Here is a 115343-nt window from a genome sequence, read left to right as displayed (position 1 = left end):
TGCGGTCGGGACGACAGCCGGACCGCAAGCGGGTCCGGATCGAACCAGCTCGCGCTCCGGATGTTCCCGCAGCCGTCAAATATCAGCCCGGCCCCTGCCCGATCCTGCCTCAACCAGCCGCACACGGCAGCCATCCGGGCCTGTCCAGTCCAGCACCGCCTGTCCTTCGGGCAGATCGCCGCTTGAGCCCCCGGGCAGGTCCAGCCGTGCAATCAGACGGCGATCGTCCAGCCGCCGGATTAGCGCCACGCCGCCCTCGTCGATCCGCGCCTCGGAGCTGGCGTCGCGCAGCAGATCGGCCTCGGCCTGGCGCATGTGCAGCAGGTGCCGCGTCCATTGCGCCTTGAGGCTGCCCAGATCGTCGCGATCCGCGATCATCGCCAAGCCGTCCCAATCGGGGGGGCGGCGGTTGTCGGGATCGGTCAGCGCCAGGAACAGGTCCTGCGTGCCCTGATAGATGTCGGGAAAGCCCGGCATGATCGTCTTGAGCAGCAATTGCATCAGCACCAGCGCCTGCGCGCGGTCCAGAAGCCGGGTCAGCGCCTCGGGTGGGGTGCCCTCCCATTCGGCCAGCAGCGCACGGCCCAGATCCGAGACGCGGGTTTCCAGCGCCTCGTCGGGATTGGTCCAGAAGCTGTCCTCCTTGGCCTCGCGCATGGCCTTCTGCACATGGCGGGCCAGACGGTCGGGCGCCTCGTCCGCGCCGTGCAGGGCCATAGCCGATTGCACCATGTACCAGCGCCAGGCGGGCGGAACGTCCTTGGCCGCGGGCATGGCGGCGGCGGCCTGGTCCAGCGCGCCCAGATCCTGCGGCAGATGGCTGGCGGCGATCAGCCGCGCGCGCGCATCCTCGGAGCGCTTGCTGTCATGGGACGAGGTCAGCACCATGTCGCCGGGGCGGCGGCGGGCCAGCGTCGCGGTCGCATCGCGGGCGGTGACGGTCGCCTCGTCGGGCTCGGCGCCCACCTCGTTGCCGGGCAGGTAGCGGGTCCAGCGGAAGCCGGCCGTATCCTCCTGCGCCTTGGCCAGAAGCGCGCCCGAGACCTGCTGCAGGCGGATCACGAAATCCATCTGCGCATGATTGGCCGGATCGGTCCAGATCGTGGCCAGCGCGCGCAGCACCTCGTCATGGCGCAGGCCCGCCGCCGCCTCATCCGCGACGCGGGCGATCATCGCGCGATCGGACTCGCTGGCGCCGTCGCGGGTGACATAGCTGCGATAGCAGGGCATCGCGACCAGCAGCGCGGTGACCGCCTCGCGCAGCATCTCGGGGCCGGGCTCGGCCTCGACCGACCCGGCCATCGCCTGCCCCGCCATCTGCGCCAACTGGCGCCGCTCGGCAGCCAGTTCGTTGTCCAGCACGTCATGCTTGGCGCGGATCAGGGCGCTGTGGAAATCGTCCGTCTCGCCGGTCGCCGCGCGCCAGAGGCCGTCCAGATCGTCGAAGCCCGCCTGCGGCGTCAGCATCCGCGAGATCAGCCGCCCGGCCTCGTAGCCGGTGGTGCCGACGGTCTTCCAGCCCTCGGGCAGGATCTCGTCGCCGGTCAGGATCTTCTCGATCCAGATGGGGGTGACGGGCAGCGCGCGGGCCAGCCGGTCCAGATAGCCCGCCGGATCGGCCAGCCCGTCGATATGGTCGACGCGCAGCCCCTGCACCTGCCCGCCCCGCACCAGATCGATGATCAGCGCATGGGTGTCGTCGAAGACGCGCGGATCCTCGACCCGCATGCCGATCAGGTCGGTGACGTTGAAGAAGCGGCGATGGGTGATCGAATCCCGCTCCATCGCGTAATGGACCAGCCGCCAGTGCTGGGCCTCGTGCAGGGCGCGCAGGTCCGATGTCGTGTCCGTGCCCGGCGCCAGCGGCAGGGACATGCCGTTGAACTGCCACTGCCCGTCGCGGACCTTGAAGGCGCCGTCCAGCAGCATCTTTTCGAAGGGCTCGGGCAGCCAAGGCAGGACCAGCGGCCCGGCCTGCCAGTCGATGTCGAAATGCCGCGCCCGGGTGCTGGCCCGGCCCTGCGCCAGCACATCGGCCAGCCAGGGGTTCTGCACCGAAAAGGCGGTGTGGTTCGGCACGATGTCCAGGATGATCCCCAGACCCTTGCCCTGCGCCTGCCGGGCCAGCCGGTCGAAGGCGCGGCGCCCGCCAAGCGCGGGGTCGATCTCGGTCGGATCAGTGATGTCATAGCCGTGGGTCGAGCCCTCGGTCGCCGTGAAGATCGGCGACAGGTACAGATGCGTCACGCCCAGATCGGCGATCTGGTCCAGACGCTCGGACAGGGCCGCGAAATCGAACCCCTCGCGCAGCTGGATGCGGCTGGTGGCAGTCGGAATGCGCGACGTCATGCAAGGTCTTTCTGACAGGGGTTGGCCGAAGGCAGCGCCTTCACGGTCAGCGAATGAGAGGCATCGGCCGCACCGACACGGATGTCGGCATCTTCCAAGGGGGCGGGGTCGGTCTGGCCCAGGGCCAGCGACAGGGTCAGCCCGCCCGCCGGGAACTGCCAGGTGGCGCGGATCAGGCCGGGGCCGTCGCGGGTGACGGTCGTCTGCGGCATCCCGCTTTTCAGCAGCGGGACGACATGGGCGGCGCGGAACTCCAGCGCGCGGCGGGTCAGCGTCATCCACTCGCGGGCGCGGTCGTCCTCGGCCCAGCCAAGGCGCGACCGGGCCATCGTGTCGGGCGACAGTGGGTCGGGCACGGCATCGCCAAGGGCCGCGATGCCCGCGAATTCGGCCGCGCGGCCCTTGCGCACGGCCGCCGCCAGATCGCCGGTGAAATCGGCGAAGAACTGGAAGGGCGCGGTCTCGCCGCGTTCCTCGCCCATGAAGACCATCGGGATATAGGGCGCGACCAGCATCAGCGCATAGACCGCCGCCACCGCCTGCGGATCGGCCAGTGTCAGCAGGCGGTCGCCCTGCGCGCGGTTGCCGACCTGATCATGGGTCTGGGTCGAGTTCACGAAGGTCACCGGGTGCAGATGGCCGCAGGGCGCGCCGCGCAGCTCGCCGCGGGGCGGGCGGGGCTGGCCCTCCTCGACATGGCCGCGTTGCAGGGCCAAGGCCAGATCGCCCACCGGATCGGCGGCGAAGGGCGCAAAATAGCTGTCGGATTCGCCGGTCAGCGCGACATGGACGGCATGGTGGAAATCGTCGTTCCAGGTCGCGTCATAGCCCGCCTCGCGCAGGTCGGGGATGTTGCGCTCATCCTCGGTGATCAGGTGGCGGCGGGGCTGCAAGCCGTGAACCGCTGCGGCCAGATCGGTCATGAAGCCGTCGGCCCCCGGCCCGGCGATTTGGTGGACCGCATCCAGGCGCAGCCCGTCGATGCCATAGGCCTCCAGCCAGTGCAGCGCGCAGGAGGTCCAGAAGTCGCGCACCTGCGGCCGGTCGAAGTTGATGGCCGCGCCCCAGGGGGTCTGGCGGCCCTCGTCGAAGAAATCGGGCGAAGAGTGGTGCAGCCAGGCGCCTTCGGGGCCGAAATGGTTCATCACCAGATCCAGGATCACCATCAGCCCCTCGCGATGCGCGGCCTCGACCAGGCGGCGCAGATCGCCGGGGCAGCCATAGGCGGGATGGGGCGCGAAGGGCAGGACGCCGTCATAGCCCCAGCCCCGGTCGCCGGGGAACTGGCCCACCGGCATCAGCTGGATCGCGGTGAAGCCCAGGGCGGCCAGATGCGGCAGATGCGCCACGGCGGCGGTCAGCGTGCCCTCGGGGGTGAAGGTGCCGACATGCATCTCGTAGATCACCGCCTCGGCCCAGTCCCGGCCCGGCCAGTCGCGCGGCGCTGGCGCATCCACCAGCACCGAGGCATCGCTGACGCCCCCGGCCTGCAGCCGGCTGGCGGGATCGGGCATCTCCTGCCCGTCGACGCGGAAGCGGTAGGTGACGCCCGGCGTGGCGGGATGATCCAGCGACCACAGCCCGTCCCCGTCCTGCGCCATCGGCAGATCGGCCTGATCGATCAGCAGATCGACCTTGGCGGCCCGCGGTGCCCACAGCCGGAAGGTCCAGCCGTCCGTCCCGCGGGCGGGTCCCCAATAGCTGCTGCGCGTCATCCGATGCCCCCATGTGCTGCGGCCCCAGATCCGGGGCACTGCTGCTTAATGAGCGGGAGGCCGGGGCGTTCCCCCGATCTGACAAAAAGCAGTCAGACGGGGCGCCCGTCAGGCATGGATCGACGGAGGAAGGGTCGTCACGCCGATCGACAGGCGGGTTCCGTCAGGCGTGATCGCCCAGACCCGGGTGGCGGTCATCTCGATGATGATGGGGTTGTTTTCGGCGGCGGCCTCGAAGATGACCATCAGATTCTGCAGCATCTCACGGGTGAAACTGGCCCGGGCAAGGACGGGAGAGGAATCCTCGCCTCCGCAGGCGGTCCGCTGAATCATGATAACCTCGGGAAAAGCCTACATTCTACGCCACCAATCTAGCGGCGGCGAACAAGGCTGAACAGTCTGGAAAACCTGTCCTTTTGGCGCCAGTCCCTGCGCGTCAACCGGGGCTGCGGATCCGGGCCAGGGGCGCGCCCTGGGCCACCGTGTCGCCCTCGGCCGCCAGACGGGTCAGGCGACCGTCATGGGGGGCCTCGATCCGGGTTTCCATCTTCATGGCCTCGACAATGGCCAGGACCTGGCCCTGCACGACCTCGGCGCCCTCCTCGACCTGCCACAGCGACAGGGTGCCCGCGACCGGGGCGGTCACCAGGTCGGGCGCATCCTCGGGGGCGCCGGGGGCGTCGGGGAGGGGCGCGGCAGAGGCCAGCACGCCCGGCGGCAGCGCGATGTCATGGCGCCTGCCGTCGATCTCGATGGCGAAGCGGATCATCGGCGTCTCGGGCGCGGGGGTCACGCGCGGCGCGGGCCCGGTGGCGGCGGCAAGGCGGTCGGCGAACTCGGTCTCGATCCAGCGGGTGTGGACGGCGAAGTCCTCGGTGAACTCGGGCGCCTCCAGCACCGCGCGGTGGAAGGGCAGGACCGAGGCCACCCCCTCGATCCGGAACTCGCGCAGCGCGCGGCGGGCCCGGGCGAGGGCGGTGGCGCGGTCGGGACCATGCACGATCAGCTTGGCCATCATCGAATCGAACTGCCCCGCGACCTGCCCGCCCTGCTCGACCCCGCTGTCCAGCCGGATGCCGATGCCGCCCGGAGGCGACCACAGGGTGATCGGCCCCGGCGTGGGCAGGAAGCCCCGCCCCGGATCCTCGGCATTGATGCGGAACTCGATCGCATGGCCCTGCGGTTCGGGGACGTCGCCCGGGGCCAGCCGCGCGCCCTGCGCCACGCGGATCATCGCGCGGACGATGTCGATGCCGGTCGTCTCCTCGGTCACCGGATGTTCGACCTGCAACCTTGTGTTCACTTCGAGGAAGCTGATCTTGCCGTCTGACGCCAAAAGGAATTCGACCGTTCCCGCGCCGCTATATCCGGCATGGGCGCAGATCGCCTGCGCGCTGTCGTGGATGCGGGCGCGCTGGTCACCGGTCAGGAAGGGGGCGGGGGCCTCTTCGACCAGCTTCTGGTTGCGGCGCTGCAGCGAGCAGTCGCGGGTGCCCAGCACCCGGACGGTGCCGTGGCGGTCGCCCAGAATCTGTGCCTCGATATGGCGGGGGCGGTCGAGGAACTGTTCGACATAGCATTCGCCGCGCCCGAAGGCGGTCACGGCCTCGCGGGTGGCGCTGTCGAACAGCTCTTCGACCTCGTCCAGATCCCACGCGACCTTCATGCCCCGCCCGCCGCCGCCGAAGGCCGCCTTGATGGCCAGGGGCAGGCCGTGGTCGCGGGCGAAGGCCAGCGCCTCGGCGCCGCTGGCGATGGGGCCGGGACTGCCCGCGACCAGAGGGGCGCCCACGGCCTGCGCGATCTCGCGCGCGCGGATCTTGTCGCCGAGTGCGTCGATCACGCCCGGATCGGGGCCGATCCAGATCAGTCCGGCCTGCTGCACGGCGCGGGCGAAACCGGCATTCTCGGACAGGAACCCATAGCCCGGATGGATCGCATCCGCGCCCGCACGGGCCGCGATGGCCAGGATCTTGTCCGCATCCAGATAGGTTTGGGAGGGGCGGGAGCCCTCCAGCGGCCAGGCCTCGTCGGCCAGCCGCACGAAGGGCGCGTCGCGGTCGGGATCGGCATAGACGGCGATCGAGGCGATCCCCTCGTCGGCGCAGGCGCGGATGACGCGCAGGGCGATCTCGCCGCGATTGGCGATCAGGAGGCGGCGGATGGGCGTCAGGGGGGTGTCAAGGAACACGAGGGTCCTCCGGCTCAAGGGGGGCAAAGGGGGCGCGGGCCACAAAGCGCAGGCGCGCGCCGGGGGGCAGCTGGCCCGCCAGGTCCAGCGCATCGGGATGCAGCGTGGCGATGACGGGATAACCGCCGGTCAGCGGATGATCGGCCAGAAACAGCACCGGCTGGCCGGAATGGGGGATCTGGATGGCGCCGGTCGCGGTGCCCTCGCTTGGCAGCTCGGCGCCGTCGCGGGTGATCGGATCGCCCGCCAGCCGGATGCCCACGCGCGAGGATTGCGCGGTGACCTGCCAGTCCTGCGCCAGAAAGCGGTCGACCATCTCGGGCGCGAACCAGTCGGTGCGGGGGCCCAGCACCACGGGCAGCGTGACCAGATCGCCCGCCGCCGGCAGGTCGGGCGCGGGGCCGGGATCGGTCACCGCGCCTGCGGGGCGATGGGCGGGGGCCAGCACGTCGCCCGCCACCAGCGCGGGCGGGCCGATATGGGCCAGCGTGTCGGTCGCGGCCGAGCCCAGCACCGGCACCACGTCGAACCCGCCGCGCAGCGCCAGATAGCTGCGCATCCCCTTCGTCGGGGCGGCGATCCGCACCTCGTCGCCTGCATCCAGCGCGAAGGCCGCCCCCGGCGCGACGGGATGGCCCGCGACCTCGGCCCGGGCCGCGCCCGTCAGGGCCAGCACCAGCGGCGCCTCGGCCCGCAGGGTGACGGGGCCAAGCGTGATCTCCAGCGCCGCGACGCCGGGGGGGTTGCCCACGGCGCGGTTGGCCCGGCGCAGCGCGCCCAGATCCAGCGCGCCCGAGGCGCTGACCCCCTGCCCCGTCTGCCCCATCCGCCCGGCATCCTGCACCAGGATCGGAAAGGCGGTCCGCACCACCCGCAGCCCCTGCGCGCGGCGCTTGGGGGCGACAGCTGCCGGATGGACCTTGGCGCCGCCTTCGATGAACCGCGCCCGCACGCCGGGGCGCAGCAGCGCAGGGGGATCGCGGGTCAGGTCGAACATCGGCAGCTCGGACCGCCCGATCAGCTGCCAGCCGCCCGGGGTTTCCTGCGGATAGATGCCGCAGAACCGCCCCGCCAGCGCGACCGAGCCCGCCGGGATCCGCGTGCGCGGCGCGGACCGGCGCGGCAGATCGAAGCGCGCATCCTCGCAGGTCATGTAGGCGAAGCCCGGCGCGAAGCCGCAGAAGGCCACCTGCCACAGCGCGTCCCGATGGGCGGCGATCACCTCGAGGGTACTGAGGCCCATCAGGCGCGCGACCTCGTCCAGATCCTCGCCGTCATAGGTCACCGGGATCTCGACCGTCTCGGTGGCGCGGGGGGCGGGGGCGGTGCCCGGCGCGGGCTGGCGGGCGCGGATGGCACGGGCAAGGCTCGCATCGGCGGCCACGCCCGGCGCGGTGCGGATCATCAGGGTGCGGGCGGCGGGCACGATCTCGGTCACGCCGGGCAGCGGGTCAGCGGCCAGCGCGTCGAACAGCGCCAGCGTCGCCTCCAGATCGGCCAGTTCCACCAGCAGGCAGCGTGGCCCGACGGGCAGGACCCGCATCACGGCGCGAAGGCCGCGACGGTGACGCCGCGATCGCTCAGCGCCGCGCGCACGGCGGCGGCCATCGCCACCGCGCCGGGGCTGTCGCCATGCACGCAGAGGCTGTCGACCCGCAAGGTCAGGGTGCTGCCGTCTTCTGCCTCGATCACGCCCTCGGTGGCCAGCCGGACCATGCGCGCGGCCACTATCTCGGGATCATGCAGCACCGCGCCCGGCTGGCGGCGCGACACCAGCGCCCCCGCCGCCGTATAGGCGCGGTCGGCGAAGGCCTCGGCCACCACGCGCAGGCCCGCCGCACGGGCGCGCTCCAGCACCGGGGCGCCCGCCAGCCCCATCAGGACCAGCGCGGGATCGGCGGCCAGCACGCCCGCGATCACCGCATCCGCCTGGCGCGCATCATCGGCGATGGTGTTGTAGAGCGCGCCATGCGGCTTCACATAGGTGACCCGCGTGCCCGCCGCCCGGGCCAGGCCCTGCAGCGCGCCGATCTGATAGATCACGTCCGCCGTCAGCTCGTCCGAGGTCGCGTCCATCGCGCGCCGCCCAAAGCCCACGCGGTCGGGATAGCTGACATGCGCCCCCACCGCGACGCCGCGTGCCGCAGCTTGCCGCAGCGTCTCCAGCAGCCCGCGCGGATCGCCCGCGTGAAAGCCGCAGGCGACGTTGGCGGAACTGACGATGTCCAGCATCGCGGCGTCGTCGCCCAGGGTCCAGGCGCCATAGCCCTCGCCCAGGTCGCTGTTCAGGTCGATCTGCATGCGGCCTCCTTACATGCCCAGAAAGGCAAAGATGGTGCTGACCGACCGCGCGCCCATGTACCAGGTCAGCGCGCAGACGATGGCGCCAAGCGCCAGCAGCCCCCGGTTGTAGCGGTGCCCGCCCATCAGGTCGGACCGGGCATAGCCGATATAGGTGAAGATCGTCAGTCCGATCGGCAGGATCAACCCGTTGAATCCGCCCACGAAGACCAGGATCGCGGCGGGCGCGGTGCCCAAGGACAGATAGACCGCCAGCGAGACGGCGATGAAGACCACCGTCGCGCGGCTGCGGGCCGCATCGCTGCGCACCCCCATCACGTCGAGGAAGCTGACCGAGGTATAGGCCGCCCCGATGACCGAGGTCAGCGCCGCCGCCCACAGGACCACGCCGAAGACGCGCATCCCCCAATCGCCCGCCGCCGCCTGGAAGGCCTGTGCCGCCGGGTTCGCGGCCTGGCTCGACAGGTCCAGCGTCACGCCGGATGCCACGACCCCCAGGATCGCCAGGAACAGCACGAAGCGCATGACGCCCGTGACCGCGATCCCGGTCAGGGCGGCGCGGGTGACGGCCTTCAGGTTGGCCTCTCCGGTCAGGCCCTTGTCCAGCAGGCGGTGCGCGCCGGAATAGGTGATGTAGCCGCCGACCGTGCCGCCGACGATGGTGGTGATCGCGGCGAAGTCGATGAAGTCGGGCCAGACCGACTGGCGCAGCGCCTCGCCCACCGGCGGGTTGGACTGGACCGCCACGAACAGCACCAGCAGGATCATCACGATCCCCAGCCCGATGATCATCCGGTCCAGCAGCAGCCCGGCCTGCCGCGACAGGAAGATGCCGATGGCCAGCGCCGCGCTGATCGCGCCGCCGACCTTCGGATCCAGCCCGATCATCGCGTTCAGCCCCAGCCCGCCGCCCGCGATGTTGCCGACATTGAAGGCCAGGCCGCCGATCACCACCAGCGCGGTCAGCAGATAGCCTGCGCCGGGGATCGCGGCATTGGCCGTCTCGGAGGCCCGCCGTCCGGTCAGCGCGGTGATGCGCCAGATGTTCAGCTGCACCACGAAGTCGATCAGGATCGAGGCGAGGATCGCGAAGGCGAAGGCCGATCCCATCCGCGCGGTGAAGCTGGCGGTCTGGGTGATGAAGCCCGGCCCGATGGCCGAGGTGGCCATCAGGAAGATCGCCGCCAGCAACCCTCCGCGAAGGCTGGCCGCCGCCACCGAGGGGGCGGGGGAAGGTGTGGGCATGGCTGGACCTCATCGGTGGGGATCGGGGAAGTTTCCCGAAGGCTGGCGCACGGTCCCGTGATCCGTCAAGGATTATCTGACAGTGCGGGGCTGATTGTTGAACAATCAGGCGCTTACCGTCCGGCCATCTGCCGCATCCCTGTGCAACCTGCCGCCTTGCCTTGCGGGGACGGGACCGCCATGATCGCCCCGCAACCAGCGGGACCGCCATGACCGACGCCGTCACCCACGCCTCTGCGGGCCTCGCGCCCGAGACCGCCGCCCGGCTGCGCGACCGGATCATCACCGGCCGCCTGCGCCCCGGAGAGCGGCTGTCCGAGGCGCGGCTGGCGGCCGAGATGTCCGTCTCGCGCAATACCCTGCGCGAGGTGTTCCGCCTGCTGGTCCATGAGGGGCTGCTGACCCACCTGCCCCATCGCGGAGTGTCGGTCGCGGTGCCCTCGATGGCCGGGGTGCTGGACATCTATCGCCTGCGCCGGCTGATCGAGATCCCGGCGCTGGCGCAGGCCTGGCCGCGCCATGCCGCCGTCGCCCGCATGGGTGCCGAGGTGGCGCAGGCGCAGGCCGCGCAGGCGGCGGGCGATTGGCGCGGCGTGGGCAGCGCCAACATGCGCTTTCACGCGGGCATCGTGGCCTTGGCCGACAGCCCCCGCCTGACCGCCTTCTTCGCGCAGGCGATGGCGGAACTGCGGCTGGCCTTCGGGCTGCTGGACGATCCCGAACAGCTGCACGCGCCCTTCCTGCAGGACAATGCCGCGATCATTGATCTGCTGCAGGCGGGCGATCCGCAGGCCGCCGCCGCGCGGCTGGCGGATTATCTGGACCGGTCCGAGCGGGTTGTCATGACCGCCTTCGCGCGGCGCGAACATGCGGCGGGCGCGGGCGGGCGCGGGGCGTGACTGGCCCCTGACTGCTCGGTTCGTTACACCATTGTCACAGGATCGACCATGAACCGTCACGGCGCCGCGATAGTCAGGCGCCTGAAAGAGAGGGCAGATGCCGCGCGTCCAGGCCAAGGGGATCGGAAAGTCGTTCGGCGGCCAGCAGGTCTTGCACGATGTCGATCTGGACCTGCCGCAGGGCGCCTTCCTGGCGCTGCTGGGTCCGTCGGGCTGCGGCAAGACCACGCTCTTGCGCCTGATCGCCGGGCTGGAACTGCCTGACGCCGGAGAGCTGCGTTTCGGCGACCGGCTGATCGCCTCGACCGACAGCTTCGTGCCGCCCGAGGCGCGCGACTTGGGCATGGTGTTCCAGTCCTATGCGCTCTGGCCCAACATGACCGTGCGCGGCAATGTCGATTTCGCGCTGAAGACCCGCCGCCTGCCCCGGGCCGAGCGCCGCGAGCGTGTCGACGAGATGCTGCAGGCGGTGGGCCTGGAGCCCCTGGCCGATCGCCGCCCGCACGAGCTGTCGGGCGGCCAGCGCCAGCGCGTCGCCCTGGCGCGGTCGCTGGTGCTGCGCCCGGCGCTGCTGCTGCTGGACGAGCCCCTGGCCAATCTGGACGCGCATCTGCGCCACCGCATGCTGGCCGAGTTCCGCCGCCTGCATGCCGCCACCGGCACGACCTTCATCCTGGTCACCCACGATCAGGACGAGGCGATGGCGGTCGCCAGTCATATCGCGGTGATGGAGGGCGGGCGCATCCAGCAGGTGGGCACTCCCGAGGATCTCTACCGCCAGCCCGCCACCGCGATGGTCGCGCGCTTCGTGGGCCATGGCGCGACCCTGCCCGTCGAGGTGACCGCGCGGCAGGACGGGATCTGCACCCTGTCGCTGGACGGCGCCGCCCGGAATGTGCCGGGCCTTCAGGTGCCGGGCCGGGCGGGCCCCGGCCCGGCCTGGCTGTGCCTGCACCGCGAGGATCTGCGCCTGTCGCGGGGCCCGGGCCATGTCCGCGCCCAGATCCTGTCGCAAAGCTTCCAGAACGGGCGCTATCTGACCCATGTCCTGCCGCGCGGCATCGGCACGGACCTGCTGACCCTGTCGCTGGACCATCCGCTGCCCGCGCAGGACGAGGTCGGCATCGACATCACCGGGGGCTGGGTCATCGCCCGCGAAGGCGAGGCCGCCCCCCTGCGCCAACCCTCGGTCGCCGCCACGGCGGATGCCGATGCCTGACCGCCACCTTCTTTCCCACACCCCCGCAGCGGCCGCCCTGCCGCCCTGCGCGTGCCCTTTGTCCCCGACCCCCGAGAGGCTTTCATGACCCGCATCCTGATGCTGTCCACCGCCCTGACCGGCCTTGCCCTGCCCGCTCTGGCGCAGACCCTGACCGTCTACACCTCGCAGCCGCAGGAGCAGATGACCGAGGTCATCGCCGCCTTCAACGAGGACCACCCCGAGATCGAGGTCGAGCTGTTCCGGTCCGGCACGACCGAGGTGATGGCCAAGCTGCAGGCCGAGTTCGCCGCCGGCGAAAGCCCCGCCGACGTGCTGCTGATCGCCGATGCCGTCGCCATGACCCAGCTGAAGCAGGACGACCGCCTGATGGCGCATCCCGAGGCGCCCGTGGACGGGATCGACCCGGCCCTGCTGGATGCGGAGGCGATGTTCTTTCCCACCAAGCTGATCACCACCGGCATCGTCTATAACAGCTCCATGGTCGAGGCGCCGACCTCCTGGGCCGATCTGGCCGCCCCCGAGGCCGCCGCGCAGACGATCATGCCCTCGCCTCTGTATTCCGGGGCGGCGGCGATCCATGTGGGCACGATGGTCCAGCAGCCCGAGTTCGGATGGGAGTATTTCGAGACGCTGGCCGAGGGCGGCGCCGTCGCGGGCCAGGGCAACGGCACCGTGCTGGAGGCCGTCGCGCGCGGCGAAAAGGCCTATGGCGTGCTGGTCGAATACATGGCGATGAACGCCAAGGCGCAAGGCTCGCCCGTCGATTTCGTCTTTCCCTCCGAGGGCGTGACGGCGGTGACGCAGCCCGTGGCGATCCTGGCCGGGACCGACGTGCCCGATGCCGCGAAGGCCTTCGTCGACTGGCAGCTGGGCCAGGCCGCGCAGGAACAGTCGGTCGCGCAGGGCTATTTCCCGCTGGTCGCCGGCATGGCCGCGCCCGAGGGCTATCCCGAGGCCGACAGCCTCAGCATCATCGGCGCCGACAATGCCACGCTTCTATCGGATGGCGAGGACGTCAAGATGGAGTTCGCCGACCTCTATGGCGGCTGACCTGCACCTTCTCGGCGACCGCAGGACCGGCGGGGGCGAGCGCATGCTGGCCCTCGCCTTGTGCGTCTATGTCGGCCTCATCACCGTCTGGCCGCTTGGGCAGTTGCTGCTGACCGCCTTCGGCCCCGGGGACGAGGGGCAGCTGCTGGGCACGATGCGCGACACGCTGTCGGCGCGCGCCACGGGCCGGGCCTTCTGGAACACGCTGACGCTGTCGCTGGTCTCGGTGGGGATCTCGCTGACCCTGGGGGCAGGGCTGGCGCTGGCGGTAGGGCTGCTGCGGATGCGGTTCCGTGCGGCGCTGTCCTTCCTGATCCTGATGCCGCTGATCATCCCCTCGCAGATCCTGGCGCTGTCCTGGATCGAGCTGCTGGGGTCGCAATCCCCGATCCTGCGCGCCCTCGGGCTTGCGCCCGCGCCCGGGCAGGGCAATCCGCTCTATTCCCGCATGGGCATCGCGCTGGTCATGGGGATCGAGCATATGCCGCTGGTCTTCATCGCGATCCGCGCGGCGCTGAAATCCGTGCCCGCCGATCTGGTCGAGGCCGCGCGCATCGCCGCCGTCCCCCCCGCCCGGGTGCTGATGCGGGTGATCCTGCCGCTGGTCGCACCCTCGGCGCTGGCGGGCGCGCTGCTGGCCTTCACTGCCGCCGTGGGCAATTTCGGCATTCCGGCGCTGCTGGGCATTCCGGGCCGCGTGCCGATGCTGACCACGCTGATCTATCAGCGGCTGAATGGCTTCGGCCCCTCGGTCGCGGGGCAGGTGGCGGTGCTGGCGCTGATCCTGACGCTGATCGCGGTGGCGGCGCTGGCCCTGCGCGCGGCCCTGATGCGGCAGCTGCGCATGCGGATCGAGGGCGGGCGCGCCTTTTCGCCCTCGCGCCGCGCGCCGCTCTGGGCGCAGGCGCTGATCTGGGCGGGGGTCGCGGTCATCGCGATTTTGCCGCTGGCCGCGCTGGTCCTGACCTCGCTGGTGCCCGCGATCGGGGTGCCCTTTTCGGTCGAGGTCGCCAGCCTGGACCAATACGCCCGGGTGCTGGCCAATGCCGCCGTCACCCGCGCCTTCGGCAATTCGCTGATGCTGTCAGGCGCGGCGGCGATCCTGTGCGTCGCGGTGACGCTGCCCCTGGCCTATCTGGCGACGCGCCGCCCCAGCCCCGCCGTCACCGCGCTGGACCTGCTGGCCGAGGCGCCGTGGGTCGTGCCGGGCACCGTGGTCGCGCTGGCGATGATCCTGGCCTTCCTGCCGCCCCTGCCGTTGCTGGGGGTGTCGCTTTACGGCAGTGCCGCGATCCTGCTGATCGCCTATCTGGCGCGCTTCCTGCCGCTGGTCCTGCGCCCGGTGATGGCGGCGGCCCAAGGAGCGGACCCGGGCCTGGACGAGGCCGCGCGTCTGGCCGGGCTGGGGCTGGCCGACCGGATGGGCCGGATCTTCGCGCCCTCGGTCCTGGCCGCCGCGCTGGCCGGGGGGATGCTGGTGGTGATGACCGCGATGAACGAGCTGACCCTGTCGGCGCTTCTGTGGTCCTCGGGGCACGAGACCATCGGCGTCATGGTGTTTTCCCTGCAATACGAGGGCAATTCGACCGCCGCCGCCGCCGTCTCGGTCCTGTCGACGCTGCTGCTGCTGGCGCTGTGTGCGCTGGCGCAGGTCAGCCTGCGCGGCGCCGGGGCCCGCGCGCTGCCCTGGCATCAGGGATAGGGCCGCGGGGAACCATCGGGGACAAGGCGGCTTGACCCGGTTCGCCCCGCAGCGTCCCCCGATGAAAGGCCGACCCCCATGTCCGATCCGATGTTCTTCGATGACTGGGCCGGCGTGATCCGCACGGTCATCGTCGGCCTGCTGGCCTATCTGGCGCTGATCGTCATGCTGCGCGCCTCGGGCAAGCGGACATTGAGCAAGATGAACGCCTTCGATCTGGTGGTGACCGTGGCCTTGGGCTCGACCCTGGCGACCGTGCTGCTGACCGCCAGCGTGCCCCTGGTCGAGGGGGTCGTGGCCCTGGCCCTGCTGGTCTATCTGCAATACGCGATCACGTGGCTGTCAGTCCGCTCGGATCGCTTCCGCGCGCTGATCAAGGCCGAGCCGACGCTGCTGGTCCATGACGGCCGCCCGCTGGAAGGCGCGATGAGGACGCAGCGCGTCACCCGCGACGAGATCGACGCCGCGCTGCGCTCCAGCGGCAAGACCGAACTGGCGCAGGTGCAGTCGGTGGTGCTGGAGACGGACGGCTCGATGACCGTCATCCCGCGCTGAGGCGGGCGGGAACAAAAGCCCACCCCTGTGGTTCTGGCCCCCTCGCAGCCCCATGCGACAAGGAGGTTTCATGACCGACCGCAGATCCGATCTTTTCCCCATCCTCGGAGTCGCCGTCCTGGCCCTGGGCGTGGTGGGGGTGGCCCGCCTGATGACGCCCGGCCCCCGCCATCCCGCCGACAGCGCCCCGGGCCGCACCGCCAAGCGGCTGCAGTTCGGCGGCTATCAGGTCACGGGCCGCACCGTCACCATCGACGCGCCCCGCGACCGCATCCACGCCATGTGGCGCGACCCCAAACAGCTGGCGCTGTTCATGCAGGATCTGGTCGCCATCGAGGGCACGCCCGACCGCCCCATCTGGGTGATCGACGGCGGTCACGGCCCCTTCCGCATCGAGACGCGGCTGGTCGAGGACCGCGCCGGCGAATCCCTGGCCTGGCGCTCGGTCGAGGGTGCCGACTTCCAGATCGAGGCCAAGATCCGCCTGCGCGACGCCCCCGCCGGGCGCGGCACCGAGGTCGAGGCCCATGTCGCCTATGTCCCGCCCTACGGGCTTCTGGGCCATTGGGCCGCGAAGCTGCGCGGCCTCGATCCCAAGGCCCGCGGGCGGCAGGAACTGAAGCGGCTGAAGATGCTGCTGGAAACCGGCGAGATCGCCACCGCTTCGAACCAGAGGAACACCTGATGCGCGCACTGACCTGGCACGGCAAGCACGACGTCCGCATGGACACGGTCCCCGATCCCCAGATCGTCAACCCCCGCGACGCGATCATCGAGGTCACCTCGACCGCGATCTGCGGATCCGACCTGCACCTGTATGACGCGGTCATCCCGGGGCTGCAGGGCGGCGACATTCTGGGCCATGAATTCATGGGCCGGGTGGTCGAGACCGGCCCGAAATCGACGCTGAAGACCGGCCAGCGGGTCGTGGTGCCCTTCACCATCTCCTGTGGCAGCTGCTTCTTCTGCAAGGCGACGCTGTTCTCGGCCTGCGACAATGCCAACCCGGTCGAGACGCAGGAGGCCTCCGAGCTGCTGTACGGCCATGCGGTGGGCGGGCTCTTCGGCTATTCGCACATGACCGGCGGCTATCCCGGCGGCCAGGCGGAATATGTGCGCGTGCCCTATTCCGACGTGGGGCCGATCGTGGTCCCCGACGGCGTGCCCGACGAGGACGTGCTGTTCCTGTCCGACATCCTGCCCACCGGCTGGATGGCCGCCGAGAATTGCGACATCATGCCGGGCGACAGCGTCGCGGTCTGGGGCTGCGGGCCGGTCGGGCTGTTCGCCGTGCAATCCGCGCTGCTGATGGGCGCGGGGCGGGTGATCGCCATCGACCACCACCCGAACCGCCTGGCCCTGGCCCGGGGCCTCGGCGCCGACATCATCGACTATACCCAGACCCATGTTCTGGAGGCGCTGATGGAGATGACCGGCGGCATGGGCCCCGACGCGGTCATCGACGCGGTCGGCATGGAAAGCCACGGCATGGCGCCCGACAACCTGATGGACGCCGCCAAGCAGAAGGTCGGCATCGGCGCCGACCGGGCCCATGCGCTGCGCATGGCACTGATGGCGGTGCGCAAGGGCGGCCGGGTGTCGATCCCCGGCGTCTATGGCGGCATGGCCGACAAGTTCCCGCTTGGCGCGCTGATGGAGAAGGGCCTGCAGGTCCGCAGCGGCCAGACCCATGTGCAGCGCTACGGCACCCGGCTTCTGGACATGATCATGGAGGGCAAGATCGACACGACCTTCCTGATCTCGCACCGCCTGTCCCTGGAAGAGGCCCCGCGCGGCTATCGCAACTTTGCCGAGAACCAGAACGACTGGACCAAGGTCGTGCTGACGCCCTGAGATCCCCCGCGACCGGGCGGGCCGGGAACAAACGCCGCCCCGCCCGGTTGCACGCCCCGATGCCGGCCGGACAGGTCGGTCTTGCGAACAAGGAGACGACCCATGGCAACCACCGTCGGAACCGAAGACCGGATCACGGATCTTGTCACCAACCTGATCCTGCTGGAGCGCGACGCGATCGCGGCCTATGAATCCACCATCTCGCGCCTGTCGGACCCGATCCTGGCCGCGCAGGTCGAGGCCTTCCGCCAGGATCACCTGCAGCATCTGGACGTCCTGAACGAGATCGCCGCCGAGACCGGGGCCGAGGCGCCGCTGGAGGGCGACATGAAGCAGATGCTGACCACCGGCAAGGTCGCGCTGGCCGGGCTTCTGGGCGACAGCACGATCCTCAAGGCGATGCGCACGAACGAGGAGGACACCGTCACCGCCTATGAGCGCGCCTCGACCCATGCCGACGCGCTGCCGAAATCGGTGGCCTTCTTCCGCAAGGCGCTGGCCGACGAGCAGCGCCACCGGGACTGGATGATCGGCGCCTCCGAAACCGCCTGATCCCAGATCTTGCAGACCGTCCGACGGGACCGGCGCCTGGCAGGGCGCCGGTCCCTCTGCATGTGGGGCCAAGGCTCACGCCGGACCCGCGCGAACGTGACCGCCCCCGCCCCCGGATCGGGCCCGTCACGCCCCGGCCCCCGGAACATTCGCCCCTGCCCCCGGTTGGACCTTCACACCGCCCGGACGGGCGCATCTGAGTGAAGGAACACGACATGGCACGACATCTGATGCAGACCAACACCGCGGCCCTTCTGGCCGTGGCCCTTGCCGGCCCGGCCTGGGCGCAGGGTACGGCGGCCCCCTCCGAGGCCCCCTTGGACAGGGGTCAGGCCGAGCAGGAACTGGGCGGCGGCGCCGGGGCGGCGGGCTCGGTCGTGGGCGGCGACGGCGCGCAGCCGGTCGAGAACGAGGGGGCGGCCCGGGTCGATCCGCCCGAGGCCGAGCTTCCCGATGCCGGCGCGGAGATGCCCGAAGCCGGAACCGAGGCGGACGCCGGGGCCGAGATGCAGTCCGGCACGGAGATGGAGACCGAGGGCGACGCCGACACGACCGGGGGCATGGCACCCGAAGGGGCCGAGGGCACCCAGCCCACCATCACCGGCAGCGGCCAGAACACCGGCTCGGCCGAGGACTCGGGCGGTTCGGCCGAACCCGATGCCCTGACCCGCACCCGTCTGGCCGAGGACCTGCGCGAGGGCCAGATCGGCCAGGACGTGGTCGAGACGCTGGACACCACCACCCGCCTGCAGATCCTGCCGCTGAGCGAGGTCGACGAGACGGGCGGCGCCTCGATGGCCACCGCCGAGGAATCCAATCCGCCGATGACCGGCGGTCGCACCACGAACGAGACGGTCGAGGATTCGGGCGGCGCGCCGGGCGCGGCCTCGGGCACGGCGGCGCAGGCATCCGGCAGCCCGGCGGGCATCTCGGAAGGGCTGGCCACGGGCAGCACGCAGACCGCCGGTACCTCGATGGGCACGCGCGGCGATCTGGACACGGCGATGGAGGAGGCCGGCGACAGCCGTCAGGCCCTGCAGGCCGCGATGCAGCAGAACCCCCGCATCGTCGAGGCGCTGGAGGCCGAGGACCGGGCCCCCGAGGACGTGATCGCCGTCTATGCGACCGAGAACGGCGTCGAGATCATCGTGGACGACCGCAGCGAGTGATCGCGGCGGGCATGGAACGGGCGGCGCGGAAAGCGCCGCCCGTTTGCATGTCCGGGGGGAAGGCAGGCATCGACGGCCCGGACCCCTTGCCCCGACACGGCGCCGCCTAGGAGGCGGCGCGGCGTGCGGCGGCCAGGTCCAGCACCGCATCGACGCATTCGCCGCCGATGAACGGCTTCACGAAATGCGGGACGTCGGCAAAGCGTTCGGGCAGGTCCTCGGGCTCGTAGCCGGTGGCGAAGATGAACGGGATCTGCGCCTTGCGCATGAGGTCCGCCAGCGGAAAGACCTCGTCGAAGCGCAGCTGGATGTCCAGGATCGCGACATCCGGCGGCTCGGCGCTTTCGATGAACTGGACGGCCTTCTCGATCGAGCTGATCGGGCCGAGGACGATGGCGCGGCGATCGCGGGCCTCGTTGGCCAGATGCATCGCGGTCCAGTACTCGTCTTCGACGATCATGATTCGGTACATCATGTGTTTTTCACCCCTCCGGGATCGCAAACCAGAAGCCGAGGCGGCATCCGCCCCGACCGACATGCGCAAATCCGGGTCCCCTGGATCTATCACGAACCGACATGACTGCCGGTCCGACGGACTTAGACATATAGATTTGCACATTTGTTGCAGGTACGCATCTACAATCTGGCATGAATCGAACTATTACGTTTTGCTATCCCAAGTTGCCTATGATTGCATAGACTGCAAGATGAATCCCACAGCGAGGTCCTGCCCTCCATGACCGAAGACGACATCATCGGGATCTATGCGGCACGCCAGAAAACGCTGGCGGATTTCGGGGATTTCGCGGCCCGGCACGACGATCTGGACAAGATGCTGCACGAGGCCTGCCGGCTGGTCGCCCAGGCTTTGGGCACCCGCCGCGCCAAGGTGCTGGAATTGCAGGAAGGTGGCGGCCAGATGTTCCTGCGCGCGGGGATCGGCTGGAATCCCGACGTCGTGGGCCGGGTCCGCATCCCCATGACCGAGCATTCGTCCGAGAGCTATTCGATCAAATGCGGGCACCCCGTGACCAGCCCGGACATCGCAGAGGAGACCCGGTTCGAGGTGCCGCAGTTCATGCGCGACGAGGGCGTGGTGGCGCTGGCCAATGTGCCGATCCTGCTGCCCGGCGGCATCGTCTATGGCCTGCTGCAGGTCGACGACACGAAGCCGCACCGCTTCGCGGATCACGACATCCAGTTCCTGCGCACCTACAGCGCCGTCATGGGACCGCTGATCGACCGGCTGCTGAAGGCGAATGCCCTGCGCGAATCGGAAGAGCGCTTTCGCCTGACGGTCGAATCGGTCACCGACCACGCGATCTTCGTCACCGATCCCGACGACATCATCACCGACTGGCTGCCCGGCGCGCAGGCGGTGTTCGGCTGGACGGCGGCCGAGGCGGTCGGTCGGCCCGGCGCGCTGGTCGCCACCGCCGAGGACCGCCAGACCGGCCAGCCCTGCACCCAGACCCAGGCCGCCGCCCGCGACGGCTCGGCGCCGATCACGCGCCCCCATCAGCGCAAGGACGGCGCGCAGGTCTTCATCGAGGGCGCGGTCCGCGCGCTGCGCGACCCCGGGGGCCGGCTGACGGGCTTCGTCCGGATCGGGCGGGATGTGACCGAGCGCCACAAGGCCGACGCCTCGCTGCGCACCCTGATGGAGGGCATCCCGCAGCTGGTCTGGCGGTCGCTGGATCGCGGCGACTGGATCTGGACCAGCCCGCAATGGATCTCGTTCACCGGCCAGTCGTCCGGACAGGCGCGCGGATGGGGCTGGCTGGAGGCCGTCCATCCCGAGGACCGTGACCGCGTGATGCTGGCCTGGGATCAGGCGCACGCCCGGGGCGGGCTGGACACCGAGTTCCGCATCCGGCGCGCGGCGGACGGCGCCCATCTGTGGCACCGCACCCGGTCCGCCCCCGTGCGCGACGCGGCGGGCCGCATCACCGAATGGCTGGGCACCTCGACCGATGTGCAGACGCAGAGAGAGGCGCATGACCGCCAGAGCGTCCTTGTCGCCGAACTGCAGCACCGCACCCGCAACCTGATCAGCGTGGTCCGCTCCATCGCGACGCAGACCATGGCGGGGACCGGCCCGACGCCGGCCTTCCTCGACCGCTTCAACGCCCGCCTGTCGGCGCTGTCGCGGGTGCAGGGCCTGCTGTCGCGCTCGGATCACGAGCCGATCACCCTGCCCGCCCTGCTGCGGCTGGAGCTGGACGCGCTTGGCGCGCGCGAGGGCAGCACCATCCGGCTGGACGGCGCCCCGGTGCGCATCCGCCCCTCGCTGGTGCAGACCCTGGCCCTGGGGCTGCATGAACTGGCCACCAATGCCCGAAAATACGGCGCCCTGTCCGGCGCGGGCGGCGTCCTGACGGTCCGCTGGCAGGTCGAGGAGGGGGCCACGGGCCGCCGCCTGGTGATCGACTGGCAGGAAGAGGGCATCCTGCACGACCCCGCCCAGGGCCAGGCGCCGGACAGCGGCTATGGCCGGCGCCTGATCGAGAAGGCCCTGCCCTACAGCCTGGGGGCGCTGACCACCTATCATCTGGGCGTCGACCGTCTGGACTGCCGCATCGACCTGCCGCTGGAACGGCCCGCCCTCGCCCCCGCGATGGCCTCGTGAGCGCGCCGGGTCTTGCAGGCCGGCACATCCTGCTGGTCGAGGACGATTACTTCGCCGCCGAGGATCTGGCGACCGCCCTCGATCTGGCCGGGGCGCGGGTCGTGGGCCCGGCGGCCAGCGTCGATCAGGCGCTGGACCTGATCGCGCGGACGTCACGGCTGGACGGCGCGGTGGTCGACATCAATCTGGGGGGTGCCATGTCCTATGACGTGGTGGACCGGCTGCGGGCGCAGGGCGTGCCGGTGATCTTCGCCTCGGGCTATGACCACCGGGCGATCGCCGCCGCCTATCGCGACGTTCCGCTGTGCGAGAAGCCCGTCGACCTGCAGCGCTGCGCCCGGCTGCTGTTCGGGGGCGACCGGGTTCCGGTCGCCCCCGGGATCAGCCGGCCAGGACCCACTCGGCGAGCGGACTGAGGTTGTCGTCCTGATGCAGGTAGTCGGGATCGAACTGCCCGTAATCGCGCAGGCCCGCCATGTCCGTCACCAGGATGCGCCGGTCCTGCTGGGCGATCAGGTCGCGCGACTTCAGCACCCCCAGCACCCGGTGCAGATGGACCGAGGTGATGCCTAGAACATCAGCCAGCTGCTGATGCCCAAGCGGCACCATGCGGTCCTGCCCCCGGCCCACGGCCTCCAGCCGCGCCAGGATCTCGCACAGCAGATGCGCGGCGCGGCGGTCCGCCCGGCGCCGGCCCAGACCCACCAGCCATTCGCGCAGGATCGCCTCGTCCACCAAGGTCGCCCACCACAAAGCCATCGACAGCTGCCGCGAATTCGATGTCATCTCGGCGACCTTGCGATGCGGGATATCGACGATCCGGCAATCCGACAAAGCCGAGATGTTGTGGTCCATCCTTCCCAGGATCGCGATGTGCAGGTCGCACAGATCGCCGGGCAGCAGCAGTCCCACGATGGCCCGGTCGCCATTGGGCAGCACCTTGTTGCGGCAGACGACGCCGTCCAGCACCAGATGGACGAAGCGCGGCGTGTCGCCCTGCTTGATGATGTCCTCGCCATGGGCCACCTCGTAGGAGCCCTCCACGAGGCCGTCCAGAAGATGCAGATCCGTCGCCGAGAGCCGGATCACCTGCCCCAACTTGCGTGCCAAGAGATTATCGATCGTTTGCCTCCGTTTCATCGCGGCCCTGTCGGTCGGCCGGGTCGCTTCCGAAGGAGAAACCCCCTGAAACCCGCGATGTTCCCGGCCGGTCAGGCGGACCCCATCGGCCTGTCGCCCATGCGCAGGCGGGCCAGGGCCAGCAGCCGCCCGATCGTTTCGGGGGCGACATCCATGATCCGCGCCGCATCCGCCTGCGTGCAGCCCATGAAGCGCACCAGGGTCAGGGCCTCGCGCTCGGCCGGGGGCAGCGTCATCAGCAGCGCCAGATCCTCCTGCCCCGGCACCTCCTTCGGGCAGGGCAGGTTCGAGGCGCGGTCCAGCATGCCGCTGCGATGCAGGTCGCGCAGGGTCGACAGCAGCCACATGAACCGGCAGGTCTCGTCCGACTGGCGCCGGGCCAGCTCGTCCGCCCGGTGCAGCGACCAGGCGACCAGCCCGTCGCCCGTCCCGGCATGGCCGCACAGCACGCGCGCATAAAGCCGCAGCGCGGGAACATAGGTTGTCAGATTGGAATCGGGTTGGGGAATCATCGGTCGCGCCTTCCTTCCAGTCGTCGGAAGACCATAAGAAACAACTTGAACGTGTCGTTCTAGAACATTTGTTTGCACAAGTTGAAAATCGAAAGAGATTTGCGATAAGTTAACTCTCTAGGCACAGTTCCGGAGCCGTGTCGGGCGACAGGCTTTCAGCCCCTGCCAGGTCCGAGGCCCGCCTCAAGGTCAGAACTCGGGTTCCAGCGCCTTGCGCAGCAGGCCCCGCGCGCGATTCACGCGGCTTTTCACCGTGCCGATGTCGCAGTCCATCACCTCGGCGGCGCGGATATAGCTTTCCCCCAGGACCGAGACCAGCACCAGCGCCTCGCGGTAATGGGCCGGTATCCTCTCGAGCTGGTCGCAGAGCTCGCGGTGGCGCAGATACCATTCCTGCCCCGGCTGCGAGATGGGCGACCCCGAAACGCAATCCGCCCCTCCGGTCCGCTCGCGCGCCGATTTCTTGACAGTGGTGTAGAAGCGGTTGCGCATGATGGTGAACAGCCAAGCCCGCATATGACTGCCGGGCTTGTAGCGGTCCGCATATTCGATGGCCCTCAGAAGGGTCTCCTGAACCAGATCGTCGGCATCATGCGCCCGCCCGCACAAGGATCGCGCATAGGCGCGCAAGGCGGGGATGTATTCCATGATATTGTCGGACATGCCTGCGGCGCCCCTTTGGGTATGTGCTGCCAGACCAAACCGGAACGGTCGCCGCAGGGTTCCATCCCGGTCCGCATCCCTGCCCGACGCGGCCCCGCTCAGGCCGGATCCCGCCGATGCCGGGGGGTCCGCAGGGCGGGACCGGGAACATCGAACGGGCGGGCCGGTTGCAGGCCCCTCATCCGCAGCGGCCCGGACGCCGATGCGTCTGCGGTCCCGCTGCGGTGCAAACCCCGAAGGACCAACCACAATGTGACATGATCTGCCCGTGCACCGATGTTATAGGGCGTGACAGACGGCGGGACGCGTGCGACCAGACGGAAAAAGGACAGCCGGGGACATGATGACCGATCACGACAAGACTTCGCCTGCGGATCCGCATCTGGACCGCGCCATGCAGGACCTCATGTCCGAGGTCGCCCGCGAGGACATTCCCCCGCGCCTTCGCGAGCTGGCCCTGCGCCTGCAAGAGGCCCTGGCCCGCGCCCGCGAGGCCGACCACGGCTGAGGGGTCCCGCCCCATCTCGTCCCGTCACGCCTTCTCCAGCGCCCGCATCTCGTATTCCAGGCTCATCGAGATGAAGGACCGGATCAGCACCAGCCCGCCCAGCAGCAGGATGTTGTCGAAGCTGAGGTGAAGCACGGTGCGGATCAGGTCCGCCACGATCAGAACCTCCAGCGCCGACAGGATATGCCGGCCAAGCGCCAGCCGCCCCCGGTTCAGCTGATGATCCCGGTCATGGGCCTCGCGCCGCAGCACCTCGCCCGACAGGAACCAGCTCAGGAACCGCACGATCCCCAGGATCAGGATGGCGACCGCGAACAGTTCGATCAGCACCACCAGCCATTCCAGCGGCATGGCCAGCCGCCCCAGATGCTCGGACAGCGAAAACACGACCTGATCGTCCGTCTGCATGCCCCGGCCCCTCCTCGTCCTGAAATTCCCCGCGCCAACGCCCCCGCCCCCGCGAAGTTGCACGCGCGCCCGCAGCCCCTGCCGTCCCATTCATCTTGGCGCAAATATCCTGCGGGGGTGCGGGGGTGCACAACCCCCGCTCCGGCCCCGCCACCGGACCCCCATTGGAACATTTCGCCCCTTCGCCGGTTCAGCGCCCCATCCAGACCCGAGGGACGCGCCGGATCGACCCGCCGGCGCGCCCCCGGGCCCCAAGACCGAGGAGATGCCAGATGACCACCGACGACACCCACAGCCGAGGGACGGCCGCATCCGCGACGGACGGCCTCGCCTCCCAGGCCACGGACCAGGCCGCGCGCCTTGCCGGCAGCGTCAAGGACGAGGTCACGCGCCGCGAGCAGGACCTGCGCTCAGGCCTGGCCGAACGCGCCGAAAGCGTGGCCGCGGGCCTGCGCAAGGCCGGGTCCGAGATCGACCCCGACTCGCCCATCGCCACGATGTTCGATCGTGCCGCCGACAGCGTCAGCAGCGCGGCGGGCAGCCTGACCTCCACCGATCCCGCCCAGATGGTCGAGGATGTGCGCGGCTTCGCCCGCCGCCAGCCGGGCGCCTTCCTGGGCCTCTCGGCGCTGGCGGGCTTTGCCGCCATCCGCTTCCTGCGCGCCGGTGCCACGCCCTCGACGCCACCCGCCAACACCAGCGGCTTCGGAACCTCCGAGATGATCCGCCGCGCGCCCTCGGGCGACAGCGCCCGGGTCAGCCCCGCAGGCACCGCCTCGACCTCGGCCACCCCCGGCACGACCCCCGATGCCGCCCGCCCGGTGCCGACCGGCGCCGCGTCCCCCACGGGCCTGCCCGGCAAGGGAGGAACCCATGACTGATCCCGTCCGCCCGCAGAACCCCGCGGCGCTCGCCGCCGACGCCCTCCGCCTCTCGGGCGATCTGGTCCGCAAGGAGATCACCCTGGCCAAGGCCGAGATGCGCCAGAACCTCGGCCGCGCCGGCGCCGGTCTGGGCATGATCGTCGCCGCCGCCGTCTTGGGCATCGTCACCCTGAACGTGCTGACCGTGGCCCTGGTCGCCGCCCTGGCCGAAACCGATCTGGGCCCGATCTGGAGCGCGGTGATTGTGGGCGTGGTCCTGGCGATCCTCGCCTATGTCCTGCTGCGCAAGGGCATGGCCGATCTGGCGCCCGAGAACCTCATGCCGACGCGCACGGTCGAAAACGTCCAGCGCGATGCCAGCGCGGTGAAGGAAGCCTATCATGACGCATGACACTGACACCCCCGACCATATCGAACACGAGATCGAGAAGGACCGCGAGGCTTTGCGCCGCACCCTGGACGACCTGCAGGGCGAGCTGTCGCTGGACGGACTGTCGCGCCGCCTGACCGGCTCGGTCCGCCAGAACGGCGCGGACTGGGCCGAGGCGGCCAGCACCGCCGCCCGCGCCAATCCCGTGGCCCTGGGCCTGACCGGCATCGGGCTGGCCTGGCTGATCTTCGGGCGCGGCCATGACCCGGTGCATCGTCTCGGCCAGTCGTCGGACGACCGACCGGTGCGTCCCGACCGCGCCCCGGCCGTGTCGCCCCGACCCGCCGCGCCGGCCCCGGCCCGCGCGCCCCGGCCCGTGGCCCCGCCTCCGGGCTGGGCCTCGGACCATGGCCCGGCGACGACCGGCACAGCCTCCGGTCAGACCACCGGACCCAGCAAGGAGCATGGCATGATGGACAGGACGAAAGAGACGGCAAGCCACCTGCGCGACCGCCTGAGCGACGGCACCTCCGGCCTGGGCGATCAGGCCCGCCATTTGCGCGACCGCCTGAGCGAAGGCACCGAGGGACTGGGCGACGAGGCCCGCCGCCGGGTCGAGACCGCGCGCCACAAGGCGCTGGATGCCAGCGACGCCGCCCGCCGCCAGATGTCCCAGGCCAACCGCCAGGTCGCCCGCAGCTACGATTCCGAGCCGCTGCTGTTCGGCGCGCTGGCCCTGATCGGCGGCGCGGCCCTGGGCGCCCTGCTGCCGGGCACCCGGCGCGAGGACGAGCTGCTGGGCGAGTACCGCGACCAGCTCTTCGACGAGGCCGAAGCGGTCTATCACGAGGAAAAGAGCCGCGTGACCAATGCCGTCTCCGCGGGCCTCGACGAGGCCAAGTCCGCCGCCTCGGACGTGGTCGCCGCCGCCAAGGACGAGCTGACCGAGGACACCGCAGGCAAGGCGCCATCGGACGCCGGACCGTCGGGACGTCCCGCCGCCTCGGGCACGCCCAGCACCTTGGCAACGACCGGAGCGACGAAGACATCCGGTTCGACGGGAACGTCAACCGTCTGAGACGACTGCCCTCAAACCCCGGAAGGGCCCCGCCGTTGCGGGGCCTTTTCAGTTCGGGGCGCATTCCTCAGAAGGACATGCGATGACTACGCTGCGGGACAAGGCGCCGGTCAGACAGTCTGCAAGAGCCGATCCAGAACCTTGGCATGAAGTTCGGGGGAGGCGCTGGCGACGATGGCCCCTCGTGACGCCAGAGACAGGGGCTGCCCCCTCCAGTCGGTGATCCTGCCTCCGGCCTCCTGCACCACGGGGCACAGGGCGCAGATATCGTAGGCATCCAGATCGTCGCCGTTCAGGCAGATGTCGACCAGCCCTCGGGCAAGGGCGCCATAGGCCGGAGCGCCGCCATCGAAGACCCGCACATGCCCGGTCGAACGCAGGCTGTCGTAGCCCGGGACACTCTCCGTCCGGAAGCTGTCCGGGTTGGCCAGACTGATCACGCTTTTCGCCAGATCCCGGCACGCGCTGCTGCGCACGGAACGGCCCGCGAAGCGCGTGCCCTTCCCTTCCGCTGCAACATAGCGTGCACCCGGCACGGGCAGGTCAATGATCCCCAGGACCGGCAGGCCGTCTCTGCACAGGCTGATCAGCGACGCGAAATTCAAGAGCCCGGCCCCGAACTGGCGCGTTCCATCGATTGGGTCCAGCACCCAGGTGAAGGCACTGCTGCCAGTGTCGGAACCATATTCCTCGCCCAGAATGCCATGCGTTGGAAACTGCCGCCTGATCTGCTCCCGCCACCGCGCCTCGATGAGCAGGTCTGCCTCGGTCAGGGAAGAGCCATCCGGTTTCGAGGTCACGGCAGGATCGCCGCTCCAAACCTGGGCGGAGATCTCCGCCGCAATATCCGCAAGACCGAGCGCCGCCATCATGAGACAATCGAGATCGGACATCCTGCCCCTGGCAAAGGGGCCAGATAGCCTGCCGGTCGTGACATCCGGATGACGGCTCGGCGCTCAGGGCGACTCCACCCCGCCTCCCCCGCCACCCTTGCCCTCATTCCGCCCCGGCGCTACGCCCGACCGACCGCCTCGACCGGAGCCTTCGATGGAACCCTGGGTCCTCATCACCCTTGCCGCTGCGGCGGTGCAGACCCTGCGCTTCATGTTGCAGAAGGGGCTACGCGCGACGGGGCTGTCGACCGGCGGGGCGACCTATGCGCGGTTCGTCTTCGCGGCGCCGCTGGCAGGGGCGGCGCTGGCTGCGTTGCTGCTGGCCCGGGGCGAGGCGCTGCCGGCGCTGAGGCCGGCCTTCTGGCTGTGGGCGATGGCGGGGGGGCTGGCGCAGATCGTGGCGACGCTGGCCACGGTGGCGCTGTTCGCCACGCGCGCCTTTGCGGTGGGCATCGCTTCACCAAGACCGAGGTGCTGCTGGTCGCCGCCCTCTCGGCGCTGATCCTGTCCGAGCCGGTCTCGGCCGAGGGGCTGGCGGCGATGCTGGTGGGCACGGCGGGCGTCCTGCTGCTGTCACGCCCGGCGGGGGGCTGGGCCGCGCAGGGCGTGGACCGGCGCGCGCTGCTGCTGGGGCTGACGGCGGGCGGGCTGTTCGGCCTGTCGGCCATCGGCTATCGCGCGGCCACCCTGCAGGTCGATCACCCGCAGGCGCTGACCCGCGCGCTGGTGGCGCTGGTCGCGGCGACCGGGTTCCAGACGGCGGTGATGACCCTGTGGCTGGCGCTGCGCGAACCGGGCGAGCTGTCCCGCGTCGCCCGGCGCTGGCGGGCGGTGCTGCCGGTGGGGGTGACCGGGGTGCTGGGCAGCCTTGGCTGGTTCACCGCCTTCGCGCTGCAGAACGCCGCCTATGTCCGCAGCCTGGGGCAGGTCGAGCTGATCTTCTCGATCCTGGCCTCGGTCGTGGTCTTTCGCGAACGGCTGCGGCTGTGGGAACTGGCGGGCATGGCCCTGCTGGCGGCCTCGGTCGTGCTGATCATCTGGCGGATCTGAACCGGTCGCCCCATCCCTCTTCCGGTGCCCCGCGCGGGCCTGTAGGCTGACCCCACCGACGCCCTGCCCGAGGAAGACCCCATGACCGACCTGACCGCAGTCCTGTCCGACATCCTGGGGGCGCCGCATGTCCTGACCGGCGCGGACATGGCGCCCTGGACCTGCGACTGGACCGGACAGTATCGCGGCGAGCCCCTGGCCGTCGCCCGCCCCGCTGATCGCGATCAGGTGGCGGCGGTGCTGCGCCTGGCGGGTGCGCGGGGGCTGGCGGTGGTGCCGGTCTCGGGCAGGACCGGGCTGAATGGCGGGGCGATGGCCCAAGGCGCGATCGTGCTGTCGGTCGATCGGATGAACCGCATCCGCCAGATCAACCCGCGCTCGCGCATCGCGGTGGTCGAGGCGGGGGTGATCGTCGCCGCGCTGGATGCGGCGGCCGAGGATCACGGGCTGATGTTTCCCCTGGCCTTCGGGGCTTCGGGCTCGGCCCTGATCGGCGGCGTGCTGTCGACCAATGCGGGCGGCGCCAATGTGCTGCGCTATGGCAACACGCGCGATCTGTGCCTGGGGCTGGAGGTCGTTCTGGCCGACGGGCGGGTGCTGGACCTGATGCAGGCGCTGCACAAGAACAACTCGGGCTTCGACCTGCGCGACCTGATGATCGGGGCCGAGGGGCAGCTGGGCATCATCACCGCCGCCGTGATGAAGCTGCATCCCCGCCCGGCCGAGCGGGCGACGGCGATGGTCGCCATGGCCTCGCTGGATGCGGCCACCGATCTGCTGAACACCCTGCAGGATGCCTCGGGCGATGCGGTGGTGGCCTTCGAGTTCATGCCCCGCGCCTTCATCGAGGGGCATCTGGCGCTGCATCCCGAAGCGCGCGAGCCCTTCGACGCCCCCCATCCCGTCAACCTGCTGGTCGAGCTGGCCGCGACCCGCGCCGGCGATCTGGCCGGGACCTTCGAGCAGATCCTGACGACCCAGCTGGAGGCCGGCATCATCGCCGATGCCGTCATCGCCGCCAGCGAGGCGCAGCGCCGCGCGATGTGGGCCCGGCGCGAGGCCGCCGCCGAGATCTCCTTTGCCCGCCGCCCGGTGCTGGACACCGACATCGCCCTGCCCCGCGACGCGGTCGCCGATTTCCTGCGCCGGATCGAGCCGCTGCTGCGCGCCATCGACCCGGGCTGCGAGGTGCTGTCGGTCGCGCATCTGGGCGACGGCAACATCCACTACACCTGCTGGCCCTCGCGCGACGATGCGGGCCTGAAGGCCGCGCTGAGGGCGCAGATCGACGCGCTGGCGGTGGGGATGGAGGGCACCTTCTCGGCCGAGCATGGCGTCGGCATCTCGAAGCTGGCGCCGATGGCGCGGCACAAGGACCCCGTCGCGCTGGAGGTGATGCGCGCCATCAAGGCCGCGCTGGACCCCCAAGGCATCCTCAACCCCGGCAAGACCCTTCCAAGGACGCATCATGACCCTGATCTTTGACGACCGCCAGCGCCTGCACGATCCCCGCTTCCGGCTGGTGGACGGAAAGATCGGGCAGAACCCCGACCGCCCCGACCGGGTCGAGGCGCTGCTGGCCGGGGCCGCGCGTGCCGGGTTGCAGCCCGTCCCGCCCGTCGATCACGGCATGGCGCCGCTGGCCGCGATCCACACGCCGCGCTACCTGACCTATCTGCGCGGCATCCATGCCCGCCGCGCCGCCGAGGTGCCGGGCTTGGACGAGGTCGTGCCAAGCCGCATCGCGCCCGACCGGAACGTCCATTACGCGACCGGCACCGAGGCGCAGATCGGCTATCACAACGCCGACACCTCCTGCCCGGTCTCGGCCACCACCTGGGACGCGGTCTACTGGTCGGCGCAATCCGCCCTGACGGCGGCGGATGCGATCCTGCGGGGCGAGCGGTGGGCCTATGCGCTCTGCCGTCCCTCGGGGCATCATGCCTATCGCGAGGTGGCGGGGGGCTTCTGCTTTCTCAACAACACCGCCATCGCCGCGCAGCATCTGCGCGCGGCGGGGCACCGGCCCGCGATCCTGGACATCGACGTGCATCACGGCAACGGCACGCAGGGCATCTTCGAGGATCGCGACGACGTGCTGACCGTCTCGATCCATGTCGATCCGGCCGAGTTCTATCCCTTCTATGCGGGCGGCGCGCAGGAATGCGGGATCGGGCGGGGCATGGGCTATAATGTCAACCTGCCGCTGGCGCGGGGCACCGGCGACGCGGCCTATCTGCAGGCGCTGGCCGGGGCGATGGAGCAGATCTCGGCCTTCGGGGCCTCGGTGATCGTGGTGGCCCTGGGGCTGGACGCGCATGAGGGCGACCCATTCCAGGGGATGACCGTCACGACCGAGGGCTTCGCGCGGATCGCCGCGGCCATCGCGGGGGCGGGCCTGCCGGTCCTCAATGTGCAGGAGGGCGGCTATCTGCAGCCCGTGCTGGGCGACAATCTGGCCAGCTATCTGACCGGCCTGCGCGGCGGCGTGTCTGCCTGATTTCCGGGCAGACACCCGGACCGACGGCCCGGCCCCGTGCCCTGTCGCTTGACCGCCCCGGCGTTGCTGCCCAAAGTCGCGGCACCCATCGCCCGTCAGGAAGGTTGCCGACCCATGTTCCACCGCCCCCTCGCCCCGCTTGCCGCCACCCTGCTGATGACCGGGGCGGCGGCGGCCCAGACCTCGATGCCCTTCGCGCTGGACTGGCGCTTCGAAGGCCCCGCCGCGCCCTATTTCGTGGCCGTCGATCAGGGCCATTTCGAGGCCGAGGGGCTGGAGGTCGAGGTGACGGCGGGCGAGGGCTCGCTGGACGCGATCCCCAAGGTGGCGACCGGCGCCTTCCCGGTGGGCTTTGCCGACATCAACAGCCTGGTGCGGTTCCTGGACCAGAACCCCGGCGCCCCGGTGATCGCGGCGATGATGGTCTATGACAAGCCCGCCTTCGCGGTGATCGGGCGCAAGTCGCTTGGCGTCAGCGAACCCGCCGACCTGATGGACAAGGTCCTGGGCGCCCCGCCCCCGGACGGGGCCTGGGCGCAGTTCCCGATCTTCGCCGCCGAGAACGACCTGGACATGGACCGCATCACCATCGAGCCGGTGGGCTTTCCCACCCGCGAGCCGATGCTGGCCGAGGGCAAGGTGGCGGCGGTCACCGGGTTCTCGTTCACCTCCTATCTGAACACCATGCGGCTTGGCGTGGAGGGCGACGACCTGTCGGTGATCCTGATGGCCGATCACGGGGTGGACCTCTACGGCAATGCGGTGATCGTGAACACCGACTTTGCCGCCGAGAACCCCGAGGCCGTGACCGGCTTCCTGCGCGCCGTGGCCGCCGGATGGAAGGACACCGCCGCCGACCCCGAGGCCGCCATCGCGGCGCTCGGCTCGCGCAATCCGGGCATGGATGCGGACCTGGAACTGCAGCGCCTGACCCTGGCGATGGAGCAGAACGTGATGACCGAGTGGGTCATGGAGAACGGCATGGGCAATGTCGACCCGGACCGGCTGGCCAATGCGGTCGAACAGATCAAGCTGACCTACGAATTCCAGAACGACCCCGACCCCGCGCTCTATTTCAGCGATGCCTGGCTGCCCGAGGACGGCAGCCTGACGATGGAATAAGTCGGGCGCATGACCAACACCGTCGAGATCCGGCATGTGACCCATGCCTACAGGACGCCCAACGGCCCGCTGCCGGTTCTGGACAATCTGTCGCTGGCCATCCCCGAGGGCGCGTTCTGCGCCGTCGTCGGCCCCTCGGGCTGCGGGAAATCCACCCTGACGCGGCTGATCGCGGGGCTGATGAAGCCCGACCAAGGCGAGGTCTTCCTGCATGGCGAAGCCGTGCGCGGCCCACGCAGCACGGTGGGCATGGCCTTCCAGAACCCGGTCCTGCTGGAATGGCGGTCGATCCTGGACAACGTGATCCTGCCGCTGGAGATCGTGGCCCCGCGCATGCCGCGCCGCGACCGCGTGGCCCGCGCCCGCGAGCTGCTGGCGCTGGTCGGTCTGGAGGGGTTCGAGGACAAGCGCCCGTCCGAGCTGTCGGGCGGCATGCGCCAGCGCGCCTCGCTGTGCCGCGCCATCGTCCACAAGCCCGAGGTTCTGATCCTGGACGAGCCTTTCGGCGCGCTGGACGCCTTCACCCGCGAGGATCTGTGGCAGACCATGCACGCGCTGCGCCGGCAGGAGCCCTTCACCACCCTGCTGATCACCCATGACCTGCGGGAATCGCTGTTCCTGGCCGACGAGGTGGTCGTGCTGTCGGGCCGCCCGGCCACGGCGCAATACCGCATGGCCGTGCCCGGCGGCACCGCCCGCACGCTGGACGACCTCTACACCCCCGACGCGGCCGAACGTCTGAACCTGCTGCGCCACCAGATCCAGATCGCCCAGGGCCGGGCCGAGGTCCCCGCATGAGCCTGCGCCGCATCGCCATCCCTGTCCTGGCCATCCTGATCTTCCTCGGCCTGTGGGAGGCCTTGGTCTGGTGGAACCAGTGGCCCAACTATCGCATGGCCTCGCCCTCGGATCTGGGCCCGGCCTATATCCGCTATGCCGAGCTGTTCGTGGTGATGGGCTGGCAGACGCTGTGGCGCACCGTGGCGGGGCTGCTGCTGGCGGTGGTCTTCGGCACCGCGCTTGGCATGGTCATGGGCTTTTCGCGCACCATGCGCGACGCGCTCTACCCGCTGCTGGTCGGGTTCAACGCGGTGCCCAAGGCGACCGTGGTACCCATCGTAGCGCTGATGTTCGTGGGGGCGCATGACTTCAACACGGTGCTGATCGCCTTCATGATCAGCTTCTTCCCGATCGCCGTGTCGGTCTCGATCGGGCTGTCCACGCTGGAGCCGGAATATCGCGACATCCTGCGCTCGCTCGGCGCGTCCAAGCTGACGATCTTTCGCAAGATCGCCCTGCCCAAGACCTTGCCCGAGTTCTTCGGCGCGCTGAAAGTCTCGGTCACGCTGGCCTTCATCGGCACCAACCTGATGGAGATCGTCTCGCCCCACGGGCGCGGCCTGGGCGCGCTGTTCGACAGCGGGCGCACCAATTCGGACTATCCGCTGATGTTCGCCGTGCTGCTGGCCTTGGCCGGGCTGGGGATCGTCCTCTACTACATCGTGGTCGCGCTGGAACGGATCTTCGCCGGATGGGCCGACCGCAGCCCGACGTGACCCCGTAAAGGAAAGGGCGGGCCCGGCACTGCCGGACCCGCCCCCCGATCCTACCGCGACGGCAGGATCACATCTGTTCGGCCTGCGCGCCGCTGTTCGGCTTGGCCGCGCCCAGATCGGGCTTTTCGCCAAGCGCGCCGATCGGCTGCGTCACGAAGGTGCCCTTGCCGTCGATGGACGTGCCCTCGGACCAGCGACCCGGCGCGGGCGCGCTGCCATCCGCCTGGAAGCCCAGATAGGCATAGCTGAAGTCCTGGTTCTCCTGCTCCTGCGGGAAGCTGTTGGGGATCGGGAAGGCGCCCTGCGCGCCGCCCAGTTCCTCCAGCGCGGCCATCCACTGGTTCTGGTGCATGGTGTCACGGGCGATCAGATAGGACAGCATGTCCTTCATCCCGGCATCGGACGTCATGTTGTACAGGCGCACGGCCAAGATGCGGCCGGTCGATTCCGCCGCGATATTGGCGGTCATGTCGGCGGCGATGTTGCCGCTGGCATAGATGTGGGACATGTTGAACGGCACGCCGTCGCTGTCCACCGGCATGGCCGACAGGCCTGCCGACAGCAGGTTCTTGAGGTTCATGCCGCCCATCACGGCCTCGACCGCCTTGTCGCGGGCGCCCTCTTCCTGCAGGGACAGCGGCGCGCCTTCCAGGTTCAGCGCCACGGCGGTGGCCAGCATCTCGATATGGCCCAGTTCCTCGGCGGCGGTGTTCATCAAGAGGTCGCGGAAGCGGGCATCGCCGCGCGCGCCGCAGGCCTGGAAGAAATACTGCATGGCGACGCGGATCTCGCCCTCGACGCCACCGATGGCCTGCTGAAGGGCCCGGGCGAACAGGGGATCGGGGCTGTCGACGCGGACGGGGAATTGCAGCTTGTTGTCGGTATAGAACATGTCGGTCTCCGGTTTCAGGCATGCGGCAGCCCGGCGGAGAAGCCTGCCGGGCAATGACACGGCCGCGGGGGCATGGTGTCGGTCATCGGGCGCCAGAACCGGCGGAGGGGCGCTTTGTTCCCGCCTGAAAGACTCGGAGTTTCCCCGAAGGCCGCGCGGTCAGCAGGTGGCTTCGACCCCGCGTGCCAGCACCGTCCGGTCGCGCCCGTCATGCTTGGCCTCGTACAGCGCCAGGTCCGCACGCAGCAGCAGGGATGTCCGGTCGTCGGCGGGCGTGCGCACCGCCACCCCCAGGCTCAGCGTCACCGGGCGGCCCGTCTCGGCGATGACCTGCGCGCCGACATGCGCGCGGATCCGCTCGGCCAGGGCCATCGCATCGCGGCTGTCGGCCCCCGCCAGCACCAGCCCGAATTCCTCGCCGCCCAAGCGCCCGAAGGCGTCGCCCGAGCGCACCTGGCCCGCGATCGTCCGGGCGGTGGAGGTCAAAACAATATCGCCCACGGGATGGCCGAAGGTGTCGTTGATCGCCTTGAACATGTCCAGATCCAGCACCACCAGCGCGAAGGGATCGGGCGAGGCCAGCGCCCCGTCCAGCCGCTGCAGGAAGGCGCGGCGCGTCAGGGTGCCGGTCAGCTCGTCCTGTTGCGCGATCAGGCGCATCTCCAGCTGCGAGACGACCAGTTCGGAAAACCGCACCAGAATGTCCGCATCGGTGGCGGTGAACAGGCGCGGGGCGGTATGCAGCAGGCAGAGCGTGCCGACATTGTAGCCCTCGGGCGAGGTCAGGGGCACGCCCAGATAGGCGCGCATATGCGCCTCGCCCTGCACGAAGGGGCTGTCGCGGAAGCGCTCGTCCTCCAGCAGGTTGGGAACCGCCATCGGCTTCGCGGCCCGGATCGTATGGTCGCAGAAGGCGTCCTCGCGGCGGCATTCGGCCCGGGCCGCGCCCGCCGTCGCCATCATCCACAGCCGGTGCCGGTCGATCAGGTTGACCGAGGCCTGGCTGACCTGGAACACGTCGCGCGCCAGCCCCACGATCTGGGACAGTTCGGTCTCGGGTGCCGTGTCCAGCGCGTGATAGCGACTGAGCGCAGCCACACGACCCGCCTCGTCCTCCAGCTTCGCGTCGTCATACATCCACTCACCCCGCCGATGGCTTTCCCGATGGCACTCTGCGGACTTTCGGTCTGAACTACAAGGTTTACACAACCGGAAGGAGGGTCAGGCCCGCATCCTTTGCCCCTCTGCATTGAAATGGAACGCCCGTTCCAGATCGGGCGTCAGCCAGACAGGGCCGTCCACCGCGTGGTCATGCTCGCCGAACTGGCGCACGGTCAGCAGCCCATGCGCCTCGGTCTGGACATAGCTCAGCGTCTCGCCGCCCAAGCGCTCCAGATGGCTGACGCGCCCCGGGATCGTGCCCCCCTGCGCCGAGATCGCCAGATGCTCGGGCCGCACCCCCAGGCTGTCCGAGCGCAGGCCAAGCGCCCCGGCATCCAGGAAGTTCATCGCCGGGCTGCCGATGAAGCCCGCCACGAAGCGGTTGTCGGGATCGTTGTAGAGGTCCATGGGCGCCCCCACCTGCTCCACCCGGCCCGCGCGCAGCACGACGATCTTGTGGGCCAGCGTCATCGCCTCGACCTGATCATGGGTCACATAGATCATCGTCGCGCCCAGCTCGCGGTGCAGGCGCGCGATCTCGATCCGGGTGGCCACCCGCAGGGCGGCGTCGAGGTTGGACAGAGGCTCGTCGAACAGGAACAGCTTGGGGCGGCGCACGATGGCGCGGCCGATGGCCACCCGCTGACGCTGCCCGCCTGACAGATCGGCGGGGCGGCGGTCCAGCAGCGCCGTCAGGGACAGCATGTCGGCGGCGCGATCGGTCGAGGCCAGCACCTCGGCCTTGGGCGTGCCTGCCTGCCGCAGCGCCAGCCCCATGTTGTCCCGCACGCTCAGATGCGGGTAGAGCGCATAGGACTGGAAGACCATCGCGATCTCGCGCCGCGCCGGGGGCAGGTCGGTCACCTGCCGACCCCCGATGGCGATCTGCCCCGAGGTGACATCCTCCAGCCCCGCGATCATCCGGAGCAGCGTCGATTTCCCACAGCCCGAGGGGCCCACGAAGACGCAGAACTCGCCCGGCGCCACGGCCAGGTCGATGCCGTCGATCACCTGCGTGCGGCCGAACTTCTTGGTGACCTGGGTCAGGGTCAGGGCGTCCATGGCATCCTCCGTCACAGGCGCACCGGCGTCAGGGTGACAGGCTGGCCGGATCGCACGCTCTCGTCCGCCGCCAGACAGACGGCCAGCGAAGCCACCGCATCGCCCATGTGCCGCGTCAGGTCCAGATCACCTCCGATGGCGCGGGCCACGAAACCCGCCTGCGCATCGCAGAGCTGCTGGTGGCCGGGCTCGTCCGTCATGTCCAGATCCTGCGTGCCGATGCCCGCGCGATGCACCCGCAGGCTGGCCGTGCGCGTATGCGTGTCGATGTCGTCCGAGCGCGCATCCTCGGCCATGCGGATCGAGACGGCGCCGCGCGGGCTGATCACGTCCTTCACGAAGAAGGCCGTGTCCGACATCATCGGCCCCCATCCGGCCTCGTACCAGCCGCAGGAGCCGTCGTCGAAGATCACTTGGAAATGCCCGTAATTGTACATGTCGGGCGCGATCTCGTCCGAGAGGCGCAGGCCCATGCCGCGCACCTCGACGGGCCGGGCATCGGTGATCTGGCACATCACGTCGACATAATGCACCCCGCAATCGACGATGGGCGGCGTGGTGCGCATCAGCGCCTTGTGCACCTCCCATGTGGGACCCGAGGATTGCTGGTTCAGGTTCAGCCGGAAGACATAGGGCCCGCCCAGGGCCCGCGCCTCGGCGATCAGCCGCTGCCAGCTGGGATGATGGCGCAGGATGTATCCCACGACCAGCTTGCGCTCGGTCTGGGCCGCGCAGTCCACCACCCGCCGGGCATCGTCGACCGAGGTCGCCAGCGGCTTTTCGACGAACACATGCGCCCCCGCCCGCATCGCCGCCACGGCCAGATCGGCATGGCTGTCCGAATAGGTCGCGATGCAGACCAGATCGGGGGCCAGCCGCACCAGCGCCTCGGCAAAGTCATGGCTGACCGGGTAACCCGCCAGCGCCTCGGGCAGATCCGGCGCGCTGCGGTTGACCAGCCCCACGATCTCAAACTCGGGGCTGTGGTGATAGGCCAGCGCGTGGCTGATCCCCATGTTCCCCAAGCCCACGACAAGCACCCTGATCATTTGACGGCTCCTGCGGTGATGCCCCGGATCAGCTGGCGCGAGAAAATCAGATACATGACCAGAACCGGCAGGATGGCAAGGCTCAGCGCCGCCAGCACCGCGTTCCAGTTGGTGACGAACTGCCCGATGAAGACCTGGCTGCCCAAGGTGATCGTCTTGGTCGCCTCCGACGGCGCCAGGATCAGCGGGAACCACAGGTCGTTCCAGATCGGGATCATGGTGAAGACCGCCACCGTCGCCATGGCGGGCCGCACCAAGGGCAGCACCAGCCGGAAGAAGATCGCATATTCCGACAGCCCGTCGATGCGCCCCGCATTCTTCAGATCGTCGGAAACGCCGCGCATGAACTCGGACAGGATGAACACCGCCAGCGGCAGCCCCTGCGCGGTATAGACCAGCACCAGCGCCGTCAGCGTGTTGACCAGCCCGCCCGCGACCATCATCTGCAGGATCACCACCGTGCCAAGCCGGATCGGGATCATGATCCCAAGCGCCAGATACAGCCCCATCAGGCTGTTGCCCCAGAACCGGTATTCCGACAGCGCGAAGGCCGCCATCGCCCCGAACAGCAGCACAAGCGCCAGGCTTGCCACCGTCACGATCATCGAGTTCTGGAAATACAGCAGGAAATCGCCCTGCCGCAGCACCGTGTGATAGCCGACCAGATCGAAGGTCTCGGCCGTGGGCAGGGCCAGCGGATCGGCAAAGATCGCCCGGCGCGACTTGACGCTGTTGATGACGATCACGAAGACCGGAAACAGCGCGATCAGCACATAGGCGATCAGCACCGCATGGGCGGCGATGCTGCGGGCCATGGACCGGCGGGCGACGCTCATGCCCCGCCCCTCAGAACTGATAGCGGCGCAGCCGCCGCTGGATGCCGAACAGATAGACGCAGACGCCAGCCAAGATGATCGCGAACATCGCCGTGGCGATCGCCGCCCCCATATGCGGATCGCCCAGCTGCAGCTGGAACCCGAAGAAGGTCCGATAGAGGAACGTCCCCAGGATGTCGGTCGAGAAATCCGGCCCCGCCAAGGCCCCCTGGCTCACATAGATCAGGTCGAAGGCGTTGAAATTGCCGACGAAGGTCAGGATGCTGATGATCCCGATCGCGGGCAGGATCAGCGGCAGCTTGATCTTCCGGAACTGCGACCAGCCGGTGATGCCGTCGATCTCGGCCGCCTCGATCACCTCGTCGGGGATCGACAGCAGCGCCGCATAGATCAGCATCATCGGGATCCCCACGAACTGCCAGACCGAGATCAGCGCCAGCGTCGTCAGCGCATATTCCTCGCGCCCCAGCCAGGGCGCGAACAGCGACCGCAGCCCGATGCCGTCCAGCATCCCCGGCGCGATCCCCCAGAGCGGCGACAGGATCAGCTTCCAGACGAAGCCCACGATCACGAAGCTGAGGATCGTCGGCACGAAGATCGCCGTGCGATAGAAGGCCGCCATCCGCAGCCGGGGCGCCGACAGCAGCGCGGCCAGCGCCACCCCCACCGGGTTCTGCACCAGCATGTGGATCAGGAAGAACCAGGCATTGTTGCCAAGCGCGTTCCAGAACGCCCCCGACCAGCGCGGATCGCCGAAGAGCGTCGCAAAGTTCGCCAGCCCCACGAACACACGCCCCTCCTCGCCGCGCGCGAACAGCGACAGGTTCAGCGTGCCCAGCAATGGCACGATCATGATCGCCGTATAGACCAGCACGGCAGGCGCCAGAAACACCCCGATATGCCAGCGCCTTGCCCGCCGCCCTGCCATGGCCAAGCCCCTTCTTCTTTGCAAAAATACCCCGCAGGGGGTCCGGGGGGCGCGCAGCCCCCCGGCCTCCGCCGGCCGTCAGGGCCGGCCGACCGCCTCTCCCGCAGCCCTCACTGCTGCGGTTCGTACCAGGATGCCAGCCCCTCCTGCAGCCTTGCCGCCGCATCCTCGGGCGTCTCTGTCCCGGCCAGCACGTTGGCGCTGGCGTTCCAGGTCTCGTTCTCCAGGTTCGGGGTGCCGCGCGACAGGATCTGATAGGTCGACCGGATGGTCGGCTCGCAACTCTCGCGCCAGCCCACGAATTCCTGCGCCAGCGGATCCTCCATCTCGACCGGCGCCGAGTTGAGCGAGAAGAACCCCGGCAGCGCATTGGCATAGAGCGTGGCGAATTCGGCCGATCCGACCCATTCGAGGAAGGTCCGCGCCGCATCCGCATTGGGGGAGGCCGCGTTCAGGCCCAGGGCGATGTCGGTATGGTCGCTGATATAGCAGGTGCCGCCCTCGGCCATGACCGGGGGCGGAAAGGCCCCCATCTCGAAGGCGCCGTCGATCTGCGGGGTGAAGACGCCGATCTCCCAGCTGCCGGCGGGATAGATGGCGGCGCGGCCGAGCGTGAACAGGTTCTGGCTGTCGGGATAGGTCTGCGCCTCGAACCCCTCGCCCAGATAGGCGCCCCACCGGGCCAGATGGCGGAAGGGCTCGACCCAGCCCTCGTCGGTCAGCGACTGCTCGCCCGCGATCAGCGCGCGGCGGCCCTCCTCGCCCTTCCAGAAGGTAGGGCCGATGTTCTGGTAGCCCATCGTCGCCGCCTCCCACTGGTCGGCGCTGCCCATGGCCATGGGGATGTAGGTGCCGTCCTCCTGGATGGCGTCCAGCAGGGTGTAGAATTCGTCCATCGTGGCGGGCGGCTCCAGCCCCAGCTCGTCGAAGGCGGTGCGGTTGTACATGAAGCCGTGGATGACCGAGGCCAGCGGCACGCAGAAGGTCGAGGCGCCGTCATCGGTCTGCCAGGCCGACTTCGCCACGTCCGAGAAATTCTCCATCGCCGCCAGATCGGTCAGGTCGGCCAGCTTGTCGGAATTGAACAGCTCCAGCGAGGCGTCGAAGGGGCGGCAGGTGATCAGGTCGCCCGCCGATCCCGCATCCAGCTTGGAGTTCAGGATGGCGTTGTATTCGGCGGGCGCGGTGGGCGCGAAGACCACGCCGATGCCGGGGTTTGCGGCCTCGAAGGCAGGAATGATCGTGTCCTGCCAGATCTGCAGATCGTCGTTGCGCCAGCTTTCGATGGTCAGCGTCACGTCCTGAGCCGCGGCTGCGCTTCCCAGACTTGCGCCGGCAAGGACCGTGCTGGCCAGCAGCGCCAGGCGAAGGGTTCGGGTCATGGTGGTCTCCCTGTGATCGGGCCTCTGACGGGCCGCTGTCGGATCGCGGCACCGGATCGGCCCCGGTCCCCCCGGGCGCGTGTGTCCCCAAGCCCTTCGCCCGACTCCGCGTCGCTTGGGGGTGATCATGACAAAACGCCGCATCCTGTAAACCCCTCTCGTCGCAGCGGATGAACCGCCGGTTTCGGCTTCCCGGGCCCGCCGGGCTTCGCTAGGGTCCGGGGCCAAGAGGTGCGCGATGACGGTCTTTCTGGGAATCGATGGCGGCGGGACCGGATGCCGGGCAGCACTGAGCGATGCCCAGGGCCGCCTGCTGGGCCAGGGCCAGGGCGGCGCCGCCAATATCAACACCGATATCGAGGGCGCGGCGGCCAGCATCCGCGCCGCCACCGCCGAAGCCATCGGCGACAGCGGCGTCGATCCGCAGGCGCTGATCGCGGTGCTGGGGCTGGCGGGCGGCGCGATGCAGGGCGCGGTGCGGCGGTTGCGCGGGCTCTTGCCCTTCGCGCGCATCCGCATCGTCAATGACGGGATCACGGCGGCGCGCGGCGCGCTCGGGAACCGCGACGGGGTGCTGGCGGCGATGGGCACGGGATCGGTCTTCGTGCGCCAGCGCGCGGGCGAGGTCCTCCAGGTCGGCGGGCGCGGCTTCCTGATGGGCGATCAGGGCAGCGGTGCGGTGCTGGGGCGCAGCCTACTGGCGCAGGCGATGCGGGCGGGCGACGGGCTGGCGCCGATGACGCCGCTGCTGCAGGCCATGCTGGACCGGCATGGCGGGATCGAGGGGATCATCGAGTTCGGCAACCGCGCCCGCCCCGCCGATTTTGCCCGGCTGGCACCCGAGATGCTGCAGGGCGACCCGGCCGCCGAGGCGATCCTGCAGGACGCCGCCCGCGACATCCTGCAGATCCTGACCGTGCTGCAGGACAGCCAGCCCCTGCCCGTGGTCTTCACCGGCGGCCTCGGCCCCCATTACGCCGCCCGGCTGGCCGACGCGCTGCCCGTCCAGCCGCCGCGCGGCACCGCGCTGGACGGCGCGCTGGCCATGGCCCGGGACCTGGAGGTCCTGCCCGATGCCTAGGCGGGATGCCCGGCCTTTCGGCGGCGGCGGAACGCCCCATCTCCGCTTGACCCCCTGCCCACCGTCCTCAACCCGCCCCGACAGGAGATCCCCATGACCAGCCACATGGCCCGCGAGGTGGCCGAGATCCCGCAGGCCGCCGCCCGATTCCTCGACCGTGCCCGGCCCGCGCTGGCAGACACCGCCCGGGCGCTGCGCGACCGCGATCCCGCCGTGCTGGCGACGGTGGCGCGCGGATCCTCGGACCATGCCGCGACCTATCTGAAATACGCGGTCGAGCTGCAGGCGGGCCTGCCCGTGGCCTCGATCGGGCCGTCCATCGCCTCGGTCTATCGCCGGCCTTTGCGGCTGGCGGGCGGGGCCTGCATCGGCATCTCGCAATCGGGGCAAAGCCCCGACATCGTGGACCTGATGGCGGCGGCGGTCGCCGGGGGCGCGCTGTCGGTGGCGATCACCAACCATCCCGACAGTCCCCTGGCGCAGGCCGCCACCCATTGCCTGCCGCTGGAGGCGGGCGAGGAACGCTCGGTCGCGGCCACGAAGACCTTCGTGAACTCGGTCGTCGCGGGGCTGGCGCTGCTGGCCGAATGGCAGGACGACGCCCCGCTGCGCGCCGCGCTGGAGGCCCTGCCCGAGGCCTTGGCGCAGGCCGTGGCGCTGGACTGGCAGCCGCTGTCGGACCGGCTGCAGGACGCGTCACATGCCTTCGTGCTGGGGCGCGGCCCCGCCATCGCCATCGCCGCCGAGGCCGCGCTGAAGCTGAAGGAGACCTGCGGCCTGCATGCCGAGGCCTACAGCGCCGCCGAGGTGCTGCACGGCCCCGCCGCCATCGTGCAGGCGCGCTTTCCGGTGCTGGTGCTGGGGGTCGAGGATGCGGCCCTGCCCCATGTCCGCGACACCACCGCCCGGCTGGCCGCGCAGGGCGCCGATGTCTTCGTGACCGGCACCGACGCACCCGGCGCCACCCGCCTGCCCCATGTGGCAGCCCTGCATCCGCTGGTCGCGCCGCTGGTGCTGATCGCCACCCATTACGCCTGCGTCGAGGGGCTGGCCCGGCGACGCGGCTTCGATCCCGACACGCCGCCGCATCTGCGCAAGGTGACGGAGACGCTGTGATGCGCCATGTCCTGACCGGCGCCCGCATCTTCGACGGCACCCGCCTGCTGGCGGATCATGCGCTGGTCATCGAGGACGGGCGCATCACGGGCCTGCCGCCGTCGGCCGAGGCCCCGCCCGCGACACGGCGGGTGGCGGGAATCCTGGCGCCGGGCTTCGTCGATCTGCAGGTGAATGGCGGGGCCGGGCTGATGGTCGGGGGCGACACCGATCCCGACGCGCTGCGCCGGATCTGCGCCGCGCATCGGGCGCTTGGCTGTGCGGGCATCCTGCCCACGCTGATCACCGACAGGGCCGAGGTCACCGCCCGCGTCATCGCCGCCGGCGTCAAAGCCGCGCAAGCTGGCGTGCCGGGCTTTCTGGGCCTGCATCTGGAGGGGCCGCATCTGGACCCGCGCCGCGCGGGCGCCCATGATCCGGCCCTGATCCGCCGGATGGAGGGTGCCGATCTGGCCCGCCTGATCGCGGCGGCCCGCGCCCTGCCGGTGCTGATGGTGACGCTGGCGCCCGAGGCCGCCACCCCCGCACAGATCGCCGCCCTGACGCAGGCGGGCGTCATCGTCAGCCTGGGGCACAGCGATTGCAGCTTCGATGCCGCCCGCGCGTCCTTTGCCGCCGGCGCGCAGGCCGCCACGCATCTCTTCAACGCCATGAGCCAGATGGGCCATCGCGCGCCGGGGCTGGTGGGGGCGGTGCTGTCCGGCCAGGCCTTCGCGGGGCTGATCGCGGACGGCATCCATGTCCATCCCGAGGCGCTGCGCATCGCCCTGGCCGCGCGGCCCGAAGGGCTGTTCCTGGTCAGCGACTGCATGGCCTTCGCAGGCACCGACCGGACCCGGATGACCCTGCAGGGCCGCGTGGTGCAACGCGAGGGCGGGCGCCTGACCCTGCCCGACGGCACGCTGGCCGGGGCCGACCTGCGGCTGGACCGGGCGCTGCGCCTGCTGGTCAACGACCTTGGCGTTCCGGTGGCGCGCGCCCTGGCGATGGCCACGCGGGTGCCGGCAGCGCTGGCGCGGATCGGAGATCGCGTGGGCGCGCTGGAAGCGGGGCGGGCGGCCGAGGTCATCCTGCTCTCTGACGACCTGACGCTGGCGGGCGTCTGGCAGGACGGCGACCTGCATCCCGTGCCGCCCGAGGGGCCGCCGGCGGAACGCATCCCCGCCCCCGCGCCTTGATCCGGGCCACGCCCCGACACGGAGACCCACCATGCCGCCTGTGACCCCCGATCAGCGCTACATCGTCGTGCGGGGGCGGCTCTGGCGTGCAGCCAATCCGCATCTGGACGAGGCGCAGCGCGCGGATCTGGTCCAGCAGCTGATGCAGGCCCGCCGCGCGGTCAAGACCGCCCGCGCCGCCTCGGACCCGGATGCCGAGGATGCCGCCCACCGCGCCGTCGACCGCGCCAAGATCGCCTTGGGCGAGCGCGGCCCGGTCTGGTGGCAGGACGGCGCGCCGGACCTGAACCGGACCATGGCGCGCAATTCCCCCTATGCGGACTGGTTCGCGGATCTGCCGCCCGAGGACGCGGACTAGGCCCCCGTCACCCTTCGCAGCGTTCCGCCGACCACAGGCGCAGCGGTCCCTGATCCTCGGGCAAAGCATGGCAGGTGCCGTGGGCACAAAGCTGCCAGCCGGCGCCCGTCGCGCCCGAGGCCGCCAGCACCACCTGCCGCTGCGGCGGCACCTGCGGGGCATAGTGCCAGACGCCGTCTTGCAGGCGGGCGTCGGGCGGCGGCTCCATCCCGGCGCCTGCGCCGGTGATGCGGGCCTCGACCGGGGTCAGGCCCGCATCCGTGATCTGCCAGCGCTCCCACCAGCCGGTGCGGGCGACCGAATGGGTCCAGTCCAGCGTGAAGCGGTCCGTGGCCAGCGACAGCGCGAAGGCCCCCGCCGCCACGCACAGCATCAGGCCACCGCCCGGCTGCGGCGGGTGCGCATCCAGTGCACGATCAGGAACACCGCCGTCAGCGCAAAACCGGCCTCATCCGTCCACGGCATCGCCAGGATCAGCGAGACCCCCGCCGCGAAGGCCAGCAACCGCTCGATCAGATTGGTGCGGTCCCACAGATAGCCCACGACCGCGATCCCCCACATGCCGACGCCCATCACCGTCTTCAGCAGGATATACGCGACCTCGACAGGATAGCCCCAGGCCTCGGCGATGGGGCCGCCGTCTTGCAGCATCAGGGACGGGGTATAGACCGCCATGAAGGGGATGATGAACCCCGCCGCCGCCAGCCGGATCGCCTGCATCGAGATCTTCAGCCCCGAGGATTTGGCGATGGGCGCCGCCGCAAAGCAGGCCAGCGCCACGGGCGGCGTCAGGTCGGCCATGATGCCGAAGTAGAAGACGAACATGTGGCTGACCAGCAGCGGCACGCCCAACTCCAGCAGCGCCGGGCCCGCCAGCGACGAGGTGATGATGTAGTTGGGGATCGTGGGGATGCCCATGCCCAGCACCAGGCAGGTCAGCATGGTCAGGACCAGCGACAGGAACAGGTTGTTCTCGCCGATGGCGATGATCGCGCCGATGAAGGTCGAGGCGATGCCCGTCAGGGTCAGCGTGCCGATCACGATGCCGACGATGGCGCAGGCCATGCCCACGGGCAGAGCGTTGCGCGCCCCTTGGGCCAGCGCGTCGCGGACGATGCCGATGGTCGGGCGCGCGCCTTTGAAGATCGCGCAGGCGACCAGCAGGCCGGCGATGACGATGGCCAGCAGATCGACCCCGTATTCCACGAAGGAGGCCGAGGCCACGCCGAGCGCCACCCAGAAGACGATGCGGAAGACCATCGGCCCGATCATCGCGGCCAGCGGCGCCCCCAGGATCAGCACCGTGACCAGCGCCAGCCCCATCGTGCCCGCGAAGATCGGCGTGTAGCCCGCGAAGAGCAGATAGACGAGTGCCGCCAGCGGCAGGATAAGTGGCCATTGCTCGCGCACGGCCTGCCAGGGATTGGGCAGGCTGGCCTTGGGCAGGCCCTTCAGGTCGTCGCGCCCGGCCTGCAGCCAGACCATCCAGAAGACGACGCCGAAATACAGCACCGCCGGGATGATCGCCGCTTGCACGACCGCCGCATAGGGGACGTTCAGCGTCTCGGCCATGATGAAGGCCACCGCGCCCATCACCGGCGGCATGATCTGCCCGCCCATCGAGGCCGTGGCCTCCACCCCGCCCGCGAAGGACGCCCGGAAGCCCGACTTCTTCATCATGGGAATGGTGAACTGGCCCGAGGCCACCACATTGGCCACCCCCGACCCCGAGATCGTGCCCATCAGCGCCGAGGACAGCACCGCCACCTGTGCAGGCCCGCCGCGCACGCCGCCGACCATGCCAAGGGCGAAATCGTTGAACAGGTTCAGCATGCCCGCGCGTTCCAGGAAGGCGGCGAAGACCACGAAGATGAAGATATAGGCAGAGCTGACATAGATCGGGCTGCCATAGATGCCCTCGGTGCCATAGGCGAAATGCTCGACGATCTGCTCGTAGCCATAGCCGCGATGGATGAAGGGCGCGGGCAGGTGCTGCCCGAAGAAGCAATAGGCCAGGAAGATCCCCGCGATCACCGCCAGCGGCCAGCCCATCAGGCGCCGCGCCCCTTCGAAGACCAGCAGGACCAGCACGGTGCCCATGATCAGGTCCATCTGGGTCAGGAACCCGGTGCGCCGGATCAGGTCGGCATATTCGATCCACTGATAGAGGCCGGTGAAGAAGCCCAGACCCCCGAGCGCCCAGAAGAACGCCTGCCCGCCCTTGGTCTTGGCGACCAGGTTGCCGACCAGCACGAAGCCCACCAGCAGCAGGAAGCCCACATGCATGGCCCGCACGATCTGGCTGGGCAGCGTGCCATAGGCGGCGGCCCACAGCTGGAACAGCGAGAAGGCGACGGCCAGCCAGAAGGCCACGCGGCCGGTCCAGCCCTCGCCGAAGCCGGGGGGCAGGCCCTCGCTGACCTCGATCTCGGGCTCGTGCCCAGGGCCGGAGCCATGACCGGGGCGGGGGGTTTCGGGGATCGACGAGGCAGGGCGGGGCGACCCGCCGGAAACGGGGGATGCGGACATGGCACTCTCCTGGAAGGGGGCGGATCTGGACGGGGCGGGCCCTGAGGACGGCAGGCCCGCGCGCGACGGCGCGTGGGCCGGGATCGCTTACTCGATCAGGCCGATCTCGCGGTAGTACCGCTCGGCGCCCGGATGCAGCGGGATCGAGATCCCTTCCAGCGCGGTCTCGGGGCTGATGCCTTCGGCGGCCCCGTGCGAGGACCGCATGCGGTCCACGTTGTCGAACATCAGCTTGGTCATCTGATAGGCGGTCTCCTCGGACACGCCCTCGTGGCTGATCAGCATGTTGCCGATGGCCGCGGTCGGGATGTCCTCGTCGATGCCGGCATAGGTGCCCGCCGGGATCATCGCGGGCGCAAAGGGGGCGCCGATGGCGGTCACGGTCTCCTCGGGGATCGACACGATGGTGATGTCGTGGGTCGCCGACAGATCCTGGATGAAGGCCACGCCCAGACCCGAGGATTGCAGCGTCGCCTCCAGCTGTCGGTTCTTGATCAGCTCGGCCGATTCCGCATAGGGCAGGTATTCCACCTTGGCCAGATCGTCATAGCTCATGCCCGCGGCCGCAAAGATCGCCCGCGCGTTCAACTCGGTTCCCGAGGCGGGGGCGCCCACGGACAGGGTCTTGCCGCGCAGATCCTCCAGCGTCGAGACGCCCGCCGCCGCATCCGCGACGATCTGGATGTAGTTGGGATAGATCGCGGCGATGGCGCGCAATTCGGTCAGGGGGCGCGGGAAACCGGCCTCCTCGTTGCCGTCCCATGCGGCCTGCACGCTGTCGCCAAGCGCGAAGGCGATCTCGCCCCGGCCCTGCGCCAGAAGGTTCAGGTTCTCGACCGAGGCCTTGGTGGCCTGGACCTGCGTGCGCGAGCCCTCGATCCCCTCGGCATAGATTTCCGACAGCGCGACGCCCAGGGGGTAGTAGACGCCCGAGGTGCCCCCGGTCAGCACGTTGATGAAGTCCTGCGCCTGCGCCTGCGGCGCCGAGACCATCAGGCCCCCCAGGGCGATGGCGGGAACGGTGGCGGCGATACGATGGAACATGCGGTTTCCTCCCATGATGTTCTGGCAGGCAGAGTAGCAAGATTGCGCCCGCGAGACAGGGGCGGAGTCACGAAAAGGCGAGCCTACGGGTGTGGGGGCATAACACCTTGGCGTTGCGCCTGAAAACCGGCTGCCGCCCGCTTCAGCACGGGCAACGTTCCGCTCCCTTGCGCCGCAGCCGGGCGAAAGATCGCCCGATCAGTCGGCGCGCAGGCCGTGCCGTGCGATCTTTTCGTTCAGCGTCCGGCGCGGGATGCCCAGGGCGTCGGCGGCTCGGGTCGAGGAGCCGCCCGCCGCCTCCAGCGCCTCGGCGATGATCTGCGCCTCGATCTGCGCCATCCGCTCGGGCAGGGCCCGGGCCTCGCCCAAAGGCGCGGGACCGGCGGGCAAGGCCAGCACCGTGCGTTCGGCATGGGCGCGCAGCTCGGCCAGATTGCCGGGCCAGGACCGGGCGGCCAGACGGTCCAGATCGGCGGGGCGCAGATCGGGCAGCGGCAGGCCCAAGCGCGCGGCGGCGGCCTCGGCCATCGCGGTGAACAGGGTGGGGATATCCTCGGCCCGGTCGCGCAGGGGCGGCACCTGCAGCGCGCCCGGTGACAGGCGGTGGAACAGATCGGCGCGCAGCCGTCCCTGCACCACCAGCGCCGCGGGATCGCCCTCGATGGCGGCGATCAGGCGCAGATCGACGGGGCGGGCGACCTGCGCGCCGATCCGCTCGACCGCGCCCGCCTGCAGCACGCGCATCAGCCGCGCCTGCCCGGCCAGCGACAGCGCCTGCAGGTCTGCCAGGTACAGCGTGCCACCCTGCGCCTGTTCCAGCCGGCCCGCCCGCGCCCCCGACAGGCCGGGCAGCGCGCCGCGCTCGTGGCCCAGCAGATCTGCCTCCAGCGCGCCCTCGGACAGGCCCGCCGCCTGCAGCACCACGAAGGAGCGGCGGGCGCGGCGGCCCAGATCATGCAGGCAGCGCGCCACCTCGAAGCGCCCCGAGCCCGGCTCTCCGACCAGCATCAGGTCCAGCGGCAGGTCGGCCAGATGGCCCACCATCCGGCGCAGATGGTTCAGGGCGGGGCTGTGGCCGGGCAGCCGCGCCTCCAGCCGTGCCGCCGACAGAGGCGAGGCGCGACGGATCCGGGCCTCGCGCCGCGTCCGGCGCAGCGCGACGGCGCGGTCCAGCACCTCGACCAGATGTTCGGCGCGATAGGGCTTTTCCAGGAAATCATGCGCCCCGGTGCGCATCGCGGCCACCGCCACCGGCACATCGGCATGGCCCGAGAGCAGGATCACCGGCAGGTCGGGATCCTGATCCCGCAAACCGTCCAGCACCTCCTGCCCCGACAGGCCCGGCATCCGCAGGTCGGTCACCACGCAGTCGCAGGCCTCGGCCCGGATGCCCGCCAGCGCCTCGGCGGGGTCGGTGAAGGTCGCCACCTCGAAGCCCGAGGCCTCCAGCCAGTCCGCCGCCGCCGCGCAGAGCGGCGCCTCGTCGTCGATGAAGGCGATCCGGCCGCGCATCCGTCCTCAGCCCGCCAGCCGGTCGGCAGCGCCCGGGGCGGCGGCGGGATGTGCGGCATCGCGATACAGCGGTAGGTCCACCACCGTCACCGTGCCCCCGCCCGGGCGCGGGTGGAAGGCCAGCGTGCCGCCGATCTGGTCCAGGATGCCGCGCGTGATCGACAGGCCCAGCCCCAGCCCCTCGCCGGTGACGCGGGTGGTGAAGAAGGGCTCTTCGATGCGGTCCTGCAGCGCCGGGTCGATCCCCGCCCCGCGATCCAGGATGGTCAGCCGCAGCCCGCCCGGCGCGGGCTCCAGCGTCACGCGCACCGGTGCGCGGGCGCCCGCGCCGGCGGCGGCCTCGGCGGCGTTCAGGATCAGGTTGACGGCCACCTGTTCCAGCCGCACGGCCTGGCCGCTGACAGGGGGCAAATCCGGTGGCAGGGTCAGGGCCAGCCGCTGGCCCAGATCGCGCAGGCGCGGGGCCAGCACCTCGGCCCCGGCGGTCAGGACGCGGGCCATGTCCACGGGCTCGGGCGGGTCGGCGCGCTGACGGGCGCCGAAGGATTTCAGGTTGCGCACCATCTTCTGCATCCGCATCAGCAAGGCCCGCGCCGCCGCCAGGCTGGCCACCGCCCGTGCCTCGCGGCCCGCGCCCAAGTGCAGCTCGGCCGCCGCCAGCGTGCTGTCCAGCGCCGACAGGGGCTGGCTGACCTCGTGGACGATGGTCGTGGACATGCGGCCCAGCACCGCCAGCTTGGCGGCATGAACCAGGCTTTCATGCGCCTCGCGCAGCTCGTCCTGGGCGCGGCGGCGCTGGTCGATCTCATGGGCCAGGGCCTCGGTCCGCTCGGCCACGCGCCGCTCCAGCTCGGCATTCTGGTTCAGGCGCACGCGGATCAGCTGGCGCCGCTGCCGCCACCCCACCGCCAAAGCCGAGACCAGCAGCCCCGACAGCCCGGCCAGCAGCGCCAGCAGCTGCGCCTGCCGTTCGACCGGGGCCAGCGGCTCGGCGGCCAGGATGCGCCAGCCGTCGGGTTCCAACGGCACCTCGGCCAGCCGCAGGCCGGTCAGCGCGGCGCGCAGGGGGGCGGCGGCGGGGACGGCCTGCCCGGCATAGCGCTGTTCCCGCGCCAGCTGCCGGGCGGTGGCGTCGTCCAGCGGGTCCAGCGGGCGGAACAGCCAGTCGGGCTGGCCCGCCAGGAACACCACCCCCGCCGCGTCGGCCAGCGCCACCGACTGGTCCGCGCTGGCCCAGGTGGCCTGCAGCCCGGACATGTCGACCTTGGCCACCGCCACGCCCAGAGGCGCCTCGGCGGGCCCGATGCGCGAGGCCAGGAAATAGCCCGGGATGCCGGTCGTGACCCCGACCGCGTAATAGCGCGCCGCCCCCCGCGCCAGCGCCTGCCGGAAATACGGGCGGAAGGCATAGTCCTGGCCCACGAAGCTGCCCGGCTCGCCCGCGTTGCTGGCGGCCAGCGCACGGCCCTGCGGGTCCAGCACATAGATCTGATCGACGCCCGACAGCGCCCGCGTGGCCCGCAGATAGGCATTGGCGGCGCTGCGGTCGTCGCCCGGGCGGTCCAGCAGCGACAGGATGCGCGCATCCTGCCCGATCAGCGCGGGCAGATAGCGATAGCGCTCGATCTGGGCGGTGACGGCGTGGCGGGTCAGGGTCAGGCGGTTCTGCAACATGTCGTCCAGCCGCGCCATCCCGGCCTGCCGCGCGCCGTCCAGCACCAAGAGCGCCAGCGCCGCCATCGCCGCGACGAGGGCGGCGAGGCGCAGAAGATGGCGGGGGCGCGGGCCTGTCATGGCGCGCATCGTGGCAGGTTTCCCGCCGAAGGAAAGCCCCTCCGGCGGGCGGGGGTCACCGGGTCAGGGCGACCTCGCTCAGCAGCGGGCGTCCCCCGAAATGCGCATCCAGATTGTCGACCATCAGCGCCGACATCGCCTCGCGCGATTCCACCGTGGCCGAGCCCAGATGCGGCGACAGGGTCACATTGGCCATCGCGGCAAAGCGCGGGTCGGCCTCGGGCTCTTGCGCGAAGACGTCCAGCGCCGCCGCCCCGAGTGTGCCGTCCTGCAGCGCGGTGATCAGCGCCTCCTCGTCCACCACCGATCCGCGCGCGACGTTGACCAGCAGCCCCTCGGGGCCGAGCGCCGCGATGACCGGGGCCGAGATCAGGTGCCGCGTGCCCTCGCCGCCCGCGACGATGACGATCAGGATGTCGGAGGCGCGGGCCAGATCGACCAGGTCGGCGTAATAGACGGCGTCCACCTGCCGTTCGCTGCGGTTCCAGTAGGCGACCTGCACCCCGAAGGCGCCCGCCATTTCGGCGATGCGCTGGCCGATCGTGCCCATGCCGACGATGCCCAGGGTGCGGCCGCGCAGGCCCCGGCGCAGGGGAAACTCGCCCTGCCGCGCCCAGTCCCCGCTGCGGACCCAGGCATCGGCCTCGACCAGGCGGCGCCAGCCGGCGGCGGCGAGCAGCATCGCCATGTCGGCGACCTCCTGCGCCAGCGCGGGCGAGGCATTGGTCAGCCGGATGCCACGCCGCGCCAGCGCGTCGACGTCGAAGGCGTCGTAACCGGCCGAGGAGCAACTGACGATCTCCAGCGCCGGCAGGCGGTCCAGCAGCGCGTCGTCGATGACCTTGTGGCCATGGGTGACGATGGCCCGGCAGGCCGCGCCGTGGCGGTCCAGAAAGGCGTCGCGGTCCTCCGCCTCGTCCAGCCGCAGCAGGTCGTAATCGCGCGCCAGCCGTTCCATGGCCGAGGGGCGGGCGGGGGCCAGCATCAGGACGGGGGGCTTCATGCGCGCACCGTCGGGGCGGCAAGCGGGCGCCGTGCGGCAGCCGGGCGGGGAAAGGTCATGGGTCGGTCCTTCTTGGGGCAGATGTCGGACCAGCATCGGAAAACGACCGGACGGGCGCAAGGGCCCCTGTCGCCAAGGCCCCCCGGCCCACCTATGCGCGTGCGTCGCGCAGGGGGGCCGGGTCGGCGGGCTGCGTCAGCCCGCGCCTTGCAGGATCAGGATGATCACGGCCATCGCGCCGAAGGCGAGGATGCCAAGCGCGGTGACGTCCTGCACCCGCGCCATGACCTGCGCCCGGGGCGTGGGACGATAGGGCGCGACCGCGATCGGCTCGACCCCCAGGGCCTTGCGGACCTGCGCCGGGGTGCGCAGCACCGGCCGGGCCAGTTCCAGCGCGAAGCCTGCCGCCAGCGCCATGGCGACCGCCATCGCCGCCCCCAGCACCGCCACCCGCCGGCGCCCCGAGCTGAGCGGATGTTCCGGGATCGTGGCGCGCTCCAGCACGACCATCCGCTCGCCGTAATTGCCCGAGGCGAGGCGCTGTTCCAGCTGCGCCGCCGCCAGCCGTTCGGCCAGCGCCGCGCGCGGCAGGTCCAGCGCATTGATGCGGCGCTGGTAATCGGCCAGTTCCAGCGCGATGTCGGGCATGGCCGCGATGGCCGCCTCGATCTCGGGCAGGCGGCGGTCGATCCGGGCGCGCTCGGCGCTCAGCGTGGCCTCCTGCTCGCGGATCAGCTCGACCTGGCGGCTGAGGCTTTGCGGCAGCGCCTGTTCGGTGCCGTCGCGCAGCATCTCGATCTGGCGGGTCAGGCGCAGCACCTCGGGATGCTCGGCCGGCAGGGTGCGGCGGGCCTGGGCAAGATCGACCTCGAGGTTGCGCAGCTGCTGGGACAGCGAGGCCGGGGGCGTGTCGCCGGGCGTGCCCACCTCCAGCGCCAGCCGCTCGCGCTCCAGCGATTGCAGGGTCAGCAGCAGCGCGCTGCGCTGGTCCTGCAGCCGGGACCGCTCGGCCGTCAGGCTGTCCAGGTTTTCGGGCAGGCGGTCGGGATTGAGGCTGCGGAAGGCCGAGAGCTGCGCCTCGACATCGTCCACGGCGGCGGTGGCCTGCTGCTCGTCGACCTCCAGCGTGGCGATCAGCTCGTTCAGGCGACGGGCCTGGCCCGCCTGGTTGCCGCTCATGATCTGGTCGGCCATGTCATTGGCCAGATTGGCCGCATCGTCCGGGCGGGCGGTCCGCACCGTGATCATCATGGCCGAGATCTCGCGCTCGGCCCCCGGCACGCCGCCGACGGCGGGCACGAAGTCGATCCGCGCGTCCTGACGGAACTGGGCGATGCGCTCGTCATCGCTCAGCTCGGGCGCGTCGTCGAACAGGTCGTAGCGCCGGATCATGTCCAGCACGTTGTCGCGCGCCATCAGCCGCTGCTCGATCAGCCGCAGCCGGTTGGCCGTGTCGGGTTCCGCCTGCACGGTGGCGGCGGGGGCGCCCGACAGCAGCGTGGGCTGGATCTGGATGACGGTGACGGCCTCGTAGGCACGGGGCAGCGACATCGCATGGGCCATGGCCAGATAGATGCCGACCGCCGCGACGAAGGCCATCAGAGGGCCGCGCCGGCGCAGCATGCCGGTGAATTCCTTCACTCCGACGATGGGTCCCATGTCACACTTCTCCGTCGTGCAGGAAAAGCCCCAGGATGGGGCGGGTCTCGCCGATCAGGCGTTCGCAGCGGCGCAGGTCAGCGCCGGTATCGATGCGGCCGTCGATGGCCAGCAGAACGGTCTGCGCCAGCGGCAGCCCGGCCAGGCCCGCATCGCCGGTCAGCAGGGCCGGCAGGTGCAGGATGGCCACATCGGGGTCCAGCGAGGCCAGACGCTGCGCCAGTTCGGCCTGGAACAGGTCGGACATCAGCATCGTCGCCGCATCGGAGGCCGGGGCCGAGATGGTCAGCAGCGCCAGCCGGTCGTTCAGGGCATGGCCCTGCCAGGCCATCAGCGGCGCGGCGGGGGGCACCGAGGCCCCCAGAAGTTTCAGGATCGGCTGCCGGGCGATGTCCAGATCGACCAGCACGACTCGGCGTTCGGGGCGCCGCGCCTCGGACAATGCCAGGTTGAGTGCCGTCAGCGGCGCGGCGCCCGAGGCACCCTGGGCCTGGGTCACGCCGATCCGCGTCCAGCCGAGCGCGCTGGTCCCCGCCAGGATCCGCGTGCGCAGAAGATCGTAACCCTCCGCGCGATCGGGATTTTTTTCATCAGCGATGACCGCGCGCAGCCCCGCCCTCTGCGGCAGAGCCAAAGGCAGCAAACCCGCCCATGCTCTTGGCCGCCCGTCGTGATAGCCGCTGACGGCACCGTCCATACGCAACTCTTTTCTCTCGCCCAATGACCGAATCATATCGTAATGCTAGCCCGATAGCACAAAGAAGATCGAAATGTCCTCACCTTCCGAACCTGTCCTCTCGGGCAGTATTGTCGCCGCAATCGTCATCGGACGCAACGAAGGCGCCCGGTTGCGCGCCTGTCTGGCCGCTTTGTCTGCTCAAATAGCCCGAATCGTCTATGTCGATTCGGGCTCGACCGATGGCAGCCCGGCCTTTGCCCAGGAAATGGGCGCCACGCTGGTGGCGCTGGACATGACGCAGCCCTTCACCGCCGCCCGCGCCCGCAACGCCGGGTTGCAGGCGCTGGCCGGGGAGGCGCCGGAATTCGTGCAGTTCCTGGACGGGGATTGCGTGCTGCAGCCCGGCTGGCTGCCTGCCGCGCGGGCAGAAATGCAGGCCGATCCGGCCTTGGGCGCGGTCGCCGGGCGCCGGCGCGAGATGCATCCCGAACGCTCGATCTATAACCGTCTCTGCGATGCGGAATGGAACACGCCGGTGGGCCCGGCCCGGGCGGTGGGGGGTGACATGCTGGTCCGCCATGCGGCGATTTCCGGGATCGGCGGCTTCGATCCGACCCTGATCGCCGGAGAGGAGCCCGAGATGTGCGTGCGCCTGCGCGCCGCCGGCTGGACCATCCGCCGTCTGGCGGTCGAGATGACGCTTCACGATGCCGACATGACCCGCTTCGGGCAATGGTGGCGCCGCACCCGCCGCGCGGGCCATGCCTTTGCCGAGGGCGCCGCCCTGCACGGCGCCCCGCCCGAACGCCACTGGCGGGCCGAGACCCGCCGCGCGCTGATCTGGGGGGCGGCGCTGCCGGGGCTGGCCGTGCTGGGCGCGCTGCTGGTCCATCCGGCCCTGCTGGCCCTGCTGCTGGCCTATCCCGCGCAGATCCTGCGCCTGACGCCCCGCATGGGGGCCGCCCGCGCGGCCTTCACCGTGTTGGGCAAGATCCCCGAAGCCCTCGGCGCCCTCGGCTTCTATGCCAACCGGCTGATGAACCGCCGCGCCAGCCTGATCGAGTACAAATGACCCCGACCCGTCTCAGCGTGATCCTGCCCGCCCATCAGGAACAGGACCATCTGCCCGCCTGCCTCAAGGCCCTGGCCCGCCAGACCGGCATCGACGGGCTGGCCCGCGAGGTGATCGTGGTCGCCAATGGCTGCACCGATGCCACCGCCGACCGGGCGCGGGCCGAAGAGGCGGCCCTGACCGCCGCCGGCTGGCGGGTCTCGGTGATCGAGACGCCGTCGGGCGGCAAGATCGGCGCGCTCAATCTGGGCGACGAGGCCGCCTCGGGCGATCTGCGCCTGTATCTGGACGCCGATGTGGTCGTGGGCCAGGGGATGATCGCGGCGCTGGTCGCGGCGCTGGACGGGCCCGGCGCGCGCTATGCGGGCGCGCAGCTGGTCGTTCCGCGCCCGGAAAGCGCCGTCTCGGCGGCCTATGCGCGGTTCTGGCAGCGGTTGCCCTTCGTGGCCGAGGGGGTGACCGGGGCGGGCCTCTTCGCCGTCAACGCCGAAGGCCGTGCCCGGTGGGGCGACTTTCCGCAGGTCATCTCGGATGACGGCTTCGCGCGGCTGAACTTTGCCCCCTCGGAGCGCTGGCGGGTCGAGGTGCCCTATCACTGGCCGATCAGCGAGGGGCTGGCCACGCTGATTCGCGTGCGGCGCCGGCAGGATGCCGGAACGGCGGAACTGGCGCGGCTATATCCCGATCTGGCCGGCCATGCCTCGGGCGACCGTCCCTCGGGGCGCCGGGCCCTGCGCATGGGACTGGCAGATCCGGCCGGATTTGCCGCCTATGCCGTCGTCAGCCTGGCGGTCCGGCTGCGCCGTCCTTCACATCATTGGGAACGGGCCAGATAGACAATTGGCCTGCACGCGTCCCAGGGTTGTAATTGACTCATTACCCGGCATTTAAAACAATTCTGAATTGCAATTCAGCCGGGTTCCGCCGAATTGCGGTTTACCCTGCGACATTTCACACCCCTTTTTAGACAGGTTGTCTCAGTTCAGGTCGGCCAATAGATCGGATGCACAGACAAAATGCCGGTTATTTGGGTGGAGACCGGCAAAATTTCCTTAGAAATCTACTCAGTGTAATCGTATCTAGTGGTCGGAGTTAATTATGCTGTTCGATAATGACAGGCTGAATGTCGGGCACGCGAAATTCGTGTATGACATGCCGGCTTCCGAGCCGCAAAGCCTGTACACCAGCGGCGGCAAGCGGTTTCTGGACACGCTGCTGGTTCTGATCGCGGTGCCGATCATCCTTCCCATCATGATCGTCGTCGCGGCAGTGGTCATGCTGGATGGCGGCTCGCCCATCTACAGCCAGATGCGCCTCGGACGCGGCTGGAAGAAATTCCGCCTGTTCAAGTTCCGCACCATGCGCCCCGATGGCGATGCCATCCTTGCGGCGCATCTGGCCGCCGATCCCGGCGCCCGGGCCGAATGGGACATGAACCAGAAGCTGCGCAACGATCCCCGCATCACCCGGGTCGGGCGCTTTCTGCGCAAGACCTCGCTGGACGAGTTGCCGCAGCTGATCAACGTCCTGCTGGGCTCGATGAGCCTGGTCGGGCCCCGCCCGATGATGCTGGAGCAGCGCGTGCTCTATCCCGGCACCTATTACGCCGCGCACCGTCCCGGCCTGACCGGGCTGTGGCAGATCTCGGCCCGCAGCGGTTCGACCTTCGCCGCCCGCGCGCTGTATGACGAACGCTATTACCGCGAGCTGAGCCTGCGCCTGGATCTTTCCACGATCTTCCGCACCTTTGCGGTCGTCGCCCGCTGCACCGGCTGCTAAGCGGCGGAGGGACCTTTCAGGCGAGGCGTGACCATGCGGCAACAGCTTTCCGCGACATTGCCCGACGCGCAGGCCGACAGGGCCCTGCGCGTCGGCTATGTCGTGAACACCTATCCCCGCCCCTCGCAGACCTTCATCCGGCGCGAGATCCTGGCGCTGGAGGCGCAGGGCATCCCCGTCGCGCGCTTCGCCATGCGCCGCGACGGCGATCCCGTCACCTCGGTCGAGGATCGCGCCGAACAGGACCAGACCCGCTATGTGCTGGACAGCGGCGCCGCGCGGCTGGCTTTGGCGCTGGCGGGCGCGGTGCTGCGCCACCCCTCGGCCCTGCGCGCCGCCTTGCGGGCGGGCAAGTGGGGCGGCCCGGGGCGCGGGCGGCTGCGGCAGCTGATCTATCTGGCCGAGGCCGCGATCCTGGCCCGCCAGTGCCGCGATGAACACCTGACCCATCTGCACGCGCATTTCGGCACGAACTCGACCGATGTGGTGCGCTATGTGCGCCTGCTGGACGGGCCCGGCTACAGCTTCACCACCCACGGCCCCGAGGAATTCGACGCGCCCCAGGCCCTGTCCCTGGGGGACAAGCTGCGCGAGGCGCGCTTTGCGGTGGCCGTCAGCGCCTTCGGGCGCAGCCAGCTGTCCCGGTGGGCGCCGTTCGACCGGTGGGACCGGCTGAAGGTCGTGCATTGCGGGATCGACCCCGCTGCCTTCCCGGACCCCCTGCCCCTGCCGCCCGGCCCCTCGCCGGACCATCCCCTGCGGCTGGTCTGCGTCGGTCGCTTTGCCGAGCAGAAGGGCCAGATGCTGCTGATCGAGGCGATGGCCCGCACCACCGCCCCCGTGCATCTGACGCTGGTGGGCGACGGCCCGCTGGCCCCGGCCCTGCGCGCGGCCATCGCGGATGCTGGCCTGACCGACCGCGTGGCCCTGCCCGGATGGGCGGACGAGGCCGGGGTGCGCGCCGCGCTGGCGCAGGCCCATGCGATGGTCCTGCCCAGCTTTGCCGAAGGCCTGCCCGTCGCACTGATGGAGGCGATGGCCGCCGCCCGTCCCGCCATCGCCACGATCATCGCGGGCATCCCCGAGCTGATGGTCGACGGCCAGACCGGCTGGCTGGTCCCGGCGGGCGATGCCGAGGCGCTGGCCCGCGCGCTGGATCGGGCGGCAACGACCGATCCCGAACAGCTACGCCAGATGGGCCTCGCCGCCCGCGCCCGCGCCCTGTCGCGCCATGACATCCATGCCGAGGCGGCCAAGCTGGCGGCCCTGTTCCGCGCCCACCAGCAGGACTGAGGCGAACATCGCGCCCGCCCGGGCCCACCGGCCCGACAGCGCGACCCCCCCGACCCGCAGGTGAAACCGCTCCGGCGTCAGCGTCAGGGGGACGTCGCGCGGCTCCAGCCACAGGCCCGTCAGCGGAAACTGCGCCTTGAACGCAGCCTCCTTGAGGCTGAAGACCAACGTGGCCGACAGGGCCGGGGGCAGCAGCCCGCCATCGTCATCGCCCGGCGCGCGGACCAGCGCGGCCATGTCCTCGGGCATCGGGGCGGCGATCTCCAGATCCAGCCCGATTCCGGTCCATGCATCGCGGCGCGCGGCCACCGCCGCCGCCCAGCCCCCCGCATGGCTGATCGACCCCACCGCACCCTCGGGCCAGAGCGGCGCACGATCGAGGCCGGTGGGCAGGCTGCAGGGCGCCAGCCCCGCCTGCTGCAGGGCGTCGCGGGCGGCGGCGCGCCCGGCGGCAAATTCCTGCAGCCTTGCGGGGATGGCGCGGGCCATCCCTTCGGCCTCGCCCGGCCAAAGCGGCGGGGCGGGGGCATCGATCCGGCGCAGCGCCGCGCCCACACTGTCAGGCAGCAGGGCGTGCAGCGCAGCGGGTATCACTGACCGGGGCCTTGCGGCCTCATCCGCGCCCGCAGCGCCCGCCGGGCCGCCATCAGGTCGGTCGCCGCCGCCGGGGCGGGCGCATCCGCCACTGCGGGGGTCGGGGTCGGCGCAGGCGCTGCGGCGGGCGCCGCCGCCTGCCGCGTGCCTGCCAGATGCGCGGCCAGATTGCCCATCACCGGAAAGCGGAAGATGTCGGTGATCGAGCTGCGCGCCACCCCCAGCTCGTCCCGGATCGCCCGGTGAAGCTGCACCGCCAGCAGCGAATGGCCGCCCAGATCAAAGAAATTGTCGCCGGGCTGCACGGCCGGCAGGCCCAGGATCCGCGCCATCAGCTGTCCGATCCGGTCCTGCAGATCCGCCGCATCGCCAGCAACCGCCGGGGCCGGGGCCACCGGGGCCGCCCCGTTCGGGCGCGGCGCCACGGGCGCAGGCGCCGGCGCCACCACGGTCGCGGGCACCGGGCGCGGCGCGGGCGGCGGAGCGGCACTGGCCAGCGCCTTGCGGTCGATCTTGGCATTGGGCGTCAGCGGCATGGCGGGCAGGACATGGATACGCAGCGGCACCATGAAATCGGGCAGATCGCGCGACAGCGCCCGGCGCAGATCGGCCGGGTCCAGATCCGCCGCCCCGGTGACGAAGCCGATCAGCTGGCGTTCGCCCGACCCCTGGGCCTGCGCCACCACCGCGACCTCGGCGATGCCGGGCAGGCGAGCCAGCCGCGCCTCGATCTCGCCCAGCTCGATCCGGTAGCCGCGCAGCTTGACCTGCTGGTCCACCCGGCCTAGGAACCGCAGCCGTCCCGCGCTGTCGCGCCGGCACAGATCGCCGGTGCGGTAGAGCCGCCCCTCGGGCGTCTCGGGGAAGGCCGCCGCCGTCTGCGCGTCGCGCTTCCAGTAGCCGCGCGTGACGCCCGCGCCGCCGATCCACAGCTCTCCGGCGACGCCGTCGCCCACCGGATCGCCCTGGGGATCGCGCAGGTGCAGGCTGGTGGCGGCGATGGGATCGCCCAGCCAGACCTGATCGCCCGCATGACCCAGATCGGCGGTGGCCGACCAGATTGTGGTTTCCGTGGGCCCGTACATGTTCATGATCCGCGCCGGGCTGGCGGCGCGCAAATCGGCCAGCAGGCCGGGGCTCAGCGCCTCGCCCCCCAGGCAGATCAGCTGCAGCTGCGACAGCGCCGCGCGCGAGGCCGGATCCTCCAGCAGCAGCCGCGCCATGGAGGGCGTGGCCTGCAGATGGGTGACCTTGTGGCGCGCGATCTGGGCCGCGATGCCGTAATCGCCCTCGGTCGCCGGGTTCACGCGGTCATGCAGGCGGGCCAGATAGTCCAGCCCCGTCAGCACCTGCGCGGGCGCGATGCCATAGTCGATCAGGCAGGCGATCTCGGTCACGCCGATGGCCTTCAGCTCGGCCACGCGCGCCGCCGCCTCGTCCACGGTGCCGAAGAGGCCGCTGTCGTTGAAATAGCGCTGGAAGGCGAAGTCGAGGATCCCCTCCATCTCGCCCTCGTCCAGCGTGGACAGGTCGATCGCCATGGGGTCGCTGACGCCCGCCGGGCGCTTGAAGGCCGGGAAGGCCCAGGCATATTGCTTGACCAGCGCGGCAGCGGCGCGAAGGTAGTCCTTCATCGGCTCGCGCGCGACCTCCATCGACTGTTCGCGCGTGTCGGCCAGATAGCTGTGCAGCATCAGGGTGACGGTGAAATCCGCCGGATCGTGCCCCGCCTCGCGCAGGGCCGCATGGTATTCGGGGATGCGCGCGGCGATATCCGCCACGCTCTGGCCCAGAAGATGGGTCAGCACGTTCGCGCCGATCCGCCCCGCCTCCTGCCAGGTCGCGGGATTGCCCGCCGTGGTGACCCAGATCGGCAGCTCCTTCGACACCGGGCGCGGCTGGCTGACCACCGCGAAGGGGGTGCCGTCGGCGCGGGGGAATTCCACCGCCTCGCCGCGCCACAGCCGGCGCAGCTGGTCGATCACGGTCAGCATCGCGGGCTTGTTGGCGGGGGGCGTGTTCTCGGGCCGCAGCACGAAATCGTCCGGCTGCCAGCCCGAGGCGATGGCCAGCCCCGCCCGCCCGTTGGTCAGGTTGTCGATCACCGCCCATTCCTCGGCGATGCGGGCGGGATGGTGCAGCGGCGCCACGCAGGAGCCCGCGCGCACGGCGATGTTCTTCGTCACCGCCGCGACTGCCGCCCCGGTGACCGCCGGGTTCGGATAGGGGCCGCCGAAGGCGTGGAAGTGGCGCTCGGGCGTCCAGACGGCTGCAAAGCCGTGGCGGTCGGCGAATTTCGCGCCCTCCAGCAGCAGCTCGTATTTGCGCGGGCCGGCGCCGTCATCGTTGCCCCAGTAGAAGAGCGACATCTGCATGCCGGCGCGCGGGCCCTCGCCCGCATCCCCGCCCAGCAGGTCGCCCGCGATGACGACCTTCCAGCCGCGCGTGAGGGTCCAGAAGATCTCCAGCACGGAAATGTCAAAGGACAGGCTGGTCACCGCCAGCCAAGTGCCGGGTTCGGGCGATTGCAGCGCGGTGTCCATGCCGGCGAAGAAGTTGATCGCGTTGCGCTGTTCGACCATCACCCCCTTGGGCGTGCCGGTCGAGCCCGAGGTATAGATCAGATAGGCCAGATCGGCACCACCCGAGGGCGTCGGATCGGTGCCCGCGCCGGTCGCGTCCAGCGTCAGCACGCGCGCCTTGTGCGGCGGCAGGCTGTCGGCGATGCGCGGATCGGCCAGCACCACCTGCGCGCCGCTGTCGGCGATGTAATGTTCCAGCCGCTCGGCGGGATAATCCGGGTCCAGGGGCACATAGGCGCCCCCGGCCTTGAGGATCGCCAGCGCGCCGGTGACCAGCCCCAGCCCGCGCGGGGCGTAAAGCCCCACCGGCTGGTCGGGACCGACGCCCATCGCCGCCAGCTGCCGGGCCAGCGCGGTCGCGCGGCGGTCCAGCTCGGCATAGCTCAGCGTCTCGCCGCGAAAGACCAGCGCGGGGGCGTCGGGGGTGGCCGCGACCTGGGCTGCGAAGGCTGCCGCGATGGTGGCGGGCGCGTCGCCCGCGGTCGCGTCATTGGTGGCCACGGTCGCCGCACGGCCGTCGCGCAGGGTCGGCGCCTTGGCCAGCGGCAGGGCCGGATCGGCGGCGGCCAGCGTCTCGGTCAGGTCCGAGATGGCCTGCCATGCAGCTTGCGGCAGACGGGCGCGGTCCCACCAGACGCGGATCTCGGCCTGCGCGCTGTCGGGCAAATCGAGGCAGATCGCCGCGCCTTCGGGCGCATCGGCAGGGTCGCGGGCCACGACCAGTCCCGGCGTGCCGGGACGGCCCAATTCCGGCGCCCGGGCGATCAGGTCGGCCAGGATCGGGCCGCGCGCGGACAGGGCCGCCAGATCGCGGGACAGCGTTTCGGCCAGCGCCGCCAAGGTCTGGTCGTCGGCATCGACGGCCAGCGGGCGGAAGCCGTGCATGTGATCGCGCACCCCCTCCGGCAGGGACGGCGACAACCCGATGTCGAAGGCGGTCGAGCCGGTCATCCGCACCAGCGCGCCGACGAGGGCGGCCAGCACCCGGCCCGCCTCCTGCGCCTGCGGCAGGACCAGGCGCGCCGCCTGCCAGTCGGGGGCGGCATCCGAGGCGGTCAGTTCGGGCAGGACCAAGGGCGCCAGCCGGGCCATGCGCGCGCGCCAGAAGGGTTCGTCACGGGCGGCGCGGCGGATGGCGGCGTCCAGATCGGGCGCGGCAGCGCTCACCGGCAGGCGGTCGCCCTGCGACAGCCCATGCGGGCGGGGCTGGCCGTCCATTCCGGTCAGGCCGGACAGGGCGATGGTCCGCCCGTCGCCGCAGGCCACCAGCAGCTCGTCGGCGCCGGCGCGCAGGACAGTGCCGGGCGCGGCGGGGGCATCGGGGCGCGGCGCGGGATCGGCCTGACCCACCAGCAGCAGCCCCTGGGGCAGCGCCACGCGCGGGCGCAGCATCGGGTTCCAGTAGGGGCCATGGTCCAGGGCCCGGACCAGCTGCGCGATCGCGTCCGCCCCTTGCGCGAAATCCAGCATCGCCGCGCCCGATGGCCGGTCGATGCGCATGTGGCGGCGGTCGGGCGCATGGGGCTGGGGCGTGCCCGCATCCTCGCCGCGCTCCAGCATCGCCGCCAGATCGGGCAGGCTGCGCAGGGCGGCCTCCCAGCAGCGGGCGTTCAGGGTCAGCGCGGTCTCGCCCGGGGCGATCTCGACGGGCACGCGCAGCAGCACCGGCCCCTCGTCCACGCCGCCGCCGATGCGGTGCCAGGTGATGGCATGGGCGGACGCGCCCTCGAGCAGCGCCCAGATCGGCGCGTTCAGCCCGGCGCGCTCGGGCAGCGGCCCGTCATGAAAGTTCACCGCGCCGCGCCGGGCCAGCGCCAGCACCTCGGGCGGGATCACCGTCAGATGCGCCACCGACAGCAGATAGTCGCAGGGCGCCACCGGCCCCACGGGCAGATCCTGCGCCCGCGCGGCCTCGGCCAGCGCCGGGTCCTCGACGGTGAAAGACACCACGCGGTGGCCGCGCGCGGTCAGAAGGCGGGCCGCCTCGAGCGTCAGCGAGGCATTGCCGATCAGCGCGATATCAAGCTGGGTCAAGGTCATTCTCCGGTCGGAAGATCTGTCTGGGCCGCGAGGGGGCCAGCGCGTGGCGGATCAGCGCACGGCCCTGGCCATGCGGAAAATTGGGATCGGGGCGGCCCATGAGGCCGCGCAGGCGGCGGATGGCAAGCCCCGTCAGATGCGCCGCCAATGTCAGGACGGCATAGGCCCGCCCGTGGTTCTGGCGGTAATACTGCTCACGCGAGGCGAACCAGTAGTCGGGCGGCAGGGTCCAGCCGCGCATCCCCGTGCTGACCGAGCCGATATGGACGACATGGACATCGGGCAGGTAATGCGTGGGCCAGCCCGCCCGCGCCGCGCGCAGGCAGAGGTCGGTTTCCTCGTAATAGAGGAAGAACGCCTCGTCGAAGCCGCCGACCTCGGCCAGCACCTCGGCGCGGATCATCAGCGCGGCGCCCGCCACCCAATCGACCGGCCCGGCCTGCTGCGGCATGGGCAGGGTCACGACCGCGCCGCGCAGCAGCTTGGACAGCGGGCCGGTGCGGGCACTGTCCTCCAGCTCGCCGGCGGCGGTGGGGAAGCGGAAATGGGTGGTGTGGTGGTTGCCATGCTCGCCCACCACGCGGCAGCCCAGCAGACCCACGCGCGGATGGGCCTGCAGGTAATCGCGCATCGCCCCGATCGTGTCGGGGGCGAGGAAGGCGTCGGAATTCACCACCAGCACGAAATCGGCGGGATGGTGCGGGGGCACCCGCAGCGCCGCGTTGTTGCCCGCGCCGAAACCGCCGTTCCGGCCCGATTGCAGCACCCGCAGGCGGTCGCCCTCGGTCCAGCCCTGCGCCTGCGCGTGATCCGTCATCGCCTCAAAGCTGCCATCGCCGGAATCGTTGTCGACCAGCGTGATTGTGCCGGGGATGCCCTCCATCGCCGTCACCGCCGCCTCGGCGGCGCGCAGCGTCATGGGCGCGCTGCGCCAGTTGAGGATGACCACATGGACCGACCCGCCGTTCCGGATCACATCGTTCACGTCCACGTCGCTCACTCCGCAGCCCTCTGCATCAGCGCGGGCAGAGCGGCGCGGTCGGCCGCGGCCAGCTCGTCGCGCATCCGGGCGGACAGGACCCGCACGCAGGGCTCCAGCACCATGCTGTCGTGATCGCCGGGCACCTCGGTCACCGTCAGGTCGGGCATCCAGGGGGACCACAGGTTGTCCTCGAACACGTATTCCCGCGCGGCGCTGACATGCATCCCGTTCGAGACCTTGAAGCGCCGGTCCAGCCGGGGCCGGTACAGCGTCACCGGGCCGTGCCAGGGCTCCATCCGGAACCGCGGCAAGGCCGACAGGAAGGCCGCATGGATGGCGGCGTTGTGAAAGCCCGTGGCCTCGGCGTCGCCCGAGGGGCGGCGCTGCGCGCGGCGATGGGCCAGCTTGTCGCGCAGCCAGCGGGCGGCAAAGCCCGCGCCCTCCTCGCGGATTTCGGCGGCGCGGATCATCAGTCGGTCGCGGCGCGACAGGGTGGGACGCATCGGCACCGGCGTGTCCAGAAGGATCAGCCGCGCCGTCGCCTCGCCCGCCTCGGCGGCCTGGCGCGCGATCTCCAGCGCGGTCAGCCCGCCGCCCGAGAAGCCCGCGATCAGATAGGGGCCCTCGGGCTGGATCTGGCGGATCTCGGCCAGGCAGCTGGTAGCGGCCTCGGCCAGGGTGCCATGGGGGGCTGCATCGCCGAACAGCCCCTGCGCCTGCAGGCCCCAGACCGGGCGGTCGGGCGACAGGCGCTGCGCCAGGGATCGCAGGTTCAGCACGTTGCCGAACATGCCCGCGACGATGAACAGGGGCCGTCCGCCGCCGGCGGCGCCCTGGCTCATCGAGATGAGATGCGTGAAGCCCTGCGCCGCCGGGGCGGTCGTGGCCACGGCACCCGCCGGGGCGTCGGGACGCACCCCGATGCGGCCCTCGATCAGCGTGGCCAGCGCGGCCACGTTCGGCGCCTCGAAAAGCGTGGCCAGCGGCAGGTCCAGACCGTAGGCCTTGCGGATCATCGAGAACAGCCGCACCGCGATCAGCGAATGCCCCCCCAGATCGAAGAAGCCGTCCTCGACCCCCACCTGCTGCACGCCCAGCAGCTCGCGGAAGAACCCGGCCAGGCTGCGCTCCAGATCGCTGCGCGGCTCGACATAATCGTGGTCCATCTCGGGACGTTCGAAGGCGGTGGCGGCCCCGGTCTCGCGGGCGCGGCTGGCGCGCGTTTCCTGCGCGATCAGCTGCGGCAGGTCCATGCTGGAGATGGCGACCTGCCCCAGCCCCGACCGCAGCGCGCGATCCAGCAGCAGCGGCCCCTGACCCGGCGGAATGCCCTGCGAGACCATGCGCGCCAGCCGGTCCTGCCCCGGCATGTGGCCGGGATGGGACACGGGGCGCGACCCGGCCTGCTGCACGGTCAGCAGCATAGCGGGCGCGCCTTCCAGGCGGCGCAGGGTCAGCCCCTCGATCCGGACCCGCACATTGCCCTGCGGATCGGCCAGCGTCACGTCGAAGCTGGCATAGCCGTCCGAGGCATGGCTGAGCCGCACATGGCTGAGGATCTCGGCGGGCAGCGGCGCATGGACCGCCAGCGCGCGATAGGACAGCGGCACCCACAGCTGGGCGCGGTCATAGCCCTCGATCAGCGACATGGCCCATCCGGTGGCGATGTCCATCAGCGCCGGATGCAGGATATAGCCCTGGTCCAGATCGGCCTGCCCGTCGCGCGACAGGCGCAGCTCGGCCAGCCCCTCGGAGGTCGCGGGCGACAGCCAGGTGGCGCGCAGCACCCGCCAGCGGGGACCGAAGGCCAGCTGGCCCTCCTGCGCCGATTCCAGCGCATGCCCGGTGGGGGCCTGATCGACGGTCATCGCGGCGCGCAGCGCGTCGGCATCCAGCGCCGGGCCGGGCCGGTCGGCGGCATCGATCCGCGCCTCGGCCACGGGAACCGGGCCTGCGCCGAAATCGGCTTCCAGCAGGAAGGCGGTGCTGCCCTCGTCGGGGGTCAGCGTCACGGTGATGTCGCGCGTCTCGCCCGGACCCACGATCAGCGGGTGCAGGAAGGTCAGGTCGTTCAGCGCCCATGCGCCCCCCGCCCGTCCGGTGGCCTGCAGGGCCTGGGCGGCCAGTTCGATCATGCCGGTGCCGGGCAACAGCGCCACGCCGTCGCGGGTGCGGTGTTCGGCGATGATCCAGTCATCCGAGGACAGCCGGCCGGTCAGACGCTCGACCCCGCCCTGCTCGGTGCGGGCCGACAGCAGGGGCTGGGACACCGGCACCGGCGCCGCGACATCGCGGCGCCCCGTCAGCGCCTCGGCAGCCATGCCGACATCCGCCCAGATCCCCCAGTTCACGGCGGTGACCTGCCCGAAGGCGGGGGGCTGCATTGCGGCCACCGCGTTCAGGTATTCGTTGGCGGCCACGTAATCGACCTGCCCGGTCGCCGCGATCTCGGTCGAGGTCGACGCGAACAGCACGGTCCGGCGCGGCGGCGCCTTGGCAAAGACCAGCGCCAGATTGCGGGTGCCATGGACCTTGGGGGCCAGCACGTCCTCGATCTCGGCGCTGGACTTGACCTGCATGGGGGCGTCGGCCACCAGCCCCGCCGCATGGATCAGGTCGGTGATCGGACCCAGCTGCTCGCGCAGGCGGGCCACGGCCTGCGTCAGGGCAGATGCATCGGTCACGTCGGCGGCGTCCAGCGCCAGCCGCGCGCCCGAGGCGCGGAGCGCGCGCAGGGCGGTCATCTGCTGGGCCAGCCGGTGGTCGGGATCGGCGGCGATGCGCGCGTCCCATTCGGCCTCGGGCGGCAGGGGGCGGCGCGACAGCAGCGCCACGGCGGCGCCCTGAGCGGCCACATGCCGGGCCAGCGTCAGGGCGATGCCGCCCAGGCCCCCGGTGATCAGCACCACGTCGCCCGGCCCGAAGGCGGGCACGTCCCCCTCGGGCAGGGGGGCGGGCACCAGATGGCGCGCCAGCCGGCGCCCGTCGCGCCAGGCGGTGCGGGCGGGCGGCGCGGGATCCATCAGGTCCTCGACCAGGCGCGGCGCCAGCGCCGCCATGTCGGATTGCGCGGCCAGATCGATGCTGCGCGCCGACAGCCAAGGAAATTCGCGCATCCCCACGGCCAGAGGGCCCAACACCATCGCCTTTTCAGGATTGCGCACGGATTCGGTGCCGGTGCGCTGCGCATCGGCGGTGATGGCGACCAGATCGACCGGCTGCCCTGCCCCTTCGCCCGCCAGCGCGCGGATCAGGTGCAGCATCGTGTTGAAGCCCTGCTCCAGATGCCGGTGGAAGGGGCTGAAGCCCGCCCGCGCGCCCGCCCGGCTGGCATCGGGCACCAGCCAGAAGCTGACGATGCGCTGCGGCAGCCGGTTCTGCGCCACCAGCGCGGCGATCAGCAACTCGAAATCCGAGGCGCCGTTCTCGGGCGCCAGGATGAAGTCGTCCGCGCCGGGCTGCGCGAAGCAGTCGCCGGGGCGCAGGGTGACGACCTCGTGCCCGGCGCGGCGCAGTTGCGCGATGACCGCATCGGCCAGCCCGCTGTCATCGGCCAGCACCAGCCAGCGCGCGGTGTCGCCCTGCGGCGCGCCCTTGGCGTCCAGCTCCACATCGGGGGCCGACAGGCGCCAGGCGGGGCGCCAGGCCCAGCCCTCGGTCTCGGGCAGGCGCAGCGGCGCGGTGTCGTTCGCGGCGCTCGAGGCCTCGGCGGTGGCGGGTTCGATGAAATAGCGCCGGCTCTGGAAGGCATAGCCGGGCAGCGGCACGCGCTGCCGCCCCTCGCCCCAGATCGGCGACCAGTCCAGAGGCAGCCCCACGGCCCAGAGCCGCGCGAAGCCCATCAGGAAGAAGGCGTCGTCGTCGATCTTCTGCTCGGGATGGCGCAGGCTGCTGATGACGCGGTCGGGGGCGGCGCCATTGGCCTGGGCCAGCGCCGACATGGCGCGGCCCGGCCCGACCTCCAGGAAGACCCGGTCGGGATCGGCGCGCAGCGTGGTCAGGCAGCCGCGGAAATCGACCGAATGGCGCAGGTGCTCCACCCAATAGCGCGGATCGGTCGCCTGCGCGTCGGTCATCCAGTCGCCGGTACGGTTGGACAGCAGCGGGATTTGCGGCGCCGACAGGGTGATGGAGCGCAGGAACGCCTCGAATTCCGGCAGGATCGGGTCCAGCATCCGCGAATGGGCGGCGATGTCGATGGCGATGCGCGCGCAGTCGATGCCGCGCGCCTCCAGCCGCGCCTGCAACGCCGCGATGCGGTCCTGCGGGCCCGAGACGACCGACAGGCCCGGCGCGTTGTCGGCGGCCAGATCCAGCCCCTCGCCCGCCTCGGCCAGCAGCTCCTCGACCGGCAGCGGCACGCTCAGCATGCCGCCCGGCGCCACCGTGTCGAACAGGCGCCCGCGCAGTTCGACCAGCGCGATGCAATCCTCGAAGCCGATGACCCCGGCCAGGCAGGCGGCGGTGTTCTCGCCCATGGAATGACCGGCCAGCGCCTTGGGGGCGGCGCCCCAGCTGATCCACAGCTGCGCCAGCGCATATTCCACGATCATGATCAGCGGCAGCTGGACCGAGGGGCGGTTCAGCGCCTGCGCGGCCTCGGCCTCGGCGCCCGGTTCGGGCAGCCACAGGGGGCGCGGATCGCGGCCCGTCAGGCGCTCCAGCACCGCAAGGCCCCGGTCCATCCAGTCGCGGAAGACGGGCTCGGTCTCATAGAGGCCGCGCGCCATGTGCACCGATTGTGCGCCGCCGCCGGGGAAGAGGAAGGCGAGCTTGGGCGTGCCCGCCGGGCGGTCATGGGTGAAGACGCGGCGCGGGTCGCCGCGCTCCAGCAGGTCTGCGGCCTCGGTCGCATCCGCCGCCACAAGCACGCGGCGCTTGTCGAAGGTCTTGCGGCCCTGCTGCAGGGTGAAGGCCACGTCGGCCAGATCGGTATCGGGATTGGCGCGCAGCCAGGCGGCGAGCGCCGCGGCATTGGCATCCAGCGCCGCCCGGCTGCGGCCCGAGACGACCAGCGGCTGCACCGGCCAGTCGGACTCTTCGGATGCGGCGCGTTCGGGCGCGGCCTCGAGCACGACATGCGCATTGGTGCCGCCCACGCCGAGCGAGTTCACCGCCGCCCGCGCCGGACGGCCCGGCGTCTCGGGCCAGGGCATCCGGTCGGCCACGACATGGAAGGGCGTGCCCTCGAAGTCGATGACCGGGTTCGGCGCCTCGAAGTTCAGGCTGGGGGGGATCTCGCGGTGATAGAGCGACAGGGCGACCTTGATCAGCCCCGCCGTGCCCGCCGCCGTGTCCAGATGCCCGATATTGGTCTTGACCGAGCCGAGGCCGGTGCGCCCGCCGCCCTGTCCCATGGAAAAGGCCTCCGTCAGCGCCGCGACCTCGATCGGGTCGCCAAGCCGGGTGCCGGTGCCGTGGCATTCGACATAGTCGATGGTCGCGGCATCGACGCCCGACAGCAGATGCGCCTCGGCGATGGCCGCCGCCTGCCCCTCGACCGAGGGCGCCAGATAGCCCGCCTTGGCCGAGCCGTCATTGTTGATCGCGCTGCCCTTGATGACCGCCCAGATGTGGTCGCCGTCGGCCAGCGCGTCCGACAGGCGCCGCAGCAGCACGACGGCGGCGCCGCTGCCGAAGACCGTGCCCTCGCTGCGATGGTCGAAGGCGCGGCAATGGCCGTCGGGCGACAGGATCTCGTTGGGCTTGTACAGATAGCCGCGCCCCTGCGGCAGCTCGATGGTCACGCCGCCCGCCAGCGCCGCGTCGCAATCGCCCGCGTTCAGCGCCTGGCAGGCCGCATGGACTGCCACCAGCGAGGTCGAGCAGGCGGTCTGCACCGACACGCTCGGGCCGCGCAGATCGAAGGTATAGCTGACGCGGGTGGACAGGAAATCCTTGTCGTTGCCGGTATGGCGCAGAAGGAACAGCCCGGTCTCCTCGACCAGATCGCGGTTCGAGCAGATGTTGACCGAGAAATAGCTGCCCATGCCGCAGCCGGCCCAGACCCCGACCGCGCCCAGATCGTCGGGCCGGTGGCCCGCATGTTCCAGCGCATGCCAGCAGGTTTCCAGGAACTTGCGGTGCTGGGGGTCCATCACCGCCGCGTCCTTGGGGCTGAAGCCGAAGAATTCGGCATCGAACTGATCGAACCCGTCCAGAAGCGAGGCGCGGGCGACATAATCGGGATGGCCGATTCGCGCCGGTGATTCGCCGGCGTCGCGCAGGTCGTCCGGGGTCAGGTCGCGGATCGATTCCACGCCCTCCCGCAGGTTGAGCCAATAGCGGTCGGGATCGCCCGCGCCGGGCAAATCAAGGCCGAAACCGACGATGGCGATATCTTGCGTGTTGGCTGGGATCCTGGACAAGATCGCCTCCCCTGACTGACAACTCATTATCCCCGGTACCGAGAGGCATCGGCAGACCAGGACATACCATGTGAACCTGCGACCAAAGCTTTACCAAACCCGCCAGTCCAATGCATGTTAATTTAAACGAAAGTGTATGGAAATAGGGTGCCTTTTCGCATAGGCGATGGCCCAGTGTGTGGGGGGTGGTCTTGGGTAATCCGTTGGCGCTGATGATGCTGGCTGCCTGGCCGGTCGTGGCAGCTGTCCTGTTCTCGCGGCTGGACCAGACGCGGGCCGTGATCTGGACCATGCTGGCAGGCTATCTGCTGCTGCCGCCGGCGGTGGTGGCGCTGAACGTGCCGCTGCTGCCGCAGATGAACAAATACGCGATCACCGGGCTGGCGGCGACCGTCGGCGTGCTGATGATGCGCCAGCAGTCGCCCCTGCCCTGGCAGCGCCCCGAGAGATGGGTCATCTTCCTGGTCGGCCTGACGCTGCTGACGCCGATGTTCACCATCATCACCAATCCCGAGCCGCTGATCGAGGGCGTGTCCTATCGCCCCGGCCTGACCGTCTTCGACTTCATCAACGGCACGCTGGCCGCCATGCTGGACCTGCTGCCCTTCCTTCTGGGCTACATGATCCTGTCATCGATCGCGGGCATCCGGGCCTGGATGACCGCGCTGACCCTGGCCGTGCTGGTTTATTCGCTGCCGATGCTGCTGGAGATCCGCCTCAGCCCGCAGCTGAACGTGTGGATCTATGGCTTCTTCGCCCATGATTTCAGCCAGTCGATCCGCTATGGCGGCTATCGCCCGATGGTGTTTCTGGAACACGGGTTGTGGGTGGCGCTGTTCGCCGTGATGGGCGTGCTGGCGACGACGGTCGCGCTGCGCGACGCGGAGGGCACCGCGCGGACGCGGCACTGGGCCGCGCTGATCTATCTGCTGGGGGTGCTGTTCCTGTGCAAGAGCGTCGCCTCGATGCTCTATGCGCTGACGATGGTGCCCTTGCTGCTGTTCATGCCGCCCATGTGGCATGTGCGGGTGGCGGCGGCGCTGGCGCTGGCGGCGCTGATGTATCCGCTGCTGCTGTGGCTGGGGCTGTTCCCGGTCACCTTCTTCGGCGAGACCGCGCTGGCGCTGGACGCCGAACGCGGCCGCTCGCTGATTTTCCGCTTCAACAACGAGCAGGTGCTGCTGGACCGCGCCAGCCTCAAGCCGCTGGCAGGCTGGGGCGGATGGGGCCGCAACCTGGAGGTGGACCCCAACTCGGGCGAATTCACCAGCGTCAGCGACGGGTACTGGATCGTCGTGATGACGATGAGCGGCGTGATGGGCTATGTGGGGATCTTCGGGCTCCTGTGCGGATCGGTGATCCGGATCTGGATGGCGGCGCGGCAGGGCGGGATCGACCGCTGGACGGCGGGGCTGGCGCTGATCATGGCGGCCAATCTGGTCGACCTGATCCCCAACGCCACCGTGACGCCGCTCAGCTGGCTCAGCGCCGGCGCGCTGGCCGGGCTGGCCGCCCGCGGCGCGACCGCGCCCGCGGCCTCGAAGGACACGCGGCTGATGCCCGCCGCGACGGGGCAGGCGCCCCTGCGGACCATCCTGCGATGAGTGCGCCGCTGGTCGACCGCGATTCGGGCTATCGCCCCGAGATCGACGGGCTGCGCGCCGTCGCGGTGGGCGGCGTGGTGCTGTATCACTTCGACCTGCCCGGGCTGACCGGCGGGTTCACCGGCGTCGACGTGTTCTTCGTGCTGTCGGGCTATCTGATCGGCGCGATCCTGTGGCGGGAATACACGGCCACCGGGCGGATCGACCCGGTCCGTTTCTTCCTGCGCCGCTTCCGCAGGCTGGCCCCCGCCTGGACGGTGGTGGCGCTGGCCGTGTTCGCCGCCGGCTATGCGATCCTGTTGCCCCATGACCTGCGCGAGCTGGGCAAGTCGCTGATCGCGGCCTCGCTGTTCATCGCCAATATCCAGTTCTGGCGGCAGGCGGGCTATTTCGACAGCAGCTCGGTCGAGAAGCCCCTGCTGCACATGTGGTCGCTGTCGCTGGAGGAGCAGTTCTACATCGTCCTGCCGCTGGTCCTGCTGATCTGCGCGCGCCGGCCCTGGCTGGCGGTGGTGATGCTGGGCGGCGGGGCGGCGCTGTCGCTGGCCCTGTCGATCGGGATGACCGCGCGCGATCAGGCGGCGGCCTTCTTCCTGTTCCCCTTCCGCGCATGGGAGCTGCTGTCCGGCGTCCTGCTGGCGATCTGGGCCCAGGCCCATCCGGGGCCGCGCCGGGGCTGGGTCGGATCGGCGGCCGGGCTGGCGCTGGTCGTGGGGGGCATGATCGTGATCCGGCCCGGCGCGGGCTTTCCCGGGGCCTGGGCGCTGATCCCGGTCCTGGGCACGCTGCTGCTGATCCGCCACGGGCAGGCCGCGAACCCGGTCAATCGGCTCTTGTCCTGGGGGCCGATGCGGGGGCTGGGGCTGATCTCGTATTCGCTGTACCTGTGGCACTGGCCGATCCGCAGCCTGTCGGATTTCGCGCTTGGCCCCGGGCGGGGGCTGGCGGGAAACATCATGCTGATCGCCCTGTCGGTCGGTCTGGCCTATGCCACCTGGCGGTGGGTCGAGCGGCCCACCCGCAACGCCGCCCGCCTGCCCGCCGGGCCGCTGCTGGCGGGGGTGGCGCTGTCCTCGGCCCTGTTGCTGGCCTTGGGCGCCTGGCCCTATTTGCGCGACGGCCTGCCCGGGCGCTGGCCCCCGGCGGTGCTGACCCATGCCCATGCGTCGCAAGATTTCCTCCAGGACTGGTCGCGCTGCCACACGCCCGATGCGGGCCCCTTCGCGGGCATCCAGATCTGCCCGATCGGCCCCGAGGGCCCGCCGCAGATGCTGGCCTGGGGCGACAGCCACCTGCGCGCGGTCAAGGAGGGTCTGGACCGCGCCGCCCGCGAGGCCGGCACGCCCGGCCTGCTGATCTGGCGCGCGGGCTGCCCGCCGATGTTCGGCATCGACAAGCGCGAGCTGGCCGCGACCCGCGTGCAGGATATCGCCTGCGGCCGCGCCAATGCCCGGATCGAGGCCGCCCTGCGCGCGCAACCCTTCCCCGATGTCCTGCTGGTCGGGCGCTGGAGCTATTACGCGACCGGCATGGGCATCGGCGCGGATGCCCATAACCGGATCGAGGTCAGCCCCGACTGGCCCACCGCCGTCGCGGGCACGCTGGACGCTCTGACCGCCATGGGCAGCCGCGTCCATGTGCTGCGCCAGGTTCCCGTGATCCCGGATTACGGCTCCCTTCCCGTCGCCCGCGCCCTGGCCCGCAAGGAGCCCGTCCCGCAGGACCGGATGCAGGTCCCGCTGGACCGTGCTCTGGCCCGCGAGGCCGCCGGGCTTGCGCCATTTGTCGCAGGGGGTTCACAGATCAACCTGATCGACCCCTGGCCCTTGCACTGCGATGCGAACGCCTGCAGCGTTCTTCGGAACGGTCGGACGGTCTATTTCGACAACAACCATGTTACCAACCAGGGGGCCTTGCAGATGCGGCATCTCTTCGACCCGATGCTGTCTCGGCGGGATTCCCTGTGATGACGGATGTGACGGATAAAATCTGGGATGTGATCATCGTCGGCGCGGGCCTTGGGGGGGGCCTCTGCGGGCGTGCCCTGGCCGAGGCCGGGCTGTCGGTCCTGTTCGTCGAGCAGGGCCCCGCCACGCCCCGGCAGGCCGAGAACGGCCAAGAGAGCGAGCACGAGGACCCCTTCGCCCGGCTGATGTACGGCACTTGGCCGCTGCCCGTCGAATCGACGGTGAACGGCAAGACGACGACCGAATACGGCTCGCAGGGGGCGGGCATGGGCGGCACCTCGGTCTTCTATGCGGCGGCGCTGGAACAGCCCGAGCGGCATGATTTCGAGACGACGCCCGAGATGCCCCATCCGACCGGCGGCTGGCCGGTGGGCCATGACGAATTCCAGCCCTGGTACGACCGCGCGCGGCAGCTGATGTGCGTGAATGGCGGGCAGGACCCCCTGGGCGATCCGGTGACCGGGCTGGCCGAACCCCGCCCGCTGTCGCCGCGCGACGCGGCCCTGGGTCAGGCGCTGGAACGCGTCGGGCTGCACCCCTATCGCGCGCAGCTGGGCATCCGGCAGCTGGAGGGCTGCATGGAATGCATCGGGCGCAAATGCCCGCGCGACTGCAAGATGGACGGCCGCTCGGCGGGGGTGCTGCCCGCGCTGGCCACGGGCCGGGCCGAGGTGCTGCACGGCGCCCGCGCGCTGGTCCTGACCGGGCAGGACCGCGCCGTCTCGGGCCTGCGCGTCCAGCGCGACGGCGCGGAACTGGACCTGCGGGGCCGGGCGGTGGTGCTGGCGGCGGGCGCGCTGGCCTCGCCGCGCCTGCTGATGGCCTCGGCCACCCCCGCCTGGCCGCAGGGCGGCGCGGATTCCAGCGGGCTGGTGGGCCGGGGGCTGATGTTCCACATCAACGAACGCATCGCCATCTGGCCGCCGCGCGACGCCCCGCCCCCCTCGCCGGGGCCCCTCAAGACCTTCTCGCTGCGCGACGTCTATGCCCACAAGGGCGACCGGATGGGGCTGTTCCAGTCGCTCGGCCTGCCGGCGGATTACGGCAACATCCTGCATGTGCTGCACGAGCGCTATGATGCCTCGCCCCTGCGCAGGCTGGGGATGGGGCGCGAGTTCATGCGCATCCCCGCCCTGATCGCCGCGCGGATGCTGGGCGAGGCGCGGGTCTTTGCCGGCATCCTCGAGGATCTGGCCGACGACGCCAACCGCGTCCGCTTCGACCCGGACCGGCCCGAGATGATGATCTATGACTACACGATGTCCGACGAGTTGCTGGCCCGGCGCAAGCGGTTCCGGCGGTTGCTCAAGACCCGGCTGAAAGGAGTGCGGTCCATGTGGCTGAACCATGTGCCCGAACTCAACATCGCCCATCCCTGCGGCACGCTGCGCTTTTCCGACGACCCCAAGCGGGGCGTGCTGGACCGCGACTGCCGGGCGCATGATCTGGACAATCTCTATGTGGTGGATGGCAGCTTCATGCCCAGCTCCACCGGGGTCAATCCGGGGCTGACCATCGTGGCCAATGCCCTGCGCGTGGCCGAGGCGATGACCCGCCGCCTGAAGGCGCAGACGTGATGCGCGGGGATCTGACCGCCAGTCCCGTGCTGCGGCACCGCCCGCCCGGCGCCTGCGCCCTGGCCGCCGCCGGGCGCGCGGTCGCCGTGGTGACCGGCGCCGGGCTGGGCCTGGGCCGGGCCCTGTCGGTCGAACTGGCACGCCGGGGCCTGCATGTCGCGGGGATCGGGCGCGACGCGGCCCATCTGGCCGAGACGGGCGCGCTCTGCGTCCCGGGCCGGTTCACGGCGCTGCGCGGCGATGTCAGCCAGCCCGCCCCGATGCGCGACCTGGCCGCCCGGATCGAGGCCGAGGTCGGCCCGGTCGCGATCGTGATCAACAACGCCGCCATCTATCGCCGCCAGGATTTCCTGGGCGCACCGGCCGAGGATGTCGTCGATCACGTCATGGTCAACACCTGCGGCCCGATCAACGTGACGGCGGCCTTCCTGCCCTGCCTGCTGGAGCGCGGGCGGGGTCGGATCATCAACGTCTCCAGCTTCGCGGGCGGCGATCCCCTGCCCGGCAGCCTGGGCTATACCGTGTCCAAGGCCGGGGCGCGGGTCTTTTCCCGGGCGCTGGCGGTCGAGCTGGCCCGGCGCATGCCCCATATCACCGTCACCGAATGGGTGCCCGGCATCATGGCCACCCGCACGGGCCGCCCCTCGGGCATCCCGCCCGAGACGGTGGCCGCATGGGGCGCGACCCTGGCGCTGGACAACGATCCCGGCTTGCACGGCGCCACCTTCCTGTGCGACGCCGAGGTGCTGGCCCCGCGCACGCTGCGCCGGCGGATCAAGGACGCGCTGCTCTTGAAGCCCAAGCCCCGCCCGCGCGTGCTGGCCCCCGCGCCCGCCGCCATCCCCGATCCCGGAACCGGAGACCCCGAATGACCTGCCCGCCTGCCCGCCTCGTTGCCGCCGCCGCCCTGTGGGTCGCCTTGGGCGCCGCCCCGGTCTGGGCCCAGATCCCTGACGCCCCGCGCGACGAGGCGCGGATCTTCTTCTTCGGCAACAGTCTGGTCCATCACCTGACCGACAGCGACGAGACGACCGTGCCGCATTGGATGGCGCTGATGGCCCGGCAGGACGGGCGGACCTTCGGCGCCGATGGGCGATGGGGCTTTCCGCGCAACTTCGCCGAAGAGCTGCCTCCGCAGGTGAACTGGCAGTTCGCCGAGGTCGAGACGGTCTGGAATCCCTATCGCCAGCCCTTCGGCGCGGCGGGCTTCGACACGATCATCTTCAACCCCGAGAACTACATCCAGTACGACCGGGCCGATCAGCCCTATAACGGCGACAATCCCGACCGGGCCACGCCGCTTGGCGCCACCATGGAGGTGGTGGACTGGGTGATGGAGAATGCCGAGGCGCCGCAATTCCTGATCTACGAGGGCTGGGCCGACCTGCATCCCTTCGCCCGGGAATTCCCGCCCACCGACCGCGAGATGACGCAGTATTACACCCACGCGCAGGGCACCTATGCCCGCTGGTACGACGATTACGTCGCGCGCCTGGCCGCGCTGCGCCCCGAGGCGGGGGTGCGCATGATCCCCGTGGGCCGCGTCATGGCCGAGGTCCTGACCGAGGACCCGCTGTCGCAGATCCCGGCCGAGGTGCTCTATTCCGACCTGTCGCCGCATGGGACCGAGACGGTCTATCTGCTGGCCGCGATGATCACCTATGCCGAGATCTACGGCGCCCCGCCCCCTTCGGGGATGGACCTGCCCGACACGATCGATGCGACCTTTGCCGCAGCCTATGACCAGACCGCCGCACGCGTCTGGCAGATCCTGCAGGACGGCGCGCGGTGAACCTGCGCCGGGCCCGGATCGGGCTGCTCTTCAGCGGGGAAAGCCTGGTGCAGCGCGCGGTGCGCGGCTCGGCCCTGACGATCCTGGGCTTCGGGGGGATGCAGGCCATCCGGCTGGTGTCCAACCTGATCCTGACGCGCCTGTTGTTCCCCGAGACCTTCGGCCTGATGACGCTGATCATGGTGATCATCCAGGGCCTGAACAACTTCTCGGACGTGGGCATCACCCCCGCCATCCTGCAGAGCAAGCGCGGCGACGATCCGACCTTCCTCAACACCGCCTATACGATGCAGGCCATCCGGGGCGTGATCCTGTGGCTGGGCTGCTGCCTTCTGGCAGTGCCCGCCGCGCGCTTCTACGACGTGCCGGAACTGGCCTGGTTCCTGCCGGTCGCGGCCACCACGACCATCATCTTCGGCCTTCTGCCCACCAAGGAGGAGACCGCGAACCGCCACCTGCGCATGGGCCGCCTGACCATGGTCGAGCTGGCCTCCTCGGCGGTGACCACGATCACCACCATCATCCTGGCGGCGATCCTGGGCTCGGCCTGGGCGCTGGTCATCGGCCTGGTCCTGGGCGCGCTGATCAAGGTCGCCATGGTGCAATGGCTGATGCCGGGGCCCAGCAACCGCTTCCAGTGGGACCGCGACTGCGCGGCCGAGCTGATCCGCTTCGGCAAGTGGATCCTGCCCGCGACGGTGGTGGGCTTCGTCATCTCGCAGGGCGACAAGGCGGTGCTGGCGCGGCTTCTGAGCCTGACCGACCTGGGCATCTACAACATCGCCTTCTTCCTCGCCAGCTTTCCGATGATGCTGGGGATCGCGCTGATCTCGCGCGTGATGATCCCCATCTATCGCGCGACTGCCGAGGACCCGACGCCCCATCACCTGCGCCGCGTGCGGCTAATGCGGATCGGCATGACCGGCAGCTTCATGCTGCTGCTGGCGGTGCTGGCGACCTTCGGGCAGGCGCTGGTCGGGCTGATGTATGACGACCGCTATACGGCGGCGGGGGAACTGGTCACGCTGATCGCGCTGGCGGGCATCCCGGCGCTGATCGGGCTCAGCTACGATCAGGCGGCGCTGGCCGCCGGGGATTCGCGCAGCTTCTTCTGGGTGACGCTGGTGCGGGCGACGCTGTTCCTGTCGCTGTTCACGCTTGGCGCCTGGCAGGCGGGCATCCCGGGGGCGTTGGCCGGACAGGCGATGGCCGCGACGCTGGCCTATCCGATGCTGGTCCGGCTGGCGCGGCGTCACAATGTCTGGGACCCCTGGCACGATCTTGGGTTTGCCGTGCTGGGCCTGATCCTGGCCACCGCGCTTCTGGTCTGAGCGGCGAGGGTGGCGGCGCCTAGCGCCGCCGCCGATGCGCCAGCGCGCGCAGCGCATGCCCTGGCAGGATCATCGCCCCGCGCAGATAGCGCGGCCCAAGCCGCATCGGGCTGAGCGAGGCCCGCCACAGCCATTCCATCCGCGCCGCCCGCACAAGGCCCGGCGCGCGCTTCTGGCGCCCGGCGATGAAGTCGATCCCCGCGCCCACCGAGGCGAAGCCCACGTCGGGGCAATGCCTGCGCCCGCGTGCCGCCAGAATCTCCTGCCGGGGCGCGCCCACGGCCAGAAGGCACAGGCCCGCGCCGCTGGCCGCCAGCCGGTCCAGAAGCGCATCGGCCTCGGGGCCCTCGGGATCGAAGGGAAAGCCCGGTGCCGCGACCAGCACGACGCGCAGCCCGGGGATCTTTGCCATCAGCCGATCCGCCGCGATCCGGCCCGATTCTTCGGTGCCCGCGATGATCGCCACCGACCGGTCCTTGCCCGCCGCGACGGTGCAGAGCGCCGCGACCAGATCCGAGCCCGGCACCAGCGACACCGGGGCGCCGCCCAGCTTCGCCAGCCAGACGATCGGGTTCCCATCCGCCACGATCAGGTCATGGCCGGCATAGGCCCGGCGGAACCGGTCGTCCGAGCGCAGCTTTTCCAGATGGTCGACATTCATCGTGGCCAAGGCAAAGCCCCGGCCCTCCTGCAACCGCTCGCCGATGATCGCCAGCAGGCTTTCGACATCGGGCACGGTCAGCGCCACGCGCCCCGTGCCCACCTGAAACTGCATCATCCGTTCCTCCAGGATCCGGGGGCCCTGCCCCGGGAAGATATGTCCGCCGCCGCGGCGGCCTGCGGGTCCGCAGCCTCGGCGGCGGCGATGATCCGGCGCAGATGGCCCGCCAGCGCCTCGACATTGCCGGGCTCGAGAATGGACAGATGCGTACCGGGAAGGTCGTGCAGAGACCAGCCCCCGCGTGCGACCGGTGCCCAGCCCAGGCCGTTGCGCCGTGCCTCGGGCGCGTCCCAGAAGCTGTGATCGGCGCGAAAGACCGCGATCGGGGCGTCGATGGGCACGGGCGCATAGGCCTCGACCGCCAGCACATTGGCCTGGATCACCTGCTCCATGTTCAGCACGCCGGGCGCATCCTCGGGATGGGCGTCGATCTGGGCCTGCGCTTGGGCCTGCGCGCGGCGTTCGCGGCTGTGCTCGCGCAGCGTTTCCACATGCCCCCAGCCAAGCCGACGCAGCTGGCCCAGATGCGCGCGCAGCTTGGCCACGCCGTGGACCGAGGGGCGCCCGCCCGGCCCGGTCGCGTCCAGAATGGCCAGCACCGGCACCTGCCGCCCGGCCTCGGTCAGAAGCCGCGCCAGCTCGAAGGCAAAATAGGAGGCCATCGAGACTGCGATCAGGCAGACCGGCTGGCCCGGCGCATGGGTCTGCAATTCGTCGAAATAGACCCGCGCGGTCGCCCGCACGTCGATCTGGGACAGATCGCCGGGCACGCCCACGGTCAGGCCCCAGACCGGATAATCGGGCCCGAGCGCCGCCGAGAGGGGGCGGAACATCTCTTGGTTGCGGCCCAGCACATGCACGGCGATGACCGGAATATGCGGACCGTCCGGCTGGATGACGACCAGGCTGTCGGGCCGCGCCGGATCGCCCTGCGACAGCCGCGCCAACTCGCGCGGGGTGGCATTGCGCATCAGGTCGGTGGTCTGCAGCCGCAGCCCGCTGCGCGCGGCGACCATGCCCGACAACCGCAGCGCCAGCAGGGAATCCCCGCCCAGATCGTAGAAATCGTCATCGACCGAGACATGGTCATGCTCCAGCAGCTCGGCCATGCAGGCGGCGATGACCCGCGCCAGTTCGTCCAGAGGCGCATGGCCTTCGTCATCCGGCACGGCGCCCGACCGGACCGGATCGGGGCGCGGCAGCGCGCGGCGGTCGATCTTGCCGCTGGCCGTCACCGGCAGGTCCGGGACCGCGATCAGGCGCGGCAGCATGTAGGCGGGCAGTCGCGCGGTCATGTCCCGGGCCACGGTTGCCAGATCGGTGCCAGGCTCGGCCACGACCCAGGCCAGCAGCCGGGCGGGCGGGCCCGCGTCCAGATCGACATGGCTTTCCAGAATGCCCGCCTGACCGTCCAGCACCGATTCGACCTGGCCCAGCTCGATCCGGTGTCCGCGCAGCTTAACCTGCCGATCGCCGCGCCCCAGGAACATCAGCTGCCCCTCGGGCGACCAGGCGGCGCGGTCGCCGCTGCGATAGAGGCGTCCCCCCGCCTGCCAGGGATCGGCGGCAAAGACCGCCTCGGTGCGCTCGGGATCGTTCAGATAGCCGCCGGTGACCGCCGCGCCGCCGATCCACAGCTCGCCCTGCCCGCCCTGCGGGGTCAGCGTGCCATCGGGCGCGCGCAGCAGCAGCCGCGCGTGATCCAGAGGCCGCCCGATGGGCAGCTCGGCGCCCTCGGGCAGATCGCCACCCCGCCAGGCGGCGCAGGTGATGGTGGCCTCGGTCGGGCCATAGGCGTTGAAGAAGCCGATGCCGGGGGCCAGCGCGCGCCACTGCCGATAGGAGGCCGGCGCGATCCGCTCGCTGCCGGTGACCAGCAGGCGCAGGCTGGGGGGCAATTGTGCGGGCGCGGCCTCGCCCAGTTCCGCGACCAGATGGCGCCAATAGCTGGCGGGCAGGTTCAGCACCGTGACGCCGTGCTGCGCCACCAGCTGCCACAGCCCCTCGATCGAGGCCGTGGGCCGGTCGTCACGGGTGACGACCGTGGCGCCGGCCAGCAGCGTCGGCCAGACCTCTTCCAGCATCACGTCGAAGCTGGACGCCGCGAATTGCAGCACCAGGTCCTGCGGCTGCAGGCCGTAGCGGGCGATGACGGCCCCGGCATGGGCGGCCAGCGCGCCGGTCAGCCCGACCACCGCCTTGGGCGTGCCGGTCGAGCCCGAGGTGTGGATCACATAGGCCATCTGGTCGGCCCGGGGCGCCGGACGCTGTGGCGCGCTCTCCGACAGATCGCCGGTGGGCACCACATGCAGCGGCCCCTCCGCCGGCAGACGTGCGGCCAGTGCCGAGCCCTCAGTGGCGATCAGCGCTCGCGCCCCGGTGCTGTCCAGCAGCCCGGCCAGATAGTCCGGTGCCTGCGCCTCGTCCAGCATCAGGAAGGCGGCGCCGGTCTTCAGCACCCCCAGCATCGCCGCGATCTGATCGGTCCCGCGCGGCAGGGCGACGCCCACGACCTGCCCCTCGGCGATGCCGGCGGCGGTCAGCTGATGGGCCAGCGCATTGGCCCGGCGGTCCAGATCGGCAAAGCTGGTCGCCTGTCCGGTGGCGGCCTCGATCACTGCCGGATGATCGCCCCGGGCGGCGGCCACGACCTCGAACCGGGTCGCAAGGCAAGGGGTGGCCTCCTCCGGGGCCTGATCGGGCGAGCCCAAGGCCAGCAGATCCGCCGTCTCATCGGGGCCGAGCATGTCCAGATCCGACAGGGGCGTTCGGGGATCGGCGCGGCCCATCGCCTGAAGCAGCCGGGCCAGATGGTCCAGCAGGCGCGCGCCCATGTCGCCCGAGAGGCGGGAGGGGTCGTATTCGATCTCCAGCAGCAGGCCATCATCGCCGCCGGCATCGCCCCGCACTGCGTCATGGACCGCGACGGTGACCAGCGCGGTGCCTTCCTCCAGCAACTGGACATTCGTCCAGCCGCAGCCCCGTTGGGCCAGCCGTGCGGCCAGCGTGCCGCGCTGATACATCACCACCGTGTCGAAGAGCTGCTCGGCGCCGCTGCGCCCGGCATGGCGGCGGATCTCGGTCTGGCTGGCCCCGGCATGGGGGCGCAGCCGCAGGGTCAGGTCGCGCATCCGGGACAGCGCCGCACCCAGGTCGGGCACATCGTCCAGCCGCACCTGCATCGGCAGGGTGGCCACCAGACAGCCCACGACCTCGGCCATCTGCGCGCCGGGACGACCGGATTCGACCAGCCCGAAGGCTGCGCCCGACCGTCCGGTCCAGCGTGCCAGGACCAGCGCCCAGGCCAGCTGCACGGCATTGAGAACGGTGGCTCCGCTGGCCCCCACAGCCGCGCGCAGATCCCGCGCGGCGGCGGCGGGCAGCACATGGGCCAACTGCGCCATGCGGGCCTGCCCCTGTGCCGCGCGGGCGGGCAAGGGCGAGGCCAGCTCGGCATCGGCCAGCATCGGCGCAAAGACCGCCTGCGCCGCCGCCCGGTCCAGCCGGCGATGCGCCAGGGCGGCGGAAAAATCCCCGGCGGAGGGGTGCGGCTCCGGGGATGGGCCGTTCAGCAGGGACCACAGCTCGATCATCACGACCTCGATCCCGGTGCCGTCGATCAGCGCATGGTGGATGGTCCACAAGAGCCGCGCCCGGCCCGCCCCCAGATCCAGGCGTGTCACCCGCCACGAAGGCGCCTGTGCCGGGTCCGCCCCCGCATCGCGGTCGGCGCGCAGCAGCGCCTCCATCGCGCGATGCTGGGCTGCGGCGTCGGTGTTGGACAGGTTGTGAAGGCGCAGATCGACCGCGGGGCGATCCATGACCATCCGCCGCGTCTCGCCCGACGCGTCGGCGCGCAGGACGGTGCGCAGGGTCTCGTGGCGCAGGGCAAGGGCGGTCAGCGCGGCCTCCAGCCGCCGGGGCTCCAGCAGATCCGCGGGGGCGTCGGCGAGGATCTGTTCGACATGGGCCCAGGGGTGGCCGGACAGGGTCGGCAGAAGGAAACCCAATTGGCTGTCGGTGGCGGGTCCTTGATCGTGGAGGTCGTCCCTCGGGGCCCGTGGGGCAGGACGTGTCTGTGTCATCTGGCTGTGCCTTACCCGCGCTTGTCTCAGGCTAAACGCTCTGGTCCGCCGAAAGTTCGGCCTGCCAGCCCGTTGCAGAGCTGTCAAGGCCCACAACCTGTGGCAGATCGGGGCGGGCCTGCCGGGTCAGGCAGCCTGCAGATCGGGGATTGCGGCATAGAGGGCCAGAATGCGCGAGGCCTTCGCGTCCCAGGTGAAATCGGCCAGCGCCGTGCGCCGCGCCGCCTGCGCCTTGGCGGGCAGGCCCGAGGGGTCGGCGGCCACCGCCTCCAGCGCCGCGCGGAAGGACGCGATGATGCGGGGGCGCGGACCCACGGGGATCAGATAGCCCGTCTCTCCGGTCACCAGCTCGCCCGGACCGGCATAATCGACGACCATCGGCACCACGCCAAGCGCCATGGCCTCCAGCACCACGCCGCCGCCGAATTCGCGGATCGAGGGGAAGGTCATCAGGTTCGCCTGCGCCAGCACCGGCTGGACCTGATCATGGGGCAGATGGCCGTGGAAGGTGACCGCATCGGAAACCTGTAGCCGCTCGGCCTGCGCGCGCAGCTCCTCGGCCATCGGCCCGTCGCCGATCATGTCCAGCACCAGCTTGCCGTCGCGCATCAGCGGCGCCGCCGCCTCCAGCAGCATGTCGGGGCCCTTGTAGGGCACCAGCCGACCCAGGAAGCAAGCGCGCAGCGGGCCGGACAGATCCTGCGGCGCGGTCAGGTTGAAGCGGGCCGGGTCGATGGCGTTCTCGGGCAGCCAGACGGTCTTGTACTGATGCGCGACCGGGATCTCTCCGGCGGTGTGGCGCGATCCGGCGATGATCAGCGACGAGGACCGCAGCATCTTGCGATGCGCCGGGTTCGCCTTGTAGGCGCCGCGCACATAGGACAGCCATTCGCGCTCGCGCCGCCGTTCGGCATCGAAGCCCTTGGGCCAAGGCACGCCGCCGTTCAGCGGACCCAGCACGAAGGGCACCTTGGCCGCCGCCACCCGGGGCGCCAGCGACGAGGCGATGGTCGGCGACAGCGGCGTGATCCGATGCACCACGTCGAACTCTCCGGCCTGGATGCGGGCGCCGAATTTCTTCCAGACCAGGCGTTCGAAATAGGGATAGCTGAGCGCGGCGATCGCGGTGACCATCGTCCAGCCCTTGCCGCTGCCCATGCGCAGCAGGCTGGCCAGGCGGTAGAGGGGCCCGGCCACGGCCTCGCTGTCGATGGCGGTGAAATCCTGACCCTCGACCAGCCCGGCGCGCAGGAAGGCGTCGCGGTTGCGGGTCTGGGTGACGATATGCACATGGGCCTGCCGGCGCAGCGCTTGGGCCAGCGACCAGCCGACCAGCGGGACCGACACCCATTCGGGATTTGCCGCCTCGGCAATGATCAGGACACGCGGGCGATGCGGCATGCAGGACAACCTTACTGTGAACAACTGAACGGGACGGTAACTCAGCTTTTTCCGCGAGGCCATGCCATTTTGCCCAAGCCCGCGCCGGGACGCGACCGCCGCCGCCGCGACTCGCGTCTGACCCGTTCCCCACCATCCGCCCTGCAACCTGAGAGAGCATGATGCTGTATATGTCTGAATTTGCTCGGCATGTTTTTGCTGAACGACCGCCTCGGCCTGCAGGTTCCCGCCGTCGCGCGGTCCCGTCGCAAGAAGGGATCTTCCCCTCCGGCATTTCTGGAGTAGGAACCGCTGAACGGACAGCTCGGCACGCCACCCAAGGGGACCCGAGGCGCAGGGACCCCTTGAAGACGACCTCTGCTTTGGACCGGCAGATGTCGTCGCTTCGGGCGTCCGACCACGCGGGGCGTGCGATTCGAGGATGCCACCCGGCCCGGGGCGGCAGGCCGCGCAACCGGGTCGCGCAACCGGAAGGACATCGCCCCATGTCCGACGGCAGGACGCCACCAATGGGTAAGCCAACCGCGTCGCGACCATGCGGGGCAGGGTGAAATGCAGACAGGGGCCGATCTGGCGGCCCGGCCCGCCAAGGGCAAGACCGACAGGGACGCCGATCCGGAAACCGCGATATTCAAACCAAACTTCTCTTTTTAGACAACTATCAATGACAGATCGGCACCGGTAGACAGAACCCGTTGCCGATCACTGGGACATGGTCGGTCTTGATCTTGAAAACGTGGTCTTTTTTCCTGGTTCCAAGGCCGGAGTTGTCACATGGCTCACCACAACGACGCTGGAAACGGCCTGACCTCGGATCCGGCGCTCGACCTGTCGCTTGATACCCAAGGGATTTACGTCCAGGGGGGCAAGCGCCTGCTGGACACCGTCCTGATCCTCCTCGCCCTGCCGATCCTGCTGCCCTTCCTGGTGGTGGTGGCGCTGGCGGTGATGGTCGACGGGCGCTCGCCCTTCTACGTGCAGGAGCGGCTCGGCCGGGCGTGGAAGCCCTTCCGGATGTACAAGTTCCGCACGATGAAGCCGGGGGCCGATGCCCTGCTGGCGGCCTATCTGCACGAGAACCCCGCCGCGCGCATCGAGTGGGACCATCACCAGAAGCTGCGCGAGGATCCCCGCATCACCCGCGTGGGCCGGATCCTGCGCAAGACCTCGCTGGACGAGCTGCCGCAGCTGCTGAACGTGCTGCGCGGCCAGATGAGCCTGGTGGGCCCCCGCCCGATGATGACCGAGCAGCGGTCGATGTATCCCGGCTTCTACTATGCGCTGCACCGTCCCGGCCTGACCGGGCTGTGGCAGGTGTCCGAGCGCAACGGCACCACCTTTGCGGCGCGGTCGGTCTATGACCAGCGTTATTGCGAGGAGGTCAGCCTATCCATGGACCTGTCACTGATTGTACGGACCTTCCGGATTGTGCTGCGCGCGACCGGCTGCTAGCCGGTCACTCCGCCGGGCCAGACGGTCGCGCAGGGCGCTGACCGTCGCCAGCACGATCATGGATGCCACGCCCCCGCCGACATAACCGATCAGGAATGCATTGAGCAGACCGACGCCGTTCAGGGCCATTGCCAGCATGGCGACGATGCCCACGAGGACGGATATTCCGATCATTCCAACAAGCATCGCGCGCGCCTCCCAAGCCTCTCCGTTGTGGACTTTATCCCTCGGTTGTCAATCGAGAAAAAGGCTGAATTGACTGATTTGCACATCATGTAGAACAAATGGTTCGGATGGCGCCCGATGGTTGCGCAGCTGGCGCCTGATCCATGACTGTGACGCGTGACGGACCCGCCGGTTCCGCCGCACCCCCCTGGGGGCTTGGACGCCATGCCGAAGCGCTGTCGCCCGACTCACAAAGATCAAGTCGTAAACCCTCCGTGAGACATCCATATGGATGGTAGACAGAGGAACACACCATGGCATCCCCATCTCCGGCCCGCACGGCCGATACCGAAAAGATCACCATCAACCTGGGCTTCGTCGATCTGGGACGGATCGACCTTCTGGTGCGCGAGGGCTTCTATGCCAGCCGCAGCGACCTGATCCGCACCGCGATCCGTGCGCAGCTGGACCGCCATGACACGGCGGTGGCGCCCACCATCATCCGCGACGATTTCGTCATGGGCCTGCGCGACGTCACCCTGGCCGAGCTGCAGGGCCTGAAGGCGGCCAACCAGATGCTGGACCTGCGGGTGATCGGGCTGGCCCGCTTTGCCCGCGACATCCCCGCCGAGCTTGTCACACAAACGATCCGGACCATCGAGGTTCTGGGAACCCTCCAGGCGGATGCGGGGGTCAAGTCGGCCCTCGACGCCTGCCGCCCGAGAAAAGGACTGTAAGATGACCAAACCGATCCAGATGAACATGACCGAGATCACCCGCCTGATGCGCGCGGGCCAATTGTCCGAGGCGACGCAGATGATCCAGTCGGGCCTCGGCTCGGCCGGAATCGGCGGGACGCCGGATGCGGCACCCGGTGCCGGTGCGGGCGCAAGCGCCCCGGAACTGCCCGACATGCAGGCATTGCTGAGCAACCTTCGCCTGCCCGGCATGGGCGAGGGCGGGCTCAAGGGCGGCTTGCCCGGTGGTCTGGCGGGCGGCCTGACCGGTGGCTTCGGTGCCGGCCTGCCGGGCGCCCGCGCCTCGGGCCCGGCCCCCACCCTGCCCGAGGGCGCCCAGTGGACCTGGCGCCGCCACCAGGCCGCCGGAGAATCGCGCGACCTGCGCCTCTATGTCCCCGCCTCACTGGCGGGCGGACCTGCGGCGGGGCTCTTGCTGCTCTTGCATGGCTGCACGCAGGATCCCGATGATTTCGCGCGCGGCACCGGCATCCTCGAGGCCGCCGAGCAGCACCGCATCATCGTCATCGCCCCCACGCAGCCGTCGCAGGCCAACATGAACCGTTGCTGGAACTGGTTCGAGGCCCGCCATGGCGCCAAGGACAGCGGAGAGGCCGCCTTCCTGGCCGACCTGACCCGCAGCATCGCGCATGAATTCGAGGTGCCGCCCGATCTGCGCTTTGCGGCGGGCCTGTCGGCGGGGGGCGCGATGGCCGTGACCCTGGGCGCGGTCTTCGCCGAGGATTTCGGCGCGGTGGCCTGCCATTCGGGCCTTCCGAACGGCGCCGCCCGCGACATGTCGGGGGCGTTCCAGGCCATGTCGCAGGGCGGCTCGGACCGGGGCACCGGGGTCGGCTGCCGGCTGTTCGTGCTGCACGGATCGACCGATACGACCGTCTCGCCCCGGAATGGCGATGCGGTCCTGTCCCAGGCCCTGCACCGGCAGGAGGGCCTGCAACGCCGCGCCGCCGATGCGAAACTGGACGGACGCGCCGTCCAGATCGGCCGCTATCGCGATGCCAAGGGCGAGCTGCGGATCGAAAGCTGGCGCGTCGAGGGGCTGGGCCATGCCTGGTCCGGCGGCAATCCGCAGGGCAGCCACACCGCGGCCGGCCCCTCGGCCACGCAGGCGATGCTCAAGTTCTTCCTGGGCTGAGGCGGATCGGGGCCCCCGCCGGGGCCTCGAAAATCCTTCGATTTTTTCCCAACCGCGTCCTGCCCCGGCCTCGGTCGTTGACAAAGGCCGGGCGCATCGGCCAGATCTTCGGACCGGGGGGCGATGACACCTGCGTGAGGGTGGGCCCCGCGACACTGACACACGAAACGGGCCATAGTCGGCACCGGCCATTCCGTGTTATCCAACGCTCTCCGGCTCTGGAAAGGCATAAGGCGCTGAACATGACCAACACGAACCAGGCTGCGCCCTCCCCGTCCGCGCCGCGCCAGGCCAAGGAATGGGTGCAGATCCTGGCGAAATATCGCGAACCCTCGACCCGCCGCAGCGTGTTCGAGCTGGTCGTGACGATTCTGCCCTTCCTGGCGCTCTGGGCGCTGGCCTGGGCCACGCTGTCCGTCAGCTGGCTGCTGGCGGTGGCGATCGCCATGATCAACGGGCTGTTCCTGGTGCGGATCTTCTGCATCCAGCACGATTGCGGCCATGCCTCGTTCTTCAAGAGCCGCAAGGTCCAGGACTGGATCGGGCGGGGCCTCGGCGTGCTGACGCTGACCCCCTATGATGTCTGGCGCCGGACCCATTCGCTGCACCATGCCCAGCACGGCAATCTGGACGAGCGCGGCATCGGCGACGTGATGACCCTCACGGTCGAGGAATACCGCAGCCGCACCCGGTGGGGGCGGTTCCTCTATCGGCTCTATCGCCACCCGGTCGTGCTGTTCATCCTGGGCCCCAGCTATCTGTTCCTGCTGCAGAACCGCCTGCCCCTGGGGCTGATGCGCGCGGGATGGAAGTTCTGGGCCTCGGCGCTTGGCACCAATCTGGCGCTGGCGGTGATCCTGGGCCTCATGATCTGGCTGGCCGGGCCCGCGCCCGTGCTGCTGATCTTCCTGCCGACCACGGTCGTGGCGGGCACGCTTGGGGTCTGGCTGTTCTACGTCCAGCACCAGTTCGAGGAGACGCATTGGGCCCAGCCCCCCGACTGGCAGCTGCATCACGCGGCGCTGGCCGGGTCGTCGCATTACATCCTGCCCCAGCCCTTGCGCTGGCTGACGGCGAATATCGGCGTGCATCACGTCCACCACCTCTACAGCCGCATCCCCTTCTATCGCCTGCCGGAGATCCTGCGCGACCATGCCGAGCTGGCGCAGGCGCAGCGGCTGACGCTTGGCGAAAGCCTGCGCTCGGTCAACCTGCATCTGTGGGACGAGAAGCTGGGCCGGCTGATGTCCTTCCGCGAGGCGCGCACCCGCTACGGCGCCGCCTGAGGACCTGACCGGAGGGCCGTGACGCGATGGACTGGCTGGCCCCCATCGACGCCTATTGCGAGCGCACCGGCCCGGACTACTGGTCCGAGCCGGTCAACGCGCTGACCAACCTCGCCTTCCTCATCGCCGCGCTGATCATGGCCCGCCGCCTGCGCGGGCCGGGCATGGCGATGGGCCGGGCGCTGGCCGGGGTGCTGTTCGTCATCGGCATCGGGTCCTGGCTGTTTCACACCCATGCGAACGGCCTGACCTCGCTGATGGACGTGCTGCCGATCCTGGGCTTCATCCTGATCTATGTCTTTGCCGCGACGCGCGATTTCCTGGGTGCCCGGCCTTGGGTCGCGGGGTTGGTGACACTGGCCTTCCTGCCCTATGCGGCGCTGACGGTGCCGATCTTCTCGATGGTGCCGGGCCTGGGGTCCTCGGCGGGCTATGCGCCGGTGCCGCTGCTGATCGCGATCTATGCGCTGATCCTGCGCCACCGCGATCCCGCCACCGCGCGGGGGCTGGCGATCGGGGCGGGGGTGCTGGTCGTCTCGCTGACCTTCCGCACGCTGGACCAGCCCCTGTGTCAGGTCTTCCCGCTTGGCACCCACCCGATGTGGCACATCCTGAACGCCGTCATGCTGGGCTGGATGATCGAGGTCTGGCGCCACCACCGTCTGAGGACCTTGTCATGACCGACCGCGCCGCCGCCCTGGACCGCATCGCCGCCTATGCCGACCAGGGCGGGTTCCGCAGCGATCTGGCGGCTTTGGTCGCCCGCCCGACCGAAAGCCAGGACCCACGCGGCGCCCCGCATCTGCGCGCCTACCTGACCGAGGCGATGACGCCGATGCTGCAGGCGATGGGCTTTGCCTGTCAGGTCTTCGACAATCCCGTGCCCGGCGCGGGCCCCCTGCTGGTGGCCGAACGGATCGAGGATCCGGCCCTGCCCACCGTCCTGACCTATGGCCATGGCGACGTGGTGCGCGCGCAGGAGGATCGCTGGCGCCCGGGCCTGCAGCCCTTCGTGCTGACCGCCCAAGGCGACCGCCTTTATGGCCGGGGCAGCGCCGACAACAAGGCGCAGCACCTGATCAACCTGCGCGCGATGGGCGCGGTGATCGCCGAACGGGGCGCCCTCGGCTTCAACGCCAAGGTCCTGATCGAGACGGGCGAGGAAATCGGCTCGCCCGGCCTGCGGGCCTTCTGCGAGGCGCAGCGCGACCGGCTGGCGGCGGATGTGCTGATCGCCTCGGACGGGCCGCGCCTGTCGCCCGCGCGGTCCACGATCTTCACCGGGTCGCGCGGCGGGGCCAGCTTCGATCTGCGGGTGGACCTGCGCGAGGGCGCCAACCATTCGGGCAATTTCGGCGGGCTGCTGGCCGATCCGGCGATCATCCTGGCCCATGCGCTGGCCTCGATCACCGACCGGCGCGGGCGGATCGCGGTGCCCGAATGGCGCCCCGACAGCCTGACGCCGCGCATCCGGCAGGTGCTGGCCGCCCTGCCCGACCCCGATACCGGCATCCCGCTGGACGCCGAGTGGGGCGAGGAGGACCAGAGCCTGGCCGAGCGGGTCTTCGGCTGGAACAGCTTTGCGGTGCTGGCGATGGTCGCGGGCATCCCCGAGGCACCGGTGAATGCCATCGCCGGATGGGCGCGGGCGACCTGCCAGCTGCGCTTCGTGGTGGGCACCGATCCCGGCGACATCCTGCCCGCTCTGCGCCGCCATCTGGACCGGCATGGCTTCCAAGCCGTGACGATCACCGCGCCCGAGAACGGCTCCTTCCCCGCCACCCGTCTGGACCCCGACCACCCCTGGGTGCGCTTTGCCGCGGCCTCGCTGCAGCGCACGACCGGCGAGGCGCCGCATCTGCTGCCGAACCTCGGCGGCTCGCTGCCCAATGACTGCTTTGCCGAGGTGCTGGGCCTGCCGACCCTCTGGGTGCCGCATTCCTATGCGGGCTGCAGCCAGCACGCCCCGGACGAGCATGTGCTGATGCCCCTGTTACGTCAGGCGCTGATCGCGATGACCGGCCTCTACTGGGACATCGCCGAGACGGGCGGCCCGGCCTAGGCCTCGGTCCAACTGAAGCAGCCCGCCGGCAGCCCCGATCCCGCGACCAGCAGCGCGCCTTGGCGGTAAAGCCGCCAGCCCTGCCCGCCGGGCAGCGCGACGATGGCGATGCCGCCCGCGCCGTCCTGCCAGACGACCTCGGCCCCGGCGTCTGCCAGCCGCGCCTGCATCTGGTCCTCGGTCACGTCGGCGCGAAAGACCACCGCCGTCAGCGGCATCCCCGGCGGCGGCACCAGCCCCCAGGCCCCGAGGCCCCCGGTCAGCAGGACCAGCGCGGCCATGGTCCCCGAGGGCAGCCTGCCGTTGCCGCCCCCGCCGCGCCGAGCCACCGCCCACCCGGCCAACACCGGCAGCAGCCCGAAGGCCACCAGCCAGCCCAGATCCCAGGCCAGCGGATAGGTCGCGTCCAGCTTGACCCGGTGGATCCCCAGCACCCAATGCGACAGGATCGTGTCCAGCACATGCCACGCGCCAAAGCCCATCAGGATCGGCGCCCACAACCGCGCCCGAGGGTCCTGCCCGATCCGCGCCCGGCCCCGCCAGATGGCGACCAGCCCGATCAGCGCCAGCCCATACATGCCCGCGTGGAAGTACCCGTCCCACAGCACTTGGGCGCGCAGGTCGTCGATCCCGGGCACGAGGCTCAGCAGATGATGCCATTGCAGGATCTGGTGCAGCAGGATGCCGTCGAAGAACCCGCCAAGCGCGACGCCCAAGGTGCCCGCCGCCAACCCGTTGCTCCATGATCCCATGCGCCTGTCCCCCGCGCGGCGCCGTGCCGCGCATCGTCAACCGCCTTGCGTCAGTGATGTTCCCGCATGGCAAGGCGCCTGCCCCCTTGCGGGGACAGGCGCCAAGACCGTGCGACAGGATCGCGGCTTACTGCGCGGCGATCTTGTGCGTCTCGGGCAGCGATCCGGCCAGCACCTCGTCGGCCTTGGCCGCCCGGTTCTCGACCGAGCCGGTCCACTGGCCCCAAGGCGCGCCGTCGACCCGGTCGCCATTGGCGCCCAGCTTCTGCAACCGGCGCTGGTCCTCGTCGGTCAGCACCTGACCCTCCAGCGGGGCCATGCCGCTGACATCGGCGACGGACAGGCCGATCGCCTCGCCCACGCGCGTGCCGTAATCGTCATGGACCATCAGGAAATGCCAGATCATGCGCTGCTGCACATCGGCCTCGCATTGAGCCAGCAGCTCGCCCATGGTCTTGACCAGATCGTCGCGCTCCCAGTCCATCATCGTGCAATAGCGGGCGCGCGCCTGCACATAGTCGTTGCGGCGCTCGATGACGCTGCGGGTCAGGCGGCCGGTGATCTCGGGGCTGTTCGAGGGCAGCCGTTCGCCCTCGCGCAGCCCGTCATGGATCGAGGGCTCGTAATTGACCGAGGGGTTCTGCCCCGGCGCCGAGTCGCGATAGAAGGACATCTGCCCGCCCGACTGGTTCGTGGCCACCGCCGCGCCCTTGGGCTGGTTCACCGGCAGCTGCAGATAGTTCGTGCCGACCCGGTGGCGCTGCGTGTCGGAGTACGAGAACGTCCGACCCACCAGCATCTTGTCATCCGAAAAATCCAGACCGTCCACCAGCACGCCCGTGCCCATGGCGATCTGCTCGTTCTCGTTGAAGAAGTCCTGCACGTTGCGGTTCAGCGTCATCGTGCCGACATGACGCAGCGGGAAATCGTCCTCGGGCCAGATCTTGGTGTCGTCCAGCGGATCCCAGTCCAGCTCGGGATGGTCGTGATCGTCCATCACCTGCACGAACATGTCCCATTGCGGGAAATTGCCCATCTCGATGGCGGTGAACAGGTCCTTGGAGGCCGAGCCCAGGTCCTGCCCCTGCACCTTGGCGGCTTCCTCGCCGGTCAGGCAGGCCACGCCCTGGCGCGGGTGGAAGTGATACTTGACCAGCACCGGATCGCCCGCCGCATTCACCATCTTGTAGGTGTTCACGCCGAACCCCTCCATGTGGCGATAGCTGGCCGGGATGCCGCGCGGGCTGAACAGATGCGTCAGCATGTGCATGGACTCGGGCGTCTGGCTCATGAAGTCGAAGATGCGGTTGGGTTCCTGGCGGAAGCTGACCGGATCGGGCTTGAGCGAATGGATCACGTCGGGAAACTTGATCGCATCGCGGATGAAGAACACCGGCAGGTTGTTGCCCACCAGATCCCAGTTGCCGTCCTCAGTATAGAACTTGACCGCGAAGCCGCGCGGATCGCGGGCGGTTTCCGAGGAATCGCGCCCGCCGATCACGGTCGAGAAGCGGATCGCCAGCGGCGTCTTCGTCCCCTTGGTCTGGAACAGCTTGGCACGGGTATAGGTGCTGGCGGGCTCGTCGCCGATCATGCCCGTCGCCTCGAATTCGCCATAGCAGACGAAGCCGCGTGCATGAACGACCCGCTCGGGGATCCGCTCGCGGTCGAAATGCGAGATCTTCTCCAGGAACTGATAGTTTTCCAGCGTGGCGGGGCCGCGGCTGCCCACGGTGCGCTGCGACTGGTTGTCGGTGACCGTGTGGCCCTGACGGTTGGTCAGCGTGCCGTCGCGGCGGGCGGCGGGGCGGGTGCCCTGGTTGTCATGATCTGTCATGGGGATGCATCCTTCTGCAGGGTCGGCTCCGGGCGCCCGTCCGGGCACCGCAGGGGACGGCGCGCAGATGCCCGCCGATCCAATGTTCGACCCGCCCAACCCGCAAGACGTGATTATGTTTCACACCGGCGCGTTCAGTCCCGCTGCGTCACAGCCCGAAATGGCGGGGCAGCCACATGGTCAGCGCCGGCACATAGGTCACCACCAGCAGCGTCGCCAGCAGCAGCAGGTAGAACGGCCCGAGCGCGCGGACGGCGGTTTCCACCTTCACCTTCGCCACCCCCGCGCCCACGAAGAGGCCCGTCCCCACCGGGGGCGTGATCGTGCCGATCGCCAGGTTGAAGATCATGATGACCCCGAAATGCACCGGGTCGTATCCGACCTTCTGCGCGATGGGCAGCAGGATCGGCGTGAAGATCAGGATCGCCGGGCCCATGTCCATGAAGCAGCCCACCACCAGCAGCAGCAGGTTGATGATCAGCATGACCATCACCGGATCCTCGGAGATCGCCAGGATGATCGAGGTGACCGCCGCCGGGATCCCCGTGAAGGCCATCGCGAAGCTGAGCGCGGCCGAGGCCGCCAGCAGCAGCATGATCGCCCCGGTCATCTGCACCGTCTCGATCAGGAAGCCCGGCAGCGCGCGCAGGGGCACGGTCCGGTGGATCACGAAGGCCAGGAGCATGGTATAGATGACGGCGATGCCCGAGGCCTCGACCGCCGTGACGATGCCCGCCATGATCCCGCCGATGATCAGCACGATCAGCATCAGGCTGGGGATCGCGCGGCCCACCACGCCCACAGCCTCTCGGGCGCTGATGCCCCGGGCCACCGGCCAGCCGCGCCGCCGCGCGATGATCCCGGTCAGGATCATCATGCCGACCCCCCACAGCGCCCCCGCCACCGCCCCGCCCATGAAGAGCGCGCTGATCGAGGCGCCCCCCGCCACCAGCGAATAGATGATGAAGGCGGTCGAGGGCGGGATCAGCATCCCCGTGGGCGCGGATGCGATATTGACGGCGGCCGCGAAGCCCGGGTCATAGCCCTCGCGCTTCTGCATGGGCACCATGACGCCGCCGATGGAGGTGGAGGCCGCGATGGCCGACCCCGAGATCGCGCCGAACAGCATGTTGCCCGCGATGTTGGTCTGGGCCAGCGATCCCGGGATGCGCCCCGCGATCAGCTTGGCGAAATCGACCAGACGGATGGCGATGCCGCCCGAATTCATGATGACGCCCGACAGGATGAAGAAGGGCACCGCCAGCAGGGTGAAGCTGTCGAGGCTGGCCAGCATCTTCTGCGCCGCCGTGAACAGCGCCATGTCGAAGGGCAGGACCAGCAGCACCGCCGCGATGGCCGCCGCCGTGATCGACAGCGCCAGGGGGATGCCAAGCGCGGTCAGCACCGCGAAGACCGAGATCAGGATCAGGCTGGCGGGTCCGGCCATGGTCTATTCTCCCATCATCTCGGCCTGCGCCTCGGCGTCCAGATGCCGGGTCCGCCCCCGCATCAGATCGCCCAGGTTCAGCAGCGCATAGGCGATCATCAGCCCGCCGCTGACCGGCAGCGACAGATAGACCCAGCTCATCGGAATGCGCATCACCGCGCTGGTCTGCCGGGCGGCGATGTTGACGCCCTTCATGCCGCCCCAGATCAGCACGATGCCCGCGAAGGCGACGAAGGCCACCGCGACCAGCGCGTCCAGCCGCAGCCGCCCGCGCGGGGCCAGCCGGTCGCGCAGCATGTCGACGCTCATATGCGCGCCGCGCCCGGTGGCATAGGCCGCCCCCAGCAGCGACATCCAGATGACCCCGTAGCGCAGGATCTCCTCGGTCACCGACGAGGGCGCGTTCAGCGCATAGCGGCTGAAGACCTGCCAGACCAGGACGGCCACCAGCACCAGCAGAAGGCCGCAGCACAGGCTGCCCAAGGCAAGGTCCAGCCCGCGCCGCAGCCGGTCCATCAGGCCCCCCCGGCCGCGCGGATCTGGTCCACGACGGCGGCATTGCCTTCGTCCAGCTCGTCATACATCGGCGCCACCGCCTCGCGGAACGGCGCCAGGTCGGGCTCGTGGAACTGCACGTCGAACTGCTCGCGCGCCTCGGTGGCGGCGGCCTCGACGGCGGCGTCCCACACGGTCTTGTGGAAGGCGGTGGATTCGGCGGCGGCCTCGGTCACGGCGGTGCGGTGCGCCTCGGACAGGCGGTCCATCGTGGCGGTGCCGATCAGCAGGATGTCGGGAATGCGGGTATGCCCGTCATAGCTGTAATGCTTGGCGACCTCGGCATGGCGCGCGATGGTCAGGGCGAACTCGTTGTTCTCGGCCCCGTCCAGCACGCCCTGCTGCAGCGAGGTATAGACCTCGGCCTGCCCCATCGCCACCGGCGTGGCGCCCAGCAGTTCGGTCATGCGGATCGCGGTCGGGCTTTGCAGCACGCGGATCTTGAGGCCGGCCAGATCCTCGACCGACTGGACCGGCGTGGTCGAGGTATAGAAATTCCGCGCCCCCGAATTGTAGTATGTCAGCCCCAGGAACCCCAGATCGGCGGTCGACCGATAGATCGGGTCCATGATCGCGCCGTCATCCATGACCGCATAGAAATGGTCCTGATCGTCGAACAGATAGGGCATCGGAAACACCCCATAGACCGGCGCGAAGCTTTCCAGCAGCCCGCCCGAGACCTTGGTCACGTCCAGCGCGCCGCCCTGCACCATCTCGACCATCTCGCGCTCGCCGCCCAACTGGCCGTCGGGGAAGAACTGCACGGTCACCTCACCGCCGGTCTTCTCAGAGACCAGATCGGCGAAAGTCTGCATCGCCTCGACGGTGGGCGTGGCGTTCTGGGCATAGCCGAAACGCAGCGTCTCGGCCTGCGCGGCGGTCGTCAGCATCACGGCCAGCGCGGTCATCGGGATCATGCGGGTCATCAGGGTCTCCTCCTCCAAGGACAGGCGCGGTCAGATATAGCCGCGCAGATATTCGGCCAGCGCCAGCATCGCCATCGCCTGCCCATAGGGCATCGAGGTCTGCGGAATCCGGCGGTAATAGTCCAGATCGTGGCCCATGGCGGTGCCGAAGGACACGTTCTGCAATTCGCCCGCGGGCGAGATGTTGTCGATCACCGCCCTGATGGCGCGCTCGGCCACCGGCGCGTAGTCGGCGGGCAGATAGCGGCGGCGCACGCCCTTGAGCAGCCCATAGGCGAAGCCGGCGGTGGCCGAGGTCTCCAGATAGCTGCCCTTGTCATCCAGCAGCGTATGCCACAGCCCGCTGTCATGCTGCGTGGCCTTCAGCGCGGCGGCCTGCCGGGAGAACAGCGACAGCAGGTGCCGGCGCGTCGGGTCGCCCTCGGGCAGGTTCAGAAGCTCGATGAATTCCGGGATGACGATGGTGATCCAGCTGTTGCCCCGCGCCCAGAGCGCGCGGGCGAAGTTGTGATCGCCCTCGAAGGTCCAGCCGTGGAACCACAGTCCGCTGGACGTGTCGGCCAGATACTGCGCGTGCAGCAGGAACTGGTACTTGGCCTCGTCCACATACTGCGGACGGTCCAGCACCAGCCCGATCTTGGCCAGCGGCATGACCGACATCATCAGCGTGTCGTCCCACAGCTGCTGGTCGTTCACGCTGTTGTAGACGATGTGCTGCAGGCCGCCCTCGCGGGTGCGCGGCATCTCGTGCATGACCCATTCGGCCCAGGCATCCAGATAGGGCAGCCACATCGGATTGCGGTCGCGCTCGTACAGATGCGCCAGCGTAAGGAAGGGCGCGACGGTGTTGATGTTCTTGGTGGGCGTGCCCTCGGCCAGCCGCGCGTCGAACCAGTCGCGGATGATGCCCATCGCGTGATCGCTGCCGGTCAGCTGCCAGTATTGCAGCAGCCCGTAGAGCCCGATGCCATGGGTCCATTCCCAGCCTGCCCAGCCCTTCGTGTCGATCACGCGGCCATCCTCCAGCCGCAGCAGGAACTCGCCCGTCTCGTCGGTGATGTTGACCAGATTGTCGGCCAGACGCTCGATCAGGCCCCCGACCTCGGCGCGCGAGATGAAGCGGTCTTTCTGGCGCAGCAGCGGATGCATGGTCGAGTCTCCCTTCGATATTTTCGGAACGTCGTTCCGGAATTCAAGGAACCATAGCCTGTTTCGGAAATCAACAGATTTCTGACATGGGCGGAGAAGACCGGTCAAGCCAGCAACCACTGGCTTCATACCGCCCCTTGACAGATGACTGAATGCTTTTCAGAATAAGGTTCCGAATTTTCAGGAATGGCATCATGGCACCGACACCCCCCAGGACCGAGAATGCCGCCGCCGTTCTCAAGGTCTTCGCCGTCCTCGAATCGCTGGCCGAGGCGCGTCGCGCGCCCCTGGCCGAGATCGCGCAGCGGGCGATGACGTCCAAGACCACCGCGCATCGGCTGCTGCAGACCATGGTCGATCTGGGCTATGTCGAGCAGGAGCCCGAGACCGAGAAATACGGCCTGACGCTGAAGCTGTTCGGCCTGGGCGCCCGCGTGCTGCGCGGGCAGGAGGATCTGCTGCGCTCCTGCGACCGCGAGATGGGGCGCCTGTCGCGCGCCACGGGCGAATCCATCAATCTGGGCGTGATGGACGACATCGACCAGCGCGTCGCCTATATCCACAAGTACGACAGCGCCTATGGGCTGTCGATGCAGTCCACGTTGGGCAAGCGCAACCCGCTGCATTCGACCTCGCTCGGCAAGGCGCTGCTGGCCTTCCGCGATCCGTCCGAGATCGAGGAGCGGCTGGCCCTGATGGACCTGAAGAAGCTGGCACCCCGCACGATCACCGATCCGGGCGCCCTGCGGCGCGAGCTGGCCGCCACCCGCGCACGCGGCTATGCCGAGGAGATCGAGGAAAGCGAGGCCGGGGTGCGCTGCATGGCGGTGCCGGTGATGGACCATGCGGGCCGGTCGGTGGCGGCGATCAGCATCGCCTTTCCGCTGGTCCGCTTCGACGAGACGCGCAAGGCGGAATACGCCGCCCTGCTGCTGCAGGCCGGGGCCGGCGCCTCGGCGGCGCTCGGCTACAGCTGACATTCAGGGCGGGCCGTACGGGCCTGCCAGGCCTCGGCATAGGCGCGCAGAGCTTGCGTATGACCCGGCGCGGCATGGCTCCGCGTCGCGGGCGGCTGCGCGTCAGGCAGGCACAGCAGCGCCGCCCCCACGCTGGTGCCGGTGGCCGAGGCCGCAACCTCGACGCCCCCGGGGCGCAGGGCGGCCAGCATGTCGAGGAAGTCGGGATTGCGGGCGAAGGGTCCCTCAATGATCGCGGGGCCGTCTGCGGCGATCAGGTCCAGGCAGGTCTGCGTCATCAGCGCCAGATACCACGACAGCGCCGCCATCCTCTGTCCATCCGTCGCGGGTGGCGCCGTCCAGCCCGTCGCACGGTCCGGAAACGGCCCCGATCCGGGCTGCACCGAGGGCAGGATCATCGCCCCCGCCGTCAGCACCGCGCGGCGGTCATCCATCGACGGCACCGCGTCGCATCCCGCCCGGACCAGCTCGAACTCGCGCCCGCCCATGAAGCGGGCCGAGGGCACGGGCCGTCCCATCGCGTTCACGTTGACCAGCACGTCGCGCGCCGGGTCCAACGCTGCGTCCCCGCCCCCCATCGCCATCGCCACCACCCAGGTGCCCGTGGACACGACCGAGAACGCCCCCTGCCGCCCCCGCAGATAGGGCATCAGCGATGCGTTGCTGTCATGGATGCCCACCGCGACCGGCGTGCCCGCCGGAATGCCGGTGGCCGCCGCGACCGCCGCCGTCAGCCCGCCCAGCACCGCATCCGACCGCCGCGCGGGCGCGATGCGCCCCGCCAAGCCAAGCGCCGCGACCAGCGGCGAGAACCGCCCCTGCCACGGGTCCCACAGGTCGGTGTGGCAGCCAAGCGAGGTCACGTCGCTGGCCAGCGCCCCGGTCAGCCGCCAGCCCCAGTATTGCGGATAGGTCACCACATGGGCCACCCGGTCCGCCACCCCCGGCTGCGCCATCAGCCAGTGCAGCTGCGCGCCGAGGTTCAGCCCCAGGGGCAGGCGCGGCGATCCGGTCACCGCGAAGGCCGGGCGCAGGGCGTCGTAATCGGGCATCCCCTCGGGGCCGTCATGTTCGTAATCCAGCATCGGCGCGGCCAGCCCGCCCTGCCCGTCCAGCAGCACCGCCGCCGCGCCATGCGTGGTGACCGATATCGCATCCACCCCATGCGCTGCCTGAAACGCCGCCAGATGGGTCAGGAAGAACTCCCAATGCCCCTCCAGATCCACATGCGGCCAAGGAGGACCGGGCAGGGACAGGTTGGGGCGGGTGACGACCGCGATCTCGGACAGGGTCGCGCCATCGACCAGCGCGAGCTTGGCATTGGTCTTGCCGATATCGATGACGGCCACATGGGTCATGGCAGGTGGAACATCGCCACCAGTGGCACGGCCACCGGCGATCCGTCCGGGTTGGTCGCCATCAAGTCCGCCATATGCGCCCACCAGCGCCGCATCACCGGGTGATCGGGCAGCGCATCCATGCCGTGATCCTCGGCCCGCCACATGACGGCGAACAGCGCGTGGCTCTCCTCGTCCAGATGGATCGAGTAATCCCGCACACCCGCCTCGTGCAGCAGGGCGGCCAGCTCGGGCCAGATCGCGTCATGGCGGCGGCGGTATTCGTCCGCCGCCCCTAGGTTCAGCTGCATGCGAAAGGCGTGTTTCTGCATCATGTCCTCAGTTTCGAAATCAGGCGGGGCACGGCGATGACCCCGATCAGCAGCAGGCCCACCACGATGGACATCACGATGCCCGGCACGTTCAGCAGACCCAGCCCGAAGGTCACCAGCCCCAGCACGAAGGCCGCCAGCACCACGCCGGGGATCGTTCCCGATCCGCCGAGGATGCTGACCCCGCCCAGGACCACGATGGTCACCACCTCCAGCTCGAACCCCGCCGCGATGGAGGGGCGGGTGGAGCCCAATCGAGAGGTCAGGCAGACCGCCGCGATCCCGCTCATCAGCCCGGTCAGCAGGAACAGGATGAACCTGACCCGGTCCACCCGGATGCCCGAGAACCGCGCGGCGGTGGCGTTGTTGCCGATGGCATAGACGGTGCGGCCGAAGCTGGTTCGGTGCAGCAGGACGGCGAAGACGATGGCCGAGAGCGCAAAGATCACCAGCTCGACCGTGACGACCCAGAAGACATATCCCTGCCCGAACCACGCGAAGCCGGCGGGATAGCCGGTGAAGGCCCGGTCGCCCAGCACGATATAGCTGATGCCGCGAAACAGGCTCATCGTGCCGATGGTCACCACGATGGACGGCAGTCCGAAGCGCGCGACCAGCACCCCGTTGAAGGCCCCGCAGGCCAGCCCCGTGGCCAGACCCACCGCGACCAGCACCGGGGTCGGCGCGCCCATGCCCATCGCCACGCCCATCGCGGTCGAGGCCAGCGCGACGATGGCGCCCACCGACAGGTCGATCTCTCCGGAGACGATCAGCAGCGCCATGGCAAAGGCGATCATCGCCTTCTCGGTGAAGTTGAAGGTGGCGTCCGACAGGTTCCACGGGTCGAGGAAATAGGGCGAGGCCCAGGCATTCAGCAGGAAGATCGTCACCGCCACGACGGCCAGCAGCGCCTCCCAGCTTTTCAGCGCGCGCGACGCGGGGCTGGTCAGGCGGTCGGGGATCACACGTCCGGGTTGGGGGGAATGGGTCATGCCCGCACCTCCGCCCGTTTCAGGATGATGCGCCCCGGATCCCGGCGGCGCGCGTTGAAGGCGATGGCCGCCAGGATCGCCGCGCCCGAGATCGCCATCTGCCAGAAGGGCGAGATGCCCACGACCGGCAGCGCGTTCTTGATGATGCCCAGAAACAGCGCGCCCATGACCGCGCCCGCCACCGTGCCCGCGCCCCCCGCGATGGCGATGCCGCCGATCACGCAGGCGGCGACCACGTCCAGCTCGAACCCGCCCGCGATGTCGACATAGGCCACCGCATAGCGCGCGACCCACAGATAGCCGGTCAGCCCGGCCAGCGCGCCGGCCAGCACGAAGGCCGCGAATTGCGTGCGCCCGACCGAGATGCCGGTATAGACCGCCGCATGGGGATTGCCGCCGACCGCATAGAAGGCCCGCCCCAACGCGGTCCGCGTCATCAGCACCGCCACCCCGGCGATCGCCGCCACCGCGATCCAGGCCATGACCGGCAGGCCCAGGATCACCTGGCGCGGCACGGCCTTGAAGGCGTCGCTCATCTGATGCGCGTTGATCCACGCGCCCTCGGTCAGCAGGAAGATCGTGCCGCGATAGATGGTCATGGTCCCAAGCGTCACCACGATGGACGGGATGCCCAGGCCCCAGACCAGCGCGCCGTTGATCGCGCCAAGGCCCGCACCCATCACGACGACCGTCCCCAGGATGACCGGCATCGGCACCCCCATTCCGTCCATCAGCGCGGCGACCATCCCGCAGAGCGCCAGATTGGCCGCCACCGACAAGTCGATGCATTTCGTCAGGATCACCGCCATCTGCCCAAGCGCCAGCAGGATCAGGGGCGAGGTGTCGGTGAAGACGCGGCCTAGATTGGCGGGCGCCACAAAGCCCGGAAAGCGGCTGGCGATGGCCGCCAGCAACAGGACGATCACCCCGCCCAGCACCACCTCGCGCGATTTGAGCAGGCTCATGCGGCGCTCCTCTCGATGCCCACGGCGGCGCGGATCAGGTTCTCGGGGGTCATGGCGGGGCCCGCGAACTCGCCCGCGATGCGGCCCTCGCGCATGACGATGATGCGGTCGGACATGCCCAGCACTTCCGGGATCTCGCTGCTGACCATGATGACGGCCAGCCCCTGGGCCGCCAGTTCCGACATGAAGTCATGGACGGCGGCCTTCGATCCGATGTCGATGCCCTTGGTCGGCTCGTCCAGGATGATGATGCGGGGCTGGGTCGCCAGCCATTTGGCGATCACCACCTTCTGCTGGTTGCCGCCCGACAGCAGGCCGATGTCCTGATCGAGGCTCGCCGCGCGCAGGTCCAGCCGCTGCGTATACTCGCGGGCCAGCGCGAATTCCTCGGCCAGCCGCAAAAAGCCGCCCCGGCTGGTCCGCGCCAGCGAGGGCAGCGTGACGTTCTGAAAGATCGGCAGCCCCTTGACCGCGCCCTGCCGCCCGCGATCCTCGGGGACATAGACGATGCCCGCCTGCACCGCCTGCGCCGTGGACCGGATGACCCTCACGTCGCCCGCGATCCGGCAGGCGCCCTTGGCGGGCTGGCTGATGCCGAACAGGGCCTGCATCACCTCGGACCGGCCCGCGCCGACGAGGCCGTAGAAGCCGAGGATCTCGCCCTGATGCAGGGTGAAGGTGATGTCCTCGTATTCGGTCGGATGGCAGTATCCCGCGACCGTCAGCACCGGAGGCCCGATCCGCGCGGGCCGTTTGGGATAGATCTGGTCGACGCTGCGCCCGACCATCATCTGCACCAGATCCCCCTCGGTCACGTCGCCCATCGCCCCCTCGCCCACGAAGGCGCCGTCGCGAAAGACCGTCCAGCGGTCCGCGATGCGGAAGATCTCGTCGAACTTGTGGCTGATGAACAGGATCGCCTTGCCTTGGGCCTTGAGCTTTTCGACCAGCTCGTACAGCTCCGCGATCTCCTTGTGGGACAGGGCGGCGGTGGGCTCGTCCATGATCACCACGCGGGCATCGACCGACAGGGCGCGGGCGATGGCCACCAGATGCTTGCTGGCGATGCCCAGATCGCGCAGCCGCGTGGCCGGGTCCAGATCGGACCCGATGCCGCGCAGGATCTCCGCCGCGCGGGTCCGCATCGCGCGGCGGTCGATCAGGCCCCACCGGGTGCGGGGCGCATGGCCGATGAAGATGTTCTCGGCCACCGTCATCTCGTCGAACAGAACCGTCTCCTGATGGATGGCGGTCACGCCCGCCGCGCCCGCCGCCTGCGCGGTGGGAAAGCGCACGGGCTCGCCTGCGACAAGGATCTGCCCCTCGTCGGGCTGATGGATGCCGGTCAGCACCTTGACGATGGTCGACTTGCCCGCGCCGTTCTCGCCGATCAGCGCGGTGACCTGGCCGGGGAACAGGTCCAGCCGCACGCCGTCCAGCGCGCGCACGCCGGGAAATGTCTTGACGATACCGCGCAGCGACAGCACGGCGCCGTCCCGCGATGCGGGGTCTGGCTGCATGATGGGATCCTTGGGCAAAGCGCCCCCGGCCCGGGGCCGGGGGCAAACAATCAGAAGACCGACGAGAATTCGTCGATATTGCCGGCGTCATAGGTGAAGGGATCGGCCATCGCGGCCTCGCCGTTCTCGTCCAGCGTGACCTCGCCCATGCGCCCGATCGGGATGGTGGCGCCGGGTTCGGCGGTCGCACCTTCCGTCGCCAGCGCATGCGCGATCATCGTCGCGGAATAGCCCAGATCGATCGGATTCCAGATCGCGAAGCTTTCCGAGGCGCCCGATTTCACATGCCCCGCCATCTCGGACGGCAGGCCCAGGCCCGTCACATTGACCTCGCCCACCTTGCCCGCATCGGTCACGGCCTGCGCCGCCGCCACGATCCCCACGCTGGTCGGCGCGATGATCGCCTTGAGGTCGGGGTGGCTCTGCATCAGCCCCTGCGCCTCGCGATAGGACTTGTCGGCCAGGTCGTCGCCATAGACCGTCGCCACGACCTCGATGCCGGGATAGTCGCCCATCACCTTGGTCATCTCCTCGATCCAGATGTTCTGGTTGGTCGAGGTGGTGGTCGCCGACAGCACCGCGACCTGACCGCCATCGGGCAGGTGGTCGGCGGCCAGCTTGATGATCGTGTTGCCGATCAGCGGCGCCGAGGACGGGTTCAGGTGCATCGCCCGCCCCTCGGGCGCCACGCCGCTGTCCCAGCTGATGACCGTGATGCCGCGATCCATCGCGCGGCGAAGCGTCGGCACCAGCGCGTCGGTGTCATTGGCGCTGACCGCGATGGCGTCCACGCGCTGCGCGATCAGGCTGTTGATGACCTCGATCTGGCCCTCGGCGGTGGTGTCGGTGGGGCCGGTATAGATGATCTCCACATCGCCCAGCTCGGCGGCGGCCTCCTCGGCGCCCTTGTTGGCGGCCTCGAAGAAGCCGATGCCAAGCGCCTTGGCGACCAGCGCGATGCGCACGGTTTCCGCCTGCGCCGCGCCCGCCATCAGCGCCAGCGCCGTGGCCGTCGTCAGTAATGTCCGTGAAATGCTCATCTCATCCTCCCTGATACGTGATCCTCCGCGCCCCTACTCCTCGGCGCGTGTCCTTCCGTCCCGCCGGGCGTCCGCCACGATCAGGCGAATGTCGGCAGCCTCCAGCATCGCCGCCGCCCGGTCGTCGATCCCGTCATCGGTGATGACCGTGTGGATGCGCGACAGCGGGCACAAAAGCAGGCTGGAGCGCTGCGAAAACTTCGAGCTGTCGGCCAGCACGACCAGCTCGTCGGCCTGCCCGATCAGCTTCTGCTCGGCCTGCACCAGCAGCGGGTCGCCCTCCATCAGGCCCAGGGGTCCCAGCCCCCGGCAGCCCATGAACATGCGCCGCGCATAGAAATGGTTGCTGCCGTCGTCGTCGAAGGGCGACAGGATGATGTTCTGCTCGCGATAGATCGCGCCGGCGGGCAGCATCACCGTGTTCTTGGACTGCTTCAGCAGATGTTCCGCGATGGGAAAGCTGTTGGTGAAGACCTGCAGCCGCTTGGTCGTCAGCGGGTGCACCATCTGGAAGGTCGTGGTGCCGCCATTCACGATGATCGCGTCGCCATCCTCGCACAGATCCACCGCCGCCTGCGCGATCGCCCGCTTTTGCGCGATGTTGATCGTCTGGTTGACCGCGAAGGGCCGCGCGTTGATCCCCACGAATTGCGGCGGAGAGATCGCCTCGGCCCCGCCCCGCACCCGGCGCAGCTTCTTGGCCAGATGCAGCTGCGCGATGTCGCGGCGCACCGTGGCCTCGGAGGCCGCCGTCAGCGCGCAGAGATCGGCCACCGTCACCACGGGCCGTTCCTGCACGGCGGACAGGATGATGCGATGGCGTTCGGTTTCCAGCATGGCTCTCCCTCTGGCCGCAAGTTTCCATCATTGCCGCTCAGTGTCAATCATTTTTGATCGTTATCATCTTTCTGCACCTGCACAATGATCGGTTATGATCGAAAATGATTGACCAGCCGCCCGCTGCCGGGCTATCCGAACAGCAGGACCGCGCGGCACGATGCCGCCAGAAGGGGAGGCATCCATGACCGCCAATCGACTGGACAACCTGTGGGACGACGCCCGCGCCGCATCCATGAGCGAGCCCGAAAAGCTGCTCTATCGCTCGAACCTTTTGGGCTCGGACAAGCGGGTGACGAACTATGGCGGCGGCAACACCTCGGCCAAGGTGCAGGAGGTCGATCCGCTGACCGGCGAGACGGTCGAGGTGCTGTGGGTCAAGGGCTCGGGCGGCGACATCGGGTCCATGAAGATGGACGGTTTCTCGACGCTTTACATGGACAAGCTGCGCGCGCTGAAGGGCAAGTATCGCGGGCTGGCGCACGAGGACGAGATGGTGGCCTATCTGCCCCATTGCACCTTCGCGCTGAACCCGCGCGCCGCCTCCATCGACACGCCGCTGCATGCCTATGTGCCGAAGAAGCATGTCGATCACGTCCATTCCGACGCGATCATCGCCCTTGCAGCCTCGGTCAATTCGAAGGATCTGACGTCCGAGATCTTCGGCACCGACATCGGCTGGTTGCCATGGAAGAAGCCCGGCTACGAGCTGGGCCTGTGGCTGGAGAAGCTGGCGGTCGAGAACCCGACCATGCGCGGCGCGGTGCTGGAAAGCCACGGCCTCTTCACCTGGGCCGATGACGCCAAGGACTGCTACCTCACCACGCTGGAGATCATCAACACCGCCGCCGCCTGGCTCGAGGCGCACAGCACGGCGCCCGCCTTCGGCGGCCCCGCCCGCCCCACGCTGGACGCCCCCGAACGGCGCGAGGTCGCCGCGCGGCTGATGCCGGTGATCCGGGGCCTCATTTCCAAGGACCGCCACAAGGTCGGGCATTTCGACGACCAGCCCGCGGTGCTGGAATTCGTCGGCTCCACGATGCTGGAGACGCTGGCGCCGATGGGCACCTCCTGCCCCGACCATTTCCTGCGCACCAAGATCCGGCCTTTGGTCGTCGATTTCGACCCCGCCGCCCCCGATCTGGACACCACGCTGGCCGCGCTGCCGCAGGCGGTGTCGGATTATCGCGACGATTACGCCGCCTATTACGACCGCTGCAGACGGCCCGACAGCCCGGCCCTGCGCGATCCGAACGCGGTCGTCTATCTGATCCCCGGCGTCGGCATGATCACCTTTGCGCTGGACAAGCCCACCGCCCGCGTCTCGGCCGAATTCTATGTCAACGCGATCAACGTGATGCGCGGCGCCAGCGCGGTTTCCACCTATCAGGGCCTGCCCGAGCAGGAGGCCTTCGATATTGAATACTGGCTGCTGGAAGAGGCGAAGCTGGCCCGCATGCCCAGACCAAAGTCGCTGGCGGGCCGCGTGGCGCTGGTCACCGGCGGCGCGGGCGGCATCGGGGCGGCGACGGCCGAACGCTTCCTGCGCGAGGGCGCCTGCGTGATGCTGGCCGATATCGACGAGGTCGCGCTGGCCACCGCCCATGACGGGCTGGCCAGAAGCTTTGGCGCCGATGTGGTCCGCGCGGTGCAGATGAACGTCACCGACGAGGCGCAGGTCGCCACCGCCTATGCCCAGATGGCGGTCGAGTACGGCGGCATCGACATCCTCGTGTCGAACGCCGGCATCGCCTCCTCCGCCCCGGTCGAGCAGACCACCCTGGCGCTGTGGAACCGCAACATGGACATCCTGTCCACCGGCTATTTCCTGGTCTCGCGCGAGGCGTTCCGCACCTTCCGCGCGCAGGATATCGGCGGGTCGGTGATCTTCGTGGCCTCCAAGAACGGCTTGGCCGCCAGCCCCAACGCCAGCGCCTATTGCACCGCCAAGGCCGCCGAGATCCATCTGGCGCGCTGCCTGGCGCTTGAGGGCGCCGAGGGCGGCATCCGCGTCAATGTCGTCAATCCCGACGCCGTCCTGCGCGGATCCCGCATCTGGGAGGGCGAATGGCTGGACCAACGCGCCAGCACCTACGGCACCGACAAGGGCGGGCTTGAGGAGATGTATCGCCAGCGGTCCCTGCTGAAACGATCCGTCCTGCCCGAGGACATCGCCGAGGGCGCGTATTTCTTCGCCTCCGACCTGTCGGCCAAGTCGACGGGCAACATCCTCAACGTGGACGCGGGCAACGTCCAGGCCTTCACGAGGTAAGCCATGATCAACCGCGACATCATCGAGGCGGACAACGCCGCCCGCCAGACCGACCTGGCCGCCGATTACGACGCGCTCGGCGCGCGCCTGTCACGCCGGGGGGTGGATATCGAAACCCTGACCGCCCGCGCCATGGGGTTCGGCGTGGCGATCCCCAGCTGGGGCACCGGCACCGGCGGCACCCGCTTCGCCCGCTTCCCGGGCGCCGGAGAGCCGCGCGGCATCATGGACAAGATGGACGATTGCGGGGTCATCCACCAGCTGACCGCCGCCACGCCAAAGGTCAGCCTTCATATCCCCTGGGACCGCACCGACCCTGCACTGCTGCTGGAAAAGGCCGAGGCGACGGGGCTGGGTTTCGACGCCATGAACTCCAACACCTTCCAGGACCAGCCGGATCAGGCGCACAGCTACAAGTTCGGCTCACTGTCCCATACCGACGCCGCCACCCGCGCGCAGGCGGTCGAGCATAACCTCGACTGCATCGAAATCGGGCGGGCCATCGGGTCGAAGGCTTTGACCGTCTGGATCGGCGACGGCTCGAATTTCCCCGGCCAGACCTCGCTCAGCCGCCAGTTCGACCGCTATCTGGAGGCGATGGGTCAGGTCTATGCGGGCCTGCCCGAAGACTGGCGGTTGTTTTCCGAACACAAGATCTATGAGCCCGCCTTTTATTCGACCGTCGTGCAGGACTGGGGCACCAGCCTGATGATCGCGCAGGAACTGGGCCCCAAGGCGCAATGCCTTGTCGATCTTGGCCACCACGCGCCCAATGTGAATATCGAGATGATCGTCTCGCGCCTGATCCGCGCGGGCAAGCTGGGAGGCTTCCACTTCAACGACAGCAAATATGGCGATGACGATCTGGACGCGGGCACGATCGAGCCGTTCCGCCTGTTCCTCGTCTTCAACGAGCTGGTCGAGTTGGAGGACACGCCCGGCATCGATCTGTCCCACATGATCGATCAAAGCCACAATGTCACCGACCCGATGGAAAGCCTGATGATCTCGGCCTGCGAGATCCAGCGCGCCTATGTGCAGGCGTCGCTGGTGGATCGCACCGTGCTGGAGGGCTACCGCAGCGACAATGACGCGCTGATGGCGGCGGCGACCCTGCGCGCGGCCTTCCGCACGGATGTCGAGCCGATCCTGCAGATGGCCCGCCAGCGCCAGGGCGCGGCCATCGACCCGATCGCGGCCTTCCGCGCCTCGGGGTGGCGCGCGCAGGTGGCGGCGGTGCGCCCGGCCAGCGCGGGCGGCGGCGGCGGGATCGTCTGACCCCCCTGCCCTTTCAGAACGCCAAAAGGCGGCGCCACCCCGGCGCCGCCTTTCGCATCCGTAAGACCGCTCAGCCCCCGGTGATCGCCAGCAGCGCCAGATACATGACCGACGGTCCCATCAGGCAGCCCAGCCCCGTGTAGAAGGTCGCCGTCATCGCGCCATAGGGCACCAGCCGCTTGTCGGTGGCGGCAAGGCCCCCCGCGACACCGCTGGTCGTGCCCATCAGCCCGCCATAGGCCATCGCCGATTTCGGGTTGTTCAACCCGATCAGCGGCGCCACCAGCGGCGTGCCGATCATCACCAGCACGGCCTTCAGCAGACCCGCCGCCACCGACAGCGCGATCACGTCCGAGCTGGCGCCAAGCGCCGTCCCGGTGACCGGCCCCACGATATAGGTCGCGGCCCCCCCGCCGATGGTCGCCATGCTGACCGCGTCGGTATAGCCGAAGGCCGCCGCCACCAGCGCCCCCACGGCGAAGGACACCACGATCCCAAGCGCCAGCGCGACGACGCCCGCCGCCCCCGCCTTGCGGATCTCGCGGATGTCGACGCCATAGGCGGTGGACACGATGGCCAGGTCGCGCAGCATTGCGCCGCCCATCAGCCCGATGCCCGCGAACAGCGGCACATCGGCCAGACCCTTGGACCCGCCGGTGGCCAGCCCGCCCCACCAGGCCAGCACCAGCCCCAGGATGATGGCCACGGCCGAGCCGTGCAGCCGCCCCGCCGACAGCCGGTCCGAGATCTGATAGGACACCCACATCACCACGCCGACGACGACGAAGGCGAAGACCAGCCCGTTCTTGGACAGGATTTCGGTGATCATCTCCATCTGCTCACGCCTCCTGCGCCATGAGGGGCGGCAGCGGCGCGTCCTGCCCGCCGATGCGCGCGACGACCGGCACCAGCGCCACGCAGGCGATGGTCGCGCCGACGCCCGCGATGATCGCCACCGGCCCGCCCGCCAGGGCCGCCACGACGTTCTGCTGCGCGGCCATGGCCACGACGATGGGGATGTACATCGCGCTCCAGAACAGGATGCCCTGTTCGGACAGCGCGGGCAGGCGGCCGGTGCGGCGCAGCCAGTCGCTGGCGACGATCAGCAGCAGCATGGCAAAGCCCACGCCGCCCACATTGGACTGGACGCCCAGCAGGACCCCCAGCAGGTCGCCCAGGATGACGCCCGCCAGATGGCAGGCGGCCAGGGCCGCGACTCCGTAGATGATCATGATCTTCCTCCCGTATGTGATGTGGACCGGATGGTCCCGCATGACCTCCTCGTCATGCGGGCCGGTCGGATGTCAGGCCGTGGCGTGGTCGTAAAGCCCCGCGTGGGTCCTGCGCAGCTCCGCCTTCTGCACCTTGCCCATGACGTTCCGGGGCAGGGCCTCGGCGAGGATCACCCGCTTGGGCTGCTTGAAGCGCGCAAGCGTGCCCTCCAGCGCCGCGCGGATCGCCTCGGCCTCCAAGGGCCCGCCCTTGGGGACGACGATGGCGGTCACCGCCTCGCCCAGATCGGCATGGGGCAGCCCGATCACCGCGCTTTCCAGCACGCCGGGCAGCGCGTCGATGGCCTCCTCGACCTCCTTGGGATAGACGTTGTAGCCGCCCGAGATCACCAGGTCCTTGTCGCGCCCGACGATCCGCAGATAGCCGTCATCCGCGATCGTCCCCAGATCGCCGGTGATGAAATAGCCGTCCTCGCGGAATTCGGACGCGGTCTTCTCGGGCATGTTCCAGTAGCCCTCGAAGACGTTCGGCCCCTTGACCTCGATCAGCCCGATCTCTCCGGGCGCGACGGGCGCGCCGGTCTCGCGGTCGGTGATGCGCACGTCGATCCCCGGCAAGGCCATGCCCACGGCCCCGGCGATCCGCTCGCCGTCATAGGGGTTCGAGGTGATCATGCAGGTCTCGGTCATGCCATAGCGTTCCAGGATCATCTGCCCGGTCTTCTCGGTGAAGGCGCGGTGATCCTCGGCCAGAAGCGGCGCCGATCCCGACACGAAGAGCCGCATCCCCGCCGTTGTCTGGCGGTCCAGCCGGGGCGATTTCAACAGCCGCGTGTAGAAGGTCGGCACGCCCATCAGCACCGTCGCCCGGCCCATCAGGTCGATGGCCTGCTCGGCATCGAACTTGGTCAGGAAGATCATCGTGGCGCCGGCGACCAGCGCCATGTTGGCGGCGACGAACAGCCCATGCGTGTGAAAGATCGGCAGCGCGTGGATCAGCCGGTCATTCGCGGTGAACTGCCAGTGATCCAGCAGCGCCTCGGTGTTGGACATCAGGTTGCCATGCGTCAGCACCGCCCCCTTGGACCGCCCCGTGGTGCCCGAGGTATAAAGGATCGCCGCCCGGTCGTCCGGGCCGCAGGGATGCACGTCCTGACGGGCAGGCACCGTCGCGGCCAGGTCGGTCAGCGTCCCCTGCCCGTCCGGCCCAAGCGTCTCGACCGACAGCGCGGGTCCGGCCCGATGGGCATGTGCCTCCTGCTGGCCCGGATCGCAGACGAAGAGGCGCGGCGCGGCATCGCCGATGAAATAGTCGATCTCGGCCCCGGTATAGGCCGGGTTCAGCGGCAGGAAGATCCCCCCCACCTGCAATGTCGCCAGATAGAGGGCGATGGCCTCGGGCGATTTCTCGACCTGCACGGCCACCCGGTCGCCGGGCGCCACGCCCCGCGCGGTCAGCGCGCCGGCCAGCGCCTCGACCAGGCCGCGCATCTGCGCGAAGCTGATGTCGGGCTGTCCCGGCCGTTCGAACAGCGTCTTGCCGTCCATCACCTCGGCGGTCTGGATAAAATGATCGTGGATGGTCTGCATGGGTCTCTCCTCCCCCTGATGCATGTCGGTCGTCTCAGCCCTTCAGCGCACTCGCCAGCTGCGGGCCATGAGCGATGGTGCCGTCGCGAACGAACGCCTCGTGGCGATCCTCGATCCGGTCCAGCTCGTAAAGATAGTTGATCATCAGCCCATGCGCGGTCTTCCGCGCCGAGGCCGACAGGTCGGCGGGCCAGTTCAGCCGATGCGCCGAGGCGCCATTGCCCAGGTGGAACCGCGCCACCGGATCGGCGGGCTGCCCTGCCTTTCCCCGCCCCTGCAGGATATAGCGCGCGGCCACCGCCATGACCTGCGGGCGCAGCGCTTCGATCGCGCCGGGATCCGAACTCCAGCTGCCCTCCAGCGCGGCGCGCAGGCGCATCGCGGGCTCGTCCGTCTGCGCGGCCAGCCAGGCGGCGAAGCCCGGCACCGGCGACAGGGTGACGAACGAGGTCAGCTCGGGCAGTTCCGCCTTCAGCACCGCCACCACCTGCTTGATCAGGAAGTTGCCGAAGCTGACGCCCTTGAGGCCCGCAAGGCTGTTGTTGATCGAATAGAAGACCGCCGTGTCCACAGGCTCGGTGCCCGCGGCCTCGGGCGCGGTCAGGATCGGGCCGATGGCGTCGGGCATCCCCCGGGTCAGCGCGACCTCGACGAAGATCAGCGGCTCGTCCCCGGTCGCGGGGTGGAAGAAGGCATAAAGCCGCCGGTCGCCGTCCGCCAGCCGCCGCTTCAGATCGCCCCAGCCCTGCATCGGATGCACGCTTTCATAGGCCATCAGCTTCTCCAAGATCGCGGCGGGCGCGTTCCAGTCGATCCGGCGCATGGTCAGGAAGCCCCGGTTGAACCACGAGGCCAGCAGATGCGCGAAATCCTGATCGA

The 115343-nt window shown here is 70.0% G+C and carries 98 protein-coding genes (1 of these 98 cut by a window edge); 45 read left to right on the top strand and 53 right to left on the bottom strand.

Going from position 1 to position 115343, the window contains the following annotated elements; translation table 11 throughout:
* Window positions 1–75: 75 nt before the first annotated feature.
* From treY to FA743_RS09500, 7 genes are all read right to left on the bottom strand, one after another.
* Window positions 76–2349 (bottom strand): malto-oligosyltrehalose synthase, encoded by a 2274-nt coding sequence (treY, locus tag FA743_RS09525; protein ID WP_136885875.1) that lies wholly within the window; start codon window positions 2347–2349, stop codon window positions 76–78.
* Window positions 2346–4064, bottom strand: coding sequence for a malto-oligosyltrehalose trehalohydrolase (gene treZ, locus FA743_RS09520; RefSeq protein WP_136885874.1), 1719 nt, complete (start codon window positions 4062–4064; stop codon window positions 2346–2348). The genes treY and treZ overlap by 4 nt, the downstream gene beginning before the upstream one ends.
* A gap of 108 nt (window positions 4065–4172) precedes the next feature.
* Window positions 4173–4397: a hypothetical protein gene (locus FA743_RS20285; RefSeq protein WP_169308832.1), complete on the bottom strand. Its 225-nt coding sequence runs from the start codon at window positions 4395–4397 to the stop codon at window positions 4173–4175.
* A gap of 103 nt (window positions 4398–4500) precedes the next feature.
* Complete coding sequence (locus FA743_RS09515) at window positions 4501–6255, bottom strand: acetyl/propionyl/methylcrotonyl-CoA carboxylase subunit alpha (protein WP_246054910.1); 1755 nt, start codon at window positions 6253–6255, stop codon at window positions 4501–4503.
* The gene (locus tag FA743_RS09510; RefSeq protein ID WP_136885873.1) at window positions 6245–7798 is read right to left on the bottom strand and encodes a 5-oxoprolinase subunit B/C family protein; all 1554 of its coding nucleotides are present in this window, start codon (window positions 7796–7798) and stop codon (window positions 6245–6247) included. Before FA743_RS09510 ends, FA743_RS09515 begins: the two co-directional genes overlap by 11 nt.
* Complete coding sequence (locus FA743_RS09505) at window positions 7798–8556, bottom strand: LamB/YcsF family protein (RefSeq protein WP_136885872.1); 759 nt, start codon at window positions 8554–8556, stop codon at window positions 7798–7800. Before FA743_RS09505 ends, FA743_RS09510 begins: the two co-directional genes overlap by 1 nt.
* 9 nt (window positions 8557–8565) lie before the next feature.
* Complete coding sequence (locus FA743_RS09500; RefSeq protein ID WP_136885871.1) at window positions 8566–9801, bottom strand: NRAMP family divalent metal transporter; 1236 nt, start codon at window positions 9799–9801, stop codon at window positions 8566–8568.
* 209 nt (window positions 9802–10010) lie between these two features.
* Between FA743_RS09500 and FA743_RS09495 the strand changes: the two genes are divergently transcribed.
* The 9 genes from FA743_RS09495 (at window position 10011) to FA743_RS09455 (ending at window position 18804) form a co-directional block, all read left to right on the top strand.
* A complete protein-coding gene (locus FA743_RS09495) occupies window positions 10011–10700 on the top strand; it encodes a GntR family transcriptional regulator (protein ID WP_136885870.1) in 690 nt (229 codons plus the stop codon).
* Window positions 10701–10797: 97 nt separating this feature from the next.
* On the top strand, window positions 10798–11919 hold the full coding sequence (locus FA743_RS09490; protein WP_136885869.1) for an ABC transporter ATP-binding protein: 1122 nt from the start codon (window positions 10798–10800) through the stop codon (window positions 11917–11919).
* Window positions 11920–12003: 84 nt separating this feature from the next.
* On the top strand, window positions 12004–12972 hold the full coding sequence (locus FA743_RS09485; protein WP_136885868.1) for an ABC transporter substrate-binding protein: 969 nt from the start codon (window positions 12004–12006) through the stop codon (window positions 12970–12972).
* A 43-nt stretch (window positions 12973–13015) separates the two neighbouring features.
* On the top strand, window positions 13016–14674 hold the full coding sequence (locus FA743_RS09480) for an ABC transporter permease (protein ID WP_169308831.1): 1659 nt from the start codon (window positions 13016–13018) through the stop codon (window positions 14672–14674).
* 78 nt (window positions 14675–14752) lie between these two features.
* Window positions 14753–15229, top strand: coding sequence for a DUF421 domain-containing protein (locus tag FA743_RS09475; protein WP_211242227.1), 477 nt, complete (start codon window positions 14753–14755; stop codon window positions 15227–15229).
* Window positions 15230–15299: 70 nt separating this feature from the next.
* Window positions 15300–15914 carry an SRPBCC family protein gene (locus tag FA743_RS09470; RefSeq protein WP_136885866.1) on the top strand — a complete coding sequence of 205 codons (615 nt, stop codon included), beginning with the start codon at window positions 15300–15302 and terminating at the stop codon, window positions 15912–15914.
* On the top strand, window positions 15914–17083 hold the full coding sequence (locus FA743_RS09465; protein WP_136885865.1) for a zinc-dependent alcohol dehydrogenase: 1170 nt from the start codon (window positions 15914–15916) through the stop codon (window positions 17081–17083). The genes FA743_RS09470 and FA743_RS09465 overlap by 1 nt, the downstream gene beginning before the upstream one ends.
* Window positions 17084–17185: 102 nt before the next feature.
* A complete protein-coding gene (locus FA743_RS09460; RefSeq protein ID WP_136885864.1) occupies window positions 17186–17635 on the top strand; it encodes a ferritin-like domain-containing protein in 450 nt (149 codons plus the stop codon).
* Window positions 17636–17850: 215 nt separating this feature from the next.
* Window positions 17851–18804, top strand: coding sequence for a hypothetical protein (locus tag FA743_RS09455; protein WP_136885863.1), 954 nt, complete (start codon window positions 17851–17853; stop codon window positions 18802–18804).
* A gap of 106 nt (window positions 18805–18910) precedes the next feature.
* On the opposite strand, the gene FA743_RS09450 is transcribed toward FA743_RS09455, so the two are convergent.
* On the bottom strand, window positions 18911–19279 hold the full coding sequence (locus FA743_RS09450; protein ID WP_136885862.1) for a response regulator: 369 nt from the start codon (window positions 19277–19279) through the stop codon (window positions 18911–18913).
* A gap of 261 nt (window positions 19280–19540) precedes the next feature.
* On the opposite strand from FA743_RS09450, the gene FA743_RS09445 reads away from it, so the two are divergent.
* Window positions 19541–21433 carry a PAS domain S-box protein gene (locus tag FA743_RS09445; protein WP_136885861.1) on the top strand — a complete coding sequence of 631 codons (1893 nt, stop codon included), beginning with the start codon at window positions 19541–19543 and terminating at the stop codon, window positions 21431–21433.
* Window positions 21430–21849, top strand: coding sequence for a response regulator (locus FA743_RS09440; RefSeq protein WP_136885860.1), 420 nt, complete (start codon window positions 21430–21432; stop codon window positions 21847–21849). Before FA743_RS09445 ends, FA743_RS09440 begins: the two co-directional genes overlap by 4 nt.
* On the opposite strand, the gene FA743_RS09435 is transcribed toward FA743_RS09440, so the two are convergent.
* The 3 genes from FA743_RS09435 to FA743_RS09425 all read right to left on the bottom strand — a co-directional run bounded on the left by FA743_RS09435 (window position 21815) and on the right by FA743_RS09425 (window position 23748).
* Window positions 21815–22543, bottom strand: a complete 729-nt coding sequence (locus FA743_RS09435) for a Crp/Fnr family transcriptional regulator (RefSeq protein ID WP_246054909.1) — start codon at window positions 22541–22543, stop codon at window positions 21815–21817. The genes FA743_RS09440 and FA743_RS09435 overlap by 35 nt on opposite strands.
* Before the next feature lie 101 nt (window positions 22544–22644).
* On the bottom strand, window positions 22645–23085 hold the full coding sequence (locus FA743_RS09430) for a sigma factor-like helix-turn-helix DNA-binding protein (RefSeq protein WP_136885858.1): 441 nt from the start codon (window positions 23083–23085) through the stop codon (window positions 22645–22647).
* A gap of 189 nt (window positions 23086–23274) precedes the next feature.
* Complete coding sequence (locus FA743_RS09425) at window positions 23275–23748, bottom strand: sigma-70 family RNA polymerase sigma factor (protein WP_136885857.1); 474 nt, start codon at window positions 23746–23748, stop codon at window positions 23275–23277.
* 340 nt (window positions 23749–24088) lie between these two features.
* Between FA743_RS09425 and FA743_RS20280 the strand changes: the two genes are divergently transcribed.
* Window positions 24089–24256: a hypothetical protein gene (locus FA743_RS20280; protein WP_169308830.1), complete on the top strand. Its 168-nt coding sequence runs from the start codon at window positions 24089–24091 to the stop codon at window positions 24254–24256.
* Window positions 24257–24280: 24 nt separating this feature from the next.
* Here the strand turns inward: FA743_RS20280 and FA743_RS09420 are convergent, their stop codons facing one another.
* A complete protein-coding gene (locus FA743_RS09420) occupies window positions 24281–24664 on the bottom strand; it encodes a DUF1622 domain-containing protein (protein ID WP_169308829.1) in 384 nt (127 codons plus the stop codon).
* A 272-nt stretch (window positions 24665–24936) separates the two neighbouring features.
* Between FA743_RS09420 and FA743_RS09415 the strand changes: the two genes are divergently transcribed.
* From FA743_RS09415 to FA743_RS09405, 3 genes are read left to right on the top strand one after another with little or no spacing between them, the layout of a single operon-like run.
* Entirely contained in the window at window positions 24937–25545 is a 609-nt protein-coding gene (locus tag FA743_RS09415; RefSeq protein ID WP_136885855.1) for a hypothetical protein, read from the top strand.
* On the top strand, window positions 25538–25939 hold the full coding sequence (locus FA743_RS09410) for a phage holin family protein (RefSeq protein WP_136885854.1): 402 nt from the start codon (window positions 25538–25540) through the stop codon (window positions 25937–25939). The genes FA743_RS09415 and FA743_RS09410 overlap by 8 nt, the downstream gene beginning before the upstream one ends.
* Entirely contained in the window at window positions 25929–26996 is a 1068-nt protein-coding gene (locus tag FA743_RS09405) for a DUF3618 domain-containing protein (RefSeq protein WP_136885853.1), read from the top strand. Before FA743_RS09410 ends, FA743_RS09405 begins: the two co-directional genes overlap by 11 nt.
* Before the next feature lie 110 nt (window positions 26997–27106).
* On the opposite strand, the gene FA743_RS09400 is transcribed toward FA743_RS09405, so the two are convergent.
* Window positions 27107–27889 carry an inositol monophosphatase family protein gene (locus tag FA743_RS09400; protein ID WP_136885852.1) on the bottom strand — a complete coding sequence of 261 codons (783 nt, stop codon included), beginning with the start codon at window positions 27887–27889 and terminating at the stop codon, window positions 27107–27109.
* 154 nt (window positions 27890–28043) lie between these two features.
* Between FA743_RS09400 and FA743_RS20600 the strand changes: the two genes are divergently transcribed.
* From FA743_RS20600 to FA743_RS09370, 7 genes are all read left to right on the top strand, one after another.
* Window positions 28044–28391 (top strand): hypothetical protein, encoded by a 348-nt coding sequence (locus FA743_RS20600; protein WP_246054908.1) that lies wholly within the window; start codon window positions 28044–28046, stop codon window positions 28389–28391.
* The gene (locus FA743_RS20595) at window positions 28361–28939 is read left to right on the top strand and encodes an EamA family transporter (RefSeq protein ID WP_246054907.1); all 579 of its coding nucleotides are present in this window, start codon (window positions 28361–28363) and stop codon (window positions 28937–28939) included. Before FA743_RS20600 ends, FA743_RS20595 begins: the two co-directional genes overlap by 31 nt.
* A gap of 81 nt (window positions 28940–29020) precedes the next feature.
* Window positions 29021–30424 (top strand): FAD-binding oxidoreductase, encoded by a 1404-nt coding sequence (locus FA743_RS09390; protein ID WP_136885851.1) that lies wholly within the window; start codon window positions 29021–29023, stop codon window positions 30422–30424.
* On the top strand, window positions 30408–31439 hold the full coding sequence (locus FA743_RS09385) for a histone deacetylase family protein (protein ID WP_136885850.1): 1032 nt from the start codon (window positions 30408–30410) through the stop codon (window positions 31437–31439). The genes FA743_RS09390 and FA743_RS09385 overlap by 17 nt, the downstream gene beginning before the upstream one ends.
* Window positions 31440–31553: 114 nt before the next feature.
* On the top strand, window positions 31554–32561 hold the full coding sequence (locus FA743_RS09380; protein WP_136885849.1) for an ABC transporter substrate-binding protein: 1008 nt from the start codon (window positions 31554–31556) through the stop codon (window positions 32559–32561).
* A 9-nt stretch (window positions 32562–32570) separates the two neighbouring features.
* Window positions 32571–33359: an ABC transporter ATP-binding protein gene (locus tag FA743_RS09375; RefSeq protein WP_136885848.1), complete on the top strand. Its 789-nt coding sequence runs from the start codon at window positions 32571–32573 to the stop codon at window positions 33357–33359.
* Window positions 33356–34117 (top strand): ABC transporter permease, encoded by a 762-nt coding sequence (locus tag FA743_RS09370; protein ID WP_136885847.1) that lies wholly within the window; start codon window positions 33356–33358, stop codon window positions 34115–34117. Before FA743_RS09375 ends, FA743_RS09370 begins: the two co-directional genes overlap by 4 nt.
* A gap of 67 nt (window positions 34118–34184) precedes the next feature.
* Here FA743_RS09370 and FA743_RS09365 read toward each other — a convergent pair whose 3' ends face one another.
* The 7 genes from FA743_RS09365 to FA743_RS09335 form a co-directional block, all read right to left on the bottom strand.
* On the bottom strand, window positions 34185–35009 hold the full coding sequence (locus FA743_RS09365) for a manganese catalase family protein (protein WP_136885846.1): 825 nt from the start codon (window positions 35007–35009) through the stop codon (window positions 34185–34187).
* 159 nt (window positions 35010–35168) lie between these two features.
* Window positions 35169–36146 (bottom strand): GGDEF domain-containing protein, encoded by a 978-nt coding sequence (locus FA743_RS09360; protein WP_136885845.1) that lies wholly within the window; start codon window positions 36144–36146, stop codon window positions 35169–35171.
* Between the two features lie 84 nt (window positions 36147–36230).
* Window positions 36231–37232 carry an ABC transporter ATP-binding protein gene (locus tag FA743_RS09355; protein WP_136885844.1) on the bottom strand — a complete coding sequence of 334 codons (1002 nt, stop codon included), beginning with the start codon at window positions 37230–37232 and terminating at the stop codon, window positions 36231–36233.
* Window positions 37233–37243: 11 nt separating this feature from the next.
* Window positions 37244–38281, bottom strand: a complete 1038-nt coding sequence (locus FA743_RS09350) for a Gfo/Idh/MocA family protein (protein ID WP_211242226.1) — start codon at window positions 38279–38281, stop codon at window positions 37244–37246.
* Entirely contained in the window at window positions 38278–39117 is an 840-nt protein-coding gene (locus FA743_RS09345) for a carbohydrate ABC transporter permease (RefSeq protein ID WP_136885843.1), read from the bottom strand. The genes FA743_RS09350 and FA743_RS09345 overlap by 4 nt, the downstream gene beginning before the upstream one ends.
* 10 nt (window positions 39118–39127) lie before the next feature.
* Window positions 39128–40045, bottom strand: a complete 918-nt coding sequence (locus FA743_RS09340; protein WP_136885842.1) for a carbohydrate ABC transporter permease — start codon at window positions 40043–40045, stop codon at window positions 39128–39130.
* 110 nt (window positions 40046–40155) lie between these two features.
* Entirely contained in the window at window positions 40156–41427 is a 1272-nt protein-coding gene (locus tag FA743_RS09335; RefSeq protein ID WP_136885841.1) for an ABC transporter substrate-binding protein, read from the bottom strand.
* Window positions 41428–41665: 238 nt separating this feature from the next.
* Between FA743_RS09335 and FA743_RS09330 the strand changes: the two genes are divergently transcribed.
* The 4 genes from FA743_RS09330 (at window position 41666) to FA743_RS09315 (ending at window position 45160) form a co-directional block, all read left to right on the top strand.
* Window positions 41666–42508: a glucosamine kinase nucleotide-binding domain-containing protein gene (locus FA743_RS09330; RefSeq protein ID WP_136885840.1), complete on the top strand. Its 843-nt coding sequence runs from the start codon at window positions 41666–41668 to the stop codon at window positions 42506–42508.
* Window positions 42509–42601: 93 nt separating this feature from the next.
* Window positions 42602–43624, top strand: a complete 1023-nt coding sequence (locus FA743_RS09325; protein ID WP_136885839.1) for an SIS domain-containing protein — start codon at window positions 42602–42604, stop codon at window positions 43622–43624.
* A complete protein-coding gene (gene nagA, locus FA743_RS09320; protein WP_136885838.1) occupies window positions 43624–44802 on the top strand; it encodes an N-acetylglucosamine-6-phosphate deacetylase in 1179 nt (392 codons plus the stop codon). The genes FA743_RS09325 and nagA overlap by 1 nt, the downstream gene beginning before the upstream one ends.
* A 31-nt stretch (window positions 44803–44833) precedes the next feature.
* On the top strand, window positions 44834–45160 hold the full coding sequence (locus FA743_RS09315) for a hypothetical protein (protein WP_211242225.1): 327 nt from the start codon (window positions 44834–44836) through the stop codon (window positions 45158–45160).
* A gap of 7 nt (window positions 45161–45167) precedes the next feature.
* On the opposite strand, the gene FA743_RS09310 is transcribed toward FA743_RS09315, so the two are convergent.
* The 8 genes from FA743_RS09310 to FA743_RS09275 form a co-directional block, all read right to left on the bottom strand.
* Window positions 45168–45536: a DUF1850 domain-containing protein gene (locus FA743_RS09310; RefSeq protein ID WP_136885837.1), complete on the bottom strand. Its 369-nt coding sequence runs from the start codon at window positions 45534–45536 to the stop codon at window positions 45168–45170.
* On the bottom strand, window positions 45533–47689 hold the full coding sequence (locus FA743_RS09305) for a TRAP transporter permease (RefSeq protein WP_136885836.1): 2157 nt from the start codon (window positions 47687–47689) through the stop codon (window positions 45533–45535). Before FA743_RS09305 ends, FA743_RS09310 begins: the two co-directional genes overlap by 4 nt.
* 87 nt (window positions 47690–47776) lie before the next feature.
* Window positions 47777–48733, bottom strand: coding sequence for a TAXI family TRAP transporter solute-binding subunit (locus tag FA743_RS09300; RefSeq protein ID WP_136885835.1), 957 nt, complete (start codon window positions 48731–48733; stop codon window positions 47777–47779).
* A gap of 198 nt (window positions 48734–48931) precedes the next feature.
* A complete protein-coding gene (locus FA743_RS09295; protein WP_136885834.1) occupies window positions 48932–50245 on the bottom strand; it encodes a sigma-54-dependent transcriptional regulator in 1314 nt (437 codons plus the stop codon).
* 6 nt (window positions 50246–50251) lie between these two features.
* A complete protein-coding gene (locus tag FA743_RS09290) occupies window positions 50252–52048 on the bottom strand; it encodes a sensor histidine kinase (protein ID WP_136885833.1) in 1797 nt (598 codons plus the stop codon).
* A 46-nt stretch (window positions 52049–52094) separates the two neighbouring features.
* Window positions 52095–53042: a 2-hydroxyacid dehydrogenase gene (locus FA743_RS09285; RefSeq protein WP_136885832.1), complete on the bottom strand. Its 948-nt coding sequence runs from the start codon at window positions 53040–53042 to the stop codon at window positions 52095–52097.
* Between the two features lie 195 nt (window positions 53043–53237).
* The gene (locus FA743_RS09280) at window positions 53238–54701 is read right to left on the bottom strand and encodes a GumC domain-containing protein (protein ID WP_136885831.1); all 1464 of its coding nucleotides are present in this window, start codon (window positions 54699–54701) and stop codon (window positions 53238–53240) included.
* 1 nt (window position 54702) lies between these two features.
* Window positions 54703–55398 (bottom strand): P-loop NTPase family protein, encoded by a 696-nt coding sequence (locus tag FA743_RS09275; protein ID WP_136885830.1) that lies wholly within the window; start codon window positions 55396–55398, stop codon window positions 54703–54705.
* 73 nt (window positions 55399–55471) lie between these two features.
* On the opposite strand from FA743_RS09275, the gene FA743_RS09270 reads away from it, so the two are divergent.
* From FA743_RS09270 to FA743_RS09255, 4 genes are all read left to right on the top strand, one after another.
* A complete protein-coding gene (locus FA743_RS09270) occupies window positions 55472–56452 on the top strand; it encodes a glycosyltransferase family 2 protein (protein ID WP_136885829.1) in 981 nt (326 codons plus the stop codon).
* Window positions 56449–57288: a glycosyltransferase family 2 protein gene (locus tag FA743_RS09265; RefSeq protein WP_136885828.1), complete on the top strand. Its 840-nt coding sequence runs from the start codon at window positions 56449–56451 to the stop codon at window positions 57286–57288. The genes FA743_RS09270 and FA743_RS09265 overlap by 4 nt, the downstream gene beginning before the upstream one ends.
* A 262-nt stretch (window positions 57289–57550) precedes the next feature.
* Window positions 57551–58231: a sugar transferase gene (locus FA743_RS09260; protein ID WP_136885827.1), complete on the top strand. Its 681-nt coding sequence runs from the start codon at window positions 57551–57553 to the stop codon at window positions 58229–58231.
* 84 nt (window positions 58232–58315) lie between these two features.
* Entirely contained in the window at window positions 58316–59524 is a 1209-nt protein-coding gene (locus FA743_RS09255; protein ID WP_136885895.1) for a glycosyltransferase, read from the top strand.
* On the opposite strand, the gene FA743_RS09250 is transcribed toward FA743_RS09255, so the two are convergent.
* Genes FA743_RS09250 through FA743_RS09235 form a run of 4 tightly spaced genes read right to left on the bottom strand, consistent with a single transcriptional unit; the run spans window position 59417 to window position 72090 of the window.
* The gene (locus FA743_RS09250) at window positions 59417–60118 is read right to left on the bottom strand and encodes a 4'-phosphopantetheinyl transferase (RefSeq protein ID WP_136885826.1); all 702 of its coding nucleotides are present in this window, start codon (window positions 60116–60118) and stop codon (window positions 59417–59419) included. The two genes, FA743_RS09255 and FA743_RS09250, sit on opposite strands and share 108 nt — an antisense overlap.
* Entirely contained in the window at window positions 60115–64734 is a 4620-nt protein-coding gene (locus FA743_RS09245; RefSeq protein WP_246054906.1) for a MupA/Atu3671 family FMN-dependent luciferase-like monooxygenase, read from the bottom strand. The genes FA743_RS09250 and FA743_RS09245 overlap by 4 nt, the downstream gene beginning before the upstream one ends.
* Window positions 64721–65740, bottom strand: a complete 1020-nt coding sequence (locus FA743_RS09240; RefSeq protein ID WP_246054905.1) for a glycosyltransferase family 2 protein — start codon at window positions 65738–65740, stop codon at window positions 64721–64723. Before FA743_RS09240 ends, FA743_RS09245 begins: the two co-directional genes overlap by 14 nt.
* On the bottom strand, window positions 65737–72090 hold the full coding sequence (locus FA743_RS09235; RefSeq protein WP_246054904.1) for a type I polyketide synthase: 6354 nt from the start codon (window positions 72088–72090) through the stop codon (window positions 65737–65739). The genes FA743_RS09240 and FA743_RS09235 overlap by 4 nt, the downstream gene beginning before the upstream one ends.
* A 191-nt stretch (window positions 72091–72281) precedes the next feature.
* Between FA743_RS09235 and FA743_RS09230 the strand changes: the two genes are divergently transcribed.
* From FA743_RS09230 to FA743_RS09205, 6 genes are read left to right on the top strand one after another with little or no spacing between them, the layout of a single operon-like run.
* The gene (locus tag FA743_RS09230; RefSeq protein WP_136885823.1) at window positions 72282–73694 is read left to right on the top strand and encodes a hypothetical protein; all 1413 of its coding nucleotides are present in this window, start codon (window positions 72282–72284) and stop codon (window positions 73692–73694) included.
* A complete protein-coding gene (locus tag FA743_RS09225) occupies window positions 73691–75661 on the top strand; it encodes an acyltransferase family protein (protein WP_136885822.1) in 1971 nt (656 codons plus the stop codon). Before FA743_RS09230 ends, FA743_RS09225 begins: the two co-directional genes overlap by 4 nt.
* Window positions 75661–77238, top strand: a complete 1578-nt coding sequence (locus FA743_RS09220) for a GMC oxidoreductase (protein WP_136885821.1) — start codon at window positions 75661–75663, stop codon at window positions 77236–77238. The genes FA743_RS09225 and FA743_RS09220 overlap by 1 nt, the downstream gene beginning before the upstream one ends.
* Entirely contained in the window at window positions 77238–78110 is an 873-nt protein-coding gene (locus tag FA743_RS09215) for an SDR family NAD(P)-dependent oxidoreductase (RefSeq protein ID WP_136885820.1), read from the top strand. Before FA743_RS09220 ends, FA743_RS09215 begins: the two co-directional genes overlap by 1 nt.
* Window positions 78107–79030, top strand: coding sequence for a T9SS C-terminal target domain-containing protein (locus FA743_RS09210; RefSeq protein ID WP_136885819.1), 924 nt, complete (start codon window positions 78107–78109; stop codon window positions 79028–79030). Before FA743_RS09215 ends, FA743_RS09210 begins: the two co-directional genes overlap by 4 nt.
* Entirely contained in the window at window positions 79027–80361 is a 1335-nt protein-coding gene (locus FA743_RS09205) for an oligosaccharide flippase family protein (RefSeq protein WP_246054903.1), read from the top strand. The genes FA743_RS09210 and FA743_RS09205 overlap by 4 nt, the downstream gene beginning before the upstream one ends.
* 19 nt (window positions 80362–80380) lie before the next feature.
* Here the strand turns inward: FA743_RS09205 and FA743_RS09200 are convergent, their stop codons facing one another.
* From FA743_RS09200 to FA743_RS09190, 3 genes are all read right to left on the bottom strand, one after another.
* A complete protein-coding gene (locus FA743_RS09200; protein ID WP_342774379.1) occupies window positions 80381–81139 on the bottom strand; it encodes a WecB/TagA/CpsF family glycosyltransferase in 759 nt (252 codons plus the stop codon).
* The gene (locus tag FA743_RS09195; RefSeq protein ID WP_169308828.1) at window positions 81136–85092 is read right to left on the bottom strand and encodes a non-ribosomal peptide synthetase; all 3957 of its coding nucleotides are present in this window, start codon (window positions 85090–85092) and stop codon (window positions 81136–81138) included. The genes FA743_RS09200 and FA743_RS09195 overlap by 4 nt, the downstream gene beginning before the upstream one ends.
* 201 nt (window positions 85093–85293) lie before the next feature.
* Window positions 85294–86568: a glycosyltransferase family 4 protein gene (locus FA743_RS09190; RefSeq protein WP_136885816.1), complete on the bottom strand. Its 1275-nt coding sequence runs from the start codon at window positions 86566–86568 to the stop codon at window positions 85294–85296.
* A gap of 774 nt (window positions 86569–87342) precedes the next feature.
* On the opposite strand from FA743_RS09190, the gene FA743_RS09185 reads away from it, so the two are divergent.
* On the top strand, window positions 87343–88020 hold the full coding sequence (locus FA743_RS09185; RefSeq protein WP_136885815.1) for a sugar transferase: 678 nt from the start codon (window positions 87343–87345) through the stop codon (window positions 88018–88020).
* On the opposite strand, the gene FA743_RS09180 is transcribed toward FA743_RS09185, so the two are convergent.
* Entirely contained in the window at window positions 87970–88206 is a 237-nt protein-coding gene (locus FA743_RS09180) for a hypothetical protein (protein WP_136885814.1), read from the bottom strand. The two genes, FA743_RS09185 and FA743_RS09180, sit on opposite strands and share 51 nt — an antisense overlap.
* Window positions 88207–88499: 293 nt before the next feature.
* Here FA743_RS09180 and FA743_RS09175 point away from each other — a divergent pair, with 293 nt between their 5' ends.
* The 5 genes from FA743_RS09175 (at window position 88500) to FA743_RS09155 (ending at window position 93426) form a co-directional block, all read left to right on the top strand.
* Window positions 88500–88922: a CopG family transcriptional regulator gene (locus FA743_RS09175; RefSeq protein WP_136885813.1), complete on the top strand. Its 423-nt coding sequence runs from the start codon at window positions 88500–88502 to the stop codon at window positions 88920–88922.
* A 1-nt stretch (window position 88923) separates the two neighbouring features.
* Window positions 88924–90078, top strand: coding sequence for an extracellular catalytic domain type 1 short-chain-length polyhydroxyalkanoate depolymerase (locus FA743_RS09170; RefSeq protein WP_136885812.1), 1155 nt, complete (start codon window positions 88924–88926; stop codon window positions 90076–90078).
* A 242-nt stretch (window positions 90079–90320) separates the two neighbouring features.
* Window positions 90321–91364: a fatty acid desaturase gene (locus FA743_RS09165; protein WP_136885811.1), complete on the top strand. Its 1044-nt coding sequence runs from the start codon at window positions 90321–90323 to the stop codon at window positions 91362–91364.
* A 26-nt stretch (window positions 91365–91390) separates the two neighbouring features.
* The gene (locus FA743_RS09160; RefSeq protein ID WP_136885810.1) at window positions 91391–92044 is read left to right on the top strand and encodes a ceramidase domain-containing protein; all 654 of its coding nucleotides are present in this window, start codon (window positions 91391–91393) and stop codon (window positions 92042–92044) included.
* Window positions 92041–93426 carry a M20 family metallopeptidase gene (locus tag FA743_RS09155; protein ID WP_136885809.1) on the top strand — a complete coding sequence of 462 codons (1386 nt, stop codon included), beginning with the start codon at window positions 92041–92043 and terminating at the stop codon, window positions 93424–93426. Before FA743_RS09160 ends, FA743_RS09155 begins: the two co-directional genes overlap by 4 nt.
* Here FA743_RS09155 and FA743_RS09150 read toward each other — a convergent pair.
* The 6 genes from FA743_RS09150 to bglB all read right to left on the bottom strand — a co-directional run bounded on the left by FA743_RS09150 (window position 93423) and on the right by bglB (window position 100092).
* Window positions 93423–94178 (bottom strand): DUF2243 domain-containing protein, encoded by a 756-nt coding sequence (locus FA743_RS09150; protein WP_136885808.1) that lies wholly within the window; start codon window positions 94176–94178, stop codon window positions 93423–93425. The two genes, FA743_RS09155 and FA743_RS09150, sit on opposite strands and share 4 nt — an antisense overlap.
* Window positions 94179–94305: 127 nt before the next feature.
* Window positions 94306–96015 (bottom strand): catalase, encoded by a 1710-nt coding sequence (locus FA743_RS09145; RefSeq protein WP_136885807.1) that lies wholly within the window; start codon window positions 96013–96015, stop codon window positions 94306–94308.
* Window positions 96016–96163: 148 nt separating this feature from the next.
* Window positions 96164–97462 (bottom strand): TRAP transporter large permease, encoded by a 1299-nt coding sequence (locus FA743_RS09140; protein ID WP_136885806.1) that lies wholly within the window; start codon window positions 97460–97462, stop codon window positions 96164–96166.
* Window positions 97463–97465: 3 nt separating this feature from the next.
* Window positions 97466–97978, bottom strand: a complete 513-nt coding sequence (locus FA743_RS09135; RefSeq protein WP_136885805.1) for a TRAP transporter small permease — start codon at window positions 97976–97978, stop codon at window positions 97466–97468.
* On the bottom strand, window positions 97978–98943 hold the full coding sequence (locus FA743_RS09130; protein ID WP_136885804.1) for a TRAP transporter substrate-binding protein: 966 nt from the start codon (window positions 98941–98943) through the stop codon (window positions 97978–97980). Before FA743_RS09130 ends, FA743_RS09135 begins: the two co-directional genes overlap by 1 nt.
* Window positions 98944–98973: 30 nt before the next feature.
* Window positions 98974–100092: a beta-galactosidase BglB gene (bglB, locus tag FA743_RS09125; protein WP_136885803.1), complete on the bottom strand. Its 1119-nt coding sequence runs from the start codon at window positions 100090–100092 to the stop codon at window positions 98974–98976.
* Window positions 100093–100286: 194 nt separating this feature from the next.
* On the opposite strand from bglB, the gene kdgR reads away from it, so the two are divergent.
* Window positions 100287–101069 (top strand): DNA-binding transcriptional regulator KdgR, encoded by a 783-nt coding sequence (kdgR, locus tag FA743_RS09120; RefSeq protein ID WP_136885802.1) that lies wholly within the window; start codon window positions 100287–100289, stop codon window positions 101067–101069.
* Here the strand turns inward: kdgR and FA743_RS09115 are convergent.
* Genes FA743_RS09115 through FA743_RS09085 form a run of 7 tightly spaced genes read right to left on the bottom strand, consistent with a single transcriptional unit; the run spans window position 101060 to window position 108092 of the window.
* Window positions 101060–102427, bottom strand: coding sequence for an FGGY-family carbohydrate kinase (locus FA743_RS09115; protein ID WP_136885801.1), 1368 nt, complete (start codon window positions 102425–102427; stop codon window positions 101060–101062). The two genes, kdgR and FA743_RS09115, sit on opposite strands and share 10 nt — an antisense overlap.
* Complete coding sequence (locus FA743_RS09110; RefSeq protein WP_136885892.1) at window positions 102424–102738, bottom strand: L-rhamnose mutarotase; 315 nt, start codon at window positions 102736–102738, stop codon at window positions 102424–102426. Before FA743_RS09110 ends, FA743_RS09115 begins: the two co-directional genes overlap by 4 nt.
* Window positions 102738–103730, bottom strand: coding sequence for an ABC transporter permease (locus FA743_RS09105; protein ID WP_136885800.1), 993 nt, complete (start codon window positions 103728–103730; stop codon window positions 102738–102740). Before FA743_RS09105 ends, FA743_RS09110 begins: the two co-directional genes overlap by 1 nt.
* Window positions 103727–104695: an ABC transporter permease gene (locus FA743_RS09100; RefSeq protein WP_136885799.1), complete on the bottom strand. Its 969-nt coding sequence runs from the start codon at window positions 104693–104695 to the stop codon at window positions 103727–103729. Before FA743_RS09100 ends, FA743_RS09105 begins: the two co-directional genes overlap by 4 nt.
* On the bottom strand, window positions 104692–106215 hold the full coding sequence (locus tag FA743_RS09095) for a sugar ABC transporter ATP-binding protein (RefSeq protein WP_136885798.1): 1524 nt from the start codon (window positions 106213–106215) through the stop codon (window positions 104692–104694). Before FA743_RS09095 ends, FA743_RS09100 begins: the two co-directional genes overlap by 4 nt.
* A gap of 50 nt (window positions 106216–106265) precedes the next feature.
* The gene (gene rhaS / locus FA743_RS09090; RefSeq protein WP_136885797.1) at window positions 106266–107255 is read right to left on the bottom strand and encodes a rhamnose ABC transporter substrate-binding protein; all 990 of its coding nucleotides are present in this window, start codon (window positions 107253–107255) and stop codon (window positions 106266–106268) included.
* Window positions 107256–107288: 33 nt separating this feature from the next.
* Window positions 107289–108092: a DeoR/GlpR family DNA-binding transcription regulator gene (locus tag FA743_RS09085; protein WP_136885796.1), complete on the bottom strand. Its 804-nt coding sequence runs from the start codon at window positions 108090–108092 to the stop codon at window positions 107289–107291.
* Between the two features lie 184 nt (window positions 108093–108276).
* Between FA743_RS09085 and FA743_RS09080 the strand changes: the two genes are divergently transcribed.
* Window positions 108277–110364, top strand: a complete 2088-nt coding sequence (locus FA743_RS09080) for a bifunctional rhamnulose-1-phosphate aldolase/short-chain dehydrogenase (protein ID WP_136885795.1) — start codon at window positions 108277–108279, stop codon at window positions 110362–110364.
* A 3-nt stretch (window positions 110365–110367) separates the two neighbouring features.
* The gene (rhaI, locus tag FA743_RS09075) at window positions 110368–111642 is read left to right on the top strand and encodes an L-rhamnose catabolism isomerase (protein WP_136885794.1); all 1275 of its coding nucleotides are present in this window, start codon (window positions 110368–110370) and stop codon (window positions 111640–111642) included.
* A 70-nt stretch (window positions 111643–111712) separates the two neighbouring features.
* Here the strand turns inward: rhaI and madM are convergent, their stop codons facing one another.
* The 4 genes from madM to FA743_RS09055 form a co-directional block, all read right to left on the bottom strand.
* Window positions 111713–112477, bottom strand: coding sequence for a malonate transporter subunit MadM (madM, locus tag FA743_RS09070; protein ID WP_136885793.1), 765 nt, complete (start codon window positions 112475–112477; stop codon window positions 111713–111715).
* A 4-nt stretch (window positions 112478–112481) separates the two neighbouring features.
* On the bottom strand, window positions 112482–112874 hold the full coding sequence (gene madL / locus FA743_RS09065) for a malonate transporter subunit MadL (RefSeq protein WP_136885792.1): 393 nt from the start codon (window positions 112872–112874) through the stop codon (window positions 112482–112484).
* 72 nt (window positions 112875–112946) lie between these two features.
* A complete protein-coding gene (locus FA743_RS09060) occupies window positions 112947–114464 on the bottom strand; it encodes a malonate--CoA ligase (RefSeq protein ID WP_136885791.1) in 1518 nt (505 codons plus the stop codon).
* Window positions 114465–114498: 34 nt separating this feature from the next.
* Window positions 114499–115343 carry the 3' portion of a malonyl-CoA decarboxylase domain-containing protein gene (locus FA743_RS09055; RefSeq protein WP_136885790.1) on the bottom strand. The gene runs 466 nt beyond the window's last position, so only the last 845 of its 1311 coding nucleotides appear in the window; its start codon lies beyond the right edge, outside the window — the gene reads right to left on this strand; it ends in the stop codon at window positions 114499–114501.

Origin of the sequence: Paracoccus gahaiensis (assembly GCF_005048225.1) — a bacterium.
In the GTDB taxonomy this organism is placed as follows: Bacteria; Pseudomonadota; Alphaproteobacteria; order Rhodobacterales; family Rhodobacteraceae; genus Paracoccus; species Paracoccus gahaiensis.
The sequence above is the reverse complement of the archived record's forward strand: the minus strand, read 5'-3'. Positions and strand labels throughout refer to the sequence as shown.

Bases quoted from the DNA above. Each gene is read 5' to 3' on its own strand.
- FA743_RS09285 (WP_136885832.1), bottom strand. From the start codon at position 53,042: ATGAAGCCCCCCGTCCTGATGCTGGCCCCCGCCCGCCCCTCGGCCATG.
- FA743_RS09360 (WP_136885845.1), bottom strand. From the start codon at position 36,146: ATGTATGACGACGCGAAGCTGGAGGACGAGGCGGGTCGTGTGGCTGCG.
- FA743_RS09390 (WP_136885851.1), top strand. From the start codon at position 29,021: ATGACCGACCTGACCGCAGTCCTGTCCGACATCCTGGGGGCGCCGCAT.
- FA743_RS09480 (WP_169308831.1), top strand. From the start codon at position 13,016: ATGCTGGCCCTCGCCTTGTGCGTCTATGTCGGCCTCATCACCGTCTGG.
- FA743_RS09200 (WP_342774379.1), bottom strand. From the start codon at position 81,139: ATGATGCAGTTTCAGGTGGGCACGGGGCGCGTGGCGCTGACCGTGCCC.
- FA743_RS20600 (WP_246054908.1), top strand. From the start codon at position 28,044: ATGGAACCCTGGGTCCTCATCACCCTTGCCGCTGCGGCGGTGCAGACC.
- FA743_RS09080 (WP_136885795.1), top strand. From the start codon at position 108,277: ATGACCGCCAATCGACTGGACAACCTGTGGGACGACGCCCGCGCCGCA.
- FA743_RS09340 (WP_136885842.1), bottom strand. From the start codon at position 40,045: ATGGCAGGGCGGCGGGCAAGGCGCTGGCATATCGGGGTGTTTCTGGCG.
- FA743_RS09110 (WP_136885892.1), bottom strand. From the start codon at position 102,738: ATGCAGAAACACGCCTTTCGCATGCAGCTGAACCTAGGGGCGGCGGAC.
- madL (WP_136885792.1), bottom strand. From the start codon at position 112,874: ATGATCATCTACGGAGTCGCGGCCCTGGCCGCCTGCCATCTGGCGGGC.
- FA743_RS09165 (WP_136885811.1), top strand. From the start codon at position 90,321: ATGACCAACACGAACCAGGCTGCGCCCTCCCCGTCCGCGCCGCGCCAG.
- FA743_RS09215 (WP_136885820.1), top strand. From the start codon at position 77,238: ATGCGCGGGGATCTGACCGCCAGTCCCGTGCTGCGGCACCGCCCGCCC.
- FA743_RS09265 (WP_136885828.1), top strand. From the start codon at position 56,449: ATGACCCCGACCCGTCTCAGCGTGATCCTGCCCGCCCATCAGGAACAG.
- FA743_RS09150 (WP_136885808.1), bottom strand. From the start codon at position 94,178: ATGGGATCATGGAGCAACGGGTTGGCGGCGGGCACCTTGGGCGTCGCG.
- FA743_RS09145 (WP_136885807.1), bottom strand. From the start codon at position 96,015: ATGACAGATCATGACAACCAGGGCACCCGCCCCGCCGCCCGCCGCGAC.
- FA743_RS09405 (WP_136885853.1), top strand. From the start codon at position 25,929: ATGACGCATGACACTGACACCCCCGACCATATCGAACACGAGATCGAG.
- FA743_RS09330 (WP_136885840.1), top strand. From the start codon at position 41,666: ATGACGGTCTTTCTGGGAATCGATGGCGGCGGGACCGGATGCCGGGCA.
- FA743_RS09495 (WP_136885870.1), top strand. From the start codon at position 10,011: ATGACCGACGCCGTCACCCACGCCTCTGCGGGCCTCGCGCCCGAGACC.
- FA743_RS09505 (WP_136885872.1), bottom strand. From the start codon at position 8,556: ATGCAGATCGACCTGAACAGCGACCTGGGCGAGGGCTATGGCGCCTGG.
- FA743_RS09460 (WP_136885864.1), top strand. From the start codon at position 17,186: ATGGCAACCACCGTCGGAACCGAAGACCGGATCACGGATCTTGTCACC.
- FA743_RS09415 (WP_136885855.1), top strand. From the start codon at position 24,937: ATGACCACCGACGACACCCACAGCCGAGGGACGGCCGCATCCGCGACG.
- FA743_RS09130 (WP_136885804.1), bottom strand. From the start codon at position 98,943: ATGACCCGCATGATCCCGATGACCGCGCTGGCCGTGATGCTGACGACC.
- FA743_RS09355 (WP_136885844.1), bottom strand. From the start codon at position 37,232: ATGGACGCCCTGACCCTGACCCAGGTCACCAAGAAGTTCGGCCGCACG.
- FA743_RS09270 (WP_136885829.1), top strand. From the start codon at position 55,472: ATGTCCTCACCTTCCGAACCTGTCCTCTCGGGCAGTATTGTCGCCGCA.
- FA743_RS09135 (WP_136885805.1), bottom strand. From the start codon at position 97,978: ATGGACCGGCTGCGGCGCGGGCTGGACCTTGCCTTGGGCAGCCTGTGC.
- FA743_RS09220 (WP_136885821.1), top strand. From the start codon at position 75,661: ATGACGGATGTGACGGATAAAATCTGGGATGTGATCATCGTCGGCGCG.
- FA743_RS09345 (WP_136885843.1), bottom strand. From the start codon at position 39,117: ATGAGCGTCGCCCGCCGGTCCATGGCCCGCAGCATCGCCGCCCATGCG.
- rhaS (WP_136885797.1), bottom strand. From the start codon at position 107,255: ATGAGCATTTCACGGACATTACTGACGACGGCCACGGCGCTGGCGCTG.
- rhaI (WP_136885794.1), top strand. From the start codon at position 110,368: ATGATCAACCGCGACATCATCGAGGCGGACAACGCCGCCCGCCAGACC.
- FA743_RS09170 (WP_136885812.1), top strand. From the start codon at position 88,924: ATGACCAAACCGATCCAGATGAACATGACCGAGATCACCCGCCTGATG.
- FA743_RS09155 (WP_136885809.1), top strand. From the start codon at position 92,041: ATGACCGACCGCGCCGCCGCCCTGGACCGCATCGCCGCCTATGCCGAC.
- FA743_RS09365 (WP_136885846.1), bottom strand. From the start codon at position 35,009: ATGTTCTATACCGACAACAAGCTGCAATTCCCCGTCCGCGTCGACAGC.
- FA743_RS09465 (WP_136885865.1), top strand. From the start codon at position 15,914: ATGCGCGCACTGACCTGGCACGGCAAGCACGACGTCCGCATGGACACG.
- FA743_RS09385 (WP_136885850.1), top strand. From the start codon at position 30,408: ATGACCCTGATCTTTGACGACCGCCAGCGCCTGCACGATCCCCGCTTC.
- FA743_RS09295 (WP_136885834.1), bottom strand. From the start codon at position 50,245: ATGCGCGGCCGGATCGCCTTCATCGACGACGAGGCGCCGCTCTGCGCG.
- FA743_RS09380 (WP_136885849.1), top strand. From the start codon at position 31,554: ATGTTCCACCGCCCCCTCGCCCCGCTTGCCGCCACCCTGCTGATGACC.
- FA743_RS09210 (WP_136885819.1), top strand. From the start codon at position 78,107: ATGACCTGCCCGCCTGCCCGCCTCGTTGCCGCCGCCGCCCTGTGGGTC.
- FA743_RS09510 (WP_136885873.1), bottom strand. From the start codon at position 7,798: ATGCGGGTCCTGCCCGTCGGGCCACGCTGCCTGCTGGTGGAACTGGCC.
- FA743_RS09400 (WP_136885852.1), bottom strand. From the start codon at position 27,889: ATGTCCGATCTCGATTGTCTCATGATGGCGGCGCTCGGTCTTGCGGAT.
- FA743_RS09160 (WP_136885810.1), top strand. From the start codon at position 91,391: ATGGACTGGCTGGCCCCCATCGACGCCTATTGCGAGCGCACCGGCCCG.
- FA743_RS09060 (WP_136885791.1), bottom strand. From the start codon at position 114,464: ATGCAGACCATCCACGATCATTTTATCCAGACCGCCGAGGTGATGGAC.
- FA743_RS09350 (WP_211242226.1), bottom strand. From the start codon at position 38,281: ATGATCAGGGTGCTTGTCGTGGGCTTGGGGAACATGGGGATCAGCCAC.
- FA743_RS09260 (WP_136885827.1), top strand. From the start codon at position 57,551: ATGCTGTTCGATAATGACAGGCTGAATGTCGGGCACGCGAAATTCGTG.
- FA743_RS09485 (WP_136885868.1), top strand. From the start codon at position 12,004: ATGACCCGCATCCTGATGCTGTCCACCGCCCTGACCGGCCTTGCCCTG.
- kdgR (WP_136885802.1), top strand. From the start codon at position 100,287: ATGGCACCGACACCCCCCAGGACCGAGAATGCCGCCGCCGTTCTCAAG.
- FA743_RS20280 (WP_169308830.1), top strand. From the start codon at position 24,089: ATGATGACCGATCACGACAAGACTTCGCCTGCGGATCCGCATCTGGAC.
- FA743_RS09190 (WP_136885816.1), bottom strand. From the start codon at position 86,568: ATGCCGCATCGCCCGCGTGTCCTGATCATTGCCGAGGCGGCAAATCCC.
- FA743_RS09450 (WP_136885862.1), bottom strand. From the start codon at position 19,279: ATGATGTACCGAATCATGATCGTCGAAGACGAGTACTGGACCGCGATG.
- FA743_RS09420 (WP_169308829.1), bottom strand. From the start codon at position 24,664: ATGCAGACGGACGATCAGGTCGTGTTTTCGCTGTCCGAGCATCTGGGG.
- FA743_RS09445 (WP_136885861.1), top strand. From the start codon at position 19,541: ATGACCGAAGACGACATCATCGGGATCTATGCGGCACGCCAGAAAACG.
- madM (WP_136885793.1), bottom strand. From the start codon at position 112,477: ATGGAGATGATCACCGAAATCCTGTCCAAGAACGGGCTGGTCTTCGCC.
- treZ (WP_136885874.1), bottom strand. From the start codon at position 4,064: ATGACGCGCAGCAGCTATTGGGGACCCGCCCGCGGGACGGACGGCTGG.
- FA743_RS09300 (WP_136885835.1), bottom strand. From the start codon at position 48,733: ATGTTCCATCGTATCGCCGCCACCGTTCCCGCCATCGCCCTGGGGGGC.
- FA743_RS09335 (WP_136885841.1), bottom strand. From the start codon at position 41,427: ATGACCCGAACCCTTCGCCTGGCGCTGCTGGCCAGCACGGTCCTTGCC.
- FA743_RS09455 (WP_136885863.1), top strand. From the start codon at position 17,851: ATGGCACGACATCTGATGCAGACCAACACCGCGGCCCTTCTGGCCGTG.
- treY (WP_136885875.1), bottom strand. From the start codon at position 2,349: ATGACGTCGCGCATTCCGACTGCCACCAGCCGCATCCAGCTGCGCGAG.
- FA743_RS09175 (WP_136885813.1), top strand. From the start codon at position 88,500: ATGGCATCCCCATCTCCGGCCCGCACGGCCGATACCGAAAAGATCACC.
- FA743_RS20285 (WP_169308832.1), bottom strand. From the start codon at position 4,397: ATGATTCAGCGGACCGCCTGCGGAGGCGAGGATTCCTCTCCCGTCCTT.
- nagA (WP_136885838.1), top strand. From the start codon at position 43,624: ATGCGCCATGTCCTGACCGGCGCCCGCATCTTCGACGGCACCCGCCTG.
- FA743_RS09115 (WP_136885801.1), bottom strand. From the start codon at position 102,427: ATGACCCATGTGGCCGTCATCGATATCGGCAAGACCAATGCCAAGCTC.
- FA743_RS09290 (WP_136885833.1), bottom strand. From the start codon at position 52,048: ATGCGCGCCATGACAGGCCCGCGCCCCCGCCATCTTCTGCGCCTCGCC.
- FA743_RS09500 (WP_136885871.1), bottom strand. From the start codon at position 9,801: ATGCCCACACCTTCCCCCGCCCCCTCGGTGGCGGCGGCCAGCCTTCGC.
- FA743_RS09325 (WP_136885839.1), top strand. From the start codon at position 42,602: ATGACCAGCCACATGGCCCGCGAGGTGGCCGAGATCCCGCAGGCCGCC.
- FA743_RS09095 (WP_136885798.1), bottom strand. From the start codon at position 106,215: ATGCAGCCAGACCCCGCATCGCGGGACGGCGCCGTGCTGTCGCTGCGC.
- FA743_RS09470 (WP_136885866.1), top strand. From the start codon at position 15,300: ATGACCGACCGCAGATCCGATCTTTTCCCCATCCTCGGAGTCGCCGTC.
- FA743_RS09490 (WP_136885869.1), top strand. From the start codon at position 10,798: ATGCCGCGCGTCCAGGCCAAGGGGATCGGAAAGTCGTTCGGCGGCCAG.
- FA743_RS09375 (WP_136885848.1), top strand. From the start codon at position 32,571: ATGACCAACACCGTCGAGATCCGGCATGTGACCCATGCCTACAGGACG.
- FA743_RS09185 (WP_136885815.1), top strand. From the start codon at position 87,343: ATGGCTCACCACAACGACGCTGGAAACGGCCTGACCTCGGATCCGGCG.
- FA743_RS09425 (WP_136885857.1), bottom strand. From the start codon at position 23,748: ATGTCCGACAATATCATGGAATACATCCCCGCCTTGCGCGCCTATGCG.
- FA743_RS09315 (WP_211242225.1), top strand. From the start codon at position 44,834: ATGCCGCCTGTGACCCCCGATCAGCGCTACATCGTCGTGCGGGGGCGG.
- FA743_RS09410 (WP_136885854.1), top strand. From the start codon at position 25,538: ATGACTGATCCCGTCCGCCCGCAGAACCCCGCGGCGCTCGCCGCCGAC.
- FA743_RS09475 (WP_211242227.1), top strand. From the start codon at position 14,753: ATGTCCGATCCGATGTTCTTCGATGACTGGGCCGGCGTGATCCGCACG.
- FA743_RS09100 (WP_136885799.1), bottom strand. From the start codon at position 104,695: ATGAGCCTGCTCAAATCGCGCGAGGTGGTGCTGGGCGGGGTGATCGTC.
- FA743_RS09180 (WP_136885814.1), bottom strand. From the start codon at position 88,206: ATGCTTGTTGGAATGATCGGAATATCCGTCCTCGTGGGCATCGTCGCC.
- FA743_RS09105 (WP_136885800.1), bottom strand. From the start codon at position 103,730: ATGACCCATTCCCCCCAACCCGGACGTGTGATCCCCGACCGCCTGACC.
- FA743_RS09430 (WP_136885858.1), bottom strand. From the start codon at position 23,085: ATGATTCCCCAACCCGATTCCAATCTGACAACCTATGTTCCCGCGCTG.
- FA743_RS09280 (WP_136885831.1), bottom strand. From the start codon at position 54,701: ATGGGACCCATCGTCGGAGTGAAGGAATTCACCGGCATGCTGCGCCGG.
- FA743_RS09305 (WP_136885836.1), bottom strand. From the start codon at position 47,689: ATGTCCGCATCCCCCGTTTCCGGCGGGTCGCCCCGCCCTGCCTCGTCG.
- FA743_RS09085 (WP_136885796.1), bottom strand. From the start codon at position 108,092: ATGCTGGAAACCGAACGCCATCGCATCATCCTGTCCGCCGTGCAGGAA.
- FA743_RS09370 (WP_136885847.1), top strand. From the start codon at position 33,356: ATGAGCCTGCGCCGCATCGCCATCCCTGTCCTGGCCATCCTGATCTTC.
- FA743_RS09140 (WP_136885806.1), bottom strand. From the start codon at position 97,462: ATGGCCGGACCCGCCAGCCTGATCCTGATCTCGGTCTTCGCGGTGCTG.
- FA743_RS09275 (WP_136885830.1), bottom strand. From the start codon at position 55,398: ATGGACGGTGCCGTCAGCGGCTATCACGACGGGCGGCCAAGAGCATGG.
- FA743_RS09225 (WP_136885822.1), top strand. From the start codon at position 73,691: ATGAGTGCGCCGCTGGTCGACCGCGATTCGGGCTATCGCCCCGAGATC.
- bglB (WP_136885803.1), bottom strand. From the start codon at position 100,092: ATGCATCCGCTGCTGCGCCAGAAAGACCGCTTCATCTCGCGCGCCGAG.